We start from the raw sequence: 114,411 nt of genomic DNA, 5'->3' as shown, positions 1-114,411 counted from the left end.
GCTGCCGCGACCCGCGCTACAGCGAGCTGTCGCGCTACTTCGAGCTGGAACCGGGCAGCGACTGCGGCACCTTCAGCTTCCGCGGCTACCGGCCCATGTCCGTGTCCGTGGTGACGGCCGACCATGTCAACCGGCAGCCCACCACGCCCGGCAAGGACCCTGCGCAGTCGCAGCCCTACAAGACCGAGGAAATGCGCGTGCAGCTGTCCGTGCGCACCAAGGTCGCCCAGGGCCTGCTGACCAGCAGCACCTCGGCGGGCAAGGACTCGCTGTGGGTCGGCTACACCCAGCAGTCGTACTGGCAGCTGTTCAGCCCCGCCATCTCGCGGCCCTTCCGCAACACGGACCACGAGCCCGAGATCTTCTACGTCTACCCCACCGATGCCCGGCTGCCCTTCGGCTGGCGCTGGCGCTACAGCGGCGTGGGCCTGGTGCACCAGTCCAACGGCCAGAGCGATCCGCTGTCGCGCAGCTGGAACCGCTGGTATCTGATGACCGGCTTCGAGCTGGACAACCGCTGGCAGCTGCACGCCAAGGCCTGGCAGCGCATCCGCGAAAGCGCCGAGCACGACGACAACCCGCGCATCCAGGACTACATCGGCCGGGGCGAGGTGAAACTGGGCTGGAACGTCAATGCGCAGAACTATCTGGGCTTCACTGCGCGCGGCTCGCTGGGCCAGGGCCGCGGCTCGGGCCGCGTCGAATGGCTGCGCACCCTAGGCGAAGGATGGAACGGTGGCAAGAGCAATTTGCGCCTGCATGTCCAGCTTTTCAGCGGATACGGTGACAGCCTGATCGATTACAACTACAAGCGCACCGTGCTCAGCGTGGGTTTCAGTCTTCTGGACTTCTAGAAGACCGGCCCTTGCCGGGCACGCTTTGCCGCTTGCCCTTCGCGGGGAAGCCCCGTCCCGCTGGCTGCATTGCCAGCGGCCGGGGCCATGCGTCAGAATGCGCCGATGCCCCGGGCCTTTTCAGGCAGGCCCGGAACCCGCCCCAGAACGAACCGCGGAGGTCCGCCATGGATTTGCAATACCAGCTCAAGGCCGGCAGTTACTGCCTGTACGACATGCGCGAGACGCCCAGTGCCATCACGGGCGAGCGCCGCTGCCGGCTCAGGACCGAGCTGGTGGCCATTGCCTTCGACCTGGTCACGGGCCAGGTCCATGAGCATGGCTCGCCCACGCGCATCCATGCCTGGGCGCTGTGCACGCGCAGGCGGCTGCGCGCGGCCGGCGACTGGGACCAGGCCGACAGCATCGTCGTGGTCTCCGGGCCCCTGCCGGTGGATGAGATCAACAAATGCCTGGGCATACGCGGCTACTGCCGCCGCATGTTCCAGCGCCTGGCCAGCCTGCCGCACGGCAAGCTGCAACCCCACGCGCATGCGCACGCTCATGGTGCCTACGGAGCTTACGGCGCCCATGCAGGCCGGCACCAGTCCCATCAGGGCCAGCAACGGCGGGCCGCCTGAAAGCCCGCGCGCGCCCGGCACCACCTCACTCGGGACCCAGGTCCTCTTCCCCTTCTTCATCGTGCGGCTCGGCATGCTTGACGATGGTCACAGGCAGCCGGCTGTTGCGTGCCACCTCGCGCGAGACCGAGCCGATCAGCACGCGCCGCAGGCCGCCCTGGCCCAGGGCGCCGATGATGATCTGCTCGCAGCCCGTGCTCTCGGCAATGTCGGCCAGCGCGGCGGCGGGCTCGCCCAGGCCGATCTCCACCTCGTAGGAAATGCCGGCCGCCCGCACCAGGGCCACGGCCGGCGCCACCAGGTGCATGCCGGCGTCCACGCTGGCGGCGGCGATCATGTCCGAGTCCTGCGTGGCCAGCTCGAACAGCGAGGCCTCCTGCTGCACATGGGCCAGCACGAAATGCGCCTGCAGGCCCTGGCGCACCAGGGAGATGGCGTGGTGCACGGCATCCAGCGAGGGCTCGGACCCATCGACGGCAATCATGATCTTCAGCATGCGGACCTCCTTTTTTGTAGCTGGCGAATCGCAACCACCCCAGTGTAGACGCGGGCCGGCTAAGCCAGACGGGCTCCGGGGGCAGTCCCGGCGCGTCCGACACGCACATGCGGCCATCTGGGACAATGGAGGGCTATGCTGCAATTCGACCTGCTCAAGACCGATCCCTCCAGCCACGCGCGCCGCGGCCAGCTCACGCTCAACCACGGCGTGGTGCAGACACCCATCTTCATGCCCGTGGGCACCTATGGCACCGTCAAGGGCGTGATGCCGCGCAGCCTGCAGGAGATGGGCGCGCAGATCATCCTGGGCAACACCTTCCACCTGTGGATGCGTCCGGGGCTGGACATCATGCAGAGCTTCGGCGGCCTGCACGGCTTCGAGAAGTGGGACAAGCCCATCCTCACCGACTCGGGCGGATTCCAGGTCTGGAGCCTGGGCGCCATGCGCAAGATCACCGAGGAAGGCGTGCACTTCGCCAGCCCGGTCAACGGCGACAAGCTGTTCATGTCGCCCGAAGTCAGCATGCAGATCCAGACCGTGCTGAACTCGGACATCGTCATGCAGCTGGACGAATGCACGCCCTACGAGACCAACGGCCACAAGACCACCGAGGCCGAGGCGCGCAAGAGCATGGAGATGAGCCGCCGCTGGGCCAAGCGCTCCAGCGACGAGTTCCAGCGCCTGGGCAACCCCAATGCGCTGTTCGGCATCGTGCAGGGCGGCATGTACGAGAACCTGCGCGAGGAATCGCTGCAGGCCCTGGTCGAGATGGACTTCCCCGGCTACGCCGTGGGCGGCGTCTCGGTGGGCGAGCCCAAGGACGAGATGCTGGCCATCATGGCCCACACGCCCCACCGCCTGCCTGCCCACAAGCCGCGCTACCTGATGGGCGTGGGCACGCCCGAGGACCTGGTGCAGGGCGTGGCCGACGGCGTGGACATGTTCGACTGCGTCATGCCCACGCGCAATGCGCGCAATGGCACCATCTTCACGCGCTATGGCGACCTGAAGATCCGCAACGCACGCCACAAGACCGACCACCAGCCGCTGGACCCCAGCTGCACCTGCCATGCCTGCGCCGGCACCAGCGGCGTGAGCTGGGAGCAAGGCGGACGCGACGGCTTCTCGCGCGCCTACCTGCACCACCTGGACCGCTGCGGCGAGATGCTGGGCCCCATGCTCACCACCATCCACAACCTGCACTACTACCTGAACCTGATGCAGGAAGTGCGCAATGCGCTGGAGGCGGGCAACTTCACTGAAATGCGCGCACGCTTCAAGGCCGAGCGCGCCCGGGGCGTCTGACGCCCCCCAGCCGATTGCTCGAGTCGCTCAGGTCACTCAGGTCGCCAGGTCCTTGAGCGACCAGGACACGCCGGTCTCGAAGCCGGCGCGCATCCCGTCGGCCACGCGCTCCAGCTCGTCCAGAAACAGCCGCATGGCGGCTGCCTTGGTGTAGCCGATGCGCTGGTACAGGCAGCCGGGCAACTGCGCACCTGCGTCATGCAGGGGCCGCCAGAGCAGGCGGCCGGCCGCCACATCCTCGGCCACGTTGTCGGGCACCAGGAATCCCAGGGCCGTGCTGCCGGCCACCAGGCGCCGCACCATGGGCACGGAACTGGTCTCCACCAGCGGCCGCTGCTGGTGCAGGGCCGCGCTGTCCATCTGCTCCAGCATGCTGCGCAACTCCATGCCCGGCGCCATCAGGATCAGCGGATAGTCCACGCAATCGCGCAGGCGCAGCAGGCGCGGCTCGGTGGCCAGCGGATGGCCGGGGGCCATCACCGCGCCCAGCGGCTGGGGCCAGGCGCGCACCTCCTGCACGCCGGGCGGCGGCGGGCGGCGCAGGCAATAGGCCACATCGATCTCGCCCTGCGCCACGCCGCGCAGCAGCTCCTCGCCCGTGCCCGAACGCACGCTGAAGGTGATGCCCGGATAGCGCCCGTGCAGGCTGGCGATCACCAGGGGCAGCAGGTACTCGGCCGTGGCATGGGACACGCCCACGCGCACATGGCCCCGGCGCAGGGCGCGCAGGTCCTCCACCTGGGCCAGCGCGTTGTCGAAGTCACGCTGGCTGCGCCGCACGGCCGCCAGCATCAGCTCCCCGGCCGTTGTCAGCTGCATTCCGCGCGGCAGGCGGTCGAACAGCGGCACGCCGACCTGGGCCTCCAGATTGAGGATTTGCTGGTTCACGGCGGCCGCCGTCAGGTGCAGCGTGACGGCGGCCTTGCGCACCGAGCCACGGCGCGCCACCTCGTCAAAACAGCGAAAGGCCTGGGAGATTGCGGGCATGGCGCGGAGTGTAAATTTTTATCTGACACCTCATCCAAAACAAACAGCTATTCCTGACGCTTGCGACTGCCTAGAGTGGCGCTCATTCCCGGCCTTCTTTGAAAGCAGCCCATGGCAAGCACCGTAGACCAAGTCACCCAGCGCCGCCGCGGCGTCGGACTCATCGCCCACGACCCCGCCCTCTCGGCCGGCGGCTACACCCTGATCGCGCCGCAGACGGCCGACGGCCATGTCTACCTGGTGGACATCGAAGGCCGCGTGGCCCATGAATGGAAGCTGCCCGTGCGCGCGGGCCGGCACGCCGTGATCCTGCCCAACGGCAACCTGGGCTACAACGGCAACCACCCCCGCTCGCCTGACCGCTATGCGCCATGGTCCATGTGGCATGGCGGCGATTTCTACGAGGTCACGCCGCAGGGCGAGATCGTCTGGCGCCACGAGGACCCGGACCACCACCATGACGCGCAGTGGCTGCCCAACGGCCATCTGCTCTATGCCGCCTGCGCGCCCGTGCCTGCGGGCTTTGCCGAACGCGTGCCCGGCGGCACCGCGCACGGGCCCGGCGAGGTGATGTACGGCGACGTGATCCGCGAAGTGGACCGCAGTGGCCGCCTGGTCTGGGAATGGAAGGCCTGGGAGCATCTCGCGCCCGAGGACTTCCCCATCCACCCGGGCTTTGGCCGCTACCACTGGCCGCTGGTCAACGGCCTGGGCGTGAGGGCCGACGGCAGCGTGCTCATGAGCCTGCGCACCACCTCCGGCATCATCGCCGTGGACAAGGCCAGCGGCGCGGTGACGCTGCACATTCCGCCCTCCGTGGTCTCGCACCAGCATGCGCCCGTGGCGCTGGACAACGGCCACATCCTGGCCTTCGACAACGGCAACTTCCGCGAAGGCGCCCACGTGGCCTTCTCGCGCGTGGTGGAGATCGATCCTGCCGACCACCGCGTGGTCTGGAGCTACCAGGACGAGATGGTCAACGCCTTCTACACCGCCTTCATGGGCAATGCCCAGCGCCTGTGGAACGGCAACACCCACATCACCGAATCGGCCACGGGCCGGCTCTTCGAGGTCACGCCTGTGGGGGAGGTGGTCTGGGAATACATCCTTCCCTGGTTCGCCGAGTACCCCGATGCCGCAGCGCGCCGCACCGGCCCCGGACGGCTCAACAGCGTGTTCCAGACCTGGCGCTACCACGCGGACCAGCTCCCCTGGCTGAGCGCCGCCGGGAGGCTGTCATGAGCCTCAACCGCAGGCAAATGGCGACCTGGATGCTGGGCGCGCCCTGGCTGTCACAGGCAGCCCGTGCGTCCACGGCTGGGGCCGACGCCTGGCCCAGCCAGCCGCTGACCGTGGTCGTGCCCTTTTCGCCAGGCGGCAGCGTGGACGTGGCCGCGCGCCTGGTCATGCCGCGCCTGGCGGAGCGGCTGCGCCAGCCCGTGGTCATAGAAAACACCGTGGGCGCCTCGGGCACCATCGCCACCCAGCGGGTGATCAAGGCCAGGCCGGACGGTCATACCGCGCTGTTCGGCGTGGCCAGCTGCGTGCTCATTGCGCCGCTGGTGTCGCCAGAGCGCTTCCGGTATGACGGCCTCAGGGAACTGCTGCCCGTGGCGCCCGTGGCCTCTTCGGCCTTCGTGCTGGCAGGCCGCCCCGACCTGCCGGCCACCACGGCGGCCGAGCTCGTGCAGCTATCGCGCCAGCAGCCGGGCCGGCTGACCGTGGGCACCGATGGCGTGGGCACCAGCCTGCACCTGACCGCAGAAATGCTCCAGCAACAGGCCGGCCTGTCATGGACGCATGTGCCCTACAAATCCGGCCCGCAGGCGCTGACCGAGCTGGCGGGCGGGCAGATCGACCTGGCCGTGCTGCCCGTGGCCCTGGTCCAGTCCTTCGTGCGCGAAGGCAAGCTGCGCGGCCTGGGCGTGACCTCGCGCCTGCGCGCCGCCACCTTGCCGCAGACACCCAGCCTGCAGGAAACGCCGGTCTGGCAGTCCTTTGATGTCGAGGCCTGGCAGGGCCTGCTGCTGCCGGCCCGCACCGATGCCCGCATTGCCGAGCGCCTGGCCCGCGAGACCGCAGCCGTGCTGGCCGAGCCGGATCTGGTGCGCAAGCTCGCCGAGGCCGGCTTCAAGCCCATGGCCATGGAGCAAGCCCAGTTCATTGCCCACCTGGAGCGGGAGAGAAAGCTGCTGGAGGCCACGGTGCACGCCGCCCGCCTGCAAGGCACAGGCTGACCCGGCCAGGCCAGGCCAGGCGCTGCTTGCGGTGCTACTGCAGGGCGCCGGGCGAGACAAACAAGAGGTCGGCCATCTGCACCAGGGTCCGGCCCCGGGTCAACGGGTAGGAGGGCGAAGGAGACAACGCGCGCGGCTGCAGCCGGAAAAAGGCCTTGCCGCCACAGCGCTGGCCCAGCATCTCGAACTCGGCGCCTTCCAGGCGGCAGTCCACCTGCAGGCCCGGTGCGGGCTCATGGGCGATGCCAGACAGCTGCGACAGGCGCTGCAGCGCATCGGGCTCGGGCAGCACGGTGGTTTCGGCACTGCCATCGACATGCTGGACATGCACGGGCCGGCCAGCCAGGACCTTGAGCGGATACACCAGTTCCAGGCCTGCCCGCCCGGCGCGCAGGCCCCGCTGCAGGCCGCCGTCGACATCCCCCTGGGCACGCGCCCAGCACGTGAAGCTCAGTCCGCGCGCCGAACCCACGATGCGCACGCGCCAAGCCAGGCTCAGCTCCTCGCAGTCCACCACCGTTTCGTAGAAGGCCTCGAAGCGGCCGGCCCGCTCGCGCAGGCTCAGTTCGCCCGCGCCATGCACACAGCGGTCACCTTGTCCGTCGCGCGCCACAAAGGCCATGGAGCGCAGGATGTCGACACCGCCATAGCGGACATTGCGCAGGCCGCCGTCGGCCAGTTCGGCGCGGAGCGGGCCGGCCTGCAACTGGCGTGGGCCGGACTGCAGATGCCTATCCCAGCCTTGCGCAGACACCACGATGCCAGCGCCCTCGGGCCCGTTGCCGGCGATTTCAGCGAACCATTGGTTCATATTTGCACCCTTGTCCATTCCGAGCATGGATGCCGATGCTATGGACGATTGGTGCGCATGAATAACGATGTTTTCTGTCACCCGTCGTGAGCTGCACTCACAAGCGGTCAGGCATTCCGGCATCAGTCCGGGGGGCCGGGGCGCCGCTCAAGGCCTGCGGGGCCTGCTGCGGCTCCAGCACCGTGCAGTTGCGGCCCTGGGCCTTGCCACGGTAAAGCGCCGCATCGGCACGCGCAATGGTCGCCTCCACCGACTCGCCCGCGCGGTACTGCGCGGCGCCCAGCGTGCAGGTGACGCGGGCGCCCTCGCCCAGGGTCTGCGTCCACGGGGCTTCGGCAATGCGCAGGCGCAGGCGCTCCAGCAGTTCGCTGGCCTGGGCCAGGTCGGTGTCGGGCAGCACCAGCAGGAATTCCTCACCGCCATAGCGGCCCACGCCATCGGCACTGCGCAGCTGCGACTTCAGCAGCGTTCCGAAGGCGCGCAGCACGCGGTCGCCGCCCTCATGGCCAAAGCTGTCATTGATGCGCTTGAAGTGGTCTATGTCCAGCAGCGCCACGCACAGCACCGTGCCACGGTCGTGGGCGGCGGTGCGCACCTCGTGCAGCCGCTCGATCACGCCCCGGCGGTTGCTGACGCCGGTCAGGTCATCATGGCGCAGCAGGGCCTCGATCTGCGCCAGCGCCGTGGCCAGCTTGTCATTGGCGATGCCCAGCCGGTACTGCATGCTGCGAAAGAAAGTGGCCTGCACGCTGCAGCGCACCACGGCACCGAGCACCACGCCGAAGGCCAGCAACTGGCCTGCAGCCGTGTCCGTGGTCATGCGCATCAGCGGCCCCCGCCAGAGAATGATGGCCGCCACGGCGATCAGCGTGCCTATCCAGGTCAGCCAAAAGCTCGTGCGGCTGCGCGCCAGGAAACCGTCGGCGCTGAAGGCGATCAGCATCACCATGGACTGGAACGCCAGCGCAGGGGCGGCCATGACCATGCCCAGCACGCCGATGATGGACACCAGCTGGTGCGTGAGGAACATGCCCGGGTCGCGCAGCCTGTGGCACCAGTCGCTGGCATAGGCCCAGGTGATGAAGCCCATGCCCGCCACCACCCACAGGCCATAGCCCAGCACCACGGCCCAGGGCGCATAGCCGGCCCAGGCATGGCCCAGAAACAGCAGCAGCGCATAGATATGGCTGACCAGCACGGAGATGTGCAGTTGCCAGGTGCGGCGCTTCCAGCGCTCCAGGTGCAGCGCTTCGTCCACCAACGGCGACGCCGGCTTCGGCCCCCACAGGAGACGGTCCGGGAAATTCCGAGAAATGGAGGAAAGCACGGGCATGCGAAGAAGCGCGGCGGGCCGGCGGCCCTCATGGGCGCCCATTGTGACCGCATCCGGGAAATCCCGGGGATTGCATCCTTCTCGCCTAGGAGGTACGTGGCGGCCGCACGTCCTCGGCCACCACGATCTGGTTGCGCCCGCAGGCGCGGCCATGCGCGAGGGCCGCTTCGGCACGCTGCACCAGCCGCTCCGAGGTTTCGCCCGCCTGGAACTCCGCCACGGCCAGGGTCAGGGTCAGCGGGTCCTTGTCGGGATCGGGGATGGGCTTTTCGCTCCAGTGCTGCTGGCGCACGCCCTCGCGCACGCGCTGCAGCGCCCAGACGGCCTGGACGGAGGCGGTATCCGGCATCACCAGCATGAAGGTGTCATCGCGGTAGCGGCCTATGCCGTCCACCGTGCGCAGGTGCGTGACCAGCAGGCCGCTGAGCATGAGAAGCACCCGCTCCTGCAGCGATGGTCCCTTGTGGGGCGGGTGCATGCCCGCACGCTCCACCCAGGGGTCCAGCTCCAGCAGCACCACGCAAAACGGTTCGGGCTTGCGCGCATGGCGCTCGCGCAGGCCATCGACGGCATCCATCAATCGCGAGTAATTGGCCACGCCGGTCAGCGTGTCGCGCCCAGTGGGCAATTGCAGCGAGCCCACGCGGGTCTGCAGCTGCTGCACATCGTCGGCCAGTTGGCCGCAGTAGCTGGACAGCTGCGCCAGTTCCTCGGTGTACTGGCGCTGCATGCGGCTCAGTGCCTGCCACAGGGCCAGCGCATGCACGGCCAGCGGCAGCAGCACGCTGGCCAGCCACAGAATGCGCACGGCGACCGAGCCCGGTGCCATCTGCGGCATGGGCCTGGCCACCACCACGGCGCAGAGCATGGCCAGCATGGCGCACAGCAGCACGATCTGGCCTGCGGGCAAGTGCAGCGCCTGCTCGCGCTCGCCATCCCAGGGCAGCCAGGCGATGGCGGCCAGCCACAGCAGGGCAGAGGCCCAGGCCAGCGAGGGCTGCCAGGCCGCCAGCAGCAAGGCCATCGTGGCCTGTATCCAGCCGTGGCCGCGCAGCGTCCGGGTCAGCGGCAGGCCGGCAGCATGGCAGCGCCAGACCCAGGCCATGCCGGCCAGGGCCGACAGCGCGGCGTAGGCCGCCCAGGCTTTCCATGAAGAAGGGCCGGCCAGCACATGGCCGGCCAGCAGGGCAGCCCCCACGGCCCAGGCCGCCAGGGGAAGAAGATGGGCGGACGCGCCGGCCGGTGGGTGGGCGGGCTGCGCTGGCGTGTGTTGTGGGGGATACGGCAGCTGGCGTGACATGGCATCCTCGCTGAAGACATCTGCGCCCCGGCCGAGCGCGCAAGCCATGGTGTACCACAACCCCGCGCAGCTTCAAGGGTCTTGCCGGCCCCGGCCGACACCGCCACAGCCGCCGCCAGGGCCACTTCAGGCGGGGGTCAGGCGGCTCAGCCAGACTCAACCCGGTGCCGGCCCGGCCTCCTGCACGGGAGGCAGGGGAGCCACGGCAGGCGCAGCAGACGTGGAAGGCAGCACGGCTCCCGGCTTCCTGCGGTTGCCATCGGCCTGGGTGCCGCAGCTGTGGCAATAGTGCACAAAGGCGCTCTTGCGGGTATTGCAACTGCCGCAACGGTCGAACAGGCCTATGCCGCAGTGGGGGCAGAAATCGATGGCGCCGTCCTTCAGGTCCACGGGGCGCTCGCAGCCCGGGCATACGCCCTTGGCCAGACGGGCCAGGGCCACGTCGTAGCCCAGTTCCTGGCGCCGCTGCGTCTCGGGCAGTGACTCCTGCTGCTTTTGCCGCTCCAGGTAGCGGTTCAGGCCCAGAATGGCCGCGCGCCCCAGCAGCACCGTCACCACAATGCCGACCACATAGCGCACGTAGCCGCCGTAGTCGGGCAGGTAGGGCACGAGTTCGACGAAGAAGGCGAACAGCGCAAAGAAGATGAAGCCCCAGACAAAGGGCCACCAGGTGCTCTTGCGCTGTTTGGCGAACAGCCAGCCGGCCACCAGCAGCAGGGGCAGGGTCAGCGCTAGGCGGTAGAGGAAGACGCGCAGCTCGATGGCGCGCATCTCCTTGCGCCAGGACTCCATGGCACCGTCGCGCAGACCGTCCCACTGGCGGTTGACCGCGTCCAGGCGCTGGCGTGCCTGCAGGCTGGCGTCCTGCAGCCGCTCCACGGAGGCGCGTGCGGTGTTCTCTTCCTGCTTGATGGCATCCAGCGCCTGGGTGCGCGACAGCAGCTCGCTGTCCTGCTCGGGCCGGGCCGTGGCGCGGCGCGTGGCCACCCAGTTGTCGAAGGTCTCGCGCGCCGAGCGGTAGCGCGCCTGCGTGGCCTGGTACTTGAGGCGAGCGTTCTGCAGCGCCGTCTCCGCCTTGTCGTGATCGGCATCGGCGGCCTTGATCTCGGCCTTGACGGGCTCGGCCGCAGCGGGCGCGATGAAGTCTTCCACCGTGCGCGGCGACTCGACCTGGGGCAGATCCCCCACCACCAGGCCGCCCAGGCCGATGAGGAAGGACGCGAACACCACCGCCACCAGCCAAAGGCCTCGGCGGAACCATTTCTCGGGCAGACGCAGGGCCTTGCTCATGGGGAAACTCCTGTTTCAGTGGCCTGCGGCCGGGGAAGACCGCAGGCAGAGGAAAAGCCGGTCCGGCTCAGGGCAGCACGCGCACCGGACCCGCCAGCTGGCTGCGCTGCAGCCATTGCGTCACCGACTCCACGGTCACGGTCTCTATGCGGCTGGCATAGCGCTTGTCGTTGGGATGGTCGTCGAAGGCGATGTTGGCAGCCGTCACGCGCCCGCCCAGCCGCGACAGCGCGCGAATCACCAGCACGCCAGGCTCGTAGCCCTTGAACTGCAGCCAGGCCTGGGCCTGCTCGCGCCGCTGCACCGTGGCCGGCTCCATGGCGGCGGCCAGGGTTTCGGTGGCCCACTGGTTGGACTGCTGGTAGCGCTGGCCCCAGGCATAGCTGACCATGCTGTAGGGCTCGTGCTGCAGGCGCAGCACGGTCTGGGGCTGGGTCAGAAAGGTCCACAGCGCCTGCTGCACGGCGGGCGTGGGCACCTGAACGCCGGCCTCGTAGCGCCACAGGTCGTCCAGGAAAAACTCGCCCAGGCCCTGGCGGTAGACATGGCCGCCGGCCGTGCCGCATTCGTTGAGCTTGTGCGCCACGCGCCAGGGGCCTTCGGGGGTCCTGTAGGCCCAGCCGTAGTGGGAATAGTGCAGGTCGTACTTGCTCAGGTCCTGGCCTACGCGCGCCAGCAGCACGACGCGGGTGCCGTTCTTCGCATATTCGGCATCCAGCGCCTGGGATGTGCGCTGGGCCAGGTCCAGCCCCTTTTGCAGGGATTGGGGGGTGAGGGGCTTGTCCTCGCAGCTGCGGCCTGCATGGGCCGTGCCCAGCGCGGCGGCCAGCAGCAGCAGCACCAGGCAGGCGGAACGGGCCACAGGGGAAAGGGAGAGAGACGGTTTCATGGCGGGCATCACAGGCGTTCGTTGTGCAGCAGGGCCTTGCCCATCTCGTTGGGAATGAAGGCCAGCACCTTGCCGGCCGCCGAGATGACAACGCCTGCGCCGATCACGCTGCAGGTCAGCACCGTGCCCACGGCATAGGCCGAGGCGGATGCGCCCCGCCCCACGACTTCCACGCTGGCCTGGGCGCCGTCGGAGGCACGCTCGAGCAGATAGACCGTGCCCGTGGCCGAGGCCTGCACCGCCTTCACGGTCAGCACCGCGCCGCCCACCGACAGCGCGGCCGGCAATGCAACCACGGCGCCAGCGGCCGTCGAAGCCACCGAAGCCGTGCCCACCACGGAGGCCACGGGCAGCATGGACAGCGCCACGGAGGCCTCGCTTTGCGCATGGGCAGGCGCCATGGCCAGGGCTGCGCACAGCGCGCCAGCGGCCAGCAGGGCACGCGGCAGGCGCGCGAAAACGGATTGGTTGACCATCATTGCTTGGACTCCTGGAAATGCGGGGAAGGGGTGGACATCACTCGGCGTCGGCCGGTTGCGCGGCCTCGCGGCGGCCATGCATGCGGGCCTGCGCCAGGTCGGCCTCGTGGCGGTCACGCAGCATCTTGGCCAGCGTGAAGGCGGTGGTGATGAGGTAGAGCCAGCTCACACCCAGGAAGGCCTTGTAGGTCACGTTGATGTCCATGCTCACCCGCCCCCAGCCGGTCAGCGCCATGGACACGGCAAAGCCGCCCCAGACCACCAGCTTCCACATGGGCGTGTCGCCTGCGCCGCTGCGGCCGCCCTCGTTGTCCCGCACGAACTTGGCCAGCACGAAGGCGGCCGAGAGGCAGAACACATAGCCCATCACCATGAAGGCCTGCTCCAGCTGCTCGCCGGGCAGCCATGCCAGGCCGATGGCGCACAGCGAGACCGCAATGCCGAACGACACCCACACCTGCAGTTGCCAGGCCCGGGTATCACGCTGAACGACGATGGGAGAAGAGGACATTTGCCGAGGTGCCCCTCAAGGGCATTGGTTGAACACGGGACGCATGGTGCCCAGACGTAACTTGCGTGTCTGCATTCAACCGTAACAGTGGCCAGACACAGGCCATTGAGTATCTCCAAACGGTACTTTTCAAGTTTTTGACTGTTGTTTACGCCCCAAAAAGTTCCTGCACGTGACACCAGCACACAGACCATCGGGCACGGCACCTGGGCGACAGGAACCCTGCGGCGCGCCACAGACAATGCGCCCACCCCGGCTGCAGTGCAGCGGGCAATCGCACGTTCGCCACGCTGATTGATGGAGATCTCCCATGACCAAACCCTTTGACCTCGTCGTCCACGGCGCCACCGGCTTCACGGGCCGGCTGGTGGTGGAGTACCTGCTCAGGCGCTACCCCGCAGGCAGCGGCCTGCGTTGGGCCATGGGCGGGCGCAATGCCGCCAAGCTCGCGGCCGTGCGCGACGAGCTGGGCGCGCCCGCCGATACCCCGCTGGTGGTGACCGACACCGGCAATCCCGCAAGCCTGCAGGCGCTGATGGAGCAGACCCGCCTGGTGCTGACCACGGTGGGCCCCTACCAGCTCTACGGAAACGAACTCGTGGCCGCCTGCGCCAGCGCCGGCGTGGACTATGTGGACCTGTGTGGCGAGCCAGCGTGGATGCGCCAGATGATCGATGCACACGAGGCCGCAGCCCGGGCCAGCGGCGCGCGCATCGTGTTCTCCTGCGGCTTCGATTCCATTCCCTTCGACCTGGGCGTGTTCATGCTGCAGCGAGAGATGCAGGCCCGCTTCGGGCAGCCCGCCCAGCGCGTGCGGGGCCGGGTGCGCAAGATGAAGGGCACGTTCTCGGGCGGCACGGCGGCCAGCCTCAAGGCCACCATGGCGGCGGCCGCCGCCCAGCCGGGCGTGCTGGAGCTGCTGCGCAATCCGTTCTCGCTCACGCCGGGCTTCGAGGGCCCGCGCCAACCGTCCGGCAGCAAGCCCATGGTGGACGAGGTGCTGGGCCTGTGGGTGGCGCCCTTCGTGATGGCGGCCATCAACACGCGCAACGTGCACCGCTCCAACTTTCTGCTGGGCCATGCCTATGGCGCCGACTTTGTCTACGACGAGATGATGGTCACAGGCGCGGGCGAAAAGGGCGAGGCCCTGGCCAACGCCGTGGCGGCCGACAAGTCGCTGGGCGCGGACGACGGCCCCCAGCCTGGCGAGGGGCCATCGCGCGAGGAGCGTGAATCGGGCTTCTACGACGTGCTGTTCATCGGCACCGACGCGGCCGGCCACAGCCTGCGCGTGGGCGTCAAGGGCGACCGCGATCCGGGCTACGGCTCCACGTCCAAGATGATCACCGAGGCAGCCGTCTGCCTGCTGCAGGACGCCCCGGACACGCCTGGCGGCATCTGGACCACGGCGCCTGCCATGGGCAACGCGCTCATCGCCAGGCTCAAGGCCAATGCCGGCCTGAGCTTCACGGTAGAGGAACAGAACCCCTCTTAGGCCGCCAGCAGCCGCAGCACGCGCTCGCGCAGCAGCGCGGGCTGCACCTCGGCCTGGGCCATGGGCTGGCCCACGTTCAGGCCCACGCGGTTGAACAGGCCACGGCGGAAGGGCCTCACCATGGCGCCGCCCTGCTCAATGCGGCTGAAGTACGAACCCCAGAGATTGGTCAGCGCCATGGGGACCACGGGCACCTGCAGGCCATCGGCCTGGGCGCGCTCGATGATCTTCATGATGCCGCCCCGGAACTCCTGCAGCTGCCCGTCGCGCGTGATGCCGCCCTCGGGGAAGATGGCCAGCAGATCACCCTCGCGCAGCACCTGGGCGGCGCGCTCGAACGCAGCCTCGTAGGTGGCGGGATCTTCCTTCTGGGGCGCGACGGGGATGGCCTTGGCCAGGCGGAACAGCCAGCCCAGCACGGGCACGCGGAAGATGCGGTGGTCCATCAGGAAGTAGATGGGCCGGGGGCTGGCGGCCATGAGCAGCACGGCATCGACAAAGCTCACATGGTTGCAGGCCAGGATGGCCGCGCCGGTGGCCGGAATGTGCTCGTCGCCCTGCACCTTGAAGCGGTACACGAAGCGCGAGGCCACCCAGGCCACGAAGCGCAGCAGGTACTCGGGCACCAGCAAGAAGATGTAGGCCGCCACCACGGCATTGGCAATGCCCGTGATCAGGAATACCTGGGGAATGCTGAAGCCCGCCGCCAGCAGCGCGCCGGCCAGCACGCTGGAGGCGATCATGAACAGCGCGTTGAGGATGTTGTTGGCCGCGATGATGCGCGCGCGGTGCGTGGGCTGGCTGCGCATCTGGATCAGCGCGTACATGGGCACGCTGTAGATGCCGGCCGACAGGGCCAGCATGCCCAGGTCGGCCATCACACGCCAGTGCGCGGGCTGGGCAAAGAAGGCACCCACGCCCATCAGCTCGGAAGCCGGCAGCGCGCGCGAGGCAAAGAACAGGTCCACGGCGAACACGCTCATGCCGATGGCGCCCAGCGGCACCAGGCCGATCTCCACATGGCGGCGGCTGAACACCTCGCACAGCAGCGAGCCCGTGCCAATGCCCACCGAGAACACCACCAGCAGCAGCGAGGCCACATGCTCGTCGCCATGCAGCACCTCCTTGGCAAAGCTGGGGAACTGGGCCAGGAACACGGCGCCGAAGAACCACATCCAGCTGATGCCCAGCAGCGAGCGGAACACGGCGGGCTGCTCGTGGGCCAGCTGCAGGTTGCGCCAGGTCTCGGTGAAGGGGTTCCAGTTGATGACCAGGTGCGGGTCGGTGGCCGGCGCATTGGGGATGAACTGCGCAAAGATCCGCCCGATCACCGCCAGTGCCAGGCAGGCCACGGCCACCTGCATATGCCCCACCTCGGGCACGGCCACCAGCAGGCCGCCTGCCACGTTGCCCAGCAGGATGGCCACGAAGGTGCCCATCTCCACCATGCCGTTGCCCCCCGTCAGCTCGCGCTCGCTGAGCACCTGGGGCAGGTAGGCGAATTTCACGGGGCCGAACAGCGTGGAGTGCAGGCCCATCAGGAAGACGCAGCCCAGCAGCAGCGGCACATTGGCCTGGATGAAGCCCCAGGCGGCCAGCGCCATGATGGCGATCTCCAGGTTCTTGACCAGGCGGAACATGCGGGTCTTGTCCCACTTGTCCGTCAGCTGGCCCGAGGTGGCCGAGAACAGCAGGAACGGCAGGATGAACAGCGCCCCGATCACCAGCCCCGCCATGGCCGAAGGCAGCCAGGAGACGCTGAGCTGGTAGGTCACCATCACGGTGAGCGCGAACTTGAACAGGTTGTCGTTGGCCGCCCCGAGAACTGCGTCCAGAAGAACGGCGCAAAGCGCCGCTGGCCCAGCAGGGCGAACTGGTTGGGGTGCTCGTGCGCGGCCGATGGCACGGCGCCGGCCGTTGCGGTGGGGGCAGACGGGCTGCCGGTCTCTTGCTGGAACATCTTGTCTTCCCTCAACGGTTGGTGGCGCCGCCGTGGCCGCACGCATCGGCGCACATTGTGCCCGTACTGGTCATGCGCGCCGTGCCGGCCGCACGCAGCGCGGCGATCACGGGCAGGGCGGCGGCCGCCGCCACCACATGCTTGAGGCTGTGGCCGGACACCAGCCCGGCCGTGGCCTCGAAGACGGCCGCATCGCCCCACTCCAGCAGCTTGGCCGCGCCATACCAGGCAATCACCACGCCCAGGCGCAGCGCCAGCGCGCCATGGCGCGGCGCCACGCAGGCCAGGCCCAGCACCGCCAGCATGCCGCCGCCCTGCACCAGCGCCCAGGGCAGCAGGTTGCCGCCATGCAGCCAGACCAGCACCGAGGCCACGGCGGCGACCAGCATGGCCACCGCGGCACGCACGGCCACGCGGTCGGCAATGCGCGATTGCAGCGCCAGCCCCAGCATGCCGGCAAAGGCCATGGACATGCCCAGCCGGTCGCCGGCCAGGGTGGCATCGTGGGGTGCCCAGTGGTAGACGGACGAACCTATGGCCGAACACGCCAGCCCCGTGAAGAACAGCGCGGCCAACCAGCGCAGGGCCGGCGCCAGCGCCTGGCTACGCCGGTCCAGCAGCAGGCGCGCGCCCGCCACGGCGGCCCAGGCAAAGCCCAGGTTGCTGAGCACATCCAGCGCATGGGGCAGCGCCCCCCAGGCGCGCTGATCGGCAAACGCGTGAAAGTCCTGCGACTGCGGCACGGCGGGGCCAAGCCAGGCGGCCAGCAGCAGCAGGGCAGTGCCCCAGTACAGCGTGCGCAGGGCGGCGGCCGGTGAAATCGATACGGATGGCATGTGTTGCTCCTCGTGAAAAGTGAGGCGGAGTGTGGCGAGCCATCGGCTCTTCCAGCATCGTTTTTCTGCACCCGCCGCGCAAACCAGCACCTCGGGTATCGATAATCGCTACCCATGAGCACCACTGCCGACCTCGTCATCGCCCTCAAGAAGGAACTCAAGGCCGCCCAGATGACCTATGCCGACCTGGCGCGCGCCCTGGGCATGGCCGAGTCCAGCGTCAAGCGCATGCTGGCCAAGGGCGACATGCCGCTGTCGCGCATCGATGCCATCTGCCGCGCGCTGAGCCTGGACTTCGCCGACCTGGCGCGCCGCGTGGCCGACAGCCAACCGCTGCTGCAGGAGATGACGCCCGAGCAGGAGAACGCCGTGGTCGCCGACCGCAAGCTGCTGCTGATGGCCATCTGCGTGCTCAGCCAGTGGACGCTGGAGCAGATCGTGGCCACCTACCGCATGACCGAGGCCGAAGGCATCCGCTACCTGGCCCAGCTGGACCGCATCGGCATCATCGAACTGCGCCCCGGCAACCGCTACCGGCTGCGCCTGGCCAAAACCTTCCGCTGGCGCGCACGCGGGCCGGTGATGGAGTACTTCCGCGAGAACGCCGTGCTCGACTACTTCGGCGGCGGCTTCGACCAGCCGGGCGAAGGCATGCTGATGGTGCACGGCTCCATCGGCCGGCACCTGGCGCCCAGCTTCGTGGAACGCATACAGCGGCTGGCCCATGACTTTTCCCAGCAGCACCTGCAGGACCAGCGCCTGCCGCCGGGCCAGCGCGAGGGCTACACCCTGGTGCTGGCCATGCGCAGCTGGGAATTCACGGCGTTCACGGCGCTCCGAAGAGGCACTGTCTGACGGCGGCTGCAGGACGGCAGCCTGCGCTGCAGCGCCTGGCAACAAGGCTTCACCAAGGCGATACACAAGATTGCAAGACTTCGCGGCGCGGCAACCCGGGATTGACGATGGAGCTGCACCATGCAGTCATGGATTCCTTTCACCAGGACTCCAGCCCGATGAACCAAGGACAAGGAGCCGCCATGATTTCCCTTCGCACACCGCTGATCGCCGCCACCCTGGCCCTGGCCGGATGGGCCGGCACCGCGCAGGCCCAGGCCAACGTGACCTATGCGGCGCCGGGCGCCGCCATCTCGGTCCAGTTCGGCGCGCCGCCTCCCATGCGCTACGAGGCGGTTCCTGCACCGCGCCGCGGCTACGTCTGGGCTCCCGGCTACTGGCGCCCGCAGGGCCACCGCCATGCCTGGGTGGCCGGCCACTGGGTCAAGGCGCGTCCCGGCTATGTGTACCGCCAGCCCGTGTGGTCGCAGCAGGGTGGCCGCTGGGGCTACGCACCCGGCCGCTGGGACCGTGACCGCGACGGCGTGCCGGACCGCCATGACCGTCGCCCCAACAACCCCTACCGCCATTGATGGGCGCTTGCGCCCGGCATGAAGCCCGCCCCATCGGCGGGCTTTTTGCTGAGCGCTGTGGCCATGCCCACACTGGCTTCATACCAACATATGCATATAAAAGTGGCTCATTAAGTTCTCAGGAAAATATGGGAATTGATTCACCGGATTTCCCTGCACACCATGCGCCCCTCGTTTTTCCGCTCCTGGATTCCCGCCGCCGCCGCGGCCCTGGCCGTCTTCGGCTCCACCGCAGCGGTGGCAGCCGATTCGGCGGCTTCGTGGCCGCACCAGCCCGTGACCATGATCCTGGGCTTCCCGGCAGGCTCGGGCGTGGACGTGATCGCGCGCGGCGTGCAGGAGCCGCTGTCCCAGCGCCTGGGCCAGCCCCTGATCATTGACTACAAGTCGGGAGCGGCCGGCAACATCGCCAGCGAGATCGTGGCGCGCGCCAAGCCGGACGGCTACACGCTGGCCTTCGGCACGGCCGCCACGCACGGCAGCAATGCCGCGCTGTACAAGAAGCTGCCCTTCGACGTGGAAACCGACTTCGTGCCGGTGGCGCCGCTGATCGATGTGTCCAACGTGCTGACCATCAATCCCAACGTGATCAACGTCAAGAACCTCAAGGAGTTCGTGGACGAGATCAAGGCCAACCCCGGCAAGTACAACTACGCCTCCACGGGCAACGGCGCGGGCACGCACATGGCCTTTGCCGAGTTCAATGCGCGCCTGGGCCTGAACATGGTCCACGTGCCCTACAAGGGCGGCCCCGAGGCCATCACCTCGGTGCTGCGCGGCGAGACCTGCTGCATCATGAACCAGGTCCAGACCGTGCTGCCCCACTACAAGAGCGGCAAGGTGCGCCTGCTGGGCGTGACCACGGCCAAGCCCGTGGAAGTCATCAAGGAAGTGCCCACCATCGCCTCCAGCGGCCTGACGGGCACCAAGGGTTTCGACAGCTCGATCTGGTTCGGCATCTTCGCGCCCAAGGGCACGGACCCGGCCATCGTGGCCAAGCTCAGCCAGGCCGTGCGCGAGGTGCTGGAGCTGCCCGAGGTGCGTGCGCGCTTCGAGTCCCAGGGCAATGCCATCCGCATCGAAACGCCCGAGCAGTTCAAGAAAACCGTGCACAACGACCGCCTGAAGTGGGCACAGGTGGTCAAAGACGCGAAAATCAGCATCGATTGATGCCGCGCGCGCCCGCAGGCCCTGCCCCGCTGGCGCGCCTTTCCTCGTGAGTTCCTGGTGAGTCTATGTCCCTGACCGAACCGGCAGCCCCGGCCCCTGCGGGCCTGGCTGCCCTTGAAGAACGCCTGCGCGACGACCTCGTCGCCCTGGGCTGGCCTGCCAAGGCCTGGATTCCTCCCTCCACCCGCGACGGCCAGCCCGTGCACGATGTCCTGGTCATCGGCGCCGGCCAGGCCGGCCTGGCCCTGTCGGCCGCGCTGTCCCAGCTGGGCATCGCGGCCGTTTTGCTGGACAAGGCCCCGCTGGACTTCGAAGGCCCCTGGGCCACGACGGCGCGCATGGAAACCCTGCGCTCGCCCAAGGAGCTGACCGGCCCCGCGCTGGGCCTGCCCTCGCTGACCTTCCGCGCCTGGTTCATCGCCCAATGGGGCCGCGAAGCCTGGGCCGCGCTGGACAAGATCCCGCGCCTGCAGTGGATGGACTACCTGCGCTGGTACCGCCGCGTGATGCGCTGCGACGTGCGCAACGGCCACCAGGTCACGGCCATCCGCCCGCAGGCCGACGGCACGGTCGAGGTCGATGTGACGGCCGATGGCGCCTCGCGCACCTGGCTGGCGCGCCGCGTGGTGCTGGCCACGGGCCGCGACGGCCTGGGCGGCCCGCAGATCCCCGCCTTCATGCAGGGCGTGGAGCGCAGCCGCTGGGCGCACTCCTCCGACGTGCTCGACTACCGCCGCCTGGCCGGCCTGCACGTGGGCGTGGTGGGCGCGGGCTCCTCGGCCATGGACAGCGCGGCCACCGCGCTGGAGAACGGCGCCGCCAGCGTGGACCTGCTGGTGCGCCGCAGCGACCTGCCGCGCATCAACAAATCCAAGGGCTCGGGCACGCCCGGCCTCACGCACGGCCAGTTCCTGTTGCCCGACGCCTGGAAATGGCGCATACGCCACTACATCAACGTGCAGCAGGTGCCACCTCCGCACGGCAGCACGCTGCGCGTCTCGCGCCATGCCAACGCCCACTTCAACCTGGGCTGCGCCGTGCAGAAGGTGGAGCAGGACGGAGACAGGCTGCGCGTGGACACGCCGCGCGGCGTGTTCGTGCTGGACTTCCTGATCGTCTCCACCGGCTTTGCCATCGACTGGCGCCAGCGCCCCGAGTTCGCCGACCTGGCGCCCCATGTGCGCATCTGGAGCGACCGCTTCGTGCCCGAGGCGGGTGCCGAGGACCAGGAACTGTCGGACTCGCCCGACCTGGGCCCGCTGTTCGAGTTCCAGGAAAAGACGCCCGGCGCCCTGCCCGGCCTGGACCATGTGCACTGCTTTTGCTATCCGGCCGCGCTGTCGCACGGCACGGTGTCGGGTGATATCCCCGCCATCAGCGACGGCGCGCGCAAGCTGGCCCAGGGCCTGGCCTCGCTGTTCTACCGCGAGGACCTGGAACACCACTACGCCCAGCTGCAGTCCTATTCCGAGCCAGAGCTCGACGGCAGCGAATGGACGACCGCCGACCCCGAAGCCCGCGTGCGGGCCCTGGCAGACAAGACCTGAGATACCCATGACCACCGCCAACGACACCATCGACCGCCTGGCCGGCCTGACCGACCTGTCCCCCGTTTTCGCCACGCGCCGCCAGCGCGACAAGGTAGCCATTGCCACCCAGGCCTGCGAGGACCTGCTGCTGGGCGACGGCCTGGCCGACAGCCTGTCCCGCGCCGAGCGCCTGGTGCTGGCCAGCGAGCAATGCCGCGTCAGCGGCGTGCAGGCCCTGGCCGATGAATACCGCCAGCGTGCCGAGTCCCTGGGCGATGCCCTGACGCCCGCGCTGCGCACCGTGCTGGCCCAGCCCGGCGCCCAGACCGGCAATGCGCGCCTGGATGCGGCCCTGCACTTCGTGCGCACCCTGGCCCTGCACCCCGCCGAAAGCGACCGCGCCGCCCTGCTGGCCATGCCCGAGTCCGGCCTGTCCATCGACGACACCGTGCTGGTGGCCCAGCTGGTGGGCTTCATCGCCTACCAATTGCGCCTGTTCGCGGGCGTGCAGGCCATGGACGCGCTGGGCGGCCAGGCCAGCGCACCGGCTGCCGAAGCCGCCGCCGCACCCTTCGTGCACCCCGCCAACCTGCCGCCACCGGGCGAGCCGCTGCGCCGCAACGGCTACACCAGCGAAACGCTGGACTGGACGTCCTGGCTGCCCGTGCTCGACCCCGCCACGGCCACGGCCGAGCAGCAGGCCGTGCTGGACCTGAGCCACCCCAAGGCGCGCACTTCGGACTTCTACCTGCTGCTGGCCCGCCAGCCGCGCGTGCTGTCGGAGCGCTCGCAGGCCTTCAACGCCATCATGTATGCACCCGGTGGCCTGTCGCGCGCCGAGCGCGAGGTGGCGGCCACGGCCGTGTCGCGCTCCAACGGCTGCGTGTACTGCGCATCGGTCCACGCCCAGCGCTTCGAGCAGCTGGCCAAGCGCAACGATGTCATGGCCCAGATGTTCGATGACCCCGACACGGCCGGCACCAATGCGCGCGAACGCGCCATCATCCAGTCCTCGCTGGCGCTGACGCGCGCACCCGGCAGCTTTGGCGCCGCCCAGCTGCAGCCGCTGCGCGATGCCGGCCTCACCGACCAGGAAATCCTGGACATGCTGCATTCGGCCGCGCTGTTCGGCTGGGCGAACCGGTTGATGCTCAATCTCGGGAAAGAGAAGTACATCACCCCCTGAGGCGCTTACGCGCCTTCCCCCTCTCTCGCTACGCGGGAGGGGGACGACACCCTCGCGGCGGGGCGGCCCTTGCTCGGTGTCCCTGACTTGGGCCGCGCCAGTTTCATGCGCTGTGCATTAAGACGCGGCGCTTCACCTCAGTACACATCCCTGCGGTAACGACCTTCGACGATCAGGTCTTCGACGGCGGTAGCGCCCAGGATGTCGGCCAGCGCGGCATCGACGCCTGCGGCCATGCCGTCGGCGCTGCCGCAGACGTAGAGCACGGCGCCCTCGGCGATCCAGTCGCGCAGGGGTTCGGCGGCTTCGCGCAGGGCGTCCTGCACGTAGCGGCGCCGGGCCTGGTCGCGGGAGTAGATGAAGTCGGCGCGCTGCAGCTTGCCTGCGGCCAGCCAGCCGGAGACCTCGGCCTCGCAGTACCCGTCATGGGCCCGCTGGCGCTCACCGAACAGCAGCCAGTTGCGGTGGCGGCCTGCGTGCATGCGCGCCAGCAGGTGGCCGCGCAGGCCGGCATAGCCGGAGCCGTTGCCGATGAAGATGGCCGGCGCATCGGGCTCGGCATCTGCCTCTTCACGCGGCTCGAAGGCGCGGTTTTCCACCAGTCTCATGGCCACGGATGTGCCCTGGGCCGCATGCGCCGTCAGCCAGCCCGAAGCCACGCCCAGGCCGCCGTCATGGCGGGCCTGGCGCACCAGCAGCCGCACATGGCCGTCCTGCGGCAGCGAGGCGACCGAGTAGCTGCGCGGCAGCAGTGGCCGCAGCGCATCGGCCACGGCCTGGGGCGCGGTGCCGGGGGCGATGTCGCCCGGGGCCGGCAGCACGCTGGCGGCCAGCGCCTCACCCAGCGTGCAGGTCTGCTGGCGCCATTGCACGGGTGCCGAGCCGTCACATTCCTGGGCGGCCAGCCAGGCCTGCACGGTGGCTGCGCCATGGCGGGGCAGCACCTCGGCCAGCGCACCAGCCCGCCACAGCGGGGCCACGCCTTCGGGCGGTGCCAAGTCCAGCACATAAAGCCCTGCGCCCTGGCTGCCCGCATTGCACAGGCTGCGCGCCTGCAGCGGCCATGCGGCAAAGGCCGTGGCATCGGCCAGCGGGCCTGCAGCGGACGCAGGCAGCGCATCCGATGCAGGCGGCAAGGCCCCGAAATGCCCAGCCAGCGCCTGCTGCCAGGCATTCCAGGCCTGGGGTTGCTCGCCATCCATCTCGATCAGCGGAAACACGGGCTGCGCGCCCAGGCGGCGCAGTTGGTGGTCCAGCGCATGACCAAAGCCGCAGAAAGCCGCGTACTGCCGGTCGCCCAGCGCCAGCAGGCCGTATTGCAGGTGCGGCAGGGCCGAGCCCGAGGCCGCGCCCAGCAGGCGCGCAAAGCGGCGCGCGGCATCAGGCGGGTCGCCTTCGCCGAAAGTGCTGGCCACGAAGAGCACGCGCCGGTGGTGGCGCAGTTGCTCGGCATCCAGCGCCGCCACGGATTGCAGGCTGGCCGCCATGCCTGCACCGCGCAGCGCGGCCACGGTGGCCACGGCCAAGCGCTCGGCGCGGCCGGCCTGGCTGGCAAAGGCGACCAGCACGGTGTCCTGGCCCGCAGACGTGGACGGTGGCGGCTCCTTCATCAGCGCCTGGCGCTCCTTGGCCAGGGCGCGCGCCTTGCGCCGGCGGTCCAGGTAGAGCATCCAGCCCGTGATGGCGAACAGGGGCATGATCAGCGAGGCCAGCGTCATGAAGATGCGCCCCGGCATGCCGAAATAGGTGCCCATGTGCAGCGGGTAGATGGCGCCCACGGCGCGGCGGCCCGTGGGCAGGTCGGCATAGCGTTCGTCGCGCTGCACGGCGCCGTCGGGCAGCAGGGCCATCTGGTTGCGCGCGCGCTCATGGGCGGCATCGGCATCCAGCCAGCTGATCTGCAGGGGCTGGCCCGCGCGCTCGGGCAGGCGCAGCTGGGCGAACTGCCAGCCATGGGCGATGCGCTCGAAGGCGGCCCAGCCGGGCGCGATGTCGATGGACTGCTGCGCGCCAGCCGGCTCAGGCCGGCCGTCACCGGGTTTCGAGGACGGCGCCGCGGGAGCGGCCACACGCGGCGGCACGCCGGCCCAGCCATCCACCGTGCTGCGCACCACGCCAAAGGCCCAGTACATGCCGGTGCAGGTGAACACCACATAGGCCACCAGGGCCCAGGTGCCCGCCACCGAGTGCAGGCCCCAGAGAAAGGAGCGGCCCTTGAGCGCCGGATCGAAGGTCAGCCATGTGCGCCATGACAGCGGCCGGCGCGGCCAGCGCAGGTACAGGCCCGACAGCGACAGCATCAGCAACAGGCCGGCCAGCGTGCCCGTGATGGGCTTGCCGTCATCGCGCGACAGCAGCAGCCAGCGGTGCAGGCGCTCCACCCATTCGAAAAACTCCGTGCCGTGCTGCTCAGGCAGCTGCGCGCCCGTGTAGGGATCGACAAAGACCGTCTGGCCCCGGCGCTGGCCGGCCGGCGGCTTGAAGGCCACCTGGGCCGAGCGGCCGGGCTCGGCAAAGACGGTGATGCGCTGGACCACGCGCTGCTCGCCGGCCTCGCGCAGCGCCTGCGCAATCTGCGGCGGCGCCAGCGGCGCGGCATCACGCGCGGGCACGGAGGCCGTGCCGGGATTCATCCATCCCAGGATCTCCTCGTGGAACGAGAACACCGCGCCCGACAGCCCGATGACGATGAGCACCGTACCGGCCGTAATGCCGACGAACCAGTGCAACTGGAACCAGATTTTCTTGAAAGTCATGGGGAGCAGGCGAGCAGGCGACGTCGGTCGGAAATCCATTGCGGTGCGCAACGGAACATCAGGACAGAACGGTGCATGGAAGGCAGGCGGGCAGAGATGAAAGTGTGCGGCACCTGTGCATCGGCCCCGGGCGGCGTTGGCCGGGACTTGTCGACGGAAGGCGCCAATCAGCGAGAAATTCTAAATTGTTCTCATTTACGGCGTGTTGCACGCGCGATAGGCCCGCAAGGCGGCCTGGGGTTACGGGTAGGCTTGAGCCGCCGGGATGCAACGCCTGCGCCCAATGGAAATCGCCTGCCGAAACTGGTTCGGCAGGCGATGGTTCAGCTCCTCTTCAACCGTGTGTCAACCGCGTCTGCGGCGCAGATTCCACAGGCCTGCAGCCAGCATCAGCAGCATGGCCATGGCGAGCATGCGCGGTTCGAGCGCAGGAATCGGCGTGGCATCCGGTGCCGCACCCACACGCGCCGGACCGCTGGGATCCACGATCACGCCATTGGCTGCGCGATCGTCATCACCCTGGCCGCCATCGGTGACCACCACCGAGGTCGTATTGCCCGACACCACCGCACCCGGAGGCTGATACCAGGAGTCCGCCGCCCCTGCGGACGCTGGACCGAACTTCCAGTACGCCATGCCGGTCACCGGACCCGGCCAGGTGACGCTGACCGTGATCGAGCTGCTGGCCGTACAGCCCCGGGCCACGAAGTGCACATTGCCGTACGGGAAGCTCAACTGGCCCGGCGCACCCGCCGCAGCCGCGACGAAGGACGACTGCGACACATCGAACCCGCAGCCCGCGCCACCACCGCTCAAGGTCGCCGTGGCGTTGCCTGCCCCGGTGGCTGTCGGACCCGTGAAGGTCGTTCCGAGCACGTTGAGCGAAGTCGTTGTGGCAGGTCCGGTGTTGCCATTGCCAGGATTGGTCTGGGTCGCGCTGATCGTGTGCAGACCCGGCGTCGGCAAGCCGCCGCCTGGCGTGCAGCTCCACGTCTGATCGGCCGCGACGATTGCCGTACACAGTGTCGTCGAGCCATCCTTCACCGTGATCGTGTAGCCCGGCGTGCCGGTGCCGGATATCTGCGGATAGCCTCCCACCGTGGTCGGCGAAACCGTCAGCGTCGGAGCCACCGGCACCTGCGTGCTGGGAGTGACCGGCGTTGCTGGTGTCGATGCACAGTTCACAGTGCAACCTGCCGTCGGATTGACCGGGCTGATGCCACCCGACGGATCGTAGGAAGCCGTGTTCGTGCTCGACCCCACAGCCGTCGGCACAGCCGGCAGATTGAAGCTGGTGTTGCCTCCCGCTGCCACTGCCGCAGTGAAGTTCACCGTGCAAGACAGGATCGCCGTGCCATTGCCCACGAAGGGGAAGGTATTGGGCATGCAGGTCGCACTGGCCACGTTTGCACCGGTCGGCACGCCCGTGATGCTGATACCCGCAGGCACCAGGTCCTTGATGGTCACGCTGTTGGCGGGACCAAAGGCACTGGCCGCATTCGCTACCGTGAAGGCGTAGTTGAACGGCGTGCCCACAGCCAGGCTGCCGGGGTTGGCCTTGGTGACCGTCAGCGCAGGAGTACCAGGGGTCACCGGCGTGGAAGGCGTCGATGCGCAATCCGTCGTGCAACCGGCCGTCGGATTGACGGGGCTGATGCCGCCCGACGGATCGTAGGAGGCCGTGTTGGTGCTCGAACCCACAGCCATCGGAACAGCCGGCAGGTTGAAGCTGGTGCTGCCACCGGCCGCCACTGCCGCAGTGAAGTTCACCGTGCAAGACAGGATCGCCGTCCCATTGCCCACGAAGGGGAAGGTGTTGGGCGTGCAGGTTGCACTGGCCACGTTTGCACCAGTCGGTACGCCCGTGATGCTGATTCCTGCCGGCACCAGGTCCTTGATGGTCACGCTGGTGGCAGGACCGAAGGCACTGGCAGCGTTGGACACGGAGAACGCGTAGTTGAACGCAGTCCCCACGGCCAGACTGCCAGGGTTGGCCTTGGTGACCGTCAGCGCTGGCGTACCAGGTGTCACCGGCGTGGAAGGCGTCGACGCGCAGTTCGTCGTGCAACCCGCCGTCGGATTGACGGGGCTGATGCCGCCCGACGGATCGTAGGAAGCCGTGTTGGTGCTCGAACCCACAGCCGTCGGCACAGCCGGCAGGTTGAAGCTGGTGTTACCACCGGCCGCCACTGCCGCAGTGAAGTTCACCGTACACGTCAGCACGGAGCTGCCGTTACCCGCAAACGGGAAGGTGTTGGGCGTGCAGGTCGCACTGGACACGTTCGCGCCGGTCGGCGCACCCGTGATGCTGATCCCCGCAGGCACCAGGTCCTTGATGGTCACGCTGGTGGCGGGACCAAAGGCACTGGCCGCATTGGACACGGAGAACGCGTAGTTGAACGGCGTGCCCACAGCCAGGCTGCCGGGATTGGCCTTGGTGACCGTCAACGCAGGCGTGCCAGGCGTGACTGGAGTCACCGGTGTGGAAGCGCAGTCTGTTGTGCACCCTGCCGTCGGATTGACAGGGCTGATGCCGCCCGCCGGATCGTAGGAGGCAGTGTTCGTGCTCGAGCCCACAGCCGTCGGCACAGCCGGCAGGTTGAAGCTGCTGTTGCTGCCAGCTGCCACCGGTGTGGTGAAGCTCACCGTACAAGACAGGATCGCCGTGCCATTGCCCACGAAGGGGAAGGTGTTGGGCGTGCAGGTCGCACTGGACACGTTCGCGCCGGTCGGCACACCCGTGATGCTGATCCCCGCAGGCACCAGGTCCTTGATGGTCACGCTGGTGGCGGGACCAAAGGCACTGGCCGCATTGGACACGGAGAACGCGTAGTTGAACGGCGTGCCCACAGCCAGGCTGCCGGGATTGGCCTTGGTGACCGTCAACGCAGGCGTGCCAGGCGTGACTGGAGTCACCGGTGTGGAAGCGCAGTCTGTTGTGCACCCTGCCGTCGGATTGACAGGGCTGATGCCGCCCGCCGGATCGTAGGAGGCAGTGTTCGTGCTCGAGCCCACAGCCGTCGGCACAGCCGGCAGGTTGAAGCTGCTGTTGCTGCCAGCTGCCACCGGTGTGGTGAAGCTCACCGTACAAGACAGGATCGCCGTGCCATTGCCCACGAAGGGGAAGGTGTTGGGCGTGCAGGTCGCACTGGACACGTTCGCGCCGGTCGGCACACCCGTGATGCTGATGCCTGCAGGCACCAGGTCCTTGATGGTCACGCTGGTGGCAGGACCGAAGGCACTGGCAGCGTTGGACACGGAGAACGCATAGTTGAAGGGCGTGCCCACGGCCAGGCTGCCAGGGTTGGCCTTGGTGACCGTCAACGCAGGCGTACCTGGCGTGACCGGAGTCACCGGTGTGGAAGCGCAGTCTGTCGTGCAACCTGCCGTCGGATTGACCGGGCTGATTCCACCCGACGGATCGTAGGAGGCAGTGTTCGTGCTCGAACCCACAGCCGTCGGCACAGCCGGCAGGTTGAAGCTGGTGTTGCCACCCGCTGCCACTGCCGCCGTGAAGTTCACCGTACACGTCAGCACGGAGCTGCCATTGCCCGCAAACGGGAAGGTGTTGGGCGTGCAGGTCGCACTAGCCACGTTTGCACCAGTCGGCACGCCCGTGATGCTGATGCCTGCCGGCACCAGGTCCTTGATGGTCACGCTGGTGGCGGGGCCGAAGGCTCCAGCCGCATTCGCTACCGTGAAGGCGTAGTTGAACGCAGTTCCCACAGCCAGGCTGCCCGGGTTGGCCTTGGTGACCGTCAGCGCAGGAGTACCAGGGGTCACCGGCGTGGAAGGCGTGGAAGCGCAGTCTGTCGTGCACCCTGCCGTCGGATTGACCGGGCTGATGCCGCCCGACGGATCGTAGGAGGCCGTGTTCGTGCTCGAGCCCACCGCCGTCGGAACAGCTGGCAGGTTGAAGCTGGTGTTGCCACCCGCTGCCACTGCCGCAGTGAAGTTCACCGTGCAAGACAGGATCGCCGTACCATTGCCCACGAAGGGGAAGGTGTTGGGCGTGCAGGTTGCACTGGTCACGTTTGCACCAGTCGGTACGCCCGTGATGCTGATACCCGCAGGCACCAGATCCTTGATGGTCACGCTGGTGGCAGGACCGAAGGCACCGGCAGCGTTGGACACGGAGAACGCGTAGTTGAACGCAGTTCCCACAGCCAGGCTGCCCGGGTTGGCCTTGGTAACCGTCAGCGCAGGCGTGCCAGGCGTGACCGGAGTCACCGGTGTGGAAGCGCAGTCTGTCGTACACCCTGCCGTCGGATTGACCGGGCTGATGCCGCCCGATGGATCGTAGGAGGCCGTGTTCGTGCTCGAGCCCACAGCCGTCGGCACAGCTGGCAGGTTGAAGCTGCTGTTGCTGCCAGCTGCCACCGGTGTGGTGAAGCTCACCGTACACGTCAGCACGGAACTGCCGTTACCCGCAAACGGGAAGGTATTGGGCGTGCAGGTCGCACTGGCCACGTTTGCGCCGGTCGTCACGCCCGTGATGCTGATGCCCGCAGGCACCAGGTCCTTGATGGTCACGCTGGTGGCGGGGCCGAAGGCACCGGCAGCGTTGGACACGGAGAACGCGTAGTTGAAGGGCGTGCCCACAGCCAGGCTGCCGGGATTGGCCTTGGTGACCGTCAGCGCAGGAGTACCAGGGGTCACCGGCGTGGAAGGCGTCGATGCGCAATCCGTCGTGCAACCCGCCGTCGGATTGACGGGGCTGATGCCGCCCGATGGATCGTACGAGGCTGTGTTCGTGCTCGAACCCACCGCCGTCGGCACAGCCGGCAGGTTGAAGCTGGTGTTGCCACCCGCTGCCACTGCCGCAGTGAAGTTCACCGTGCAAGTCAGCACGGAGCTGCCATTGCCCGCAAACGGGAAGGTATTGGGCGTGCAGGTCGCACTGGCCACGTTTGCGCCGGTCGGCACACCCGTGATGCTGATCCCCGCAGGCACCAGGTCCTTGATGGTCACGCTGGTGGCAGGACCGAAGGCACCGGCAGCGTTGGACACGGAGAACGCATAGTTGAAGGGCGTGCCCACGGCCAGGCTGCCAGGGTTGGCCTTGGTGACCGTCAACGCAGGCGTACCCGGTGTGACCGGAGTCACCGGCGTAGAAGCGCAGTCTGTCGTGCAACCCGCCGTCGGATTGACCGGGTTGATGCCACCCGCTGGATCGTAGGAAGCCGTGTTCGTGCTTGAGCCCACAGCCGTCGGCACAGCCGGCAGGTTGAAGCTGCTGTTGCTGCCAGCTGCCACCGGGGTGGTGAAGCTCACGGTGCAAGACAGGATCGCCGTGCCATTGCCCACGAAGGGGAAGGTATTGGGCGTGCAGGTCGCGCTGGCCACGTTTGCGCCGGTCGGCACACCCGTGATGCTGATGCCTGCCGGCACCAGGTCCTTGATGGTCACGCTGGTGGCAGGACCGAAGGCACTGGCGGCATTCGCTACCGTGAAGGCGTAGTTGAACGGCGTGCCCACAGCCAAGCTGCCGGGGTTGGCCTTGGTAACCGTCAACGCAGGCGTGCCAGGGGTCACCGGCGTGGAAGGCGTCGATGCGCAATCCGTCGTACACCCCGCCGTCGGATTGACCGGGCTGATGCCGCCCGACGGATCGTAGGAAGCCGTGTTCGTGCTCGAGCCCACAGCCGTCGGCACAGCCGGCAGGTTGAAGCTGGTGTTGCCACCCGCTGCCACTGCCGCAGTGAAGTTCACGGTGCAAGACAGGATCGCCGTGCCATTGCCCACGAAGGGGAAGGTGTTGGGCGTGCAGGTCGCGCTGGCCACGTTTGCGCCGGTCGGCACACCCGTGATGCTGATGCCTGCCGGCACCAGGTCCTTGATGGTCACGCTGGTGGCAGGACCGAAGGCACTGGCGGCATTCGCTACCGTGAAGGCGTAGTTGAAGGGCGTGCCCACAGCCAAGCTGCCGGGGTTGGCTTTGGTGACCGTCAGCGCAGGAGTACCAGGCGTCACCGGCGTGGAAGGCGTCGATGCGCAATCCGTCGTGCAACCGGCCGTCGGATTGACCGGGCTGATGCCGCCGGACGGATCGTAGGAGGCCGTGTTCGTGCTCGAACCCACCGCCGTCGGAACAGCTGGCAGGTTGAAGCTGGTGTTGCTGCCAGCTGCCACCGGGGTGGTGAAGCTCACCGTGCAAGACAGGATCGCCGTGCCATTGCCCACGAACGGGAAGGTGTTGGGCGTGCAGGTCGCGCTGGCCACGTTTGCGCCGGTCGGCACACCCGTGATGCTGATACCCGCAGGCACCAGGTCCTTGATGGTCACGCTGTTGGCAGGACCGAAGGCACTGGCAGCGTTGGACACGGAGAACGCGTAGTTGAAGGGCGTGCCCACAGTCAGGCTGCCAGGGTTGGCCTTGGTGACACTGAGGTTCACCACGCTCACAAAATGAATTTGTGCGGCGCTTGGCGAATACGCGTTTGCTCCCACGGTGAACGTGCCACCCAGAGTTCCTGCAGGAATGCTGGTGGCGATGCTGTAGGTACCACTTGCTGTGCTGGTGGCAGTGATCGAGCAGATGCCCAGAGTTGCGCCACTTGTTCCAGTGGTGCACGTGGCCGACGCACCTGCCGCGCCACCGTTCAGCTTCACGCCGGCAGCACCGGCAAAGGTGACGACCTCGCCGCCCTTGGGATTGCCACCGGCATCGCGCACATACGCTTCCACCACATCGGTTGCCGTGCCATTTGCCGCCGCGTTGTCGCTCACGACACGCAGGCCCGAATTGCTTGCCGAGGCATTGCCGGCGACAAAGGCCATCGATTGCGGGCTGTTGCCGATGGCAGTTGCACCCACCGTGGCGGCAGCCGAGTAAGTCGATGCGGTCACGCTGGTGAACGACACCGAGCAGGTCGCCGCCGCACCCGCAGTCGTGCAACTGGCGGTGGCAGGCGCCGCTCCGGCAGGCGTCACGCTGAAGTTCACGGCAACGCCGGTGACTGGATTGCCGAACGCATCCTTGGTGACCACGGAAACGACGTCCTGGCCGCCACCGGCTGCCTGGTTGTTCACGTCGACCGACATGGTCGAATTGGCGGGATCGACGGCACCTGCCGTAAAGACATAGGCAGCCGTCGCACCGTACGTATTGCCACCGGAGCTGACGCCGCTGCCGCTCAATGCGCCGCTCGCGATGCTTGCGCCGGAAGTGTAGGAACCCGCGACGGTTGTCTTGGCGGTGACCTGGCAGGTACCGGCCGCATTGGTGGTGCAAGTACCGCTGAAGGTGATGTTTGCGGTGGGAGAGAACGTGACAACGCTTCCGGCCACCGGATTGCCGTTGACATCTCCCACAAACGCTTCAAGCACATCTGTCGCCGAGCCATTGGCCGTGGCCGGACTGCTGACGGTACGTACCCCCGACCTGGCGGGGTCGGCGGCATTGGCCGTGAAGTTGATCACGGCCGGACTGCCGTTTGCCACGCTCTGGGTGGTGGTGCCGTTGTTGTCCGTGGCTGTGAAGCTCGCCGCACCCGCCACGGTGGATGTCACCGTGATGGAGCAGCGCGCTGGATTCGCATTGGCCGCAATCGTGCAGGAAGTTGCCGACGGCGTGCCGGCGCCGGTATGGACAAAGCCGATGGTGTGGGCGACCGTATCGACGGTTGCATTGCCATTGGCGTCCTGCAGTGCAACGGTCACCGTGCCGGTGCTCGTACCGTCGGCCATCACCGAGAGCGGCGTGGCACTGAGCAGATTGCCACTGGCTGTATTGCTGGGCGGCCCGGCAATGAAGTTGACCGATACCGGACTGCCATTGCTCACGGCCGTTCCGTTGTCCGTTGCCGTGAAACTTGCAGTGCCGACCGTGGCCGATTTCACCGTCACGGAGCAGGTGGCCGGATTGGCGTTGGCCGCGATCGTGCACGTGGGTGCGGCCGGCGTGGTCGTGCCCACGCCCGTTTTGGTGAAGACAATCGTGTGCGCCACCGTATCCGTGGCGGGATTACCATTGGCATCGCGCAGGGTCACGCTGATCGAGCTCGTGGCAGTGTTGTCTGCGACAACGCTGAGCGGACTGGCACTGATCAGGTTTCCATTCGCGCCATTGCTGGGCGGCCCGGCCGTGTAGTTCACCACAGCCGTAGCCGTGGCGGCCGAGCCATTGATGGTGAAACCAAAGGTGCCACTGCCGACTGCGGTAGGTGCCGTGACGGTTGCCGTGTAAACCCCTGCGCTGCACGAACCCGCGCCGACCGCAGGCGAGCCCTGTGTTCCGCTGTTCAGCGTGAAGGCCACCGTATTGGCACAGGTCGCAATCGAATTGCCTGACGCATCCTTGAGCTGCGCCGTCAATGTGCTGGTTGCGGTGCCATTGGCAATGATCAAGGTCGGACTCGCAACGATGGTCGAGGCGCTGGTACTTGGCGGACCCGCCGTGTAGCTCACTGAAGCCGTAGCAACTGCGGCAGAGCCGTTGATGGTGAATCCGAAGATCCCGCTGCCGACCGCCGTGGGCGATGTGACGGTGCCCGTATAGATGCCGGCAGTACATGAGGCCGCGCCCACACTCGGCGTTCCCTGCGTTCCGCCGTTCAGGGTGAATGCCACCGTGTTCGTGCAGGTGTTGATCGGATTGCTGCTGGCATCGACCAGTTGCACGCGCAGCACGCTGGTGGAGCTGCCGTTGGCCACGATCGATGTCGGTGTGGCGACTATCGTGGATGCACTCGTGCTCGGCGTTGCGGCCACATAGGAGACCGTTGCGGTGGCAACAGCCGCAGACCCGTTGATGGTGAATCCGAAGGTTCCGCTGCCGACCAGCACCGGCGATGTCACCGTCCCCGTGTACATGCCGGCACTGCAGCCCGTGACGCTGACGGCAGGAACGCCTTGCGTCCCCGCATTGAGGGTGAAGGCCACCGTATCGGTACAGGTGGTGACAAGGTTGCCTAAAGCATCCTTCAACTGCACGGCCAAGGTGCTGGTGGAGACGCCGTTGGCCGCAATCGATGGCGGACTCGCGGCGATTTCAGACCCGCTCGTGCTGGCCGGCAGCCCGGTGAAGCTGTAAGCAACCGGCGAAGGCTGATAGGTCACTGCGCCAGATACCGGACTTCCACCCAATGGAAGATTGGAGAACGTGGCACCAGCGACTGACGACGACAAGGTCACGGGTGTGGTGAATGTTCCGGCGACACTGCTGCTGGCATTGATGGGAGACGCGCACTTTCCGCTGGAGTTGGTCGTGCAGCTGACTGCGGCGGAGCCGCCATTGAACGTGACACCTGCAGGCGGCGCTGCGAAGGTGACGGTGTCACTGCCCCCTGTCCAGGCATTGCCTTGGCCGTCAACAATGTAGACCTCCAGCAAGTCGCTGCTGCCGACAGGTTGATTGTTGGTCGTCGCCAGAACGCCGGATTTCAAGGCACAGGGAAAACCGGTGACGCTTGCCGCCGTTGAAAGCTGCGAGGTCTGGGCTCCACCGGAATTGCTGTCCGTCACTGTGACCCGCACCTGGCCGCTGAGATACGAAGGAACGGTCAGCGTTCCCGAGGCTCCGGCCATGGTTTCGGAGCCCAGATAGACCTGCGCATCGTTGACGCCCGCGCCGGTCGGCGACCAAAAGGCTTCCACCGTATACGGTGCCGGCTCGCTCGCATTGGCATTTGCCGTGATATTGAATGTCCAGGTGCAGGCGGCGGTGTCACTGGCGCCAACGCCAAGGGTGGGGGTCCATCCGGTTTGTCCATTGCCCGTCGTCAGCAAACTGATGCCTGAGTTTGCAGCCACAGGCACGGAAAACAGCGTGTTCTGAGAAATCTTGAAGAAATCACGCGTAGTGATACGAATGGCACTTCTCGACTGGCTTGTCATCTTGTTGTTGCCAATCAATCCTGGTGCCGTACCCGTACCACCGATATTCACCCCGTCCCCGCCGCCAGTGAAGTTGTTATCGGTCACCGTCACTACCTGCGTCGTGCCTGAGGCTGCCGTATTCACCGTTGGTGCCGACACATGCGTTGGCGATGACCCGGTATAGGCGGCGATAGGCAGCGAGAAGGTATTACCCGTCACGGCCAGACCAATTCCATTGGCCAGGCTGATCGTTCCATCAACCGACACCACGGCCCTGGGCGCATTTCCACCAGTCGGGCTCAGTGCGATATTCGAATTTTTGATCGTCAATCCGTTGACGGTCATGTTCGACATGACCTGGAAAAACTGCTCGAGCTGCATTCCCCCGATAGGGTTGGGCAGATTCGTTACCGTGAAATTATCGACAACGATGTTGGAAACCGTGCCTGTACCGTTGCTTGCGGCAACGGAAATGGCCGAGCCCTTGTTATTGCCGTAATTTCCATTCCATATCGCGGAGTTGATTGTGCTATTGGCAAAGAATACGTTTTGTGCGCCTTGATGAATCTCCGCGTACAGCTCGCAGTTGAACGGCGTCCCCTCTCCCGCAGGGGTTGGCGCCACATTCACCAGACCGACGCGATCAATGATGACATTGTTTGCTGAGGAGCCAACGACGAATACCGCTTCGCCACAGGTCATGTTGGGCGAATTGGTGAGAGTGATATTCTTCCCACCAAGATAAAAGGTTTCCCAGGCGGAGTCCGCCCAGTTCTGGACTTGTATGACTCCCCCGAAATCGATGGTCAATGAGCCCGTGCCGGCTGGCACGGTGCCTTTGATCCAGTACCAGGCGCCACCGGCACCAGTGGTGGTGCCCGTATCGCCGCCGCTGATCATCTGGGTTTGACCACAGGCATTGGTGGCTCCCGTCACGGCGCCGGACTGGGCTCCGCTGACGAATGTGTTGGCACAGCGCACGTAAACCGTCTGATTGTCGATATACGGATGGAGGTTTCCGGCCGCATCCTTGGATGTCCCGCTCTGTATGGTTCGTACCGACGTAGTCAGTGTCGGCGCAAAGACGATGGAAACATCGGCACTCGGATCCAGCGTTTGCAGCGTGTAGTTGGCTGCCTGAATGGCCGCTCGCAGCGTACATGCGCCAGCAAAGGTACCCCCCAGCGTGCTGACACAGGTGGTTGGTGTCGTTGCATTGGCATTTGGAGCGTCGCTGTTGTCGGTGACCGTGAAAACGATGGTCGCCGCGAGTGCCGTGGATGAAATACCGGCGCACGAAAGCAGCAGCAACGAGAACAAGTACCTCGCTGCACGCCATTTTCGTAAAAACACCGAACCAGGCAGGCGATCAAGAACGCGCATGATATTCCCCATTTTTTCAAGGAAATCAGACAGGAAAATATTTTCCCCAATGGCAATGGCCATCAGTTGTACCCAGCGCATTTGCATCGCCGCACCTCGGATAGTTCTATTTGAGTCAAGAACTCACAACTCACCTTGCAACCGGTGACATTGGAAGTAACAGGGTTTCGCGCAGATCCTGCGCGTCAATCAAAAAAGGTGGATTTCCATCAGCGCTTGCGCACTGCTCCATTGCCCATTGAGCCGGGCACAACTTCAGCCGGGTTTGCGATGCAAATCATTTTTTTCCTCCCTCAACGAACCATATTCACCGTGCTTGTATTTTTTCCAGTGGCGGGCCAGTTTCCATAGACCTTCACCTGTGCAACGGTAAGTCGCCTATCCGACAGATATACAACTCATGGTTAACCCATGCAGGTCCAATCGACCAGAACATGCACTGACAAACCACTGCACACATCGATAGGCTAAATCATGTTTTTTTCTATTTCAATAGTTTTTTTACATGGAATCGGAGACTCGTGCCAGCGCTACGAGGGAGGCGCTTGAGCGATCTAGGGAATACCCTGAATCAGCCACACCACATACAGGTAGTAACTGGTGGTATCCCCAGTACGACTGGAACCGGCTGCGCAAGCCACATAGAATCGCCCCTGCAGGAGAGCAGGCGGGCACCACGGTGCCGAGCCTCACCGAAGGCGCAAACTCCCATACACGCTCAGGTTCCGTACTGCAAACACAACATGCCGTCTGGAGAGCCGCCGCACGCAATATGCGGCGCACCGAAGGAGCAAGCCCCGTTCCCATGGACGGCGGTGAATCTCTCAGGTACCAAGGACAGGGGGAGCGGCAGCTGCGTCACGACGGACGCCGGCTGCTTGCTATTGAATCCATAGCTACCAGCTTCCGCGGGACCGGCACATGCCTTTGAAAGGGCATTGTCATGCGCGTTATCGTTCTCGGAGCCGGCCTGATCGGCACCGCCTCGGCCTACTATCTGCAATCTCTCGGTCATGAAGTGACCGTCATCGACCGTCAGGCTGCGCCCGGCGCCGAAACCAGCTTTGCCAACGGCGGGCAGATCTCGGTCAGCCATGCCGAACCCTGGGCCAACCCCGGCGCACCGCTGAAGTTGCTGGGCTGGCTGGGCCGGCAGGACGCCCCCCTGCTGTTCCGCCTGCGCGCCGACATGCGCCAGTGGCTCTGGGGCCTGTCCTTCCTGCGCAACTGCACGCCCGCGCGCACGCGCCACAACATCCAGCAGATCGTTCGCCTGGGCACCTACAGCCGAGAGGCTCTGCAGCAGCTGCGGTCGGACACCGGCATCCAGTACGAGCAGCGCATGCAGGGCATCCTGCACTTCTACACGAACGCCCGCGAGTTCGAGGGCGCGCTCAAGCCCACCGAGCAGATGCAGGCCCTGGGCTGCGACCGCCGCCTGATCGACGCCGACGAAGCCGTGCGCCTGGAGCCGGCCCTGGCCCATGTGCGCGGGCAGATAGCGGGCGCCACCTATACGGCCGAGGATGAATCGGGCGACGCCAACCTCTTCACGCGCGAGCTGGCACGCATTGCCACCACCACGGGCGTGCAGTTCCGCCACGGCCACCACGTCATGGCGCTGCGCACCACGGGTGCGGGCGCAAGCCGCCATATCGACCATGTGGAGGTGACCAATGCCGATGGCCGCTACGAACGCATCCAGGGCGACGCCTATGTGCTGGCCATGGGCTCGTTCAGCCCGCTGCTGGCCCAGCCGCTGGGGCTGCACCTGCCCATCTACCCGGCCAAGGGCTACTCTGTGACCCTGCCGGTGCTGGACCCCACCAAGGCCTACCAGGTCAGCCTCACGGACGATGAGTTCAAGCTGGTGTTCTCGCGCTACACCGGCGCGCAGGGCGACCGCCTGCGCATTGCCGGCACGGCCGAGTTCAACGGCTACGACCGCAACCTGGACCCCGTGCGCTGCGAGGCCATCGTGCGGCGCGTGCAGCAGCTGTTCCCTGGCGCCGGCGATACCGGGCGCGCCCAGTTCTGGAGCGGCCTGCGCCCCGCCACGCCCAGCAATGTGCCGCTGATCGGACGCTCGCCCATCGCCAACCTGTTCCTGAACACCGGCCACGGCACGCTGGGCTGGACCCATGCCTGCGGCTCCGGCATGGCGCTGGCCGACCTGGTCAGCGGCAGGCAGCCGGCCGTGGATTTCGATTTTCTGGGAGCCGCAGCCATGGACCCGGATCGCAGCGCAGGCACGGTGCGCCCGCGCGCGGTCTGAGGTGCAGACGGTGTGTACCGTGTGTACGGCGTGTACGGCGTGTACGGCGCCTAGGCAGTGAACACCGTCAACACCCCGGCGAAGCGGTGCAGGCGGGCGTCCATGATCTCGGCTTCGGCGACGAAGCCGATCAATGGCACATCGCCCAGTGCGTGGCGCAGGGTGCGCAGTTCGGCATCGGGGCCGCCGAACAGGCCGCCGCCGCGGCCCCGGCAACTGATGTAGATGGCGCCACGGATGCGGGGCTGTGCCTCGCCTTCGGGCGCCGCCTCCTCGGGCTCCGCCGCATCGCGCAGCGCGGCGCCCAGTTGCAGCAGTTCCTGGCGCGCGACCTGGGCCTGGCGGCGGCAGAAGATCACCGAATGCCCGGCCTCCACGGCCGATGACAGGGCCACGCCCTGGCGCAGCGGGTCCAGCCCGACCAGGGTCAGCACCTGGGCCTCTTCGGTGAGCACGCCGTGGGCCATGCCCCGGCCCGGCGGCGCAATGGCCGCCAGCGTGCTGCGCACCGTGGTCAGCGCGGGCTGCCAGTCGCTGCCTTCCAGCTCCACGCCCAGTAGTTGCAGCAGGCGCTGCAAGGCCGGATCGCCATTGAGCCCGGTGACCAGGGCGCCGCGCGCCTCGGTGATCTCCAGGCCCTCGCCCAGCGGCACGCAGCCCTGGGCCATGCCCGTGATGCAGGGCACGCCCGCACCGAAGGCCACGCCCGAGAAGCCTCCGCTGAAAATGCCGCGCGCATCCGCATGCTGCGCATGCAGGTCCTCGGTGCGGCAGGCGATCTGCACGCCCTCCACGCCATCGTCCCCGTCATCGCCCACGCCGCCGAACAGCAGGCCGGACTCGGTGCGCTCGGACAGCTCGTACAGCAACTCGGCCAGCTCGGGCTGGCCGCCTCCGGCATGGACCAGGGCCGAATGGGCCGTGAACCCGGCCTCGCCGCCCGGCGCATGCAAGGGCGCCAGGCCCGAATACAGGCGGTAGTGCGCGGCCGGCACATCGAGCAGCATCACCGCGAGCGCGGAGCCGGACAGGTATTCATGGGACATGGCCAGCACGCCACCGGCCGAGCAGCCAGCCCAGTCCGCCACATGGGGCAAGGCCCTGGCCAGATGCTGCAGCAGCGGCCTTGCATGGGCGGCATGCGCGTGGGACAGGTACACCAGGCCCAGTCTGGGCCGCTGCACATGGCCCGGATCGGCCATCTGCGAGCGCAGTTGCAGCAGCACCGCATCGGCCGCGGCGCGCCAGTCGGAATGGCTGGCATGGCCTACAGGAAACAACGACATTCCAACCTTCTTTCTAGCCCTGCCAGCGCCCGGCTTGCGGAGGGCTCTAGACCATCCATGGGTGCCGCCGTCCCGCTCAGCGCGGTGGCCGGCTCTTGGCCGGCGCCTTGCCTGCGGCCGGTGCCTTGGCTGTTGTCTTTGCCGCCGTCTTCCTGGCCGCTGCCTTGGCTGGCGCTTTCGGTGGGGCTTTGGCTGGCGCTTTCGCAGGCGCCTTGGCGGCTCCGGCCGGGGCCTTGGCCGCCGGTGCAGCCGCCTTGCCTGCCTGCGCGGCGAAGGCGCCAGCCTGGGCCGTCATGCGGTCCATGGCGGCCTTGGCGATGTCGCCGGCCATGCCGGTGGCGCGCTGTGCGGCAGCCACGGCCTCGGGGGCCATGGGCTCGGCCATGGCCTTGGCGGCGATCTGCTGGAATTGCTGGGTCAGTGCGCCCCACCATTGCATGGCCTGGCCCATGGCGGCGGCCTGGGCCGGCTCGTCCTTGGGCGCAGAAGCTTCAGGGCCTGAGGCCTTGCTGCCGGCATCCGCGGATGCAGCGGCCGCAGCAGCTGCAGGCGGCTCGGCAGGGGGCTGTGCGGGCGCGGCCTGCGGCTTTTCCTGCTTGCCGGCCTTGCCGGCGGAGGACATGGGCCAGTCCGAGTGGTCGGACTGCCCCGCGCTGGCGGCGCCTTTGCCTGCAGTGGCTGCAGCAGCGGTGGCGGCTGCAGCGGCGGGGAACTGGAAGGCCTGCGCCAGTTCGCCCATGCTGACGTTCATGCCCTGCAGGGTGGACAGCGTCATGCGCTGCACTTCCAGGGCCTGGATGGTGGCGGCCAGCGCCTTGCCATTTTGGTCCAGCCAGAACTGCACGGCCTTGAGTTCGGTGATGCGCTTGTCCACCTCCTCGATGCTCACCGTGGGCGCCACCCATTCGGGCAGGCGCCCCAGGGGCCGGGCCGTGGCCGATCCCGCGCTCTGGGCCAGGCCCTGCAGGAAGTCGAAACCGGGGATGAACTTGCCGAAACCGAAGGAGGACGCGTCACTCATGGCAGCACTCGCTAGGACTGGGTTGGAAGAGCATGCCGGCGAAGGATGCCGGCCATGCTCCCAGCTTAACCCAGGCACACGCCAAGTCCACGGCAAGTCATGCGCATGCGGCTGCGCACAAACCCGGTGCAATGGCGCTGGCTCAGTGCGAATGGCCTGCGTGGCCGCCGCCGTGGCCCGCTGCCGGGGCAGCCGCTGCGCCAGGCGCCATCGCGCGCACGGGGACCTGCAGGCTCAGGCGCGAGGTTTCGCCCTTGGCATCCTTGAACACCAGGGTGATGGGCACCTGGCTGTCCTTGAGCAGCGGGCTCTTGAGCTGCTGCAGCATGACGTGGTAGCCGCCGGGCTTCAGGTCCACGGCCACGCCCTTGGGCAGGTCCAGGCCGTCGATGGCGCGCATGCGCATCACATCGCCTTCCATCTTCATTTCATGCACCTCGGCCACGCCGGCGGCGGGCGACTCCACACCCACCAGGCGCAGCGGCTCCTCGGCCGTCAGGCGCATGAAGGCGCCCGTGGCCTGCTGGCCCGGCACGCTGGCACGCGCCCAGGCGGCGTCGGCCTTGACGTGGGCGGCATCGGCATGGGCATGGGCCAGGCCCATGGACAGGGAGGCGGCGATCAGGAAAGGGGTGGTCCATTGACGCAGTGTCATCACGGTTTCTCCAGAAAATTCAATACGTTGCAGCACGGTCTGTGTGCCTTGCAAAAACAAAAGCCAAGCGAAAGAGGCAGGGATTGAAATGGGGAGTCACCGGGGCGGGGCGCGGGCCTGCGGCAAGGCCGGCATGGCCACGCTGTGGACGGAGGCCGGGTGCGCCCGTGGCTGCGCATCTGCCATCAGCGGTGCCGGGGCCGCACTGCACCGGGCGGGCGGCGGCGCCAGCGGGGGCAGGCACAGCGGGCAGTCGATGCCGTGGCTTCCGGCAAGGGCATTGTCCTGACCGGCCGGCGATGGCACCCAGACCGATTCGCCAGCGGCCGAGCACAGGCGCTCCCAGCCCGAAGCGCGCGCCAGCGGCGCAAACGCCGATGCCAGCGCCACGCACAGCCACAGCCCCAGCACCCAGCGGGCGCAGGCAGCCAAGGTGGAGGGCAGGCGAAGCGGCATGGCGCCATTCTAGGGGTCTGCCCCAGTCGTCATCTCCGGGACCGCGCCATGCCCTGCCCGCCCCTACCATCACAGGCGCGCACCCTCGCCTTCACCACAAACAACCCAAGGAGACACCCATGCTCACCCTGTGCGGATTCGCGGCCAGCAACTACTACAACAAGGTCAAGCTGGCCCTGCTGGAAAAGCAGCTGCCCTTCAACGAGGAACTGGACTGGCTGGGCGAGACCGATATGGCACTGTCGCCGCTGGGCAAGGTGCCGTACCTGCGCATCGACGACGGCCGTGGCCTGTGCGAGTCGGCCGCCATGGTCGAGTACGTGGAGACGCTGTCGCCCTCGCCGGCCCTGCTGCCGGCCGACGCCTTCGAGGCCGCCAAGGTGCGCGAGCTGTGCGTGTACCTGGACCTGCACCTGGAGCTGGTGGCGCGCATCCTCTACCCGCAGGCCTTCTTCGGCGGCCAGGTCAGCGACTCCACCCGGGAGCGCACGCTGGCCCAGCTCGACAAGAACGTGGCGGCCTTCGCCAAGCTCGCGCGTTTCTCACCCTTCGTGGCGGGCGACAGCTTCACGCTGGCCGACTGCTGCGCCATCGTCCACCTGCCCCTGGTCAGCGCAGCCAGCAAGATCGTTGGCGGGCGCGACGTGCTGGCCGACCTGCCCGTGCGCGAGTACCTGACGCGCATGGCCGAGCGGCCCACGGTGCAGCAGGTCAATGCCGACCGCAAGACCAATACGGCGCTGATGATGTCCCGCTACGCCAGCGACAAGACCCCGGCCTGAGCCGCCGCCCTGCCCGCCTCAGTCCTGCAGCCAGCGCAGCAGCCCGCTGGCGCGCTGCGTGGGGCTGCCAACGGCCGAGGCCAGCAGGCCCGGCACCTCGGAGAACAGCGAGAAGGCCTGGCGGGCGCGCGTGATGCCGGTGTAGACCAGCTCGCGCCCCAGCACGCTGCCGCCGCGCGAGGGCAGCACCAGGGCCGTGTGCTCGAACTCCGAGCCCTGGCTTTTGTGCACCGTCATGGCGAAGGCAGTCTCCACATGGGCCAGGCGGCTGACACCGACCGAGCGCAGCTCGTCACCCTGCAGGAAGTACACGCGCAGCGGCTGCCCGGGCCCACCCTGCGGGGCCCCCTGTGACCCGCCCTGCGACCCACCCGGCAGCGCAATGCCGATGTCGCCGTTGAACACGCCCAGTTGCGCATCGTTGCGCGTGACCATGACGGGCCGGCCCGCATACCATTCGCCGCTGCGGCGGATCGCGCCCTGCGCTTCCAGGGCCTGCTCCACCGCCCGGTTGAGGCCGGACACGCCCCAGTCCCCCTCGCGCACGGCGCACAGCAGCCGGAAGCGCTCGAAGGCCTGCAGCACATCGACCACCCAGGCCCGGTGCGCGGCCTCGTAGCCGCCGTCCGCAGCCGGCCTGTTTTGCAGCGCCCTGGCATACAGCGCATAGCTGGCCAGGCCGCCGCGCCCGCGCACGGCCAGTTCGGTCACGGCCTGCACGCCGCCCTGGCGTTCCCAGAGTTCGGAGTGCGTACCGCCTTGCGTGCCGGCATCGAGCAAGGCCTGGGCCTGCGCGGCGTGGCCGGCATTCACGGCGCGAGCCAACTGGCCGATGGGGCCACCGAAGCGCCGGCTTTCGCGCAGCATGACGGTGTGCTGCGCAAGAGCCGGAGGCCGGTCGCCTGCCGGCGCCGCGAACTGCGGCGGCACCGCCTGGCCAGCCACGCGCAGCGCATAGTCCAGCGTGTCCGGCAGGTAGCGTCCGGCCTGGGCATCGCGGCACAGGTCGCCCAGCACGGCGCCCGCCTCCACCGAGGCCAGCTGGTCCTTGTCGCCCAGCAGCACCAGGCGGGCGCCGGACGGCAGTGCCTCCAGCAGCGCCGCCATCATCTCCAGGTGGACCATGGAGGCCTCATCGACGATGAGCACGTCCACGTCCAGCTGCCGGCCCGCATGGAATCCCCAGTGCCGTGTATCGGGCCGCGCGCCCAGCATGGAGTGCAGGGTGCGCGCCGCGCCCATGCGCTGCACCAGGCCCGCCAGGTCGATCTCGCCGCCCATGCTGCCCTGCAATTGCAGCAAGGCTCCGTCGATCGATTGCTTCAGGCGCGCGGCCGCCTTGCCCGTGGGCGCGGCCAGGGCCACGCGCAGCTGGCCGGCGTCGGGCGCCGTGGCAAACAGCAGGGCCAGCAGCCGCGCGGCGGTATAGGTCTTGCCGGTGCCGGGGCCGCCCGTGATCACCGACAGCCGGCCGCGCAGCGCCAGCGCGCAGGCCAGCTTCTGCCAGTCCACGGGGCCGCCCTCCGCCGCAGGCGGGAACAGGCGGTCCAGCCATCGCCGGGCCTGAGCTTCGTCCAGCGGCTGGCCGGCCACGGCCTGCGCCGCCGTGCGCTGGATGACATGGGTGGCCACGGCGCGCTCGTAGTCCCAGTAGCGGCGCAGGTACAGCAGAGGCGCGGGGCCGTCGGCACCGGCCAGCACCAGGGGCTGGCCAAGGTCCTCGCCGCCATCCTGGCCCGCGTCGCCGATCACACGCACCACGGGGCTGGCACCCAGCGCCGCCACCCAGCCGGACAGGCGCGCGGGCAGCATCTGCCACAGGGCCTGCTGCGCGGGCAGCGCCTCGGCGGGCCAGGCCAGCACGTCGTTGGGGTGGCCGGCCAGCGGCGCCAGGGGCAGGCAGCTGTGGCCGCGCCCCTCCATCTGCGCCAGCAGTGCGGCGGCCACCAGCAAGGCGGGCCCGGCCTGCGCATCCTGCCCGGCGACGAAGGAGGCCAGCGCCGCATCCAGGCGCCGCAGCAGGCCGGCATCGGCCCAGCGGCGCAGCAGGGCCAGCACTTCATTGGTGTCTGGCGGCACGGCGCCCGGCGGTTTGCCGCCCAGCGATGCGTCGCCCGGCGGTTCGCCGCCCGGCGAGTCGTCGCCCGGCCGTTCGTCGAACAGGTCCAGCGTGGCCGTATCGACGGTCCGCGAACGGGGGCGCGGGCTCATGGCGGCTCCTGCATATCGGCGCGGCCGGGGCCGAGCAGTTCATCGAGCGCATCGAGCAGGGGCAGCTCGGGCGCCATGGCATGCATGCCACCGGCCGGGCCATCGATGCCGCGCAGAAAGTAGTACAGCGCGCCGCCCAGCTGGCGCTGCGGCTCGTAGGCCGTGCCCAGGCGGCTGCGCAGCAGCCGGTGCAGGGCCAGCAGGTAGAGCGCGGCCTGCACGTCGTAGCGGTGGTGGAGCATGGCGCGGGCCAGGGCCTCCTGCCCGTAGGCGGCGCCGTCCGGGCCCAGGTGGTTGCTCTTGTAGTCAAGCACCCAGTAGCGGCCCTCGTGGCAGAACACCAGGTCGGCAAAGCCCATGAGCATGCCGTGCAGCGAGCGCTGGGGCAGCGCGGGCCGCTCCTGCCCCGGCAGGATGAAGCGCCGGCACAGCTGGTCGATGCGCTCGGCCGGCAGCTGGCGCGCGGGCAGCCAGAACTCCATCTCGGACAGTTGCGGGCCCAGCGTGGCCAGCGTCACATCCAGCGGCGCCAGCGGCTGGTGGACCACGGCCGTGAGCCAGGCCAGCAGGTCGCGCGCCTGCTCGCCACGGCCCGCGCGCTCGCAGCGGCGCACCAGGCGATCAGCGAGCGCACCCTGGCCGTCCACGGGCAGGGCAAAGTCTTCGCCGCCCAGCCATTCCAGCTGGTCGTGCACGAAGTTGCCGACCACGGGGCCGCGCAGAAAGCGGTGCCAGACCGCAGGCCCAGCGGCCGGTCCATCCTGCAGGGGCTGCAGGCCCGCCAGGCCGGCAATGTCCGCCAGTTCCGGCGATGGTGGCGGCTCCAGCGCCTGCTCATCCTCGGCCGGGCGCTGCACGGCCACGGGCAGCACGGGCAGGCTGGGCGCGGCCATGGCGCGCACCAGGGCCGAGAAGCTGCCGATGCCCCAGCGGGTGTCGAAGCGCGCGTCGTAGGCCGGGGCATCGTGCAGCGGGGTGGCGCCGGCCGGGGGCTGCCAGCGCGTGCGCTGCAGTGGCCCGGCATCCAGGTCGCGCCAGGCCATGTGCGGGTCTTCGCCGCACAGCTGCTGCAGGCCGTCGCGCCAGCCCTGGGCCGAGCGCGGCTCGGTGCCGCCCAGCAGGTAGCCGGCTGCGCCCTGCTCGTTCACGCAGGCCTTGCCGTTGCCGCGCTTGAGCGGGGCCAGGCCCAGCCACAGCGCATGGCGCGGGCGGGTAAGCGCCACATAGAACAGGCGCAGGTCCTCGCGCAGCCGCTCGCGGTCGGCCTGGGCCAGCTCCTCGTCGCTGAAGTCCAGCAGCAATCGGCGGGCCGGAGCCGCGTCGTCTTGCGACTCGTCCTGCGCGGACAGGGTCAGGAACGGCGTTCTGGCCCGTTCCATGGGGCGGAAGCTGCCCGCAAACGGCAGGCAGACCAGCGGGTATTCCAGGCCCTTGCTCTTGTGCACGGTGACGAGCTTGACCAGGTCGGCATCGCTTTCCAGGCGCACCACCTGCTCTTCGCTGCCGCTGCCCGGCGTCTCGATCTGGGTGGCCAGCCAGCGGATCAGGGCCTGCTCGCCCTCCAGCTGGGCGCTGGCGGTCTGCAGCAGCTCGGCCAGGTGCAGGTAGTTGGTCAGGCGCCGCTCGCCGCCCATGGCCGGGTCCTGCAGCCAGCGTACGGGCAGGTCCAGCCGGTACAGGGTCTGGCGCAGCATGGCCAGCACGCCCAGGCGCAGCCAGATGCTGTGCAGTTCGCGCAGCTGCTCGCTGCGCACGTCAAAGGCTTCCTCGTCGGCGGCCAGCCAGGCCAGCTCGTCCAGCGACAGGCCGATGAGCCGCGTGGCCAGGCCCGCGCGCACGGCCTGGGCATCCAGCGGCGCGGCGACGGCGCGCAGCCAGTACAGCAGGTCATGGGCCTCGTCGCTGGCGAACACCGAATCCTGGTCCGAAAGGTAGACCGAGGCCACGGCGCGCGCCTGCAGTTCTCGGCGCACGGCGGCCGCCTCCCGGCCCGTGCGCACCAGCACGGCGATGTCGGCAGGCCGCAGGCGCACAAGGCGGCCATCGGGCTGCACAAAGCCGGCCTGCGGGTCGGCCAGCCACTGCACGATCTGCTCGGCGCAATGGGCCGCAAAGCGGCGCCGCACCTCGTCGGCCGACAAAGGCAGGGGGATGCCGGTGTCCTCGTCGCGGCCCGCACTCCAGGCCACGGTGAGAGCGGGCATGGCGCCGTCGCGCGTGTGCAGCAGCTCGCGCCGGCCCTGGGCGGCCACGGGCTCGAACGGCAGCGGGTTGTGGCTGCCGCGCCGGAACATGAAGGCGCCCTCGCCCGGCCGCTGCTCGGCCTGCGCGAACCAATGGTTGACGGCGCCCACCAGCGCCTGGGTAGAGCGGTAGTTGGTGCCCAGCACGTAGTGGCGGCCCTCGGTGGCGCGGCGCGCCTGCAGGTAGCTGTGGATGTCGGCGCCGCGAAAGCCGTAGATGGACTGCTTGGGGTCGCCGATCAGCAGCAGGGCGCTGTTCGGGTCGTTGGCCGCCGTGCGGTAGATCTGGTCGAACAGGCGGTACTGCAGCGGCGAGGTGTCCTGGAATTCATCGATCAGCGCCACCGGGTACTGGGCCAGGATGCGCTCGCGCAGCACGGCGCCGTTGTCGCCGGCCAGGGCCGTGTCCAGGCGCTGCAGCATGTCGGCAAAGCCGAAGCTGCCGGCCTGGCGCTTGAGGTGGGCCAGCCGCTGCGCCACGCGCGCGGCCGCATGCAGGCGCACGGCCACGCTGACGGGCGGCAATTGCTCCAGTTGCACCAGCAGCGCCTGCAGCTCGGCCAGCTCCAGCGGCATGAGCACATCGCCGGCCGATCCCTTGAAGGCCTCGGCCAGGCCCTCGGGGCTGAGGCGGTGGCGCGCGGCCTCGGTCAGCGCCAGCGGGCCGTCCAGCGGCGCGCGCGACCAGTCGGCCAGCGCGGCCAGCCAGCCGGTGTAGCGCGCGGGCTGCAGCTTGCGCTTGTCCCACAGCGCGCCATGGCCGTCGAGCTGTCCATCCAGCCACCGCTGCAGGCGCTGTGCCTTGTCGTCCCAGCCGGCCGCCAGGGCCAGCAGGCGGCTGCGGCGCTGCTCCATGGCGCGCTGCAGGCAGTCGGCCAGGCTGCCCTCGCCCGCGCCGGGCACGGGGGGCTCGCGCAGCAGGGCGCGCATGTCATCGACCAGGGCGCCGACGTGGGGCCAGATCTTCAGGACCTCATCCAGCAACTCGTCGGACAGCGGGTAGCACTGCTGGCGCCAGTAGTCCTGCGCGGCCTCGGTCTGGCGCTGGCTTTCGTCGGGCTCCAGCGTTTCGTCGAAGAGGTTGCCGCTGTCGAAGGCATGCTCGCGCAGCATGCGCTGGCACCAGGCGTCGATGGTGTGGATGGCCGCGTCGTCCATGCATTCGGCCGCCATGGCCAGGCGCCAGGCCGCGCGTTCACGGGCCGCGCCTTCGGGGTAGGCCTCGCGCAGCGCGTGCAGGAAGCCGTCGTGGGGCGCGGGCTCGGCCTCGTCGCGAAAGCACTGCACGGCCTCGATCAGGCGCTTGCGTATGCGGTCGGACAGCTCGCGCGTGGCCGCGCGCGTGAAGGTCATGACGAGGATGTCAGGCGGCATCAGCGGGCGCTCGAAGGCCGTGCTGCTGATGCCGTCCAGGCTGCCCTCGCCATGCCCCAGCACCAGGCGCAGGTAGAGCGCGGCGATGGTCCAGGTCTTGCCGGTGCCGGCGCTGGCCTCGATCAGGCGGCTGCCCCACAGAGGGAAGCGCTGTGCGTCGAGCACATGGCTGGTCACGTCGCCGTCCACATCGGCGTCCACATCGCCGGTCACGGCGCCGATCATTTCGCTCGCGCTCATTGCGCCTCCCCCTGGTACGGCAGGACCTGCACCTGCGCGGCCACCCAGTCGAGCAGCGGCGCGTGGGCGGCATGGGCCAGGGCCTCGAAACGGCCATCGGCGCTCAGCTGTTCGAAGTCCGGGTAGCAGCGGGCCCAGGACGGGTCCTCGCCTTCGCCGCCGACCAGATGGCCGCCCTCATAGGCCTGCTGTGCCGCAGCGGGAAAGCCTTCGGCCATGGCCAGGCCGCTGCGCAGCGGCAGGGGCAGCGGGCCGTTCTGGCCTTCGCGCCACAGGGCCATCAATTCACGCAGCCGTGCCAGCGCGTCGGAGGGGTCCATGGGCAGGACCTGCACCAGGCCGTCGCGCGCCACCACGCGCAACTCGGCCTGCGAGCCGCTGGCAGCCAGCGCCAGGCTGCGCAGGTAGACCGGCATGAGTTTGTCGGCATGGGGCCTGCCCTTGGCATTGAGCAGGTTGCGCGGGTCCAGCAGCAGCCAGCACTGTGCGTCGTCCGCATCGGGGGACTCTTCGGTTTCGCAGGACTGGCGCAGCCCGTCGATCCAGTCGTCGAACACCAGGCCATCGTCCTCGATCAGCAGCCGCCTGCGCGGCGCGGGATGGGCATACCGATCCAGTTGCTGGCGCCAGGCCCGCAGCGAAGGCGTGACCGAGGACTGCAGCGCCCGCGCGCCGCGCTCGCCCAGCCCCGCCAGCGGCAGCCGCCCCGAGCGCGTGAGGCGCGCCACGGCCGCTCGCACGCTGTCTTCCATGGCCTGGGGCGCCTGCCCGGGCTCGTCCAGGCCGGCCGCCACCTGCTGCTGCAACTGCTGCACCAGCAGGTATTCGGTCAGGCCGTCGAGCTGGAACAGCTCCTCGTCCACCACGGGGTTGTCCTCCTGCTCGAAGCGCACCTGCAGGCGCTGGCGCAGGTAGGCGCGCGCCGGGTGGCGCAGGAAATCGGTGAGCCGGGCCAGCGTCAGCGGTGCCGAGGCGTCGGGGACAAAGGGCGGGCGCGGCTGCGCGGGCAGCGGAGGCAACGCGTCCGTGCCGTCCGACTGCGCATGCGCGGCCCGCCATTCGCGCGCATAGGTGGTCCAGGGCGAGCCTTCTTCGAAATAGCGGCGACTGAAGGGCTGCAGCGGATGCTGCTGCGTGCGCTGCGCCAGCAGCGGCTGGCCGCCTTCGCCGCGCCAACCTGTCTCCAGGTAGTCGCGCAGCTGGGAGACCAGGACCGAGGGCGGCTGCTCGCTGTTGTCGCGCACATGGTGGCCGGTCCAGCTGATGTAGAGCGCGCGGCGTGCGGACAGCAGGGCTTCGAGCATGAGCTGGCGGTCATCGTCGCGGCGCGCGCGGTCGCCGGGGCGCTGCTGGCCGGGCAGCGCCATCAGGTCGAAGTCGCTGCGCGTGGCGCGGCGCGGATAGTCGCCATCGTTCATGCCCAGCAGGCAGACCACCTCGAAGGGAATGGCCCGCATGGGCATCAGCGTGCAAAAGGTCACGCCACCGGCGCGAAAGCGCTGCGACAGCGAGGGCTGCTCCAGCGCCTGCATCCAGGCCTCCTGGGCCACGCCCAGTTCCACGGCGTCCGCATAGCCGGCCTGCTCGCAGGCGCGCTGCCAGTCCGTGAGGGCGGCGTCCAGCGCGGCCAGCATGGCCTCGTCCTCATCGTCCTGCGCCTTGAAGAAGTCCTGCAGCAGTGCGCGAAAGCGCTGCGCCCAGACCTCGGGCGTGGCGGGCCGCCCGGCCTCGCGCCACCAGGCCAGCATGCGCTCCAGCAGCGCAGCCAGCACGCCGGCCAGCTCGGCCGACAGGCCGCCCACTTCGTCATAGGGCTCGATGCCGCCAAAGGCCTGGCCGTCCTGCGCCACGCCGCCGGCATAGCCCAGCAGCATGCGCTGCAGGCCGAACCAGGCGCTGTTGTGCTCGCCGCAGGCCTGCAGGCCCAGGGCGCCGCGCTGCGGCGCATTGAGTCCCCAGCGGATGCCGGCCCCGGCCATCCAGCGCGTGAGCTGGGGCAGGTCGTCGGCCGCCAGCCCCATGCGCGCGGCAATCGCGGGGACGTCCAGCAGGTCGCACAGCTCGCTGAGCCGGCAGCGCTGCTGGGGCAGGCGCAGCAGCCATTGCAGGGCCACGGCCAGCGGGCTGCTGGCGCGCGCACCCAGGTCGGCGATGTCGAAGGGAATGTGGCGCGGGTCATGGCGGCCGTACTGGCCGAAGACCGCACGTATCGAGGGCGCTGCCGTCTCTATGGACGGCAGCATGACCACCACGTCACGCGGGGCCAGCGGCGCTTGCCCTGGCTGGGCAGGATCCGGTGGCCGGGCCAGCATCTGCAGCAGCTGGTCGTGCAGCACCTCCAGTTCGCGCACCACGCTGTGGGCGCTGTGAAAGACGATGGAACGATCGGCCCGCGCCACCTCCAGCGGCGGGTGCTCGGCCAGCGGCACCAGGTCGCGGATGCGCTGCTGTACCTGGGCCAGCAGCGGCGCGGTGCGCAGGTCCTCGGCATCGGTTTCGTCGAACAGGTCCACGCGCGGCATCTGCAGCTGCGCGGCGGCACCCGTGGTGTCGAAGGCGTCGAGCTGGCGCACATAGTCGCGGCTTTGCCGGCCCCAGGCGGCCAGCAGCGGATGGGCGTGGGCATGCATGGCCTCCAGCGGCAGCTGCGCCAGATCGCGCCCGCCGCGCAGCGGCTGGCGGCGCCGCGCCATGCGCAGCAGCTCGCGCCCGTCGATGGCGTCGGCCCAATGGAAGCGGCAGGGATTGGGCACGGCCAGCAGCACCTGGCTGTGGCGGGCGATGGCCGCCAGGAACTCCAGCAGGCTCAGCGGCAACTGGCTGATGCCGAACACCACCACGCGGCGTGCCAGCGGCGCGGCCGGCGCCTCGCCGGACTGCAGCGCGGCCAGCACCCTGCCCTGCAGGCGCGCGCGCGTGGCGCCGCGCTGGTCCTCGTCCAGCTCGGCCAGCACGGCGCGCCACAGGCGCGGCTGCCACTGCTGGCCTTCGGGCACCGGGGCGTCCGCCACACCAGGGCGCAAGGGCATGGGCAGCACGTCATGCCCGGCCTCCCAGGCATCCAGCCAGTCGGCGCGGTAGATCTGGTATTGGTCGAAAAGGTCGGCTAGGCGCTGGGCCAACTGCAGCAGCCGCTCGGGCTCGCCGGGGCGCAGAAAGCCTGCAATGGGGGCGAACGCCGGGTCATGAAGGCACTGCGGCAGCAGGCGCATGAGCCGCCAGGTCATGGGCGTCTTGTCCAGGGGCGATTCGCGCGGCACGGCCTGGCGGCCCAGCACCTGGCGGTAGCTGCGCCACACAAAGCGCGCAGGCAGTTCCACGCGCGCGGCGGCGCACACGCCCAGCTGCTCGGCCATGCGCATCTTGAACCACTCGGCCATGCCGTTGCTCTGCACCAGCACCACCTCGGGCTCCAGCACATCCAGCGGGTGCGCAGCCAGCCATGCCAGCACCGTGTCGGCCAGCACCTCCGTCTGATTCCCGTGCAGGGCGATCAAGCCCGGCTGCCAATGCGATGCCACCTCTGCGCCCCCGTGCTCCAAGCCATGCGAGCAGCGAGCTTAACGCGGGCAGGGCCTGCCTGCAGGCTGATTACCAGTGCAGGTAGAACATGGCCTTGGCCAGCAGCACGATGGCCAGCACGTGGCAGAACACGCTCAGGTGCAGGCGGTGCGAGCGGCGCCCGCCCAGCACACCGCGCCGGCGCCACCACATGGCCGCCAGGAAATGCCCGAACACGCTGAGCGCCAGCACGATCTTGAGCGCCAGCAGCAGGCCGAAGCTGCTGGCCAGCGGAGCGGCAAAGGCGGCAGCCAATGCCGCGCGGTGCTGCCAGGCCAGCCCCAGCCCCGCGCCGTACAGCACCATCAGCACCCAGGGCATGACGGCGACCGCGCGGTCGCCCAACGCCTGCTCGGTGGCGCGCGCCACGGCAGCGGGCAGGTGGCGGCGCGCTCCGGCCAGCAGCACGACTTCGAAGAACACAGTGCCTGCAAAGGCAATGGCCGCCAGCAGGTGCAGGGTCAGCAGCAGTCCGTAGCTCATGCGCGGCTCCTTTGCGGCAGAGGCAGGGGCAGCGGCAGGGATGCGGGAGCCGGCAGCAGATCGGCCAGCGTGAAGCCGTCCAGATGGGCCATGAAGCTGTCCAGCGCCCCGCCCAGCACGCCGGCCAGCCGGCAGTCCTGCGCAAGCGTGCAGGCAGGCGGGCTGGTGCCCGTGAAGCATTCGACGATGGCAAGGTCCGGCTCCATGCCGCGCACCACGTCGCCCAGGCCGATGTCGGCCGGCGCATGGGCCAGGCGCATGCCGCCGCCCTTGCCCCGCACGGTCACGATCCAGCCGCCCAGCGCCAACTGGTGCGTGACCTTCATGAGGTGGGCTTCGGAGATGGCATGGGCCTGGGCGATCTCGGCAATCGTGCACAGCCGCCCGGGGTGGCGCGCCACATGCATGAGCAGGCGCAGCGCGTAGTCGGTCATCAGGGTCAGGCGCATGGCAGGCCTCCGATCATGCCTGCCGGTCGGCACGCGGGCGCACCAGCAGCGGGGCGAAACGCCACAGGTACAGCGCAAAGGCCAATACCCAGGCTGCGGCCGAGGCATGCAGCGCCGCCAGCGACAGCGCCGTGGGCAGCAGGGCCGCCAGGCGCAGCACGGCAGCGGCAATGACCAGGGCATAGGCGGCGACCATGCTGCGGTCGGTGCGCAGCGGCAGGCCCAGGTGGCCCATCGACGTCCGTGTGCACATGCCGATGATGAGCAGGGCAAAGCCGCCCGCACCGATCACATGCACGGGCCAGGCGGGGCGCAGCACCCAACCGGCCGCATGCGCGCCGGCCACCAGCAGGCCCGCACCCAGCGCCGCGTGGCCCAGGTAGAGAATCCACAGCAGCGGCACGCGGCGCACGGCCTGGGGCTTCCAGGCCAGCACCTGCCACAGGGCGATCAGGCCCGCCACGGCCAGGCCGGCCGCCATGCCAGGCATCCAGCCCGCCAGCAGGCAGGCGATGGCCACCACGCCCGCACCCAGTTGCCACTGGCCGCTGGCCGTGTGCATGGGAATCTGCAGGCCGGCAACGGCGCGCATGGCGAAGAAGGGAATCACGCGCCGCGCGATCAGCAGCGCAATCACGGCCATGCACAGCAGGCCTGCGTTGAAGCGCTGCATGAGCGCGCCGTAGTCGCCTTGCCAGATGGACCACAGGTACAGCGCATCGGCCACGCCCAGGCCCGCCAGCAGCAGGGGCAGCCCGTAGTTGCGCCGGCTGCGCGCGGCATGGATGGCGCGGCCCAACGCCAGCGCGGCCCAGGCAAAGAAGGCGGTATCGCACAGTGCAGCCACGGCAAAGGCCTGCGGCCCGGGCAGCAGAAAGCCCGCACGGGCGATCAGCCACAGCAGGCACAGCGCGCCCAGCGCCCGGCCCTGCAGCGGATTGCGTCCCGTCCAGTTGCTGCCCGCCGTGAACAGAAAGCCTACGGCGATGGTGGCCACGAAGGCCCACAGCATCTCGTGCGCATGCCAGAACACGCCGGGCATGCGACCGGTGATCCTCTGCGGCGCATGGACCCACAGCGCCACCGACAGCGCGGCCCAGAGGCAGCCCAGCAGGTACAGCGGCCGAAATCCCAATTCGAGGAATGCCTTCCATTGCGGCGCCGGCTCCCGGGTTCTCAGGGGTTCCTCCAGCTCCATCCATTGCGCCATGATGTGCACTCCTTCCGGCCCGCTGCGCCTGCATAAGATGCATCCAGCGTACATCTTCAAGTGCACAGGCGAGGCGGCGGCGCAACCACCTTCTGATCCACATCAAGCAGGAGCCAAGCATGGCACTCGAACACGCAAAGCCACTAGAGGTCATCGCCCTGCACGCCCGCGACGGCATGCCCATCAGCACCAGCCTGATCCGAACGCCGAAGCTGCAACTGCTGCGCCTGGTGCTGTCACCGGGCCATGCCCTGCCCAGCCATCAGGTCCCCGGCGAGGCCACCATCCACTGCCTGGCGGGCGAGGCCGGCATCGCCACGCGCGTGGCCAGCCTGCGGCTGGTAGCCGGCTCGGTGGTACTGGTGCCGGCGGGCGAACCCCATGACGTGCACGCCCGGGGCGAACAGGGCTGCGTGCTGCTGGTGACCGTGACAATGCAGCCGCCCCCGCCTGAGTGACTGAAGCGTGTGGCCTGGGCGTGCTGAACAACGGCAGGCTTTTCAGCAGCACAAAGAAAAACGGACCGCTTCTTGCGAAGCAGTCCGTAATTTTTTACTGAATTTGGTGGCCTGGGACGGAATCGAACCGCCGACACAAGGATTTTCAATCCTCTGCTCTACCGACTGAGCTACCGGGCCGAGAACTAGATTATATGCAGGATTTTTTGACCCAAAAACGAAAAAGCCAAAATTCCTTCAAAAAGTCTATCCGCGCTTGTTGCGGCCCAGGTCCACGCCCAGCTGGCGCAGCTTGCGATACAGGTGGGTGCGCTCCAGGCCGGTCTTCTCGGCCACGCGTGTCATGGAGCCGCCTTCGCGTGCCAGGTGGAATTCGAAGTAGGCCTTCTCGAAGCCGTCGCGCGCCTCGCGCAGTGGGCGGTCCAGGTCGAACCCCTGATGTGCATGCGGCACGTTGTTGTCCACCGGCACGCGGCTGGCCGCAGGCGTGACCACGGCCGCAGTGTCCGGCTCGACCACCGCCACGGGCGCTGCAGCCGGTGCCTGGCTGGCGGCGTTGCGCGCCAGGCCCTGCTCCACGGCCTTGAGCAGCTTTTGCATGGTGATGGGTTTTTCGAGGAAGGACAGCGCGCCGATGCGCGTGGCCTCCACGGCCGTCTCGATGGTGGCGTGACCGCTCATCATGATCACGGGCATGGTCAGCAGACCTGCCGAGGCCCATTCCTTGAGCAGCGATACGCCATCGGTGTCGGGCATCCAGATGTCGAGAAGCACGAGGTCGTAGGTGTTGGAGGCGCGCGCCGAGCGTGCCTGACCGGCGTTCTCGGCCACGTCCACACTATGACCTTCGTCGTTGAGGATTTCCGACAACAAATCCCGGATCCCCAGTTCGTCGTCGACCACCAGTATGTTTGCCATGTGTCTTAAGCCTATGTGCTGAGGCGCGGGGGGCGTCAGGCCTATCCCGTACGCTCAGGCGCAAATGATAGCGACACTTGCGCACCTTGAATCACCCCGTCGTCTTCCCTGTTGCCCAGGTCGATGCGGGCGCCATGCTCGTCTGCGATTTTCTTGACCACGGCCAGGCCCAGGCCGGTGCCTCGCACCTTGGTCGTGACGTAGGGCTCGAAGGCCCGTTGAAGGATGTTGGCGGCGAAGCCCGTGCCGCTGTCACTGATGCTCAGGCGCACGCGGCGCGCGGACTCGTTCCAGCGCGTCTCTATGGTCACGGGGCCGGGGGGCTGGCCGCTTTCCTGCGCGCGCTGGGCCGTGGCGTCCTGGGCATTCTGCAAAAGATTGTGAATGACCTGGCGCAGCTGCTGGCCATCGCCGGAAATCGGCGGGCATTGCGGGTCCAGCACGCAGTCCACGCGCACTTCGGCATTCTCTTCCCCATACAGCTGGAGCACATCGGTGACCAGCGCGTTGAGGTCCAGCGACTGCAGGTTGGCGGCGGGAAGGCGCGCGTAGTCGCGGAATTCATCGACCAGGCGCTTCATGGCGCCGACCTGATCGACGATGGTCTTGACGGACTTGGCCAGCAGCGCCTGCTCTGCAGGCTGCAGCTTGTCGGTCAGCCGCATGGCCATGCGCTCGGCCGACAGCTGGATGGGCGTGAGCGGGTTCTTGATCTCGTGGGCCACGCGGCGCGCCACCTCGCCCCAGGCCTGGGCACGCTGGGCCGAGACGATTTCCGAGATGTCGTCGAAGACCAGCAGGCGCTGCGCATCGGGCAGTTCCGCACCGCGCATGACCAGGGTGGTGGTGTGCTGGATGACGCCGCCATCGGTGGAGGCATGCAGCTCATGCACCAGTTGCCAGCGATCGCGCCCCTGCTCGCCCAGGAAGAGCGCGAACTGCTCCTGTACGACCTCGCCGAACTGCTCCAGCCCCGGCACCTGGGACAGCAGCCGGCCTTCATGGACGGCCATGGGCGCGCGCAATATGCGCGTGGCGCCGGGATTGCTCAGCACGATGGCGCCCCGCGCGTCCAGCACGATGACGCCCGAGGTGAGGTTGTCGAGGATGGTCTGCAGGTTGCCGCGTGCAGCATCGAGCTGGCCCATGCTGCGGTTGGCTTCGGCGCGGGCGTCAGCCAGTTGCTGGGTCATGAGCGCAAAGGAGCGCGTGAGCCCGCCGATCTCGTCGCGCGTCTGCAGCGCGGGCTTGGGCCGCAGGTCGCCGCGCGCCACGTCGCGCATGCCCTGGGCCAGCAGCAGCAGCGGCCTGGCCAGCTGGTTGCCCAGCACGATGGCCAGCACCACGGCGCCGAAGACGGCCAGGAACAGGCTGAGCGTGAGCGTGCCTATGTACATGCGCTGCAGGCCACCGCGTGCCAGCGCGCGCTCCTGGTATTCGCGGTTGGCTGCCTGCACGGCCAGGGCATTGGTCACCAGGGCCTGCGGCAGTGCAATGGTGGCCTGCAGGTAGCGCGGCTCGGTCAGCAGGCCCACGCTGGGGTTGGGCACCAGGGCCAGGGTGCGGACCTGGGCGCCGGGCGCGGTGGCGCCGGGTTGGGCCATGCCGTCGTCGTCCAGGCCTTCAATGCTGGCCACGGCGCGCTGCTCGCGCAGCGAGCGCAGCATTTGCGCGCTGGGGCGTTCGGGCTGCAGGTTGAAGCGCGACTGGCCCACGCTGGCGATGGCGCGCAGGCCAGCAAGGTCGCCACCGCGGGTGGTCTGCGTCGGGCCCATGACGGCAAGCTCCGATGCACTCCACAGCACGACATCGGTGGCACCCAACTGGTCGCGCACGCGCTCCAGGATCAGCGCGGCGCCGGCATCGGAGACCTGGGACAGCTGGGCGCCTGCGGTGCGCGTGTTGTTGGCCATGTCATTGGCCACGGTCTCCAGCGTGGCACTGGCCAGGCTGACGCCGGCCGACAGCGCGCCCTCGACCTGCACATCGAACCAGCTTTCGATGGAGCGCGAGACGAACTGGTAGGAGACGATGTAGATCAGCAGGCCCGGCACCAGGCCCACCAGCGTGAAGATGCCGGCCAGCTTGAGCAGCAGGCGGCTGCCGAACCGCCCGCGCTGCAGCCGGATGGCCAGGCGGATGCCGCCCCAGGCCAGGATGGCCAGCAGCAGGCCGGCCACGACCACGTTGGCGGCGAACAGCCAGTTGTAGTTGCGCTCGTAGTCCAGGCGGTTGTTGGTGGCCAGGGTGAGCAGGAACAGCAGCAGCACGCCGACCAGGCCCATGAGGCCGGCGCCCACGCCCACGGCCCAGCGCGTGCCGCGCGACAGGCCGGCCGAGGCCGGCAGGGCCACGCGTTCGTCGTCGGCCGAGGCCCTGCTCATGGGGCGTCTTCCAGCATCTGGGTGCGCGACAGCTGCAGGTTCCAGCCCGAGCGGCCCAGCGCGCCGATCTGCAGCGGCCTGGGCAGCTGGGACAGGTCGATGCGAAAGCGCAGTTGCACCGATACGCCCGATTGCGTGGGTGCCGTGTCCATGATCTTCCAGCGCGAGATGCGCTGCATGGAGGCCAGCGCATCGTCCAGGCTTTCGAAGGTCTGGCCCAGTGCCAGCCCCAGGCCGCTGCTGGAGAATGGGGTGCTGGAGATGTGCAGGCGCCAGCGGCGCGTCAGCGGCTGGTGGCTGAGGCGGTAGTGGCGGCTGGCGGTGGCCAGTTGCTGATCGGACCAGTACCAGCGCTCGCGCTGGATCTGGGCATCGGCCACGAAGTACATGGGGATGCCCTGGCGCAGCGCATCGTCGATCTGGTAGGGCAGCTCGAAATGGAGGTTGGCCGACAGCAGCAGGCCGTCGTCGGAGCGATCGAGCTGCATGGGGCCGATCTCGGCCGTCAGGGCTTCGGCCCTGGCCTGCAGGCCCAGGCCCGCCAGCACGCCGGCCAGCAAAAGCGCCCCGGCCAGCCGCGCCAGCAGGCGCAGCCAGGCTGGCGACCAGGCCCGATGGGGGGGGTCAGCGCGTCTTTTGCAGCAAGGCGTAGAAGAAACCGTCGTGGTCACCCAAAGCATTGTCAGCCAGCATGCCGGCTTTGTCGGCTTTGCCCGGGATTAAATGCCCCGGTGCCGCCAGGGTTCGCGCCTCACTGTTGCGTGTAACAAACGCTTGAACCTGGGCCTCGCCCTCTTCCCTGAAGACCGAGCAGGTGCAGTAGAGCAGGCGCCCACCGGGCTGCAGCAGGGGCCACAGGGTGTCGAGCAGGCGCGCCTGGATCTCGGCCAGCTGGCGCACATCGCTTTCGCGGCGCAGCCAGCGCACGTCGGGCTGGCGCCGCACGATGCCCGAGGCCGTGCAGGGCGCGTCCAGCAAGATGGCGTCGAACCGCTGGCCGCCGCATTGCGCATCGAACCACTGGTCGGGCCGGGATGCGTCGGCCACCACCACACGGGCCTGCAGGCGCAGCCGCCCCAGCGTGTCCGCAATGCGCGCGGCGCGCTCGGCATCTATCTCCAGCGCCGTGACCTCCAGGGTCTGCGGTGCTGCGTACTCCAGCAGGTGGGCCGTCTTGCCGCCCGGGGCGGCGCAGGCATCGAGCACACGCAGCGCGCGGCCGGCGGGCTGCTCCAGCCCCTGCAGCAGCAGCGGCGCGGCCAGTTGCGCGGCCGCATCCTGCACCGAGGCCAGGCCTTCGTCGAAGCCCGGCAGGGATTGCACCGGCAGGGCCTGCTGCAGTTGCAGGCCGCTGTCGGCCACGGCCAGGGAAGGCACGTCCATGGCCTGCAGCGCTGCCTGGTAGGACTGGCGGTCCGTTTGTTGGCGGTTGACGCGCAGCGTCATCGGCGGCTGTTCATTGTTGGCCTGCAGGATGGCTTGCCAATGATCGGGATGGTCCTTGCGCAGGCGGGCGATCCACCAGGCCGGGTGGTTCCAGACGGCCTGCGGCTGGTCGTCGGTGGCGGCGACCAGGGCATCGCGCTCGCGCAGGAAGCGGCGCAGGCAGGCATTGATGAAGCCGGACTGGGCGCGCGTCGGCCCCTGCTTGGCAGCCTCCACCGTCTGGTTGACCAGGGTGAATGGCGGGTACGGTGCCCGGGACTCATCCCAGGCCAGGGCCAGGGCCGTGTTCAGCAATGCGCTGACGCGCGGCGGCGGGTTGCGCGAGGCCAGCTGCTTTTGCAGCGCCTGGGCACGGCCCAACTGGCGAAGCACCTGGAACAGCAGCGCCTGGACGCCGGGGCGCAGCGGCTGAGCCACGCGCGCCAGCACGCTGCGGCTGGACTGGCCTTCAAGCACGGACTGCAGGCATTGGGCAACGGCGTCGAGCTGCTGCCAAAGAGGAGGTGCGGCAGGTGCCTGCGAGGGCGCCGCAGCGCGGCGCGGGGAAGAATGCGTGCGTTGGTTCATGTTCCACTTTCCTGTGCCTTGCTGGCGACAGGCTCGACCAGCAGGCTGCGCACCGGGCGAAAGCCCAGCAGCCAGGCCAGCAGCCTGGCCGGATATTGCGCAATGGCGGCGTTGTAGCGCTCGGCCGCGGCGTTGAATTGCTGCAGTCCCAGGCGGTTGCGCACCTGGTGCTCGGTCCAGCGCTGCTGCCAGGGTTGCAGCGGATCGGGGTCCGGCGATGGGGCATCTGATGGCGCAGCGCCAGTGCCAGCGGCGCCGGCGCCGGTATCAACGGCGACCTTGGTCATGGCCTGCCAGGCCACGTCCAGCGCCGAGCAGGCGTGCTCCAACGAGGCCAGCGCGGTCTCGCGCAGCGGCCGGCCACGGGCATCGACCAGAGCCGCCTGCAGCTGTGCGGCAGTCTGGTGCAGTGCGGCCTGGGCATGCACAAGGGCGGGGCTTTGGCCTTCGGCCTTGGGCTGGGCCTCGAAGGCCTGCAGCATGGCATGCCACTGGCCCAGGTGCGCATCGAGCGCTCCGAACTGCTGCACGCAGCCGCTGCGCAGCCGGGCCAGCCGGTTGTATGCGCCAACGGCCCAGAACACGAGCAGTGCCAGCAGCATCCATTCAAGAGACAAGGACCACATCGTCTGCAATGGCCCGGCCGGAGGCTGGTCCGGCCGAACTCTGGTTATTCCCAAAGAAAAACGCTCCCGCCTGCGCTGGGCAGGCCGGGAGCGTCACGTCACTTCAAGGGCTCGCTTGACGCTCGCCCGAGTGCATCAGTCGGCGGAAGCGTCACCGGCGACAGACACTGCAGCAGTGTCGTCATCGGCCATCACACCGGCCAGTTCGGCCGCTTCGGCGTCGGCGATAGCGCGGCGCTCTGCGTCGTCCATGGCGTCCTTGGCCTTGCGTGCCTGGTGGTAGGCCAGACCCGTACCGGCGGGGATCAGGCGACCCACGATGACGTTTTCCTTCAGGCCACGCAGCTCGTCGCGCTTGCCCATGATGGCAGCCTCGGTGAGCACGCGGGTCGTTTCCTGGAACGACGCGGCGGAGATGAAGGAGTCGGTCGACAGCGAAGCCTTGGTAATACCCAGCAGCACGTTGGAGTACGTGGCGGGGATCTTGCCTTCGCGCTGCAGGGCCTCGTTGGTATTGAGGATTTCCGAACGCTCGACCTGCTCGCCAGCGATGTAGGTCGAATCACCGGTGTTCTCGACCACGACGCGGCGCAGCATCTGGCGAACGATCACCTCGATGTGCTTGTCATTGATCTTCACACCCTGCAGACGGTAGACGTCCTGCACTTCATCAACGATGTAGCGCGACAGCTCCTCGATGCCCAGCAGGCGCAGGATGTCCTGCGGATCGGCCGGGCCGTCGACGATGGACTCGCCCTTGTTGACCACCTGGCCTTCGTGCACCAGGATGTTCTTTTCCTTGGGCACGAGCTCTTCCCAGACCTTGCCATCCAGATCGGTGATCTGCATGCGCACCTTGCCCTTGGTTTCCTTGCCGAAGGAGATGGTGCCGGTCATCTCGGCCAGCGTGCCCTTGTCCTTGGGCGTACGGGCTTCGAACAGCTCGGCCACACGGGGCAGACCGCCGGTAATGTCGCGGGTCTTCTGGCCTTCGACAGGGATACGGGCCAGCACTTCGCCGGGGCCCACGTCCTGGCCGTCACGCACCTGGATCAGAGCGCCGACCTGGAAGCCGATCGTCACCGAGTGGTCGGTGCCGGGGATCTTGACTTCCTGGTTGTTGGCATCGATCAGCTTGACCTGAGGACGCACGACCTTGGCAGAGCCACGGCGCTTGGGATCGATCACCACCAGCGTGGACAGGCCGGTCACTTCGTCGACCTGCTTGGCCACGGTCAGGCCCTCTTCCACATTCTCGAAGCGCACCTGGCCGGCGTACTCGGTAATGATGGGTCGGGTCAGCGGATCCCAGTTGGCCAGGATCAGACCGGCCTTGACCTGCTGGTCGGGCCTGACGGTCAGCACGGCACCGTAAGGCACCTTGTGGCGCTCACGCTCGCGGCCGTTGTCGCTGATGACGATTTCGCCCGAACGCGAAATCACGACCAGCTCACCCTTGGTGTTGCTGACGTAACGCATCGTGCTGTTGAAGCTGATGGCGCCGTTGGACTTGGCTTCCACGCTCGATGCGATGGCAGCGCGCGAAGCGGCACCACCGATGTGGAAGGTACGCATGGTCAGCTGCGTGCCGGGCTCGCCGATGGACTGGGCGGCGATCACACCCACGGCTTCGCCGAGGTTGATCTGGCCGCCGCGGCCCAGGTCGCGGCCGTAGCACTTGGCGCACAGGCCGTAGCGGGTTTCGCAGTTCAGCGCGGTGCGGACCTTGATCTCGTCCACGCCTTGCAACTCGAGTTCATCGATCCCGTCTTCATTGAGCAGCGTGCCTGCGGGCAGCAGGACGGCCAGCGTCTCGGGATGCACGACGTCCTCGGCCGTGGTACGGCCCAGCACGCGGTCGCGCAGCGACTCGATCACTTCACCGCCTTCGACGATGGCGCGCATCAGTGCGCCATTGGTCGTGCCGCAATCGTCCTCGTTGACCACCAGATCCTGCGTCACGTCCACCAGACGACGCGTCAGGTAGCCGGAGTTGGCCGTCTTCAACGCCGTGTCGGCCAGACCCTTTCGGGCGCCGTGGGTGGAGATGAAGTACTGCAGAACGTTCAGGCCTTCACGGAAGTTCGCCGTAATGGGCGTCTCGATGATGGAGCCGTCAGGCTTGGCCATCAGGCCACGCATGCCGGCCAGCTGGCGGATCTGCGCGGCCGAGCCGCGGGCGCCGGAGTCGGCCATCATGTAAATGGCGTTGAACGATTCCTGCTCGACTTCGTTGCCGTGGCGGTCGATGACCTTTTCCTTGGCAAGCTGGGCCATCATGACCTTGGAGACTTCGTCGCCGGCCTTGCCCCAGATGTCCACCACCTTGTTGTAGCGCTCGCCAGCGGTCACGAGACCGGAGACGTACTGCTGTTCGATCTCCTTCACCTCGGCTTCGGCACGGCCGATGATCTCGGCCTTTTGCGGCGGCACCAGCATGTCGCCGATGGCGATCGAGATACCGGCGTGCGTGGACAGGCGGAAGCCGTTTTGCAGCAGCTTGTCGGCAAACACCACCGTGGCCTTGAGACCGCACTTGCGGAACGAGGCGTTGATGAGCTTGGAGATTTCCTTCTTCTTGAGCGCCTTGTTCATGTGGCTGAACGGCAGGCCCTTGGGAAGGATCTCGGACATCAGGGCGCGGCCCACGGTGGTTTCCACCAGGCTGGTCGAAGGCTCGAACTCGCCGGAGTCCTTGTTCTTGGTCCACTCGGTCAGACGCACGCTGATCTTGGCGGCCAGTTCGACCTGGTCGGAGTCCAGCGCGCGCTGCACTTCACCGATGTCGGCGAAGATCATGCCTTCGCCCTTGCCGTTGATGCGCTCGCGCGTTGCGTGGTACAGACCCAGCACCACGTCCTGCGAAGGAACGATGGAGGGCTCGCCCGATGCGGGGAACAGCACGTTGTTGGAGGCCAGCATCAGCGTGCGGGCTTCCATCTGTGCTTCCACCGACAGCGGAACGTGGACAGCCATCTGGTCACCGTCGAAGTCGGCGTTGAAGGCCGCGCAGACGAGCGGGTGCAGCTGGATGGCCTTGCCTTCGATCAGGATGGGCTCGAAGGCCTGGATGCCCAGTCGGTGCAGCGTGGGAGCACGGTTCAGCATGACCGGGTGCTCCTTGATGACCTCTTCGAGGATGTCCCACACCACGGGCGTGCCGGATTCCACTTCCTTCTTCGCCGCCTTGATGGTGGTGGCGATGCCGCGCTGCTCGAGCTGCGCGAAGATGAAGGGCTTGAACAGTTCCAGCGCCATCAGCTTGGGCAGACCGCACTGGTGCAGCTTGAGGTACGGACCCACCGTGATCACGGAACGGCCCGAATAGTCCACGCGCTTGCCCAGCAAGTTCTGGCGGAAACGACCGCTCTTGCCCTTGATCATGTCGGCCAGCGACTTCAGGGCACGCTTGTTGGCGCCCGTCATGGCCTTGCCACGGCGGCCGTTGTCCAGCAGCGAGTCCACCGCTTCCTGCAGCATGCGCTTTTCGTTGCGCGCGATGATTTCCGGAGCCTTCAGCTCCAGCAGGCGGCGCAGACGCGAGTTGCGGTTGATGACGCGGCGATACAGGTCGTTCAGGTCGGACGTCGCGAAGCGGCCGCCGTCCAGCGGCACCAGCGGACGCAGGTCCGGGGGCAGCACGGGCAGCACTTCCATGACCATCCAGCCCGGCTTGATGCCGGACTTCTTGAACGCTTCCAGCAGCTTCAGGCGCTTGGCGTTCTTCTTGACCTTGACTTCGGAGCCGGTCAGATCGCCACGCAGGCGCTCGGTCTCGACGTCGATGTCGATGCCTTCGAGCAGGTCCTTGATGCCTTCGGCGCCCATCTTGGCTTCGAACTCGTCACCGTATTCGGTGCGCTTGGCCTCGTAATCGTCCTCGGTCATGATGCTGAACTTCTTCAGCGGGGTCATGCCGGGGTCGGTCACCACGTAGGCTTCGAAGTACAGCACGCGCTCGATGTCGCGCAGCGTCATGTCGAGCACCAGGCCCAGACGCGACGGCAGCGACTTCAGGAACCAGATGTGGGCGCAGGGCGCAGCCAGGTCGATGTGGCCCATGCGCTCGCGGCGCACCTTGGTCTGGGTCACTTCGACGCCGCACTTCTCGCAGATCACACCGCGGTGCTTGAGGCGCTTGTACTTGCCGCACAGGCACTCGTAGTCCTTGATGGGGCCAAAGATCTTGGCGCAGAACAGACCATCGCGCTCGGGCTTGAACGTGCGGTAGTTGATGGTCTCGGGCTTCTTCACCTCGCCGAAGGACCAGGAACGGATCTTCTCGGGAGAAGCCAGACCGATCTTGATGGCATCGAAATGCTCATCAGGCGTGAATTGCTTGAACAGGTCGAGTAGAGATTTCATAAGACTCTTTCCCTTTTCAATATTTAAGAACGCTCAAGCTCGATGTCGAGGCCCAGGGAGCGGATTTCCTTGACCAGCACGTTGAACGACTCGGGCATGCCTGCCTCGATGGCGTGCTCGCCCTTGACGATGGATTCGTACACCTTGGTACGGCCCACCACGTCGTCGGACTTCACGGTCAGCATTTCCTGCAGCACATAGGCGGCGCCGTAAGCTTCCAGCGCCCACACTTCCATTTCCCCGAAACGCTGGCCACCGAACTGGGCCTTGCCGCCCAGCGGCTGCTGCGTCACCAGAGAGTACGGACCCGTGGAGCGGGCGTGCATCTTGTCGTCGACCAAGTGGTGCAGCTTCAGGTAGTGCATGTAGCCGATGGTGGTCGGACGCTCGAAGCGGTCGCCGGTGCGGCCGTCATACAGGTAGGCCTGCGTGCGCGACTCGGTCAGCCCCTTGCGCTGGGCCAGTTCCTCCGGATATGCCAGATGCAGCATGTCCTGGATTTCCTGCTCGGACGCACCATCGAACACCGGCGTGGCAAACGGCACGCCCGTGGTCAGCGCCTGCGCCATGGACACGATCTCCTTGTCGTCGAGCTGCGTCAGGTCTTCCTTGCGGCCGCGCGAGTTGTAGATCTCTTCCATGAAGGTACGGATCTCGGCAGCGCGGGCTTCCTGCTGCAGCATGTCGCCGATGCGCTGGCCCAGGCCCTTGCCGGCCCAGCCCAGATGCACTTCCAGCACCTGGCCGATGTTCATACGCGAAGGCACGCCCAGCGGGTTCAGCACGATGTCGGCAGTGGAGCCGTCGGCCATGTAGGGCATGTCCTCGACCGGAACGATCTTGGAGACCACACCCTTGTTGCCGTGGCGGCCGGCCATCTTGTCGCCGGGTTGCAGGCGGCGCTTGACGGCCAGGTAGACCTTGACCATCTTGAGCACGCCAGCGGGCAGCTCGTCGCCCTGGGTGAGCTTCTTGCGCTTTTCTTCAAAAGCCAGGTCGAAGCTGTGGCGCGTCTGCTCCAGCGAGTTCTTGATGGACTCGAGCTGGGTGGCGACTTCGTCCTCTGCAGGACGGATGTCGAACCAGTGGAACTTCTCCACGCCATCCAGGTAGGCCTTGTCGATCTTGGCGCCCTTGGCCAGCTTCTGCGGGCCGCCGTTGGCCACGCGGCCATTGAGCAGCTTTTCGATACGGTCGAAGGCGTCGGCTTCGACGATGCGCAGCTGGTCGTTCAGGTCCAGGCGGTAGCGCTTGAGTTCATCGTCGATGATCTGCTGGGCGCGCTTGTCACGCTGGATGCCTTCACGGGTGAAGACCTGCACGTCGATCACGGTGCCTTGCGAGCCCTGGTCCACGCGCAGCGAGGTGTCCTTCACGTCGGAAGCCTTCTCGCCGAAGATGGCGCGCAGCAGCTTCTCTTCAGGCGTCAGCGTGGTCTCGCCCTTGGGCGTGACCTTGCCGACCAGCACATCGCCGGGCTGCACTTCCGCACCCACGTAGATGATGCCGGACTCGTCCAGGCGGTTGAGCTGCTGCTCGGACAGGTTCGGGATGTCGCGCGTGATTTCCTCGGCACCGAGCTTGGTGTCGCGGGCCATCACCACGAGTTCTTCGATGTGGATCGAGGTGTAGCGGTCTTCGGCCACCACGCGCTCGTTGATCAGGATCGAATCCTCGAAGTTGTAGCCGTTCCAGGGCATGAAGGCGATCAGCATGTTCTGACCGATGGCGATTTCGCCCAGGTCGGTCGATGCGCCGTCGGCCACCACGTCACCCTTGGCCAGCTTGTCGCCACGCTTGACGATGGGACGCTGGTGGATGTTGGTGTTCTGGTTGGAACGCTGGTACTTGATGAGGTTGTAGATGTCCACGCCGACTTCGCCGGCCACGGCTTCCGCATCGTTCACGCGGACCACTATGCGCGTTGCATCGACATAGTCCACGATACCGCCGCGGGTTGCCGTCACCACGGTGCCGGAGTCCACTGCCGCCACGCGCTCGATGCCCGTGCCCACCATGGGCTTTTCGGGACGCAGCACAGGCACGGCCTGACGCGACATGTTGGCGCCCATCAATGCGCGGTTCGCGTCATCGTGTTCCAGGAACGGAATCAGCGAGGCTGCCACCGACACGATCTGTGCGGGCGACACGTCCATGTACTGAACGCGCTCGGCCGACACCAGGGTCGAATCACCCTTTTCGCGCGCCGACACCAGGTCGCCGATCAGGCGGCCTTCGGCATCCAGCTCGGCATTGGCCTGGGCGATGATGTACTTGCCTTCCTCGATGGCCGACAGGTAGTCGATCTCCATCGTGACCTTGCCGTCAGCCACGCGACGGTACGGCGTCTCGATGAAGCCGTATTCGTTCAGGCGGGCGTACAGGGCCAGCGAGTTGATCAAGCCGATGTTCGGGCCTTCAGGCGTTTCGATAGGGCAGACGCGGCCGTAGTGGGTCACGTGCACGTCGCGCACTTCGAAGCCTGCACGCTCGCGGGTCAGACCGCCCGGGCCCAGGGCCGAGACGCGACGCTTGTGCGTGATTTCGGCCAGAGGGTTGGTCTGGTCCATGAACTGCGACAGCTGCGACGCACCGAAGAATTCCTTCAGGGCGGCCGAAATCGGCTTGCTGTTGATCAGGTCATGGGGCATCAGCGGCTCTTGCTCGGCCTGGCCCAGACGCTCCTTCACAGCCTTCTCGATACGTGCCAGGCCCGTGCGGTACTGGTTCTCGGCCAGTTCGCCCACGCAACGCACGCGGCGGTTGCCCAGGTGGTCGATATCGTCGACTTCGCCCTTGCCATTGCGCAGATCCACCAGAATCTTGACCACGGCCAGGATGTCCTCGTTGGACAGCACCATGGGGCCGGTGGCGCCATCGCGGCCGACCTTGGCGTTGAACTTCATGCGGCCCACGCGCGACAGGTCGTAGGTGTCGGCGTTGTAGAACAGGCGCTGGAACAGGGCCTGCACGGCGTCTTCGGTCGGCGGCTCGCCGGGGCGCATCATGCGGTAGATGGCCACGCGTGCAGCGAACTCATCCACGGTTTCGTCGGTGCGCAGGGTCTGCGAGATGTAGGCGCCCTGGTCCAGCTCATTCGTGTAGATGCACTGCAGATCCTGGATGCCGGCGCTGCGCAGCTTCTTGAGCAGGGACTCGGTCAGCTCTTCATTGGCCTTGGCGATGATCTCGCCCGTGTCCGGATCGACGATGTTCTTGGCGACCACGCGGCCGATCAGGAAATCTTCGGGGACGCTGATGAACTTGGTGCCCGACTGCTCCAGCTCGCGGGTGTGGCGAGCGGTGACGCGCTTGTCCTTGGCGACCACGACCTTGCCCGACTTGTCGGTGATGTCGAAGCGCGCGACTTCGCCGCGCAGGCGCTCGGAGACGAACTCCATCTGCGCGCCCGAATCCATGAGGCGGAAGTTGTCGTTGACGAAGAAGTTGGCCAGGATCGATTCCGGCGTCAGGCCGATGGCCTTCAGCAGAATGGACACGGGCATCTTGCGGCGACGGTCGACGCGGAAGAACAGCAGGTCCTTGGGGTCGAACTCGAAGTCCAGCCACGAGCCGCGGTAAGGAATGATGCGTGCCGAGAACAGCAGCTTGCCCGAGCTGTGGGTCTTGCCCTTGTCGTGCTCGAAGAACACGCCAGGCGAGCGGTGCAGCTGCGAGACGATGACACGCTCGGTGCCGTTGATGATGAACGAGCCCTTTTCGGTCATCAGGGGCACTTCGCCCATGTAGACCTCTTGCTCCTTGACTTCCTTGACCACCTTGGACTGCGAGGTCGAAGACTCACGGTCATAGATGATCAACTGGACCTTGGCGCGCACGGCGGAGGCGAACGTCAGACCACGGGTCTGGCACTCGCGCACATCGAAAGCAGGCTTGGCGAGGTTGTACTCGACGAACTTCATCTCCACAAAACCGTTGTGGGAGACGATGGGGAAGGCGGAGTTGAAGGCCGCTTGCAGGCCTTCGATGGTGCGTTTTTTGGGGGCTACATCTGACTGCAAGAATGCGGTATATGCATCTTTTTGCATCTGCAGCAGGTAAGGCACTTCGAGCACGCTGTCGCGGCTCCCGAAGCTTTTGCGGATTCGCTTGCGTTCGGTGTAAGAATAGGCCATGAGATCTCCGGGCAAAGACATGAGTCCTGGGTCTGCGACGACTGCCCCACATGGAAAGCTCCCTGCGGGCTTGGCGGTTGGCCACTACCAACCATGGCTGACGGCGATGCGTTGCACATCGCCCGAACCAAGGCATCTTCTGCTGTCGGGTTGTCAGAAGACACTAAAAAACAGACTGTGCTGACTGCTTTTTAGTGTGCTCTATGGATCAGCGCTCCACAAGCGCCAAAGGCTGGAGGCCCTTTTTCGGAGCCTCCAGCCCTTGAGGGGACTGAATTACTTCAGTTCAGCCTTGGCACCGGCTTCCACCAGCTTCTTCACAGCGGCTTCAGCGTCAGCCTTGGCAACGCCTTCCTTGACGTTCTTGGGAGCGCCGTCGACCAGGTCCTTGGCTTCCTTCAGACCCAGGCCGGTGATTTCACGCACGGCCTTGATGACGGAAACCTTGTTCGCGCCGGCTTCGGTCAGCACAACGTTGAACTCGGTCTTTTCTTCTGCAGCAGCAGCGCCGCCAGCAGCGCCGCCAGCAGCGGGAGCAGCCATAGCGGCAGCGCTCACGCCAAACTTCTCTTCAATGGCCTTCACCAGGTCATTGAGTTCCAGGACCGTCATGCCGTCGAGCGCGGTCAGAAATGCGTCTTTATCGAATGCCATTTTGATTTCCTAACAATATTGGTTAACTGCCGCGCGCTCAGGCTGCGACTGCTTCGGCTGCCGGTTCTTCGGCAGAGCCTTCGCTCTTCTTTGCCGCCAGGGCGCCCAGCACAACGGCCGTACGCGAGATAGGCGACATCAGCAAGCCACACAGTTGTGCCAGCAGAACTTCCTTCGAGGGGATGTTCGCCAGTTGCTTCACACCGTTCACGTCCAGGGCCTTGCCTGCAAACGCACCACCGCGGATCACCAGCTTGTCGTTGGTTTTCGCGAAGTCGGCCACCACCTTGGCGGCGGCCACTGCGTCTTCAGAGAAGCCATAGATCAGAGGGCCGGTCATCTGGTCGGCGACAACGTCAAACTGGCTGCCAGCCACAGCACGGCGGGCCAGCGTGTTCTTCAACACGCTCAGGCTCACACCCTTGCTGCGAGCATCAGAACGCAGTTTGGTCATGTCGGCGACCGTGATGCCGCGGTATTCCGCGATCACAAGCGTTTGAGCTTTTGCGGCGAGGCTGGTCACTTCATTGATGACCGCTTCTTTCTCACTGCGATTAAGACTCAAGGTCTACTCCTTCAAATGCGCACTCGGGGCAAGCCCCTCATGCGCGCTCTTGTTGCAGCGACCAACTGTTTTGGAAATGCATCCATCTGCAGCGGGATCGCCATCTGCGTTGGCCCCGGGGGTTTAAGTGCCGCAAGGCACACCAACGGTCTTGGATGACCCGGCGCATCGCTGCACCGGCCCACCACTGAGGCACCCCGAAAGGTGTCTCAAGATTTCTTGGCTATCAGGCCGAGATGGTTTGCGTGTCGACGCGAACGCCCACACCCATGGTCGACGAAACAGCGACCTTGCGCAGGTACAGGCCCTTGCTCGAAGCGGGCTTGGACTTGTTCAGGGCGTCGATCAGCGCAGCCAGGTTGCCTTGCAGCTTCTCGTTGTCGAACGAGCGGCGGCCGATGGTGGCGTGGATGATGCCGGCCTTGTCGACGCGGTATTGCACCTGACCAGCCTTGGCGTTCTTCACAGCCGTGGCCACATCGGGAGTCACCGTGCCAACCTTGGGGTTGGGCATCAGGCCGCGCGGGCCCAGGATCTGGCCCAGCGTACCGACGACGCGCATGGCGTCAGGGGCAGCGATGACCACGTCGAAGGGCATGTCGCCAGCCTTCACGCGGGCAGCCAGGTCGTCCATGCCGACCACGTCGGCGCCGGCAGCCTTGGCTTCTTCAGCCTTGGCGCCTTGGGCGAACACAGCCACGCGGGCAATCTTGCCGGTGCCATGGGGCAGCACGACAGCGCCGCGAACCACTTGGTCAGACTTCTTGGCGTCCACGCCCAGTTGCACGGCCACGTCGATGGATTCATCGAACTTGGCGGTGGCAGCATCCTTCACCAGCGCGACTGCGTCAGCGAAAGCGTACAGCTTGGTGGACTCCACCTTGCCCTGGAGAGCCTTTTGCTTCTTGGTCAACTTGGCCATTTACACGCCCTCCACAATCACGCCCATCGAGCGAGCCGAACCAGCCAGCGTACGCACGGCGGCGTCCACGTCAGCAGCGTTCATGTCTTTCAGCTTGGTGTTGGCGATCTCTTCCAGCTGAGCGCGGGTGATCTTGCCGACCTTGTTCTTCAGGGGGTTGGAAGAACCCTTGTCCAGCTTGATGGCCTTCTTGATCAGCACAGTCGCCGGAGGCGTCTTGATGATGAAGGTGAAGCTCTTGTCCGCGAAGGCCGTGATGACCACGGGCAGCGGCAGTCCGGGCTCGACACCTTGGGTCTGGGCGTTGAACGCCTTGCAGAATTCCATGATGTTGAGGCCGCGCTGACCCAGCGCAGGACCGATCGGGGGAGAGGGATTGGCCTTACCAGCTGGCACTTGCAGCTTGATGAAGCCGACGATTTTCTTCGCCATTGAATGCTCCTTGCGGGTATAGCGCCGCCGGCCCAACCAACAACAGTTGCAGCCGACAGCTCCCCGGGGGTTAAAAGACTCTTGTGAGAACGCCCTGCACCAAGCCTAAAAATGCAGAGCCAGAGATTGTAAGCGGTAACTCAGGTTTTTTCAACCTGGGCAAATTCAAGCTCGACCGGCGTGGAGCGACCGAAGATCATCACGGAGACGCGCAGACGGCTCTTCTCGTAGTTGACCTCTTCGACAGAGCCGTTGAAGTCCGTGAACGGACCTTCCTTGACACGCACCAGCTCGCCGGGCATGAACTCGACCTTGTGGCGCGGCTTTTCCGTGCCTTCCTGCATCTGGCTGACGATCTTGCGCACTTCCTCTTCGGAAATGGGTGCAGGACGGTTCTTGGCACCGCCCACGAAACCCGTCACCTTGCTGGTGTGCTTGACCAAGTGCCAGGTGTCGTCGTCCATGACCATCTCGACGAACACGTAGCCAGGGAACAGACGGCGTTCGGTAGTGCGGCGCTGGCCATTCTTCATTTCCACCACTTCTTCAGTGGGGACAAGAATGCGACCGAACTTGGACTGCATGTCAGAGCGCGCGATGCGCTCGATGATGTTGCGCTCAACCGCCTTTTCCATGCCGGAGTAGGCATGGACGATGTACCAGCGCAGATCCGGATTGGCAGGCGCTGCCCCTCCGTCGTTCACACCCGTTTCGACAGCATCCATTACTTCCTCCAGCCCAAAATCAGGTCGTACAAGACCCACTCAAGCGTCTTGTCCGTGAACCACAGGAACAAGGCCATGATGACGACAAAGCCGAAGACGTACAAGGTCATCTGCATGGTTTCCTTGCGCGTCGGCCAGACGACCTTCTTGACTTCGCGCCAGGCATCCTGGGCAAAGCTCACGAAACGCTTTCCGGGCTCGGAAACAAGGAACGTGCCAGCAGCTGCAGCCAGGCCGACCAGCAGCACCAGCCACTGGACGATGGGGCCTTGCTTGCTCAGCAGATAGAAACCTGCGATCGCAGCAACGACTAAAGCCGCGACTGCGGCAAGCTTGGCTTTGTCAGCTCCGGAGCTGACCGTTTCAACCTGAGTAGTGGCCATAATCCATTTCTAATGCGCATCTTTTGCGCAACGCCAAGACACCGAAGCCCGCTTTGGGGCGGGCTCGTTGCGATTCCACCATCAGGTGGCAGGGGCAGTAGGAATCGAACCTACAACCTTCGGTTTTGGAGACCGACGCTCTGCCAATTGAGCTATACCCCTACAAATCAATTAGGCAATGATCTTGGCAACCACGCCAGCGCCCACGGTACGGCCGCCTTCGCGGATAGCGAAGCGCAGGCCTTCTTCCATGGCGATGGGGGCGATCAGCTTGACGGTGATCGACACGTTATCGCCAGGCATCACCATTTCCTTGTCGGCGGGCAGCTCGATGGAGCCGGTCACGTCGGTCGTACGGAAATAGAACTGGGGACGGTAGTTGTTGAAGAACGGAGTGTGGCGACCACCTTCGTCCTTGGACAGCACGTACACCTCAGCCGTGAAGTGGGTGTGGGGCTTGATGGAGCCGGGCTTGCACAGCACTTGGCCGCGTTCCACGTCTTCACGCTTGGTGCCGCGCAGCAGCAGACCCACGTTGTCGCCAGCTTGACCTTGGTCCAGCAGCTTGCGGAACATTTCCACGCCGGTGACGATGGTCTTCTGGGTGTCGCGGATACCGACGATTTCGATTTCTTCGCCGACCTTGATGATGCCGCGCTCGATACGGCCAGTCACCACGGTGCCACGGCCAGAGATCGAGAACACGTCTTCCACGGGCATTGCGAAGGCACCGTCCACAGCGCGCTCGGGCGTGGGGATGTAGGAGTCCAGTGCTTCAGCCAGGCGCAGGATGGCAGGTTCGCCCTTGTCGGACTGGTCGCCTTCCAGGGCCAGCTTGGCCGAGCCGCGGATGATGGGGGTGTCGTCGCCGGGGAAGTCGTACTTGGCAAGCAGCTCGCGCACTTCCATTTCGACCAGTTCCAGCAGCTCTTCGTCGTCCACCATGTCGCACTTGTTCAGGAACACGATGATGTAGGGCACGCCCACCTGACGGGCCAGCAGGATGTGCTCGCGGGTCTGGGGCATGGGGCCGTCAGCGGCCGAGCACACCAGGATGGCGCCGTCCATTTGAGCAGCGCCGGTGATCATGTTCTTGACGTAGTCGGCGTGGCCGGGGCAGTCAACGTGAGCGTAGTGGCGACCGGCCGTTTCGTACTCGACGTGGGCGGTGTTGATCGTGATGCCGCGAGCCTTTTCTTCAGGTGCTGCGTCGATCTGGTCGTAAGCCTTGGCTTCGCCGCCGAACTTCTTGGACAGAACGGTAGCGATAGCAGCCGTCAGGGTCGTCTTGCCGTGGTCCACGTGACCGATGGTGCCAACGTTGACGTGCGGCTTGGTACGCTCGAATTTTGCTTTAGCCATTTTTCCGACTCCGAAAAAAATCTAAATCACTACAACAGGATTTGGCGCAACCCCATCTAGCGAGCGCACCAGAGATAATGGTGCCCATGGGCAGGATCGAACTGCCGACCTCTCCCTTACCAAGGGAGTGCTCTACCACTGAGCCACATGGGCCTTGAGGCTGCCGAAGCAATCTCAAAAAACTTTGCTCGCCAACTGGAGCGGGAGACGGGAATCGAACCCGCGTCATTAGCTTGGAAGGCTAGGGTTCTACCATTGAACTACTCCCGCACAGATTGACTGCACGTCGCCATCTTTTCAGATGACTTCTCTTCTTCACCATTACTGGTGGAGGGGACTGGATTCGAACCAGTGTAGGCGTAAGCCAACAGATTTACAGTCTGCCCCCTTTAGCCACTCGGGCACCCCTCCGAAGAGATTTGAATTCTAGCACCGTTTTTTTTCGTCAGAAAAATTTCAGTGCATTTTTTTCTCAGGCCACCTGGGCGATCCAAGAAAAATTGTGGTGCGGCTGGCGGGGATCGAACCCACGACCCTTGGCTTCGGAGGCCAATACTCTATCCACTGAGCTACAGCCGCTCAGGGCATCGCTGCCCTGCACAAGCCGAGCATTGTCGCATGACTTTGCCCCGGCACGTCCAAGCCCCCCAGGACCCGGCGCTATTGCGCCTGCGGCACCGTGAAGCCCAACCCCCGCAGGCAGACATCCACCGCCTGCGCGCCCACCTGCTTGAGATCGAAGGCCCTTCCCAGCAGCCAGCTCTGCAACAGGCCATCGAACATGGCGCACAGCGCGATCGAGGCCTGGGGAGCCGGCATGGACATGGTCACCGCGTGGCTTTCGGCAGCCGCGCGCAGCGCCAGCTCCAGTTGCGCGGAAAAAGAGTCCAGTGCGGCACGGTTGCGCTCCTGCACGGGCATGAGCTCGCCCACGTATTCCACCTTGAGCAGCAGGATCTCGAAGACGCGCCGCGTGCTGTCGTCATCGGCGATGCGCCCGAAGACCACCGCCATCAGGCGCCGCACATATTCCAGTGCATCGCACTCCGAATCGTCCTCGCAGTCACCCTGGGCCGCCTGCTCCAGCGGGAGCGTGACGCGGTCCAGCATGGCGTAGAAGAGATCCAGCTTGTCCTTGAAATGCCAGTAGACCGCACCGCGCGTGGCGCCGGCTCGCTGGGCAATCTCGTTGAGCGAGGCCCGGGCGACACCCTGTTCGTAGAACACTTGCTCCGCAGCGTCCAGCAGACTGTTGCGCGTTGCAAACGCATCTTCTTTCGTTCGTCGTGCCAAGATGTATTTCCTTCCATCGTTGAGCCCGGCCATGCCACGCTACGCCATGCTTCGCGCCGCCTTGCAGCAACAGCGGTCATTATACATTCATGTATGTATGTATAATCCGCGACTTGCCCGTGGACACGGGCGTTCCGGATAGCGCTGACCGGAACGTCAACATCGTTATTTGATTCAGCACAAGGACCCATCATGCCCAGCACACGCAGCAATGTGTCAGCCGCTCCGTCCCCTTACAGCAGTCTGCGCCTCACCACCGTGGCCCTGGCCGTCACTGCCGCAATGGCCATGGCGGCCTGCGGGAAAAAGCCCGAAGAACAAGCTGCCGCGCAGCAGCAGATGCCCGCCGTGCCGGTGGGCGTGGTGGTCGCCACCCCGCCGACGTGGGCCTTGTGACCGAACTCCCTGGCCGCGTGGATGCGCGCCGCGTGGCCCAGATCCGCGCCCGCAGCGCCGGCATCGTGCAGGAACGACTGTTCCGGGAAGGCAGCGATGTGAAGGCCGGCCAGGTGCTGTACCGCATCGATCCCGCACCCTACCAGGCCACGCTGCAAAGCGCCAAGGCCACGCAGGCCCGCGCCGAAGCCAACCAGGCGCAGGCACTGGCGCAGCTGGAACGCTACCGCCCACTGGTTGCCGCCAACGCCATCAGCAAGCAGGATTTCGTCAACGCCGAGGCAGCCTACAAGCAGGCCCAGGCCGATGTGGCGGCCGGCAAGGCGTCGGTGCGCACGGCCGAGATCAATCTGGGCTACACCAACGTCACGGCTCCCATCTCCGGCCGCATCGGCCAGTCGCTGGTGACCGAAGGTGCGCTGGTCGGCCAGGGCGAGGCGACTCCGCTGGCCGTGGTCCAGCAGATCAATCCTGTCTATGTGAACTTCACCCAGTCGTCCAGCGAGGCCTTCCGGCTGCGCCGCGCGATGGAGCAGGGCAAGCTCAAGAAGGCCGATGGCGCCGAGGCTGCCAGCGTCGAGGTGCGCCTGGACGACGGCACGGCCTATGAACTCAAGGGCAAGCTGCTGTTCACCGACCTGACCGTGGACAGCTCCACCGGCCAGGTCACGCTGCGTGCCGAGGTGCCCAATCCCAAGGGATTGCTGCTGCCCGGCATGTATGTGCGTGTGCGCATGGAGCAGGCCCAGGCGTCCAACGCCATTGCCGTGCCCCAGCAGGCGGTGACGCGCACCGAGACCGGCGACACCGTGAGCGTGGTCAGCGACGACGGCAAGATCACCAAGCGGCAGGTGAAGGTGACCACGGCCCAGAACAACCAGTGGCTGGTCAGCGAAGGCCTGCAGGCGGGTGAGAAGGTCATGGTCGACGGCTTCCAGAAGCTGCAGATGCTGCCGCCCGGCACGCCGGTCAAGCCCGTGCCCTGGCAGCCCGAGGCTGCAGGTGCCCAGAAGCCGGCCGGCGCGGCAGCGCCAGCCCCGCAAGCCGCAGCCGATGCCAAGCCTGCGGACCAGGCAGACAAGAAGTAATCAAGGGGCTCAGCAATGGCCAAGTTCTTTATTGACAGACCGATCTTTGCATGGGTCGTCGCGCTATTCATCATCGTCCTCGGTGGTATCGCGCTGACCAAGCTTCCGATCGCTCAATACCCCAAGGTGGCTCCTCCGGCCATCGTCATCAACACCGCCTATCCAGGCGCGTCCGCGAAGGTGCTCGAAGACAGCGTGCTGTCCGTGATCGAGCGCGAGATGAACGGCTCGCCCGGTCTGGTCTACATGGAGTCGGTGGCCCAGGCCGATGGCACGGGCAGCATCACCATCAGCTTCGAGGCCGGCACCAACGTGGATCTGGCGCAGGTGGACGTGCAAAACCGCCTGTCGCGCGCCACGCCGCGCCTGCCTGCGTCCGTGACGCAGCAGGGCGTGCGCGTGGACAAGGCGTCGTCCAACTTCCTGCTGTTCATCATGCTGTCGTCCGAGGACGCCAAGGCCTATGACACGGTGGCCCTGGGTGACTATGCCTCGCGCAACATCGTTCCCGAAATCCAGCGGGTGGCCGGCGTGGGCCAGGCACAGCTGTTCGGCACGGAAAAGGCGATGCGCATCTGGTTCGATCCCGCCAAGCTGCAGGGCTACAAGCTCTCGGCCGAGGACGTGACGGCCGCCATCCGCAGCCAGAACGCCCAGGTGGCCAGCGGCGCCATTGGCGACCTGCCCAACATCACGGGCCAGAAGATCGCCGCCACGGTGACGGTGATGGGCCAGCTGTCTTCGATCAGCCAGTTCGAGAACATCGTGCTGCGCGCCAATCCCGATGGCTCCACCGTGCGCCTCAAGGACGTGGCCACCATCGAGATCGGCGGCCAGGCCTACGCGACCTCCGCCCGCCTGAACGGCAAGGATGCCGTGGGTATCGGCGTCCAGCTGACGCCCAGCGGCAATGCGCTGGCCACGGCCAAGGCCGTGCATGCGCGCATGGAAGAGCTGCAGAAGTTCTTCCCCAAGGGCGTGAAGTACTCCATCCCCTACGACAGCTCCAAGTTCGTGAGCATCTCCATCGAGAAGGTCGCCCACACGCTGCTGGAAGCCATCGTGCTGGTGTTCCTGGTGATGTACCTGTTCCTGCAGAACTGGCGCTACACGCTGATCCCGACCATCGTGGTGCCCATTGCACTGCTGGGCACCTTCGCGGTCATGCAGGCCGTGGGCTTCTCGATCAACGTGCTGGCCATGTTCGGCATGGTGCTGGTCATCGGCATCGTGGTGGATGACGCCATCGTGGTGGTGGAGAACGTCGAGCGCATCATGAGCGAGGAAGGCCTGCCGCCGCGCGAAGCCGCGATCAAGGCCATGGGCCAGATCTCGGGCGCCATCGTGGGCATTACGCTGGTGCTGATCGCGGTGTTCATACCGTTGGCCTTCTTCGCGGGGTCCACCGGCAATATCTACCGGCAGTTCTCCATCGTGATGGTGGCCTCCATCAGCTTCTCGGCCTTCATGGCGCTGACGCTGACACCGGCCCTGTGCGCAACGCTGCTCAAGCCCGTGGAAGCCGGTCACCACCACGAGAAGAAAGGCTTCTTCGGCTGGTTCAACCGCACGTTCGCACGCTCGGCCAAGTCCTATGAAGGCTGGGTGGCCCGACTGCTCAAGCGCTCGGTGCTGATGATCGGCGTGTACCTGGCCGTGATCGCGGGCGCCGTGGTGGTGTTCCGTGGCCTGCCGACCTCGTTCCTGCCGACCGAGGACCAGGGCTACTTCATCGTCAACGTGCAACTGCCCCCTGGCGCCGCCAAGGAGCGCACGCTGGAGGTGATGAAGCAGGTGGAAGAAGCCGTGCTGCCGCAGCCCGAAGTGGCCAACATGGTCAGCGTGCTGGGCTTCAGCTTCTCCGGCCAGGGCCAGAATGCCGCCCTCGCCTTCGTGCCGCTCAAGGACTGGTCCGAGCGCAAGGGAGCGAACTCCACGGTGGACGCCATGACGGGCCGCATCATGGGCATGACGTCGGGCATCCGCGATGCCTTCGTGTTCGCCGTGAACCCGCCGCCCATTCCCGAACTGGGCAACGCCGTGGGCTTCTCGTTCCGCCTGCAGGACCGTGCCGGCCACGGACACGATGCGCTGATCAATGCCCGCAACATGATGCTGGGCATGGCCGGGCAGAGCAAGGTGCTGGCCGGCGTGCGTCCCGATGGTCTGGAGGACGCGCCCCAGCTGCGCATCGAGATCGACCGCGACAAGGCCAACGCCCTGGGCGTGGACTTCACCTCGATCAATGCCGCGCTGTCCACGGCGCTGGGCTCGTCCTACGTCAATGACTTCCCCAACCAGGGTCGTCTGCAACGCGTGATCGTGCAGGCCGATGCTCCGGCCCGCATGCAGCCCGACGATCTGCTGCGCCTGAACGCGCGCAATGCCAAGGGCGATCCGGTGCCGCTGTCCACGTTCGCGACCACCAAGTGGGTCAAGGGCGCCCAGCAGACGGTGCGCTACAACGGCTACCCTGCCGTGCGCATCGAAGGCTCGGCCGCACCGGGCTTCAGCTCGGGCGATGCCATGGACGAGATGGAAAAGCTGGCTGCCAAGCTGCCCGAAGGCTTCGGCTTCGAGTGGACCGGCCAGTCGCGTGAGGAAAAGCTGGCGGGTTCGCAAGCCATCTTCCTGTACGCCTTCGCCATCCTGGCCGTGTTCCTGTGTCTGGCTGCTCTGTATGAGAGCTGGTCCATCCCGCTGTCGGTGATTCTGGTCGTGCCGCTGGGTCTGCTGGGCGTGGTGCTTGCCACCTTGCTGCGCAACTACTCCAACGACGTGTACTTCCAGATCGGACTGGTGACGGTGATCGGCCTGTCGGCGAAGAACGCGATCTTGATCGTGGAGTTCGCCAAGGACCTGCAGGCCGAAGGCAAGGGACTGATCGAGGCTGCGCTGGAAGCCGCCCACCTGCGGTTCCGCCCCATCATCATGACCTCGCTGGCCTTCGGCCTGGGCGTTGTGCCTCTGGTGATCGCCACGGGCGCGAGCTCGGCCAGCCAGCGTGCCATCGGCACCGGCGTGCTCGGCGGCATGATCACCGGCACTGTGCTGGCCGTGCTGTTCGTGCCCACCTTCTTCGTCGTGGTGCGCAAGCTGTTCAAGGGCAAGATCAAATCGCACAACCCGCCGTCCACACCGGCCGGCAAGGAGGCCTTGAGCCATGATTAATCGCAGTACCCCGGTGGCCATCGCCACCGCCGTGCTCCTGGCGGGATGCTCGCTCATCCCCACCTACGAGCGCCCTGCCGCTCCGGTCGCGGCGCAGTACACCCGCGCGAACGCCACCGCTGCGGCGGAAGGCGGCACGGCTGCAGCGCAGCTGCCCTGGCAGGATTTCTTCCAGGACGCACGCCTGCAGCAGCTGGTTCGCACCGCGCTGGACAACAACCGTGACCTGCGCGTGGCCGCGCTCAACATCGAGCGTGCCCAGGCCCAGTACCGGATCACGCGCGCCGACCAGTTCCCGACGGTGGGTGCCGGCGTCAACGCCAGCCGCGCTCCAAACACCACGGGCTCCGGCACCAAGTACGTCAACAGCTACCAGGTCGGCCTGGCCGTCACCTCGTGGGAGCTGGACTTCTTCGGCCGCATCGGCAGCCTGAAGGAAGCGGCCCTGGCACAGTACCTGGCGACCGAGGAAGCTCGCCGCGCCGCGCAGACCAGCCTGGTGGCCGCTGTGGCCAGCGGCTGGTACACGCTGCTGGCCGACGAGCAACTGCTGAAGATCTCGCGCGACACGCTGCAGACCCGTGAAGAGTCGATCAAGCTGACCAAGCTGCGTTTCGACACGGGCGTGGCGTCCGAGCTGGACTACCGCCAGGCCGTCTCGCTGACCGAGGCTGCGCGCGCCACGCTGGCGCAGCAGCAGCGCCAGCGCGCCCTGGACGAGAACGCCCTGGTGCTCTTGCTGGGCCAGTCCCTGCCAGCGGACGTGCTCGCCAGCCTGGGTTCCAGCCAGGGACTGCGCGACACGGCCGACCTGCCCGCCGTGCCGGCCGGCCTGCCGTCGGACCTGCTGACGCAGCGGCCCGACATTCGCCAGGCCGAGCAGCAGTTGATCAGCACCAACGCCAACATCGGTGCCGCGCGTGCCGCCTTCTTCCCGCGCATCACGCTGACGGGGCAGTTCGGCACGGCCAGCAACGAGCTGTCGGGCCTGTTCAAGAGCGGCAGCTGGGGCTTCACCCTCGCGCCATCCGCCCTCCTGCCCATCTTCGATGCGGGTCGCAATTCGGCCAATCTGGCTGCGGCCAAGGTCGAGCGCGAAGTGGCCATCGCCCAGTACGAGAAGTCCATCCAGAGCGCCTTCCGCGAGGTCTCCGACGCACTGGACAGCCAGGGCACGCTGCGTGACCAGATCATGGCCCAGCGCGCCCAGCTCGAAGCCGAGCAGGCACGCCTGAAGCTGTCCGACCTGCGCTACAGCAACGGCGTGGCCAGCTACCTGGACCTGCTGGATGCACAGCGCACCCTGTTCGCGCTGGAGCAGTCCACCGTGAGCGTGCGTCTGGCGCAGTTGCTCAACCAGATCGAGCTGTACAAGGCGCTTGGCGGCGGCTGGACCGACAGGACAGCGACAGCAGCGGCAGCCACGCCGGCCCCCGCGCCCGCGCAGTAAGACCCAAGGCAGGCATCTGCCGCGCCAACCGCACAGAGGTGTTCTCCGCAAGGTGAACACCTCTTTTTCATGGCGCGCGGAAAGCATTTGCCATTTGCTTGATCCATCTCATGGCATATGTGCGCCCCAGGTCAACCCGGGTCTGCGCGCAGTGTCTGCAAGAGGCCCGTCGATATAATTTGTTGTTGACTCACGCCCCCACAACACAAGAGGACTTCATGAGCGCAACCCACACCGAAGAAGCCCATACGGGCCCGATCAAGAACCCCAAGCAGCTGCTGATGGCGGTGTTTTTCTCGTTCGTGGTTCCGGTGTTCGTGATCATCGGCCTCGTGCAATACGTGAGCTCGGCCGACAAGGCCGGCGCCGGCGCTTCCCAGACCGAAATGGCCAAGGCCCAGCGGCTGCAGAAAATCGGCCTCGTGGAAATCCGGGATGCCAATCGCCCGCTGCGCTCGGGTGAAGAAGTCTTCAAGGGCCAATGCGCGGCCTGCCATGCCACAGGTGCCGCAGGTGCTCCCAAGTTCGCGGATGCCGCGGCCTGGGGCCCGCGCCTGGCACAAGGTCTGGAAGGTCTGGTGCACTCGGCCCTCAAGGGCAAGGGAGCGATGGCGCCTCAAGGCGGCGGCGATTTCAACGACACCGAAATTGCCCGTGGCGTGGTCTACATGGCCAATGCCGCAGGTGGCAAGTTTGAAGAGCCCAAGGCCCCGGCCGCAGAAGGCGCTGCAGCAGAAGGTGCAGCGGCACCCGCCAACTGAGCAAGGCCCAGGATGTCTGGCACCAACCGGCTTCGGCCGGTTTTTTCATGCCCGGGCCGGACTGCACACAAAACCGTAGCGTTGCGGCAACGTCTGTGCCGGCACCTCTTCACAGGCAGGCAGCATGCCGGCGTCCAGCGCGGCAGCGGCATCGACCATGTCCTGCGTATGGACCAGGCCCAGGCCGGAGGGCATGGCCAGATACAGGCGCCCTGTCTCATCCATCAAAACCTCCTTGATGTCTGCGGCCTGCAGCTCTGCCCCTGTGTGGCTGTGCACCTGCAGGCGCTCGCCATCCCAGCGCAGCCGCCATATCCAGGGTGTGCTTTCCAGTTCCACATACACGCGCTGGGGACCATTCTGGAAAAACCATCGACCATCAGGCTCAGCAAGATAGTTGCGGGCGATGAAGTCCGCCAGCTTTTCGTTGCGCACCTCCGCGCCCTTGGCTCCCGGGATGCCGCTGTCGAAAGCGCCGCAGGCCTGGGCCTCTTCGTCGCGCAGATACCAGCGCCCGCGCTCGTCCAGCCCCAGCCAGCCGCTGCAGGCGGGCACATGGGGCCATTTGGCCATGGCCTGCTTCACGATATCGTCCATTGCATTCATCCTTGTTCGCTGTCTGCCAGCCACTGCGTGACGGCCTGCGGCATGCCCAGTACATGCCCTGGCCAATGTCCCTGTGCAAAACCCACATGACCGCCATGCGGCGGTTGCCACAGCGTAACCCGTGGGCCGACCTCGCCTGGCCCTGGCAGGCTGCATGCAGGGACAAAGGGATCGTCCAGCGCATTGAGCAGCAGCGCAGGCACGGCAATGCTGCCCAGCACAGGCTTGGCTGCCGCCCGGCGCCAATAGTCGTGCGCATCGAGAAAGCCATGCACGGGTGCCGTGAACGCGTCATCGAACTCCTTCAGATCGCGCGCGCGCACCGCGGCATCGCGGTCGAAGAGCCCGGGAAATTGCGCCCATTTGACCCGCGCCTTGGGCACCAGCGTGCGCAGGAACATGCGTGTGTAGATCCAGCGGTTCAGACCCTGCCCCAGCGCCATGCCGCCAGCCGCCAGATCCAGCGGCGCACTCACCGCCGCCAGGGCCTGGACCACCTCGGCGGCCTTGTCTGCCTGCAGACCGGCCCAGCGCGCAAGCGCATTGCCGCCCAGGGAAACACCCACCACATGGAGCGGGCGGGAAGACCGTGCGCGCAGGCGGCGCAGTATCCAGTCCACCTCCTGCACATCGCCCGAGTGATAGGCGCGCGGGCCCCGGTTGACCTCGCCGCTGCAGCCGCGAAAGTGCGGCACGGCCATGTGCCAGCCACGCTGCGCGGCCACCCAGGCCATGGCCTGGGCATAGTGGCTGTTCGCCGAGCCTTCAAGGCCATGGAAAAGCACCAGCCATGGCGCATCAGCAGGCAGGGTGGGAGCACCGCCGAAGGCGACATCGATGAAGTCCCCATCCGGGGTATCCCAGCGCTCCCAGCGCCAGGCGGGCGCCGCCTGGCCCACCGGCCAGCGGCGCGCGAACAGTGCCGGCCAGATGGTCTGGGCGTGGCCCCCGGGCAACCAGCGCGCCGCCGTGAATTCGTGCATAAAAGCCCTGTTAGCAGTCCTTGCCACACCGCTGCGCAATGGCCTTTGCCCTACAGGGCAGCAGGCCGGGCGCGCAGCACAATCGCCAGCATTGCGCATGCATCGTGCGCGATACTGTTTCCCATTGTCGCTTTCAGGTTGCCATCTTATGAAACGTCTACTCGCCACGCTTGCCACCGTCCTGGCATTGACCGGCTGCGGCTACAACGACTTCCAGCGTCTTGACGAACAGACCAAGTCGGCCTGGAGCGAGGTGCTCAACCAGTACCAGCGCCGTGCCGACCTGGTGCCCAACATCGTGGCCTCGGTCAAGGGCGAGGCCAATTTCGAGCAGGAAACCCTGACCAAGGTGGTGGAGGCACGCGCGAAGGCCACCTCCATCCAGGCCACGCCCGAGCTGGTCAACAACCCCGAGGCCTTCAACAAGTTCCAGCAGGCGCAGGGCGAGCTGTCCAGTGCCCTGTCGCGGCTGATGGTGGTGGCCGAGCGCTATCCCCAGCTGCAGGCCAACCAGGGCTTCCGCGACCTGCGCGTGACGCTGGAGGGCACGGAGAACCGCATCACCGTGGCGCGCAACCAGTACATCCAGGCCGTGCAGTCCTACAACGTGCTGGCGCGCAGCTTTCCGACCAATCTGACGGCCAAGGTTTTCAGCTACGAACCCAAGCCCAGCTTCAGCGTGCAGAACGAGGCCGAAATCTCCCGTCCGCCCACGGTGGACTTCGGCAACAAGTAAGCCGTGACCATGTCCCTGGTGCCACTGTGGCGCATGCTTTGCGCCCTTGCCCTGACCATGCTGCTGCTGCCCGGGAGCACGCTGGCGCAGGCGCCGCAGCCCGTGCCGGCCCTCTCGGCGCGGCTCATCGACCAGACGGGTACGCTGTCGGCCGATGAGGCACGCGCCATTGAAGACAGGCTGCGTGGCATCGAACAGAAGTCGGGCTCGCAGGTCGTCGTGCTGATGGTGGCCACCACCGCGCCCGAGGACATTGCCGCCTATGCCTGGCGCGTGGCCAGTGACTGGAAGATCGGCCGCCGCGACGTGGGCGACGGCCTGTTGGTGGTGATTGCCAAGAACGACAGGCGCATGCGCATGGAAGTGGCCCGCGCGCTGGAAGGCGCGATCCCCGACCTGGCGGCCGCGCGCATCATCGACCAGCAGATGGCACCACGCTTTCGCCAGGGGGACTATGCGGGCGGCATCACCGCTGCGCTGGACCAGGTGGCAGCGCGCATTGCGGGCGAGCAATTGCCGGCGCCCTCCTCCAGCCCCCAGTCTTCCAAAAGCCCGGACAGGGGCTTCGACATGGAAGACCTGATGCTGTTCTTCTTCTTCGGCGTGGCCGTGGTCGGTCCCATCCTGCGCTCGGTGCTGGGCCGGCCGCTGGCCTCCGTGCTGGCGGGGGCAGGCGCCGGCATTGCCGCCTATGTGGTGACGGCCAGTCTGCTCGTCGCCGCAGGAGCGGGAGTCGTCGCGCTGCTGTTCACTCTGCTGGGAAGCGGCCGCTCCGGCAGGGGCGGCGGCGGTGGATGGGGCGGTGGCGGCGGCTTTGGCGGCGGCGGTGGCCGCAGCGGTGGCGGGGGCTTCAGCTCTGGCAGAGGCGGCAGTTTCGGGGGCGGCGGCGCCTCGGGGAGTTGGTGAAATGGCGGCTGCAATCACAGGCTTTGTACAGCGTCTGCTCCGGCTGCTGCGCCACCATTGGGCCGAAGGGCAGTTGCGCCGTGCACTCCCGCCTGAAAGCCTGGCGGAGCTGGAGCGCCTGATCACCATGAGCGAGCAGCGCCATACAGGCCAGATTCGCATCTGCGTCGAACCCGGACTGCCGCCCAGCTATCTGTGGCGCGATGCCACGCCGCGCGAGCGCGCCATCACGCTGTTCGGCAAGCTGCGCGTCTGGGATACCGAACACAACAACGGTGCCCTGATCTATCTGCTGCTGGCCGACCACGCCATCGAAATCGTCGCCGACCGCGCCCTGGCGCGCACCCTGCCGGCGGAACAATGGCAAACGCTGATCAGCGACATGGGTGCCGCCTTTCAGGGCGGCCATTACGCCATGGGCATGACAGCAGCCCTGGAGCGCGTGAGCCTGCTGCTTGAAACCAACTTTCCGCGTGACCCGCTCCAGCCTGTGCACGATGGCAGCGACAATCTTCCCGATGCTGTCGTGATACAGCACCACTGAAAGGCAGGCAGGCTGCGCAGGCCGGGCCGAGCCACCCCCTTCATCAAGCTATCGCGGGCACGGAGGCTGTGATAGCGTCACGCCATTTCATCAAGGAGCATCCACACCATGAAGAACATCCTGGCCCGCCTGGGCCTGCTGGCCGCCGTGCTGACCCTGAGCGCCTGCGCAAGCCCCATCCTCGACGACTCGCAGGAATATGACTATGTGCTCAGCTGCAAGCTGCGCGAAGACGACCCCAAGCGCTGCGAGCAACAGATCCGCGCCCTGTGCCCCGTGCCCGCCAAGGCCGTGACGCACAAGTCGCGCACGGTGGACCCCAAGGACAATGCCGTGACCTACGTGTACCAGGCCCGCTGCGGCGACTGAGACGCCTGCGCACCATGAAAAAAGCCGCCCGAGGGCGGCTTTCTTGCGACTGGTCCCGGGAGGGCTCAGCGCTTTTGGCGGAACTTGCGCAGGGCCGCGATCTGAGCTGCCATGACGGCCAGCTCGGACTGGGCACGCGCCAGATCGACTTCGCTCTTGGCGTTCTTCAGTGCTTCCTCGGCTTCGAGCTTGGCCTTCTCGGCCTTCTCGGCGTCCAGGTCGGCACCGCGGATGGCGGTGTCGGACAGCACGGTCACACAGTTGGGCTGCACTTCCAGGATGCCGCCGGCCACGAAGACGAACTCTTCGCTGCCGTCCGCCATCTCGATACGCACCGAGCCGGGCTTGATGCGCGTGATCAGCGGAGTGTGGCGGGGAAAAATGCCCAGTTCGCCGGATTCACCGGGCAGGGCGACAAAGCGCGCTTCACCGGAGAAGATGGACTCTTCGGCACTGACCACATCAACGTGGATGGTGTTCATCTTTGCTCCTCAGAAAAGGTGGGACTGGAACTTGGAACCGGCAGGGCCCAGATCGGGGACACCGAGCAAGGGCCACCCCGCAGCGAGGGTGTCGTCCCCCTCCCCCGCGAAGCGGGTAGAGAGGGGGAAGCGACGCAGTCGCTCAGGGGGTGCCGCAGGCTCAAGCCGCCAGTTTCTTGGCCTTCTCGAAGGCTTCGTCGATGGTGCCAACCATGTAGAAGGCCTGCTCGGGCAGGTGATCGCACTCGCCAGCGCAGATCATCTTGAAACCACGGATGGTTTCAGCCAGCGACACGTACTTGCCGGGAGCGCCAGTGAACACTTCGGCCACGTGGAAAGGCTGCGACAGGAAACGCTGGATCTTGCGGGCACGGGCCACGGTCAGCTTGTCTTCGGGAGCCAGCTCGTCCATGCCCAGAATGGCGATGATGTCGCGCAGTTCCTTGTAGCGCTGCAGCGTGCCCTGCACTTCGCGGGCCACCTTGTAGTGCTCTTCACCCACGACTTGGGGGTCCAGCTGGCGGCTGGTGGAGTCCAGCGGATCGACGGCGGGGTAGATACCCAGCGAAGCGATGTCACGCGACAGCACCACGGTCGAGTCCAAGTGGGCGAACGTCGTGGCAGGCGAGGGGTCGGTCAAGTCATCGGCAGGCACGTAAACGGCCTGGATGGAAGTGATCGAACCGACCTTGGTCGAGGTGATGCGCTCTTGCAGGCGGCCCATTTCCTCGGCCAGCGTGGGCTGGTAGCCCACGGCGGAAGGCATGCGACCCAGCAGAGCGGACACTTCGGTACCGGCCAGCGTGTAGCGGTAGATGTTGTCCACGAAGAACAGCACGTCCTTGCCTTCGTCACGGAAGGCTTCGGCCATGGTCAGGCCGGTCAGCGCCACGCGCAGACGGTTGCCCGGGGGTTCGTTCATCTGGCCGTAGACCATGGCCACCTTGGAGTCGTTCAGCGACTCCTGGTTGACCACGCCGGCGTCCGACATTTCGTGATAGAAGTCATTGCCTTCGCGGGTACGCTCACCCACACCGGCGAACACCGACAGACCACCGTGGCCCTTGGCGATGTTGTTGATGAGTTCCATCATGTTCACGGTCTTGCCCACACCGGCGCCACCGAACAGACCCACCTTGCCGCCCTTGGCGAAGGGCGAGATCAGGTCGATCACCTTGATGCCGGTTTCCAGCAGTTCCTGCGAAGGCGACAGCTCGTCATAAGCCGGTGCCTTGCGGTGGATGGGAGCCGTCAGCGCCTGATCCACGGGACCGCGTTCGTCGATGGGGTTGCCCAGCACGTCCATGATGCGACCCAGCGTCGCCTTGCCCACGGGCACGGTGATGGGGTTGCCGGTGTTGGACACCATCAGGCCGCGACGCAGACCGTCGGACGAACCCAGGGCGATGGTACGCACAACGCCGTCACCCAGCAGTTGCTGCACTTCCAGCGTCAGGGCCGAGCCGTCGAGCTTCAGGGCATCGAACACCTTGGGCATTGCGTTGCGGGGGAACTCGACGTCCACCACAGCGCCAATACATTGAACAATCTTGCCTTGCACTTGAGCCATTTTTTGCTCCAATTAGTTTGTCTGTTGAGCTGCTTTACACAGCAGCGGCGCCAGCCACGATTTCCGACAGCTCGGTCGTGATCGCTGCCTGGCGCGTCTTGTTGTAGACCAGCTTCAACTCGCCAATGACGCTGCCTGCGTTGTCGGTAGCGGCCTTCATGGCCACCATGCGCGCCGATTGCTCGGACGCCATGTTTTCCGCGACAGCTTGGTAGACCAGGGACTCTGCGTAGCGCACGAGCAGCTCGTCGATCACGGACTGCGCGTCGGGTTCGTAGATGTAGTCCCAGCTATGGCCAGACGTCTTCTCGGCCTGCATGCTCTCGGACGACAGGGGCAGCAACTGCTCCACCACCGATTCCTGCTTCATGGTGTTGATGAACTTGGTGTAGCTCAGGTACACCGCGCTCAGCTTGCCCGCTGCATATGCATCGAGCAGCACCTTCACAGGGCCGATCAGCTTTTCCAGATGGGGCGTATCGCCCAGACCCGTCGCGTGCGAAACCACCTTGGCGCCGACACGGTTCAGAAAGCCCAGACCCTTGTTGCCAATGGCCACTGCTTCTGCCGACACGCCTTGATCCTGCAGCTCCCGCAGCTTGGCCGTGACAGCACGCAACACGTTGGTGTTCATGCCGCCGCACAACCCCTTGTCCGTCGTCACCACGATGACGCCGGCTGTCTTTGCATCACCGTTCACTTGCATGAACGGGTGCACGTACTCGGGGTTGGCTTGGCCAAGATGGACTGCAATGTTGCGGATCTTTTCGCTGTACGGGCGTGCAGCCAGCATCCGTTCCTGCGCCTTGCGCATCTTGGATGCGGCCACCATTTCCATGGCTTTGGTGATCTTCTTGGTGTTTTCCACCGATTTGATCTTGCCGCGAATTTCCTTACCTGCTGCCATGATGGCTCCTCGTCCGGTTTAAGCGAACGACTTCTTGAACGCAGCGATGGCGGCGTTCAATTCGGCTTCGGAATCCTTGTCCATGGCCTTGGAAGCGTTCAGCTTGTCGATCAGGGCGCCGTGGCTGGTCTTCAGGAACTGGTGCAGACCAGACTCGAAAGCCAGCACTTGCTTGACCTGGATGTCGTCCATGTAGCCCTTGTTCACTGCGAACAGCGAAGCGCCCATCAAAGCGGTGGACAGGGGCTGTACTGGGCCTGCTTGAGCAGTTCGGTCACGCGGGCACCGCGGTCCAGCTGCTTGCGGGTGGCTTCGTCCAGGTCGGAGGCGAACTGCGCGAAGGCAGCCAGCTCACGGTATTGCGCCAGGTCGGTACGGATACCGCCGGACTGGCCCTTGACCAGCTTGGTCTGTGCAGCACCACCGACGCGCGACACCGAGATACCGGCGTTGATGGCGGGGCGGATACCGGCGTTGAACAGGCTGGTTTCCAGGAAGATCTGGCCGTCCGTGATCGAGATCACGTTCGTGGGCACGAAGGCCGACACGTCACCGGCCTGGGTTTCGATGATGGGCAGAGCCGTCAGCGAACCCGTCTTGCCCTTGACTTCACCCTTGGTGAAGGCTTCGACGTAGTCGGCATTCACGCGGGCTGCACGTTCGAGCAGGCGGCTGTGGAGATAGAACACGTCGCCGGGGAAGGCTTCGCGGCCTGGGGGACGGCGCAGCAGCAGCGAAACCTGGCGGTAGGCCACGGCTTGCTTGGACAGGTCGTCATAGACGATCAGGGCGTCTTCGCCGCGGTCGCGGAAGTACTCGCCCATCGTGCAGCCGGAGTAGGCCGACACGTACTGCATGGCAGCAGATTCGGAGGCGGTGGCAGCCACGACGATGGTGTATTCCATCGCGCCGGCCTGCTCCAGGGCACGCACCACGTTCTTGATCGAGGAAGCCTTCTGGCCGATCGCAACGTAGATGCAGGTAACGCCCTGACCCTTCTGGTTGATGATGGCGTCGATGGCCACGGCGGTCTTGCCGGTCTGGCGGTCACCGATGATCAGTTCGCGCTGGCCACGGCCGACGGGCACCATCGAGTCGATGGACTTGATGCCGGTCTGCAGGGGCTGGTCCACGGACTGGCGTGCGATCACGCCGGGAGCGACCTTCTCGATCACGTCCGTCATCTTGGCGTTGATCGGGCCCTTGCCGTCAATCGGCTGACCCAGGGCGTTGACCACGCGGCCGATGAGTTCGGGGCCGACGGGCACTTCCAGAATACGGCCCGTGCACTTGACGGTGTCGCCTTCGGAGATGTGCTCGTACTCGCCCAGAATCACGGCGCCGACGGAGTCGCGCTCGAGGTTCAGCGCCAGGCCGAAGGAGGGCTGGCCATCCTTGCCTGCGGGGAATTCCAGCATTTCGCCTTGCATCACGTCCGACAGGCCGTGCACGCGCACGATACCGTCGGTCACCGAAACCACGGTGCCTTCGTTACGGATGTCGCTGCTGCCAGCCAGACCCTCGATGCGGCTCTTGATCAGTTCAGAAATTTCTGCGGGATTGAGTTGCATGACTCTTTCCTTCTTTAGCTTTGGTTAGCCGAGACCTCAGTCGCGTTGTTACGCAATGAGGGCCGCTTTCATTTGTTCCAGGCGGGCCTTGACGGACGTGTCAAGAACTTCATCACCCACCACGACGCGGATGCCACCGATCAGGGACTGATCTTGCTGCACCGACAGGTTCAGCTTTCGGCCGAAACGCTTCTCCAGCGAAGTCCCGAGGGCAGCCAGAGCGGCAGCATCTATGGGAAAAGCGCTTTGAACCACGGCGTCGGACGAGCCACCGGCGCGGTTCACGAGGCTGCGAAACTGGGCCGCCACTTCTGGCAGGGCTTGCAGTCGGCCGTTTTCAATGATGACGCGCAGAAAGTTGCGAGCGGCATCAGGCAATGCCGAGCCGGCCACGCCGCTGATGACGTCGAACAGTTGTTCGTCGGTCACCTTGGGGTCGTCGGCCAGCTGGCGCAATTGCGGATTGGCGGCAATCGCCGCCAATTCCTCCGCCCAGGCAACAGTGCCGGACAGGTCAGCACCCTGCTGGGTGCTGGCCTTGAACAGGGCATCTGCGTAAGGACGGGCAATGGTGGCGAGTTCTGCCATGTTTGCTCTTCCTTACAGCTCGGTCTTCAGGCGGTTCAGCAGGTCGGCATGGACGCCGGCATCCACTTCCTTGCGCAGGATCTGCTCGGCGCCCTTGACGGCCAGCGCAGCCACTTGCTCGCGCAGGGCTTCACGGGCCTGGACTGTCTGCTGCTCGGCCTCGGCACGGGCAGCAGCAACAATCTTGTTGCCTTCTTCGGAGGCACGGGCCTTGGCTTCTTCGATGATGGCCTGGGCACGGCGTTCGGCGTCCGCAAGCCGCGATGCCGTTTCGTTGCGCGTCTGGGCCAGTTCCTGCTCGACGCGCTTGTTGGCGGCGGCCAGGTCAGTCTTGGCCTTGTCGGCAGCAGCGAGGCCATCGGCGATTTTCAGAGCTCGTTCATCCAGCGCCTTCGCGATCGGGGCCACACGAACTTCATCGTGAACAGCACCAGGATCAGGAAAACGATGGCCTGGACGAACAGGGTCGCGTTGATACTCACGGCAACACCTTTCTATCTAGGGCGTTGATCGGAGCTTAGGCCAGGACGAAGGGGTTGGCGAAAGCGAACAGCAGAGCGATAGCAACACCGATCAGGAAGGCAGCGTCGATCAGACCGGCCAAGATGAACATCTTGGTTTGCAGTTCGTTGATCAGCTCAGGCTGACGTGCCGACGATTCCAGGAACTTGCCACCCATCAGGGCGATACCGATCGAAGCGCCGATAGCGCCCAGACCAACGATCAGACCACAAGCCAGAGCGACGAGACCGAGAATGTTTTCCATGATGACTCCTGAGATTAAAGAAAGAGAAAGGTTGAGAGGGAAAGGAAATGGTCAGTGGGCTTCATGTGCCTGGCCGAGATAGATCAGCGTCAGCATCATGAAAATGAAGGCCTGCAGGGTGATGATCAGAATGTGGAAGATCGCCCAGATAGAGCCTGCAATGATGTGCCCCAAGGGGAGCAACACACCGGAAAGCGACATGGCAGCCGCACCGCCCATCAGAGCGATCAGACAGAACACCAACTCACCAGCGTACATGTTGCCGAACAGTCGCATGCCATGCGAAACCGTCTTGGCGACATATTCAATGATCTGCATGGCCAGGTTGATAACACCCAGGATCAGTGCAAACACGGGATTCTTGCTGGTGCCGAACGGAGCGGTCACCAGTTCGTGGGCCCAGCCGCCCATGCCCTTGATCTTGATGCTGTAGAAGAAGCACAGGATCAGCACGGCCGAGGACAGGCCCAGCGTGGTCGAGAGGTCAGCCGTGGGAACGACACGCAGGTAGGCGTGCGAGTCACCCTGGACGCCCTGCCACAGTACCGGCAGCAGGTCCACGGGCAGCATGTCCATGGCGTTCATCATGAAGATCCAGACGAACACGGTCAGTGCCAGCGGGGCGATGAACTTGCGGCTTTGCGCGTTGTGGATGTTGGCCTTGGCCTGGTTGTCCACCATCTCGACCAGCAGCTCTACAGCCGCCTGGAAGCGGCCCGGCACGCCCGATGTAGCCTTGCGCGCGGCAAGCCACAGCACGAACAGGCTCAGCACGCCCAGCGTGGCGCTGACGACGATCGAGTCCAGGTTGATGACCGAAAAGTCGATGATCGACTTTTGCTTGATGTTCTGGAGGTGCTGCAGGTGGTGAACGATGTATTCACTTGCAGTAGGTGCGTGCGCGTCTGCGGCCATCGGTCAACTTCTCTTCAAATATCAATCGGTTTTTCGGACATTGGCCCGCACTATCAGCGCGACCCAATACGTTTCATGACGATCACCAAGCCCGCCAGCAGCGCCAGCCAACTCAGCCCCGGGACCAGCTTGGGTGCAGCCGCCAGCATGGCAATGCACAGCACCAGCTTCACCAGTTCCCAGCCAAAAATTCCCACCATGGCGGCTGCAGCGCCGCCAGGCCTCTTGCGCACGACGGCGCGCGCAAACAGCGCAGCCGGCAGCACCACCGACAAGGCGCCATAGGCAGCCGACCATCCGACCTCGGCGCGCCCCGTCACCAGCCACGCGACCAGTGCCACCAGCACGCCAACCACCGCCTGGACCACCACGAAGCGCCACACAGACATCTGCGGGTTTCGCGTGCGCCACTCCTGAGCCTCCTCGGAGGTCAGGGGCTTGAAGTCGGAATCCTCGCCCTCAAGTTCCCTGTCAGCGTCTGTGTCAGCGGCGTAGTTTTTCATTGAGTTCTCGAAGGCCGCAGACCAGACAAGACTTTTTCACAAAGCCTCTGATTATAAGTAAAAACCCCTGCCGAACGATAGGGGTTGTTACGGGCATGCCCAAAACGGCGGCGGCAGCCTGGCTGTGTGGCAGCAGGCCAACAACGCCAGCCTCGCACCGCAGGCAGCTTGTTTGTTGTGTGTGGAGTTTTCGTGACCGGCGGCGCGGCAGCCCCAGGCTGCGACATGGCCGCGAACGATAGCGCACAATCGCCTCCAACGCCAAGCGATTAACCTTGATTCACCTATGACCGACGCCCCCACCCCCTCCTCCGCACCAGCAGCCGCGCCGGGCGCGGACCCGCGCAAGGACTCGTTGATCGAGTACCCGTCGCAGTTTCCCATCAAAGTCATGGGCATCAAGGCCGAGCACCTGGTGCATGAAATCACCCAGATCGCCGAGCGCTTCGACCCCGCCTTTGACCCCAGCACCATTGAGTTGCGCCCCAGCAGCAGCGGCAAATACCTGGGCGTCACCGTCACGGTGACGGCCACCAGCCGCGAGCAGCTCGACGACCTGTACCGGGCGTTCACCTCGCACCCGCTTGTGAAAGTGGTGCTTTGAGCGCCCCAGCCGCCGAGCTTGCGCAGACGCTGGACTTGCGCCTGCTGGGCCGCACCGACTACGAAGCCACGGTGCAGGCCATGCAGGCATTCACGAGCGGCCGCGATGCTGGCACGCGCGACGAGCTCTGGATCTGCGAGCACGCCCCGCATTTCACGCAAGGCCTTGCCGGGAAAAGTGACCACTTGCTGAGCCCTGGCAACATTCCCGTGGTCGCAACCAACCGTGGCGGGCAGGTCACCTACCACGGCCCGGGCCAGGTGGTCGCCTATCCGTTGCTGGATCTGCAGCGCCTGGGCTACTTCGTCAAGGAATACGTGTTCCGCATCGAAGATGCGGTCATCCGCACGCTGGAGCATTTCGGCATCACCGGCCACCGCGTGGAAGGCGCCCCCGGCATCTACGTGCGTCTTGACGATCCTCGCAGCCACGCCATGCTCGCCCAGCGCCCGCAACTGCGCGCACCGGGCTCGCCTGCGCCCCAGCCCGATTTTTCGGGGCTGGGCAAGATTGCAGCCCTGGGCATCAAGGTCAGCCGGCATTGCACCTATCACGGCGTTGCCCTGAATGCCGCCATGGACCTGGAACCCTACGAACGGATCAACCCTTGCGGCTATGCAGGACTGCAAACGGTGGACCTTTCTACAATCGGCGTTCAGACAACCTGGGACGAAGCCGCGCGCGTGCTGGGACGACAGTTGCAGCGCCGCCTAGCCCCTGAATCCAGAACCATGACCACCAACACCGTCGTGCGCGAAGCGCAGTCCCAAGCCGAGTACAACCCGCTGGCCAAGCAGAAGGCGGCAGCGAAGCTTTCGCGCATCCCGATCAAGGTCGAGCATGGCGAGGCCCTCAAGAAGCCCGAGTGGATCCGCGTCAAGGCGGGCAGCCCCACCACGCGCTTCTACGAGATCAAGGACATCCTGCGCGCCAACAAGCTGCACACGGTCTGCGAGGAAGCCTCCTGCCCCAACATCGGCGAATGTTTCGGCAAGGGCACGGCCACCTTCATGATCATGGGCGACAAGTGCACGCGCCGCTGCCCGTTCTGCGACGTGGGCCACGGCCGCCCCGACCCGCTGGACACCAACGAGCCGCTCAATCTGGCCAAGACGATTGCCGAGCTGCGCCTGAAGTACGTGGTGATCACCAGCGTGGACCGCGATGACCTGCGCGACGGCGGCTCGGGCCATTTCGTGGAGTGCATCAAGAACATCCGCGAGCTCTCGCCGCTGACCCAGATCGAGATCCTGGTGCCCGACTTCCGTGGCCGCGACGACCGTGCGCTGGAAATCCTCAAGGCCGCACCTCCCGATGTGATGAACCACAACCTGGAGACCGCACCGCGCCTGTACAAGGAAGCGCGCCCCGGCTCGGACTACCAGTTCTCGCTGAACCTGCTCAAGAAGTTCAAGGCCTTGCACCCCAAGGTTCCGACCAAGAGCGGCATCATGGTGGGCCTGGGCGAGACCGACGAGGAAATCCTGCAGGTGATGCGCGACATGCGCGCCCATGACATCGACATGCTGACCATCGGCCAGTACCTGGCGCCCAGCAACAGCCACCTGCCGGTGCGCCGATACGTGCACCCCGACACCTTCAAGATGTTCGAGGAAGAAGCCTACAAGATGGGCTTCACGCACGCCGCCGTGGGCGCCATGGTGCGCTCCAGCTACCACGCGGATCAGCAGGCACACGCCGCAGGCGTTTGAGCTCGCCACACCCAGGCGGCCCTCGATGCCCAGCCCTCGCCAGCCCTGCTGCCGAGGGCTTTTTCATGGCCGCATGACGGCACATCAAGACGCGCAGGCAACAAAAAAGCAGAGCCGCTGACGCATGCTCTGCTTGAATTGGAGGCGATGTTGCCTCTTCTGACATCGTAGAAAAAAAGCCTGGCTAACCGGCAGACCGCTGGCTGGCAAACCGACTTGCTGCAGGCTGAACAGGCCTGGCGAGTCGCCCCACGATGAAACTGAAAAAGGCTTGCAGCTCGAATTCCCCACCAGAGAGTTTCTTGCTGCATTGGGGCTGATCATAGCATCGAATGAGAATCAATCGCAACTAAAGCTGCAAATCTTTTTTTCTGCGCATCCTCGCCTGCATGAATTCATGGTCCCAGCAGCGCTGCGGGACTGTCCGAGCGGAGGACTTCCTGCGCCCAGGCAGTCAGCTTGCGTGTGTCGGCACGCAAGATTTCCTGCTTGACGACCAGTATCTGCGCCGGATGCATGGAAAAGCTGCGTAAACCCAGGCCGAGCAGCAGGCGCGTCATGCCCACATCCCCGGCGGTCTCCCCGCAGACACAGACGCTCTTGCCCTGCGCCCTTCCTTCGGCGATCACGTCCGCCACCAGCTTGAGCACGGCGGGATGTAAGGGGTCATAGAGATGGGCCACGGTCTCGTCGGCGCGGTCGATGGCCAGCGTGTACTGGATGAGGTCGTTGGTGCCGATCGACAGGAAGTCGAAGTAACGCAAAAAGGTGCGCACGATCAGCGCGGCCGCAGGCACTTCGATCATGGCGCCCAGCTTGACCGGGCCATGGGCCACGCCTCGCGCGTCGAGTTCGCTTTGCGCCAGCCGCACCTGGGCCAGGGTCTGCTCGATCTCGCTTTGGTGGGCCAGCATGGGAAACAGCAGATGGATCTGCCCATGCGCCGCCGCACGCAGGATGGCGCGCAACTGGGTGCGGAACATGGCCGGGTCAGCCAGGCTCCAGCGGATGGCGCGCAGACCCAGCGCGGGGTTCAGGTAGTAATCCTTGGGCTGTGCCTTGTCCAGCGGCTTGTCGGCGCCCACGTCCAGCGTGCGAATGGTCACGGGCATGCCCTGCATGCCGTCCACGGCCTCGCGGTAGGCGCGGTACTGCTCCTCCTCACCGGGCAGGTTGCCGCCACGCCCCATGAACAGGAATTCCGTGCGGAACAGCCCCACGCCCACGGCGCCTGCATGCACGGCCGCAGGCCCGTCGCCGGGTTGCTCGATATTGGCCAGCAACTCGATGCGCTCTCCGTCCAGCGTCAGCGCGGGCGTGTGGCGCAGGCGTGAGAGGCGCTCGCGCTCCAGCTCGTTCTGGCGCTGGCGAAAGCCATACTCGGCCAGGATGATGGGAGAAGGATCGACGATGACGACGCCTGCGTTGCCATCGATGATGATCCAGTCGTCCTGGCGGATCAGCTGGCTGGCCGCGCGCGCGCCGACCACGGCCGGGATGTCCATGCTGCGCGCCACGATGGCCGTGTGCGAGGTCCGCCCGCCCACGGCCGTGATGAACCCGGCAAACAGCCGGCTCTTGAACTGCAGCATGTCCACCGGCGACAGGTCCTGCGCCACCAGGACCAGGGGCACATCGGTGACCTCGTCGAGCAGCAGCGGCTGCTGCGGCGCGCCCTCCCCCGTTGCATCGGCCCGCGGCAGCGCGGCAGGCGCGGGCACGGGGCTGGCCATGCCCTTCATGTAGCGCAGGATGCGCTCGACCACCTGTTCCAGGTCGGCCTTGCGCTCGCGCAGATACTCGTCCTCCATCTCGTCGAACTGGCGCGAGACGACCTCGAGCTGCGTGGTCAGCGCCCATTCGGCGTTGTAGAGACGATCGGAAATCCAGTGCTTGATGGCGGCGGCCAGGGCCTCGTCCTGCAACAGCAGCAGGTGGACGTCGAGCAGGGCATCGAGCTCGCCCGGCGCATCCTGGGGCATTTCATCCTGCAGACGGCGCAGCTCGTCGATGACGGCGTTGCGTGCACTGCGGGCGCGGTCGATTTCCGCGTCCACCTGGTCGGGCCGGATGAAGTAGTGCACCACCTCCATGCGGCTGGAGGCCACCACCACCGCGCGTCCTATCGCAATGCCCCGTGAAACGGCCAGTCCGTGGATTGCAAACGTCATTGCGCCTGTCCTTTGCCTGCTGCTGCGCAGGCCCCGGGCCGTCGCAATGCGGCATCGTCCGGGCCCGGCGCGTGTTGCTCTTTTGCGCTCACCGTCTGCCAGCGCAGCGGAGGCCCATCACTGGCCTTCGCCAAATTTGTCGTTGATCAGGGCCGTCAGCGCATCCATGGCTTCCTGCTCCTGCGGTCCTTCGGTTTCCAGCAGCACCTCGGAGCCCATGCCGGCAGCCAGCATCATCACGCCCATGATGCTCTTGGCATTGATGCGCCGCTCGCCCTTGCTCATCCAGACTTCGCAGGGAAAGCTGCCTGCAAGCTTGGTGAGCTTGGCGGAGGCGCGGGCATGCAGGCCCAGTTTATTGCTGATGGTTATAGGGGTCTTGATCATTGGATGGTCGCGGACTCTGGTTCTGAGGCGTGTTCACGCCCACCTGCATCACCCCATGGCTGCCTCCCGCCAAGGCACGCTCGGCCACGGCTTCCAGCGCCTCGTGGCGATAGCCTATGGAGCGCAGCAGCATGGGCAAGTTCACTCCGGCCACCAGTCGCCCGGCAGGCAGCTGCGCCACCAGGCGCTGCGCCACGTTGCAGGGCGTCGCGCCAAAGAGGTCGGTCAGCACCAGCGTGGGCAGCGCCACCAGGCCGCCATGGTCTTCGAGCAACTGCTCGGCACGCATCAGGGTGGCCTCGGGCGGCTCCTGAGCGGGCACATCCAGGGCAAGGACGTCCTCGGCACTGTCGGCGAACACATGCAAGGCGCATTCGCGCAGTGCATGGGCCAAAGGTGCGTGGGTGAACAAAAGGATGCGCGTGGTCATGAAGTCACAGGGTTCGGAGTCGATTATGGCGTGCGCAGGCGCATGTAGGGCAACCGGCGCGCCTGCACTGCGTTCCATGCCACAGCTGCCTCCCGCATCCGTGGCTCCGAAACCTGTTGCCTTTGCTATTGCAGTTGCAGGCTGGCGAAGAAGTTGTTGGCCTCGTCTGTGCGCGGCTTGTCGCTGTAGATCACGGCATGGTAGAGGCGCGCGCCTGCCGGCTCCATTCGTGCAAACCACACGCCATGGGCGGTGAGCTTCCAGCCCTGGGGCCCCACGCCTTCAAACGTGGTGCGCAGCGACTGCGGCAGATTCAGTGCGCCTGCAGGCAGGAAAGGGCCATCTTCCTTGGAGCGCAGTTGCTTGGCGCCCGCCGGTGCCTGCCCCGGAGCACCCGGGTTCATCTGGCCGAGCACGGCTGCCTGCCAGTACGACAGCATCTCGGCGGCTCTGGACGGCTCGCTGACCAGGAAGTGGGACACCGCGTAGGTTGACGCATCGGCATCGCATCCCATCATGGACATCTGGACCGTGCCCATGCCCTGGCCCAGCTCCACCGGCCGTGTCGCGGATTGCGGATCGCAGGGCAAGAGCACGCGCAGCGGCGTGCCTTCGACCGCGACCTGCCGCCAATCCAGCCTGGGACTGCAGGCGGCCAGGGGCGCCAACACCAGCAGCGCGGCGCCGAGCCGCAGGGCCAGAGCGCGGCCCTTTGCTTTCGAAAAGCTTTCCATCAATGTCATGCCGGCATTATCGGCATGGCCCGACCTGTCCGAGCCCCGAACTTTTGCCCTTGCCGCGCATCGAAAGGCGGTGCACGGCATGCGTGCAGGCCTTCGGGCGCAACTTTGGGCACAATCGTCGCTATGGCAAGCAAACATTGGATCGCAGGCGTGGTGATCGCCGCAGCCGCCGGCATGGGCGCATGGGTGTATTCGGGTGCCGGCCAAACGGCAGCGCCGCAGTCCACCTTCGTGCTGCTGGACGGCAGCAAGCAGACCACGGCCGACCTCAAGGGCAAGGTGACCTTGGTGAATTTCTGGGCCACCAGCTGCACCACCTGCGTGGCCGAGATGCCCGAGATCGTTGCCACCCACCAGAAATTCCAGAGCCAGGGCTTCGAGACCCTGGCCGTGGCCATGAGCTACGACCCGCCCAGCTATGTGGTGAACTTCGCCGATTCGCGCAAGCTGCCTTTCAAGGTCGCGCTGGACAACACCGGCGCCGTGGCCCGGGCATGGGGCGATGTGCAACTGACTCCCACCACCTACATCGTCAACAAGCGCGGCGACATCGTGAAGCGCTATGTGGGCGCACCTGACTTCGCGGAGTTGCATCGGCTGATCGAGAAGCTGCTCGCCGAGGCCTGATACAGCGCAGACCAGGGCACAAAAAAACCGGCACCAGGCCGGTTTTTCATTGGTGCATCCTCCGCCCGCCGCTCAACGGCTGCGGAAGCTGTCGTGGCAGGCCTTGCAGCTGGCGGCGGCCGGGCCGAAGGCGGCCTTGAGCTGGTCCAGGTTGCCGGACTTGGCCGCAGCCGCGAGCTTGACCGTCTCGGCCTGCATCTTCTCCGACAGGTCCTGGAACTTGGCCTGCTCCTTCCAGATTTCAGGCTTGGCCTTTCCACCTTCCGTGCCCGCGCCGAACGCGGCCCAAGGCAGCTTGGCCATGAAGGCCACCACCTCGGCGTTTTCCTGGGCTGCCTTGGCATCGAAGGGGATCTTTCCGTTCGCCATGGCGCCCAGGCGCCCGAAGTGCTGGCCCAGCACGGCGAGCGCGCCCTGGCGGTACTTGATGGCGTCTTCGGACTTGGCGAACTGTGCGGACGCGGGCAGCGCCGTGGCGGCCACCAGGGCGGCCAGCGCCCATGCAGAAACTTTCTTCATCGTGGTTTTCCTTTGGGAGTGTGGGGAAATCTGCCGGGCCAGTATGGCAGCGGCATCTTGCCGGCGCCGCTTTGATTGACCACGGCCAGGGTGCATTCCTGGTCCTCGCAGGAATGCGGGGCGGCACAATGCCCCATCCCCATCCCAGCTTTCATGCCATGGCACAAGAATCGACCGCACAAGGCGCCGCCAAGCACAAGGTCCGCATCTGGGACCTGCCCACCCGGCTGTTTCACTGGCTGCTGGCCGCAACGGTGGTCGGCCTGGTCGTGACGGCCAAGCTGGGCGGCAATGCCATGAACTGGCATCTGCTGCTGGGCCATGCCATGCTGGCCCTGCTGCTGTTCCGCCTGCTTTGGGGCCTGGTGGGCGGCCGCTGGTCGCGCTTTGCCAGCTTCATCCACGCGCCCGCCACCGTGCTGCGCCATGTGCGGGGACAAGGAACGGAGAGCGACAGCGCAGGCCACAGCCCGCTGGGCGCCCTGTCCGTGTTTGCCATGCTGGCCGTGCTGATCGCCCAGGTGGGCAGCGGGTTGCTCAGCGACGACGAGATTGCGTTCTCCGGGCCGCTGGGCCGCTTTGTATCGGGCGACACCGTGGCACAGGCCACCGCCTACCACGCGCACTGGGGGCAGTATCTGCTGTACGCGCTGGTGGCCCTGCACCTGTTGGCCATCCTGTTCTATGCTTGGCGCGGACGGGGTCTGGTGCGCGCCATGGTGACGGGAGACAAGCACTTGCCCGAACCCCTGCCCTCTTCACGCGACACGGCAGCCAGCCGCCTGTTGGCATTGGTCCTGGCGTTGGTGGCGGGGGCCGCCGCATGGTGGGTGCAGCAGCTGGGGGGTGCTTTCTGACGGCGTGGCCAGACGTTGCCAGCTTGCCGCTACACTGCGTTTTCCGTCGTTTTAGCCAAGTGCCCGTGGACAAGCCTGCTGTCGCCTTGCTGGCGCCGAATCCCCTGGAAGACATGGACGAAGTCCGCCAGATCTTCCAGGAGTACGCCGCAAGCCTGGATGTCGATCTGCAATTTCAAGATTTCGAGGCCGAGATCGCCGATCTGCCTGGCGACTACGCATCGCCGCGCGGCCACATCCTGCTGGCCAAGGTCGATGGCGCCGTGGCCGGCTGCTGCGCCTTGCGCCCGCTGGACAACTGCGATTACGCCAACGCCGCCGAGATGAAGCGCCTGTTCGTGCGCAAGGCTTTTCGCGGTTTCGGCCTGGGCCGCCAGCTCGCCGAGGCCATGCTCGATGTGGCGCGCCAGGCCGGCTATGACCATGTGCTGCTGGACACGCTGGACGACATGGAGTCGGCACGTGCCCTCTACACGGACCTGGGCTTCCAGGAAATCCCGCCCTACTATCACAACCCCATCGCAGGGGCGCATTACCTCAAGGCCGATATCTTCTAGGGCCGGCGGAGGCAGCCCCCTGAAATACAAAAAGGCATTGCACCCAGGTGCAATGCCTTTTTTCGCAAAAGCGCGGTGCCCAGGCCCGGCAGGCCTGCAGCACGATCAGGATCAGGCCTTGGCCTGGCCCAGCAGGGAGGCAGCGTCGCTGACTTCGAACTTGCCAGGGCCTTCCACGTTCAGCGTGGCGACCTTGCCGTCCTTGACCAGCATGGAGTAGCGGTTGCTGCGCAGGCCCAGGCCCTTTCCGTTCAGGTCCAGCGTCAGGCCGGTGGCCTTGGCGAAGGCGGCATCGCCGTCGGCCAGCATGCGCACCTTGCCGTCGGTCTTCTGGTCACGGGCCCACGCGCCCATCACGAAGGCGTCGTTGACCGACAGGCACCAGATCTCGTCCACGCCAGCAGCCTTGAAGGCTTCGGCCTGCTCCACGAAGCCGGGCACATGCTTGGCCGAGCAGGTGGGAGTGAATGCGCCGGGCACGGCGAAGACCGCGATGGTCTTGCCGGCAGCGGCTTCGGGCAGCTTCACGGGGTTGGGGCCGATGCTGCAGCCATTGCCTTCGACTTCCACGTATTCCATCAGGGTGGCAGCGGGCAGGGCATCTCCGACTTTGATCATCTCTATCTCCTTTGTGGTGCAAAACCGGGGGCCGCCGAAATGGTGGTCCCCAAACGAAAAAACGACCCACATTGTGGGTCGTTTCCTGTGGCCTTGCAGCCGGTGGGCCTGTGTAGGCTTACACCAGAGCAGCCTTTTGCACCAAGCGGGTAGCAACCCAGTTCTTGGTCTTGGACAGCGGGCGGCTTTCCGTGATTTCAACCACGTCGCCCAGCTTGTATTCACCTTGCTCGTCGTGAGCGTGGTACTTGCTGGACTTGATCATGATCTTGTCATAGATCGGGTGCTTGACGCGGCGTTCAACCATGACCGTCACGGTCTTGGCACGCTTGTCGCTGACCACCTTGCCAATCAAGGTGCGCTTGAGGGATTTTTTAGCTTCCGTCATGTCGGCTTCCTGATTACTTGGCAGCTTGCTTTTCAGCAAGGATGGTCTTGGCGCGGGCGATGTCACGGCGCGTGGTACGCAGCGTGTTCGTGTTACCCAGCTGTTGCGTAGCCTTTTGCATACGCAGGCCAAAGTGAGCCTTTTGCAGGGACTTCACTTCGGCTTCCAGGCCGGCAACGTCTTTTTGGCGGAGTTCAGCAGCTTTCGTCATGTTGTTCTCCTTAGGCACCAATTTGACGGGACACGAAGGTCGTACGCAGCGGCAGCTTTGCAGCGGCCAGGCGGAACGCTTCACGAGCCAGCTCTTCAGGGACGCCCACGATTTCGTAGAGCACCTTGCCGGGCTGGATTTCGGCCACGTAGTACTCGGGGTTGCCCTTACCGTTACCCATACGCACTTCTGCGGGCTTGGTAGAGATTGGCTTGTCCGGGAACACGCGGATCCAGATACGACCGCCACGCTTGACGTGACGCGAGATCGCGCGGCGAGCCGCTTCGATCTGACGCGCCGTCAGGCGACCACGGTCAGTGGACTTCAGGCCGAAGTCACCGAAAGCAACGGAGTTACCACGCGTTGCGATACCGGTGTTGCGACCCTTTTGCTCCTTGCGGTATTTGCGGCGAGCAGGTTGCAGCATCTTTATTCTCCTTTACCGTCCGCTGCTGTAGCGGGCGCGTCAGTCTTGCGAACGCGCTTAACGGAATCAGCGCCAGCGCCGGCGGGCTTATCGCTGCCGTCAGCAGGTGCTGCGTTAGCGCCTGCGGGGCGGCGGGCACCACGGCCAGCACCGTCACGACGACCATCGCCGCGACCATCACGGCGGGGGCCGCGAGGACGACGTTCTTCTTCGGGGCGGGGGGTCTCGGCTGCCGGCAGGTCGTTACGACCCAGCGTGTCACCCTTGTAGACCCAGACCTTCACACCGATCACACCGTAGGTCGTCTTGGCTTCGGAGAAGCCATAGTCGATGTCGGCGCGCAGTGTGTGAAGTGGCACACGGCCTTCGCGATACCACTCGCAACGTGCAATTTCGATACCGTTCAGACGGCCCGAAGACATGATCTTGATGCCTTGGGCACCCAGACGCATGGCGTTTTGCATTGCACGCTTCATGGCGCGGCGGAACATGATGCGCTTTTCGAGCTGCTGGCAGATCGAATCGGCGATCAGCTTGGCATCGATTTCAGGCTTGCGCACTTCTTCGATGTTCACAGCCACGGGCACGCCCAGACGGGTTGCGAGTTCCTTCTTCAGGTTCTCGATGTCCTCGCCCTTCTTGCCGATCACGACACCAGGACGTGCCGAGAAGATCGTGATGCGGGCGTTCTTTGCAGGACGCTCGATCAGGATGCGCGACACGGCGGCATTCTTCAGCTTGGCCTTCAGGAACTCGCGCACCTTGATGTCTTCGGCCAGCATGCCGGCGAAGTCACGGTTGCTTGCGTACCAACGGCTGGCCCAGTTGCGGCTAACAGCCAGGCGGAAGCCGGTAGGATGGATTTTCTGTCCCATATTCTTCCCAGGCCTTTCAGTTGCCAACCGTCACGTACACGTGGCACGTGGGCTTGCTGATGCGATTGCCGCGGCCCTTTGCACGCGCGGTGAAGCGCTTGAGCGTGGTGCCTTGTTCGACGAAGATGGTCTTGACCTTCAGTTCGTCGATGTCGGCGCCGTCGTTGTGCTCGGCGTTGGCGATGGCGGACTCGAGCACCTTCTTGATGATCACGGCAGCTTTTTTCTGCGTGAACGTCAGGATGTTCAGGGCTTGGTCCACTTTCTTGCCGCGGATCAGGTCCGCGACCAGGCGACCCTTGTCCACAGACAGGCGGACGCCACGGAGAACAGCACGTGTTTCAGACATGTTCTATTCCTTACTTCTTGGCTTTTTTGTCCGCCGGGTGACCCTTGAAGGTACGGGTCAGCGCGAATTCGCCGAGCTTGTGGCCGACCATCTGGTCAGTCACATACACGGGCACGTGCTGCTTGCCGTTGTGCACGGCGATGGTCAGACCGATGAACTCGGGCAGAACCATGGAGCGACGCGACCAGGTCTTGACGGGCTTCTTGTCCTTGGTGGCGACGGCCTTTTCGGCCTTTGCCAGCAAGTGATGGTCAACAAACGGACCCTTTTTAAGAGAACGAGTCATTTGCTACCCTTTACTTCTTGCGACGCGACACAATCATCGACTGCGTGCGCTTGTTGTTACGGGTACGGTAGCCCTTCGTCAGGTTGCCCCATGGGTCAACAGCGTGACGACCTTCACCGGTCTTGCCTTCACCACCACCGTGCGGGTGATCGACAGGGTTCATCACCACGCCGCGAACGGTCGGGCGAATACCCATCCAACGCTTCACACCGGCCTTGCCCAGACGGCGCAGGCTGTGCTCTTCGTTGGCGACTTCACCGATGGTCGCGCGGCATTCGATGTGCACCTTGCGCACTTCGCCGGAACGCATACGCACTTGGGCGTAGATGCCTTCACGGGCCAGCAGCGTAGCCGACGTACCTGCCGAACGGGCGATCTGCGCGCCAGCGCCGATCTTCAGTTCGATGCAGTGGATGGTCGAACCCACGGGGATGTTGCGGATCGGCAGGGTGTTGCCCACGCGGATCGGGGCTTCCGAACCGCTGACGATCGTTGCGCCGACTTCCAGGTTGCGCGGAGCAATGATGTAGCGACGCTCGCCGTCGGCATAGCACACCAGAGCGATGTGGGCCGTACGGTTGGGGTCGTACTCAATGCGCTCGACCTTGGCGGGGATGCCGTCCTTGGTGCGCTTGAAGTCCACCACGCGATAGTGGTGCTTGTGGCCACCGCCCTTGTGACGGGTGGTGATGTGACCGTTGTTGTTACGGCCCGACTTCTGGTGCTGAGGCTCCAGCAGGGGGGCGAAACCTGCACCCTTGTGCAGATGGTCACGCGTGACCTTGACCGTGCCGCGTTGGCCGGGGGTCGTCGGTTTGAGCTTGATAACAGCCATGATTACGCAGCCTCCCCGGACAGGTTCAGCTCTTGACCGGGCTTGAGCATCACGTAGGCCTTGCGAACGTGGTCGCGGCGGCCAGTGGTCTTGCCAAAGCGCTTGGTCTTGCCCTTGATGTTCACCACGGAGACACCAGCAACTTCCACCTTGAACATCAGTTCCACGGCGGCCTTGATTTCATGCTTGGTGGCGCTCTGCAGCACCTTGAACGTCACGGCGTTGGACTTCTCGGCAACCATGGTGGCCTTTTCGGACACGATGGGAGCAACCAACACCTGCATCAGACGACCTTCGTCAAACTTGAGCGTGCTCATTCGAACATCTCCTTGAGTTTGTCGATCGCACCCTTGGTGACGAGCACTTTCTTGTAGTGCACCAGCGACACGGGGTCGGCGTAGCGCGGCTCGACCACGAACACGTTCTTCAGATTGCGGGAAGCCAGGTACAGGTTCTCGTCGACTTCTTCAGCGATCACCATGACCGATTCCAGGTTCATGGCCTTGAACTTGTCGGCCAGCACCTTGGTCTTGGGGCTTTCGAGCTTGAGCGAGTCCACCACGGCCAGACGGCCTTCGCGGGCCAGCTGCGACAGGATGGCAACCATACCGGCGCGGTACATCTTCTTGTTGATCTTCTGCGTGAAGTTTTCTTCAGGCAGATTCGGGAAGATGCGGCCGCCGCCACGCCACAGAGGCGAGGAAGACATACCGGCACGAGCACGGCCGGTGCCCTTTTGCTTGAACGGCTTGGCAGTCGTGTGACGAACCTGCTCGCGGTCCTTCTGAGCGCGAGTGCCCTGACGTGCGTTGGCACGGTAGGCGATCACGATCTGGTGGACGAGGTCTTCGTTGAATTCACGACCGAAAACAGTCTCGGGCGCATCGAACTTGGATGCGGCCTGGCCTTGTTCATTCAGGAGTTCGAGCTGCATTAGTTCGCTCCCTTGGAAGCTTTGGCCTTGATGGCGGGGCGCACCGTCACGAAGCCACCCTTGGAGCCCGGAACAGCGCCCTTGATCAAGAGCAGTTGGCGTGCTTCGTCAATGCGAACCACGTCGAGATTTTGGGTGGTGATGGTTTCATCGCCCATGTGACCGGTCATCTTCTTGCCCGGGAACACGCGACCTGGATCCTGGGCCATCGAGATGGAGCCGGGAACATTGTGCGAACGGCTGTTGCCGTGCGAGGCGCGCTGCGAGCGGAAGTTGTGACGCTTGATGGTGCCGGCGAAGCCCTTACCGATGGAAGTGCCTTGCACGTCCACCTTCTGGCCCACCGAGAACAGCTCGGCGACGGGCAGGACGGAGCCTGCGGCGTACTTGCCAGCGGTTTCTTCGGTCACGCGGAATTCACCCATCACTTCACCGGCTTCGACACCTGCCTTGGCAAGGTGGCCGGCTTCTGGCTTGGTCACGCGAGATGCCTTGCGCGAACCGAAAGTGACCTGCAGGGCCACGTAGCCATCGTTCTCTTGGGTTTTGACCTGAGTCACACGGTTGTTGGACACATCCACCACCGTGACGGGCACTGCGTCCCCGTCATCGGTGAACAGACGCATCATGCCCACCTTGCGACCCAGCAACCCGAGGGAGTTGCTCAGACTCATTTGTTTGCTCCAAAACTTTCGCCGCTGAAACTGCAATTGGCCCAGCGTTGCGCTCCCGCCCCAGATGTCCAAGGCCTTGCGCACGAAAGAAGGTTGATAAAACTTCGCTCAAGAAAGGCGAAGCCCCAAATTTTAACGCGAACTGCCTTTTCAAGCAAGTTCGCGTTAAATCAAAGCCCTTCAACGGCCCCGCAAGGGGCCGTGAAGTTCTTATTGCAGCTTGATCTCGACGTCCACGCCTGCGGGCAGGTCCAGCTTCATCAGAGCGTCAACCGTCTTGTCAGTCGGGTCAACGATGTCCATCAGGCGCTGGTGAGTGCGGATTTCGAACTGGTCGCGGCTGGTCTTGTTGACGTGCGGCGAGCGCAGGATGTCGAAACGCTTCATGCGTGTCGGCAGGGGCACGGGGCCCTTGACGATCGCGCCAGTGCGCTTGGCAGTGTCAACGATTTCAGCAGCCGACTGGTCGATCAGCTTGTAGTCAAACGCCTTCAGGCGGATGCGGATTTTTTGCTTGGACATTGTGTATTCCTAGTTTTCCAAGAATTACGCAATGATCTTTGCAACCACGCCAGCGCCCACGGTACGGCCACCTTCGCGGATAGCGAAGCGCAGACCTTCTTCCATGGCGATGGGGGCGATCAGCTTGACGGTGATCGACACGTTGTCGCCAGGCATCACCATTTCCTTGTCGGCGGGCAGCTCGATGGAGCCGGTCACGTCGGTCGTACGGAAATAGAACTGGGGGCGGTAGTTGTTGAAGAACGGAGTGTGGCGACCACCTTCGTCCTTGGACAGCACGTACACCTCAGCCGTGAAGTGGGTGTGGGGCTTGATGGAGCCGGGCTTGCACAGCACTTGGCCGCGTTCCACGTCTTCACGCTTGGTGCCGCGCAGCAGCAGACCCACGTTGTCGCCAGCTTGACCTTGGTCCAGCAGCTTGCGGAACATTTCCACGCCGGTGACGATGGTCTTCTGGGTGTCGCGGATACCGACGATTTCGATTTCTTCGCCGACCTTGATGATGCCGCGCTCGATACGGCCAGTCACCACGGTGCCACGGCCAGAGATCGAGAACACGTCTTCCACGGGCATTGCAAAGGCGCCGTCCACAGCGCGCTCGGGCGTGGGGATGTAGGAGTCCAGTGCTTCAGCCAGGCGCAGGATGGCAGGTTCGCCCTTGTCGGACTGGTCGCCTTCCAGGGCCAGCTTGGCCGAGCCGCGGATGATGGGGGTGTCGTCGCCGGGGAAGTCGTACTTGGCAAGCAGCTCGCGCACTTCCATTTCGACCAGTTCCAGCAGCTCTTCGTCGTCCACCATGTCGCACTTGTTCAGGAACACGATGATGTAGGGCACGCCCACCTGACGGGCCAGCAGGATGTGCTCGCGGGTCTGGGGCATGGGGCCGTCAGCGGCCGAGCACACCAAGATGGCGCCGTCCATTTGAGCAGCGCCGGTGATCATGTTCTTGACGTAGTCGGCGTGGCCGGGGCAGTCAACGTGAGCGTAGTGGCGACCGGCCGTTTCGTACTCGACGTGGGCGGTGTTGATCGTGATGCCGCGAGCCTTTTCTTCAGGTGCTGCGTCGATCTGGTCGTAAGCCTTGGCTTCGCCGCCGAACTTCTTGGACAGAACGGTAGCGATAGCAGCCGTCAGGGTCGTCTTGCCGTGGTCCACGTGACCGATGGTGCCAACGTTGACGTGCGGCTTGTTCCGCTGGAATTTTTCTTTTGCCATGATTTCTCCGAAAGAGCAAAACCTGTGTGATGTTTAAGGTCTGCACCCCATTGCTTGGTCGCCCCGCACAGGTGACAGGGCGGCATGGGATCGCAGACCGGCAAAAACCGCAGCACCCCGGCGCCAAAACGCCTGGGTGCTGCGATTCAAAAGCCTTCAATTATACAAAAAAGCTTACTTCGAGCGAGCAGCAACGATGGCTTCGGCCACGTTACGGGGAGCTTCAGAGTAGTGCTTGAACTCCATCGTGTACGTAGCGCGGCCTTGCGTCTGCGAGCGCAGCGACGTGGCGTAGCCGAACATTTCCGACAGAGGCACTTCAGCCTTGATGGACTTGCCGCCGCCGGCCATGTCGTCCATGCCCTGCACCATGCCGCGACGCGAGGACAGATCGCCCATCACGGTACCGGCGTAGTCTTCAGGCGTCTCGACTTCCACAGCCATCATGGGTTCCAGGATGACGGGGCTGGCCTTGCGGGCAGCTTCCTTGAAACCGAAGATGGCGGCCATCTTGAACGCCATTTCGTTCGAGTCCACATCGTGGTACGAACCGAAGGTCAGCGTGACCTTCACGTCCACGACGGGGTAGCCAGCCAACACGCCGGAAGTCAGCGCTTCGATCACGCCCTTCTCGACTGCGGGGATGTATTCGCGAGGAACCACACCGCCCTTGATGGCGTCGACGAACTCGAAGCCCTTGCCGGGTTCCTGGGGTTCGACCGTGAACACCACGTGGCCGTACTGACCCTTACCACCGGACTGGCGAACGAACTTGCCGTCCACGTCCACGACCTTCTGGCGAATGGTTTCGCGGTAGGCAACCTGGGGCTTGCCCACGTTGGCTTCCACGTTGAATTCGCGCTTCATGCGGTCAACGATGATTTCCAGGTGCAGCTCGCCCATGCCGGCGATGATGGTCTGGCCCGATTCTTCGTCGGTACGCACGCGGAACGACGGATCTTCTGCAGCCAGGCGCGACAGGGCGATGCCCATCTTTTCCTGGTCGGCCTTGGACTTGGGCTCCACGGCCTGTGCAATCACGGGCTCGGGGAAGACCATGCGTTCCAGCACGATGGGGGCGTCCACGGAGCACAGCGTTTCGCCGGTCGTCACGTCCTTCAGGCCCACGCAGGCAGCGATGTCGCCGGCGCGGATTTCTTCGACTTCCACGCGCTCGTTGGCCATCATCTGCACGATACGGCCGATGCGTTCCTTCTTGCCCTTGACCGAGTTGAACACGGTGTCGCCCTTGGTCAGGACGCCCGAGTACACGCGCACGAAGGTCAGCTGACCGACGAACGGGTCGGTCATCAGCTTGAAGGCCAGTGCCGCAAACTTTTCACCGTCGTCGGCCTTGCGGCTGAGCTTGGTTTCTTCGTTTTCGGGATCGGTACCGGTGACGTCAGGGATGTCCACAGGCGCCGGCAGGTAGTCGATCACGGCGTCCAGCATGCGCTGCACACCCTTGTTCTTGAAAGCGGTACCGCACAGCATGGGCTGGATTTCGGTAGCCAGCGTACGAGCGCGCAGGCCGGCCTTCACGTCTTCTTCGGACAGAGTACCTTCTTCCAGGTACTTGTTCATCAGCTCTTCGCTGGCTTCAGCGGCGGCTTCCACGAGGTTCTCACGCCACTTGTTGGCGGTCTCCACCAGCTCGGCGGGGATCTCGTGGTATTCGAACTTCATGCCTTGCGAGGCTTCGTCCCAGATGATGGCCTTCATCTTGACGAGGTCGACCACGCCCTTGAAGTTGTCTTCGGCGCCGATCGGGATCACGACGGGAACGGGGTTGGCCTTCAGGCGCAGCTTCATCTGGTCAACGACCTTGAAGAAGTTGGCACCGGTACGGTCCATCTTGTTCACGAAGGCCAGACGGGGCACCTTGTACTTGTTGGCTTGGCGCCACACGGTTTCCGACTGGGGCTGCACGCCGCCCACGGCGCAGTACACCATGCAGGCACCGTCCAGCACGCGCATGGAACGCTCCACCTCAATGGTGAAGTCCACGTGGCCGGGGGTGTCGATGATGTTGAAACGGTGTTCGGGGTAGGACAGGTCCATGCCCTTCCAGAAGCAGGTCACTGCAGCGGAAGTGATGGTGATGCCGCGCTCTTGCTCTTGCTCCATCCAGTCGGTCGTAGCAGCGCCGTCGTGCACTTCGCCCAGCTTGTGGGTCACACCGGTATAGAACAGGATACGTTCCGTGGTGGTGGTTTTGCCTGCGTCGATGTGGGCGGAGATACCGATGTTGCGGTAGCGCTCGATGGGGGTCTTGCGAGCCATGATGGATCCTTGATCGTATGGAGGGAGTCTCTGCCCGTTCCAGCCTCATGGTGCAGACGGACAGCAGTCTTATCTGGGGATGCTCCTAATCGAGACAAGGCCGCAGGCAAAAATGCATGCGGCCTGTCTGATCGGGAGCGAAGTGCTCTTAGAAGCGGAAGTGGCTGAATGCCTTGTTGGCTTCGGCCATGCGGTGAACTTCGTCACGGCGCTTCATGGCGCCGCCACGGCCTTCGGTGGCCTCGAGCAGTTCGTTGGCCAGGCGCTGGGCCATGGACTTCTCGCCGCGCTTGCGGGCGGCTTCCTTCAGCCAACGCATGGACAGGGCCAGGCGACGCACGGGGCGCACTTCGACGGGCACTTGGTAGTTGGCACCGCCAACACGGCGGGACTTCACTTCGACCATGGGCTTGACGTTGTTGATGGCAACAACGAAGGCTTCCAGCGGGTCTTTGTCAGGGTGCTTCTTTTGAATCAGGTCCAGGGCACCGTAGATGATGCGTTCTGCGACCGCCTTCTTGCCGCCTTCCATGATCACGTTCATGAACTTGGACAGCTCGACATTGCCGAACTTGGGATCCGGCAGGATTTCACGTTTGGGGACTTCGCGACGACGTGGCATTTTTTACCTCTATCTTGCTTCAGTTGGCATCTTTTCAGACACCGCGAGAGTCAACAGGACTCCCACTTACTCGACCCGCGCAAAACACTTGCGTTTGGGGTCACTACGCTGAATCTCGCGCCACGCGGGATACAGCACCTTCCTCGAAAAAACGCAGGGCTTACTTGGCCTTGGGCTTCTTCGCGCCGTACTTGGAACGGGATTGCTTGCGGTCCTTGACGCCTTGCAGGTCAAGGGAGCCACGCACGATGTGGTAACGCACACCGGGCAAGTCCTTCACACGGCCGCCGCGCACCAGAACAACGCTGTGCTCTTGCAGGTTGTGGCCTTCACCACCGATGTAGGAGATGACCTCGAAGCCGTTGGTCAGGCGCACCTTGGCAACCTTACGCAGAGCGGAGTTAGGCTTCTTAGGCGTCGTGGTGTACACACGGGTGCACACGCCGCGGCGCTGAGGGCAGTTTTCCATAGCAGGGCTCTTGGATTTGACAACTTCGACCGTGCGGCCCTGACGCACGAGTTGGTTAATGGTTGGCATTAATAAACGTCCCTAAACGTGAATTGCTTGCGAAAAGCGAAAACGTGAATCCCTTCGGAAATTCCGAAAAGCCCTCGACTGTACCAGCTTGCGGGAGATCGCACAACTGCACCCCCTTCAAGCCAGTACGCGAGGGCCTGCGCGACAGGCGCGGGGCTTACTTGATCCAGAGGCGGATCGCATCCCAGGCACGGCCGAAGAAGCCCGCCTGCTCCACGCCTTCCAGCGCCACCAGCGGCACTTCGGCCACGGTGTCGGCACCCATCTTGACCTTGAGCGTGCCCATGGCCTGGCCCTTGGTGAACGGGGCGATCAGCGGGTCCTGGCGCACGACTTCGGTGCTCAGCTTGCCGCCGCTGCCGGCAGGCACGGTGACCACGATGGGCGTGGTGCGGCCGATCTTGACGGTGTTCGCCTTGCCCTTCCAGACTTCGGGCGTGGCCACGGCCTGCTCGGCATCGAACAGCTTGACCGAATCGAAGGCCGCATAGCCCCAGTTCAGCAGCTTCTGGCTTTCATTGGCACGCGCGTTCTCGCTGGCCGCGCCCAGCACGATG

General features: G+C 65.9%; 92 protein-coding genes, 6 tRNA genes, 7 pseudogenes and 1 riboswitch (2 of these 106 only partly in view). Of the genes and pseudogenes, 28 read left to right on the top strand and 77 right to left on the bottom strand.

From position 1 onward, the window contains the following. Positions 1–854, top strand: partial view of a phospholipase A gene (locus CLV01_RS02850; RefSeq protein ID WP_012202484.1) — the 3' portion only. Its footprint begins 367 nt before the window's first position; the window shows 854 of its 1,221 coding nt (coding positions 368–1,221); its start codon lies off the left edge, out of view; the stop codon is at positions 852–854. A 167-nt stretch (positions 855–1,021) separates the two neighbouring features. Beyond that, on the top strand, positions 1,022–1,474 hold the full coding sequence (locus CLV01_RS02845; protein ID WP_012202483.1) for a hypothetical protein: 453 nt from the start codon (positions 1,022–1,024) through the stop codon (positions 1,472–1,474). Positions 1,475–1,499: 25 nt separating this feature from the next. Here the strand turns inward: CLV01_RS02845 and CLV01_RS02840 are convergent, their stop codons facing one another. Next, complete coding sequence (locus CLV01_RS02840; protein WP_034397960.1) at positions 1,500–1,970, bottom strand: universal stress protein; 471 nt, start codon at positions 1,968–1,970, stop codon at positions 1,500–1,502. A gap of 135 nt (positions 1,971–2,105) precedes the next feature. On the opposite strand from CLV01_RS02840, the gene tgt reads away from it, so the two are divergent. Then, entirely contained in the window at positions 2,106–3,278 is a 1,173-nt protein-coding gene (gene tgt, locus CLV01_RS02835) for a tRNA guanosine(34) transglycosylase Tgt (RefSeq protein ID WP_012202481.1), read from the top strand. 36 nt (positions 3,279–3,314) lie between these two features. Here tgt and CLV01_RS02830 read toward each other — a convergent pair whose 3' ends face one another. After that, on the bottom strand, positions 3,315–4,265 hold the full coding sequence (locus CLV01_RS02830; protein WP_099732432.1) for a LysR family transcriptional regulator: 951 nt from the start codon (positions 4,263–4,265) through the stop codon (positions 3,315–3,317). Between the two features lie 111 nt (positions 4,266–4,376). Between CLV01_RS02830 and CLV01_RS02825 the strand changes: the two genes are divergently transcribed. Both CLV01_RS02825 and CLV01_RS02820 read left to right on the top strand, forming a co-directional pair. Further along, positions 4,377–5,507 carry an aryl-sulfate sulfotransferase gene (locus CLV01_RS02825; RefSeq protein WP_099732433.1) on the top strand — a complete coding sequence of 377 codons (1,131 nt, stop codon included), beginning with the start codon at positions 4,377–4,379 and terminating at the stop codon, positions 5,505–5,507. Further along, complete coding sequence (locus tag CLV01_RS02820; RefSeq protein WP_099732434.1) at positions 5,504–6,502, top strand: Bug family tripartite tricarboxylate transporter substrate binding protein; 999 nt, start codon at positions 5,504–5,506, stop codon at positions 6,500–6,502. The genes CLV01_RS02825 and CLV01_RS02820 overlap by 4 nt, the downstream gene beginning before the upstream one ends. 34 nt (positions 6,503–6,536) lie before the next feature. On the opposite strand, the gene CLV01_RS02815 is transcribed toward CLV01_RS02820, so the two are convergent. The 7 genes from CLV01_RS02815 to CLV01_RS02785 form a co-directional block, all read right to left on the bottom strand. Further along, a complete protein-coding gene (locus CLV01_RS02815; RefSeq protein ID WP_231890588.1) occupies positions 6,537–7,313 on the bottom strand; it encodes a hypothetical protein in 777 nt (258 codons plus the stop codon). Between the two features lie 97 nt (positions 7,314–7,410). Further along, complete coding sequence (locus CLV01_RS02810) at positions 7,411–8,571, bottom strand: GGDEF domain-containing protein (RefSeq protein ID WP_257221176.1); 1,161 nt, start codon at positions 8,569–8,571, stop codon at positions 7,411–7,413. Positions 8,572–8,731: 160 nt separating this feature from the next. Beyond that, positions 8,732–9,946, bottom strand: a complete 1,215-nt coding sequence (locus CLV01_RS02805; RefSeq protein WP_099734999.1) for a GGDEF domain-containing protein — start codon at positions 9,944–9,946, stop codon at positions 8,732–8,734. A gap of 156 nt (positions 9,947–10,102) precedes the next feature. After that, positions 10,103–11,236: a zinc ribbon domain-containing protein gene (locus tag CLV01_RS02800; protein WP_099732436.1), complete on the bottom strand. Its 1,134-nt coding sequence runs from the start codon at positions 11,234–11,236 to the stop codon at positions 10,103–10,105. A 67-nt stretch (positions 11,237–11,303) separates the two neighbouring features. Then, the gene (locus tag CLV01_RS02795) at positions 11,304–12,125 is read right to left on the bottom strand and encodes a DUF2145 domain-containing protein (protein ID WP_180288351.1); all 822 of its coding nucleotides are present in this window, start codon (positions 12,123–12,125) and stop codon (positions 11,304–11,306) included. Positions 12,126–12,133: 8 nt separating this feature from the next. Beyond that, positions 12,134–12,604, bottom strand: coding sequence for a hypothetical protein (locus CLV01_RS02790; RefSeq protein ID WP_013800299.1), 471 nt, complete (start codon positions 12,602–12,604; stop codon positions 12,134–12,136). 37 nt (positions 12,605–12,641) lie between these two features. After that, on the bottom strand, positions 12,642–13,115 hold the full coding sequence (locus CLV01_RS02785; RefSeq protein WP_099732438.1) for a YiaA/YiaB family inner membrane protein: 474 nt from the start codon (positions 13,113–13,115) through the stop codon (positions 12,642–12,644). Positions 13,116–13,425: 310 nt separating this feature from the next. Between CLV01_RS02785 and CLV01_RS02780 the strand changes: the two genes are divergently transcribed. After that, a complete protein-coding gene (locus CLV01_RS02780; RefSeq protein WP_099732439.1) occupies positions 13,426–14,610 on the top strand; it encodes a saccharopine dehydrogenase family protein in 1,185 nt (394 codons plus the stop codon). Here CLV01_RS02780 and CLV01_RS02775 read toward each other — a convergent pair. Together CLV01_RS02775 and CLV01_RS02770 are read right to left on the bottom strand one after the other, a co-directional pair. Continuing rightward, positions 14,607–16,570: pseudogene (locus tag CLV01_RS02775) on the bottom strand (MFS transporter). The gene CLV01_RS02780 and the pseudogene CLV01_RS02775 overlap by 4 nt on opposite strands. An 11-nt stretch (positions 16,571–16,581) precedes the next feature. Further along, entirely contained in the window at positions 16,582–17,406 is an 825-nt protein-coding gene (locus CLV01_RS02770) for a hypothetical protein (protein ID WP_099732440.1), read from the bottom strand. A 114-nt stretch (positions 17,407–17,520) separates the two neighbouring features. On the opposite strand from CLV01_RS02770, the gene CLV01_RS02765 reads away from it, so the two are divergent. From CLV01_RS02765 to CLV01_RS02745, 5 genes are all read left to right on the top strand, one after another. Then, entirely contained in the window at positions 17,521–18,261 is a 741-nt protein-coding gene (locus CLV01_RS02765; protein WP_012202467.1) for a helix-turn-helix domain-containing protein, read from the top strand. Positions 18,262–18,443: 182 nt separating this feature from the next. After that, positions 18,444–18,833, top strand: coding sequence for a YXWGXW repeat-containing protein (locus CLV01_RS02760; RefSeq protein WP_013800295.1), 390 nt, complete (start codon positions 18,444–18,446; stop codon positions 18,831–18,833). Positions 18,834–18,995: 162 nt separating this feature from the next. Beyond that, positions 18,996–20,003 (top strand): Bug family tripartite tricarboxylate transporter substrate binding protein, encoded by a 1,008-nt coding sequence (locus tag CLV01_RS02755; RefSeq protein ID WP_034368821.1) that lies wholly within the window; start codon positions 18,996–18,998, stop codon positions 20,001–20,003. 65 nt (positions 20,004–20,068) lie between these two features. After that, the gene (locus tag CLV01_RS02750) at positions 20,069–21,550 is read left to right on the top strand and encodes a SidA/IucD/PvdA family monooxygenase (RefSeq protein ID WP_099732441.1); all 1,482 of its coding nucleotides are present in this window, start codon (positions 20,069–20,071) and stop codon (positions 21,548–21,550) included. A gap of 7 nt (positions 21,551–21,557) precedes the next feature. Continuing rightward, on the top strand, positions 21,558–22,718 hold the full coding sequence (locus tag CLV01_RS02745; protein ID WP_099732442.1) for a CMD domain-containing protein: 1,161 nt from the start codon (positions 21,558–21,560) through the stop codon (positions 22,716–22,718). Between the two features lie 137 nt (positions 22,719–22,855). Here CLV01_RS02745 and CLV01_RS02740 read toward each other — a convergent pair whose 3' ends face one another. Together CLV01_RS02740 and CLV01_RS02735 are read right to left on the bottom strand one after the other, a co-directional pair. Next, the gene (locus CLV01_RS02740; protein WP_099732443.1) at positions 22,856–25,474 is read right to left on the bottom strand and encodes a PepSY domain-containing protein; all 2,619 of its coding nucleotides are present in this window, start codon (positions 25,472–25,474) and stop codon (positions 22,856–22,858) included. 345 nt (positions 25,475–25,819) lie between these two features. Further along, positions 25,820–36,763 carry an invasin domain 3-containing protein gene (locus tag CLV01_RS02735; RefSeq protein WP_099732444.1) on the bottom strand — a complete coding sequence of 3,648 codons (10,944 nt, stop codon included), beginning with the start codon at positions 36,761–36,763 and terminating at the stop codon, positions 25,820–25,822. A 653-nt stretch (positions 36,764–37,416) separates the two neighbouring features. Then, positions 37,417–37,527: riboswitch (glycine riboswitch) on the top strand. 92 nt (positions 37,528–37,619) lie between these two features. Here CLV01_RS02735 and CLV01_RS02730 point away from each other — a divergent pair. Beyond that, positions 37,620–38,951, top strand: a complete 1,332-nt coding sequence (locus CLV01_RS02730) for a D-amino acid dehydrogenase (protein WP_099732445.1) — start codon at positions 37,620–37,622, stop codon at positions 38,949–38,951. A gap of 50 nt (positions 38,952–39,001) precedes the next feature. Here the strand turns inward: CLV01_RS02730 and CLV01_RS02725 are convergent, their stop codons facing one another. The 4 genes from CLV01_RS02725 to CLV01_RS02710 all read right to left on the bottom strand — a co-directional run bounded on the left by CLV01_RS02725 (position 39,002) and on the right by CLV01_RS02710 (position 42,369). After that, positions 39,002–40,237, bottom strand: a complete 1,236-nt coding sequence (locus tag CLV01_RS02725) for an FIST signal transduction protein (RefSeq protein WP_099732446.1) — start codon at positions 40,235–40,237, stop codon at positions 39,002–39,004. Between the two features lie 76 nt (positions 40,238–40,313). After that, the gene (locus tag CLV01_RS02720; protein ID WP_099732447.1) at positions 40,314–41,258 is read right to left on the bottom strand and encodes a PhaM family polyhydroxyalkanoate granule multifunctional regulatory protein; all 945 of its coding nucleotides are present in this window, start codon (positions 41,256–41,258) and stop codon (positions 40,314–40,316) included. Positions 41,259–41,400: 142 nt separating this feature from the next. Beyond that, positions 41,401–41,913: a copper chaperone PCu(A)C gene (locus tag CLV01_RS02715; protein ID WP_013800288.1), complete on the bottom strand. Its 513-nt coding sequence runs from the start codon at positions 41,911–41,913 to the stop codon at positions 41,401–41,403. A gap of 96 nt (positions 41,914–42,009) precedes the next feature. Further along, positions 42,010–42,369 (bottom strand): hypothetical protein, encoded by a 360-nt coding sequence (locus tag CLV01_RS02710; RefSeq protein ID WP_013800287.1) that lies wholly within the window; start codon positions 42,367–42,369, stop codon positions 42,010–42,012. A gap of 119 nt (positions 42,370–42,488) precedes the next feature. Here CLV01_RS02710 and CLV01_RS02705 point away from each other — a divergent pair, with 119 nt between their 5' ends. Beyond that, positions 42,489–43,151, top strand: a complete 663-nt coding sequence (locus CLV01_RS02705) for a glutathione S-transferase family protein (RefSeq protein ID WP_099732448.1) — start codon at positions 42,489–42,491, stop codon at positions 43,149–43,151. Positions 43,152–43,169: 18 nt separating this feature from the next. Here CLV01_RS02705 and recD read toward each other — a convergent pair whose 3' ends face one another. The 6 genes from recD to CLV01_RS02675 form a co-directional block, all read right to left on the bottom strand. Next, positions 43,170–45,362, bottom strand: a complete 2,193-nt coding sequence (recD, locus tag CLV01_RS02700) for an exodeoxyribonuclease V subunit alpha (RefSeq protein ID WP_099732449.1) — start codon at positions 45,360–45,362, stop codon at positions 43,170–43,172. Next, on the bottom strand, positions 45,359–49,219 hold the full coding sequence (gene recB, locus CLV01_RS02695; protein ID WP_099732450.1) for an exodeoxyribonuclease V subunit beta: 3,861 nt from the start codon (positions 49,217–49,219) through the stop codon (positions 45,359–45,361). The genes recD and recB overlap by 4 nt, the downstream gene beginning before the upstream one ends. Beyond that, complete coding sequence (recC, locus tag CLV01_RS02690; RefSeq protein WP_099732451.1) at positions 49,216–52,740, bottom strand: exodeoxyribonuclease V subunit gamma; 3,525 nt, start codon at positions 52,738–52,740, stop codon at positions 49,216–49,218. Before recC ends, recB begins: the two co-directional genes overlap by 4 nt. A gap of 70 nt (positions 52,741–52,810) precedes the next feature. After that, complete coding sequence (locus tag CLV01_RS02685) at positions 52,811–53,263, bottom strand: CopD family copper resistance protein (protein WP_013800282.1); 453 nt, start codon at positions 53,261–53,263, stop codon at positions 52,811–52,813. Continuing rightward, complete coding sequence (locus CLV01_RS02680; RefSeq protein WP_034397924.1) at positions 53,260–53,712, bottom strand: RrF2 family transcriptional regulator; 453 nt, start codon at positions 53,710–53,712, stop codon at positions 53,260–53,262. Before CLV01_RS02680 ends, CLV01_RS02685 begins: the two co-directional genes overlap by 4 nt. A 13-nt stretch (positions 53,713–53,725) precedes the next feature. Next, entirely contained in the window at positions 53,726–54,922 is a 1,197-nt protein-coding gene (locus CLV01_RS02675; protein WP_034399107.1) for an NnrS family protein, read from the bottom strand. A gap of 119 nt (positions 54,923–55,041) precedes the next feature. Between CLV01_RS02675 and CLV01_RS02670 the strand changes: the two genes are divergently transcribed. Then, complete coding sequence (locus tag CLV01_RS02670; RefSeq protein ID WP_099732452.1) at positions 55,042–55,380, top strand: cupin domain-containing protein; 339 nt, start codon at positions 55,042–55,044, stop codon at positions 55,378–55,380. Between the two features lie 104 nt (positions 55,381–55,484). Here CLV01_RS02670 and CLV01_RS02665 read toward each other — a convergent pair. From CLV01_RS02665 to CLV01_RS02565, 21 genes are all read right to left on the bottom strand, one after another. Then, a tRNA-Phe gene (locus CLV01_RS02665) sits at positions 55,485–55,560 on the bottom strand. A gap of 66 nt (positions 55,561–55,626) precedes the next feature. After that, positions 55,627–56,298, bottom strand: a complete 672-nt coding sequence (locus tag CLV01_RS02660) for a response regulator (RefSeq protein WP_012202448.1) — start codon at positions 56,296–56,298, stop codon at positions 55,627–55,629. 41 nt (positions 56,299–56,339) lie between these two features. After that, complete coding sequence (locus CLV01_RS02655) at positions 56,340–58,682, bottom strand: sensor histidine kinase (protein WP_043824543.1); 2,343 nt, start codon at positions 58,680–58,682, stop codon at positions 56,340–56,342. Beyond that, positions 58,679–59,362 carry a DUF4390 domain-containing protein gene (locus tag CLV01_RS02650; protein ID WP_013800276.1) on the bottom strand — a complete coding sequence of 228 codons (684 nt, stop codon included), beginning with the start codon at positions 59,360–59,362 and terminating at the stop codon, positions 58,679–58,681. Before CLV01_RS02650 ends, CLV01_RS02655 begins: the two co-directional genes overlap by 4 nt. After that, positions 59,307–60,695, bottom strand: a complete 1,389-nt coding sequence (gene rsmB / locus CLV01_RS02645; RefSeq protein ID WP_012202445.1) for a 16S rRNA (cytosine(967)-C(5))-methyltransferase RsmB — start codon at positions 60,693–60,695, stop codon at positions 59,307–59,309. Before rsmB ends, CLV01_RS02650 begins: the two co-directional genes overlap by 56 nt. Continuing rightward, entirely contained in the window at positions 60,692–61,321 is a 630-nt protein-coding gene (locus CLV01_RS02640; protein WP_034397916.1) for a LemA protein, read from the bottom strand. Before CLV01_RS02640 ends, rsmB begins: the two co-directional genes overlap by 4 nt. Positions 61,322–61,456: 135 nt before the next feature. Beyond that, positions 61,457–65,686: a DNA-directed RNA polymerase subunit beta' gene (gene rpoC, locus CLV01_RS02635; RefSeq protein ID WP_065346886.1), complete on the bottom strand. Its 4,230-nt coding sequence runs from the start codon at positions 65,684–65,686 to the stop codon at positions 61,457–61,459. Between the two features lie 23 nt (positions 65,687–65,709). Beyond that, positions 65,710–69,822, bottom strand: coding sequence for a DNA-directed RNA polymerase subunit beta (gene rpoB, locus CLV01_RS02630; protein WP_013800272.1), 4,113 nt, complete (start codon positions 69,820–69,822; stop codon positions 65,710–65,712). 276 nt (positions 69,823–70,098) lie between these two features. Beyond that, positions 70,099–70,476 (bottom strand): 50S ribosomal protein L7/L12, encoded by a 378-nt coding sequence (gene rplL, locus CLV01_RS02625; RefSeq protein WP_012202441.1) that lies wholly within the window; start codon positions 70,474–70,476, stop codon positions 70,099–70,101. A gap of 37 nt (positions 70,477–70,513) precedes the next feature. Next, complete coding sequence (rplJ, locus tag CLV01_RS02620; RefSeq protein ID WP_012202440.1) at positions 70,514–71,041, bottom strand: 50S ribosomal protein L10; 528 nt, start codon at positions 71,039–71,041, stop codon at positions 70,514–70,516. A gap of 226 nt (positions 71,042–71,267) precedes the next feature. Continuing rightward, positions 71,268–71,963 (bottom strand): 50S ribosomal protein L1, encoded by a 696-nt coding sequence (gene rplA / locus CLV01_RS02615; RefSeq protein ID WP_013800271.1) that lies wholly within the window; start codon positions 71,961–71,963, stop codon positions 71,268–71,270. Further along, positions 71,964–72,395, bottom strand: coding sequence for a 50S ribosomal protein L11 (gene rplK, locus CLV01_RS02610; protein WP_012202438.1), 432 nt, complete (start codon positions 72,393–72,395; stop codon positions 71,964–71,966). Positions 72,396–72,535: 140 nt separating this feature from the next. Further along, positions 72,536–73,120 carry a transcription termination/antitermination protein NusG gene (gene nusG / locus CLV01_RS02605; RefSeq protein ID WP_012202437.1) on the bottom strand — a complete coding sequence of 195 codons (585 nt, stop codon included), beginning with the start codon at positions 73,118–73,120 and terminating at the stop codon, positions 72,536–72,538. Beyond that, positions 73,120–73,503: a preprotein translocase subunit SecE gene (gene secE, locus CLV01_RS02600; RefSeq protein WP_012202436.1), complete on the bottom strand. Its 384-nt coding sequence runs from the start codon at positions 73,501–73,503 to the stop codon at positions 73,120–73,122. The genes nusG and secE overlap by 1 nt, the downstream gene beginning before the upstream one ends. Positions 73,504–73,589: 86 nt before the next feature. After that, positions 73,590–73,665: transfer RNA gene (locus CLV01_RS02595), tRNA-Trp, on the bottom strand. 9 nt (positions 73,666–73,674) lie between these two features. Then, on the bottom strand, positions 73,675–74,865 hold the full coding sequence (tuf, locus tag CLV01_RS02590) for an elongation factor Tu (RefSeq protein ID WP_013800270.1): 1,191 nt from the start codon (positions 74,863–74,865) through the stop codon (positions 73,675–73,677). Between the two features lie 78 nt (positions 74,866–74,943). Next, positions 74,944–75,018: transfer RNA gene (locus CLV01_RS02585), tRNA-Thr, on the bottom strand. A gap of 43 nt (positions 75,019–75,061) precedes the next feature. Beyond that, a tRNA-Gly gene (locus CLV01_RS02580) sits at positions 75,062–75,135 on the bottom strand. 55 nt (positions 75,136–75,190) lie between these two features. After that, positions 75,191–75,276 (bottom strand) — tRNA-Tyr (locus CLV01_RS02575). Positions 75,277–75,368: 92 nt separating this feature from the next. Beyond that, a tRNA-Arg gene (locus tag CLV01_RS02570) sits at positions 75,369–75,444 on the bottom strand. A gap of 81 nt (positions 75,445–75,525) precedes the next feature. Next, positions 75,526–76,158: a TetR family transcriptional regulator gene (locus CLV01_RS02565; RefSeq protein WP_169807227.1), complete on the bottom strand. Its 633-nt coding sequence runs from the start codon at positions 76,156–76,158 to the stop codon at positions 75,526–75,528. A 192-nt stretch (positions 76,159–76,350) separates the two neighbouring features. Here CLV01_RS02565 and CLV01_RS02560 point away from each other — a divergent pair. The 4 genes and pseudogenes from CLV01_RS02560 to CLV01_RS02545 all read left to right on the top strand — a co-directional run. After that, positions 76,351–77,642, top strand: a pseudogene (locus CLV01_RS02560) (efflux RND transporter periplasmic adaptor subunit). Between the two features lie 15 nt (positions 77,643–77,657). Next, positions 77,658–80,813: an efflux RND transporter permease subunit gene (locus CLV01_RS02555; protein ID WP_099732453.1), complete on the top strand. Its 3,156-nt coding sequence runs from the start codon at positions 77,658–77,660 to the stop codon at positions 80,811–80,813. Continuing rightward, a complete protein-coding gene (locus tag CLV01_RS02550) occupies positions 80,806–82,263 on the top strand; it encodes an efflux transporter outer membrane subunit (protein ID WP_099732454.1) in 1,458 nt (485 codons plus the stop codon). The genes CLV01_RS02555 and CLV01_RS02550 overlap by 8 nt, the downstream gene beginning before the upstream one ends. Before the next feature lie 218 nt (positions 82,264–82,481). Next, a pseudogene (locus CLV01_RS02545) lies at positions 82,482–83,012 on the top strand (c-type cytochrome); the annotation flags it as partial. A 57-nt stretch (positions 83,013–83,069) separates the two neighbouring features. Here the strand turns inward: CLV01_RS02545 and CLV01_RS02540 are convergent. Together CLV01_RS02540 and CLV01_RS02535 are read right to left on the bottom strand one after the other, a co-directional pair. Next, positions 83,070–83,621, bottom strand: a complete 552-nt coding sequence (locus tag CLV01_RS02540; RefSeq protein WP_099732455.1) for a DUF2946 family protein — start codon at positions 83,619–83,621, stop codon at positions 83,070–83,072. 5 nt (positions 83,622–83,626) lie between these two features. After that, the gene (locus CLV01_RS02535; protein WP_099732456.1) at positions 83,627–84,613 is read right to left on the bottom strand and encodes a YheT family hydrolase; all 987 of its coding nucleotides are present in this window, start codon (positions 84,611–84,613) and stop codon (positions 83,627–83,629) included. A 148-nt stretch (positions 84,614–84,761) separates the two neighbouring features. Here CLV01_RS02535 and CLV01_RS02530 point away from each other — a divergent pair, with 148 nt between their 5' ends. From CLV01_RS02530 to CLV01_RS02515, 4 genes are all read left to right on the top strand, one after another. Further along, complete coding sequence (locus CLV01_RS02530) at positions 84,762–85,349, top strand: LemA family protein (RefSeq protein ID WP_012202362.1); 588 nt, start codon at positions 84,762–84,764, stop codon at positions 85,347–85,349. Between the two features lie 33 nt (positions 85,350–85,382). Further along, positions 85,383–86,255: a TPM domain-containing protein gene (locus CLV01_RS02525; protein WP_063328054.1), complete on the top strand. Its 873-nt coding sequence runs from the start codon at positions 85,383–85,385 to the stop codon at positions 86,253–86,255. Position 86,256: 1 nt separating this feature from the next. Next, positions 86,257–86,799 carry a TPM domain-containing protein gene (locus tag CLV01_RS02520; RefSeq protein ID WP_012202360.1) on the top strand — a complete coding sequence of 181 codons (543 nt, stop codon included), beginning with the start codon at positions 86,257–86,259 and terminating at the stop codon, positions 86,797–86,799. A 108-nt stretch (positions 86,800–86,907) separates the two neighbouring features. Then, the gene (locus CLV01_RS02515) at positions 86,908–87,168 is read left to right on the top strand and encodes a hypothetical protein (protein WP_099732457.1); all 261 of its coding nucleotides are present in this window, start codon (positions 86,908–86,910) and stop codon (positions 87,166–87,168) included. 65 nt (positions 87,169–87,233) lie between these two features. Here CLV01_RS02515 and CLV01_RS02510 read toward each other — a convergent pair whose 3' ends face one another. From CLV01_RS02510 to CLV01_RS02470, 9 genes and pseudogenes are all read right to left on the bottom strand, one after another. Further along, positions 87,234–87,650, bottom strand: coding sequence for a F0F1 ATP synthase subunit epsilon (locus CLV01_RS02510; RefSeq protein WP_012202358.1), 417 nt, complete (start codon positions 87,648–87,650; stop codon positions 87,234–87,236). Between the two features lie 160 nt (positions 87,651–87,810). Then, entirely contained in the window at positions 87,811–89,220 is a 1,410-nt protein-coding gene (gene atpD / locus CLV01_RS02505; protein ID WP_012202357.1) for a F0F1 ATP synthase subunit beta, read from the bottom strand. A gap of 34 nt (positions 89,221–89,254) precedes the next feature. Further along, entirely contained in the window at positions 89,255–90,127 is an 873-nt protein-coding gene (atpG, locus tag CLV01_RS02500) for a F0F1 ATP synthase subunit gamma (RefSeq protein ID WP_043824939.1), read from the bottom strand. A gap of 18 nt (positions 90,128–90,145) precedes the next feature. Next, a pseudogene (gene atpA / locus CLV01_RS02495) lies at positions 90,146–91,698 on the bottom strand (F0F1 ATP synthase subunit alpha). A 48-nt stretch (positions 91,699–91,746) separates the two neighbouring features. After that, positions 91,747–92,286, bottom strand: coding sequence for a F0F1 ATP synthase subunit delta (locus CLV01_RS02490; protein WP_012202354.1), 540 nt, complete (start codon positions 92,284–92,286; stop codon positions 91,747–91,749). Positions 92,287–92,298: 12 nt separating this feature from the next. Then, positions 92,299–92,768 (bottom strand): annotated as a pseudogene (locus CLV01_RS02485) (F0F1 ATP synthase subunit B). A 35-nt stretch (positions 92,769–92,803) separates the two neighbouring features. Continuing rightward, entirely contained in the window at positions 92,804–93,052 is a 249-nt protein-coding gene (gene atpE / locus CLV01_RS02480) for a F0F1 ATP synthase subunit C (protein ID WP_011803767.1), read from the bottom strand. Between the two features lie 51 nt (positions 93,053–93,103). Further along, positions 93,104–93,967 carry a F0F1 ATP synthase subunit A gene (gene atpB, locus CLV01_RS02475; protein ID WP_012202352.1) on the bottom strand — a complete coding sequence of 288 codons (864 nt, stop codon included), beginning with the start codon at positions 93,965–93,967 and terminating at the stop codon, positions 93,104–93,106. Positions 93,968–93,988: 21 nt separating this feature from the next. Continuing rightward, positions 93,989–94,470: pseudogene (locus CLV01_RS02470) on the bottom strand (ATP synthase subunit I). 286 nt (positions 94,471–94,756) lie between these two features. On the opposite strand from CLV01_RS02470, the gene CLV01_RS02465 reads away from it, so the two are divergent. The 3 genes and pseudogenes from CLV01_RS02465 (at position 94,757) to lipA (ending at position 96,786) form a co-directional block, all read left to right on the top strand. Continuing rightward, positions 94,757–95,074 carry a YbeD family protein gene (locus tag CLV01_RS02465; protein ID WP_034397898.1) on the top strand — a complete coding sequence of 106 codons (318 nt, stop codon included), beginning with the start codon at positions 94,757–94,759 and terminating at the stop codon, positions 95,072–95,074. Positions 95,075–95,154: 80 nt separating this feature from the next. After that, positions 95,155–95,748, top strand: a pseudogene (lipB, locus tag CLV01_RS29870) (lipoyl(octanoyl) transferase LipB); the annotation flags it as partial. 57 nt (positions 95,749–95,805) lie between these two features. Then, the gene (lipA, locus tag CLV01_RS29370; protein ID WP_013800257.1) at positions 95,806–96,786 is read left to right on the top strand and encodes a lipoyl synthase; all 981 of its coding nucleotides are present in this window, start codon (positions 95,806–95,808) and stop codon (positions 96,784–96,786) included. Positions 96,787–97,181: 395 nt separating this feature from the next. Here the strand turns inward: lipA and ptsP are convergent, their stop codons facing one another. The 4 genes from ptsP to CLV01_RS02440 form a co-directional block, all read right to left on the bottom strand. Beyond that, positions 97,182–98,957, bottom strand: coding sequence for a phosphoenolpyruvate--protein phosphotransferase (gene ptsP, locus CLV01_RS02455; protein ID WP_012202347.1), 1,776 nt, complete (start codon positions 98,955–98,957; stop codon positions 97,182–97,184). A 117-nt stretch (positions 98,958–99,074) separates the two neighbouring features. Then, positions 99,075–99,344 (bottom strand): HPr family phosphocarrier protein, encoded by a 270-nt coding sequence (locus tag CLV01_RS02450; protein WP_012202346.1) that lies wholly within the window; start codon positions 99,342–99,344, stop codon positions 99,075–99,077. Then, on the bottom strand, positions 99,313–99,774 hold the full coding sequence (locus CLV01_RS02445; protein WP_170962107.1) for a PTS sugar transporter subunit IIA: 462 nt from the start codon (positions 99,772–99,774) through the stop codon (positions 99,313–99,315). Before CLV01_RS02445 ends, CLV01_RS02450 begins: the two co-directional genes overlap by 32 nt. A 125-nt stretch (positions 99,775–99,899) precedes the next feature. After that, entirely contained in the window at positions 99,900–100,517 is a 618-nt protein-coding gene (locus CLV01_RS02440) for a hypothetical protein (RefSeq protein WP_012202344.1), read from the bottom strand. Positions 100,518–100,640: 123 nt separating this feature from the next. On the opposite strand from CLV01_RS02440, the gene CLV01_RS02435 reads away from it, so the two are divergent. Then, complete coding sequence (locus tag CLV01_RS02435) at positions 100,641–101,144, top strand: TlpA disulfide reductase family protein (protein WP_043780365.1); 504 nt, start codon at positions 100,641–100,643, stop codon at positions 101,142–101,144. 72 nt (positions 101,145–101,216) lie between these two features. Here CLV01_RS02435 and CLV01_RS02430 read toward each other — a convergent pair whose 3' ends face one another. Continuing rightward, a complete protein-coding gene (locus CLV01_RS02430; protein ID WP_065346892.1) occupies positions 101,217–101,663 on the bottom strand; it encodes a c-type cytochrome in 447 nt (148 codons plus the stop codon). A gap of 158 nt (positions 101,664–101,821) precedes the next feature. Here CLV01_RS02430 and CLV01_RS02425 point away from each other — a divergent pair, with 158 nt between their 5' ends. Continuing rightward, positions 101,822–102,520, top strand: a complete 699-nt coding sequence (locus tag CLV01_RS02425; protein ID WP_043824940.1) for a cytochrome b/b6 domain-containing protein — start codon at positions 101,822–101,824, stop codon at positions 102,518–102,520. A 65-nt stretch (positions 102,521–102,585) separates the two neighbouring features. Further along, complete coding sequence (locus tag CLV01_RS02420) at positions 102,586–103,077, top strand: GNAT family N-acetyltransferase (RefSeq protein ID WP_043780357.1); 492 nt, start codon at positions 102,586–102,588, stop codon at positions 103,075–103,077. 111 nt (positions 103,078–103,188) lie between these two features. On the opposite strand, the gene CLV01_RS02415 is transcribed toward CLV01_RS02420, so the two are convergent. The 17 genes from CLV01_RS02415 to CLV01_RS02335 form a co-directional block, all read right to left on the bottom strand. Beyond that, entirely contained in the window at positions 103,189–103,695 is a 507-nt protein-coding gene (locus tag CLV01_RS02415) for a peroxiredoxin (protein WP_099732458.1), read from the bottom strand. A gap of 118 nt (positions 103,696–103,813) precedes the next feature. Then, positions 103,814–104,083: a 30S ribosomal protein S17 gene (gene rpsQ / locus CLV01_RS02410; RefSeq protein WP_012202338.1), complete on the bottom strand. Its 270-nt coding sequence runs from the start codon at positions 104,081–104,083 to the stop codon at positions 103,814–103,816. Between the two features lie 13 nt (positions 104,084–104,096). Then, complete coding sequence (gene rpmC / locus CLV01_RS02405) at positions 104,097–104,294, bottom strand: 50S ribosomal protein L29 (protein WP_012202337.1); 198 nt, start codon at positions 104,292–104,294, stop codon at positions 104,097–104,099. A gap of 10 nt (positions 104,295–104,304) precedes the next feature. After that, positions 104,305–104,721, bottom strand: coding sequence for a 50S ribosomal protein L16 (gene rplP / locus CLV01_RS02400; RefSeq protein WP_012202336.1), 417 nt, complete (start codon positions 104,719–104,721; stop codon positions 104,305–104,307). Between the two features lie 2 nt (positions 104,722–104,723). Beyond that, the gene (gene rpsC, locus CLV01_RS02395; protein WP_012202335.1) at positions 104,724–105,596 is read right to left on the bottom strand and encodes a 30S ribosomal protein S3; all 873 of its coding nucleotides are present in this window, start codon (positions 105,594–105,596) and stop codon (positions 104,724–104,726) included. A gap of 16 nt (positions 105,597–105,612) precedes the next feature. Beyond that, complete coding sequence (rplV, locus tag CLV01_RS02390) at positions 105,613–105,945, bottom strand: 50S ribosomal protein L22 (protein WP_012202334.1); 333 nt, start codon at positions 105,943–105,945, stop codon at positions 105,613–105,615. Positions 105,946–105,955: 10 nt separating this feature from the next. Further along, positions 105,956–106,231, bottom strand: a complete 276-nt coding sequence (gene rpsS / locus CLV01_RS02385; protein ID WP_012202333.1) for a 30S ribosomal protein S19 — start codon at positions 106,229–106,231, stop codon at positions 105,956–105,958. A 10-nt stretch (positions 106,232–106,241) separates the two neighbouring features. Continuing rightward, positions 106,242–107,066, bottom strand: a complete 825-nt coding sequence (rplB, locus tag CLV01_RS02380; protein ID WP_012202332.1) for a 50S ribosomal protein L2 — start codon at positions 107,064–107,066, stop codon at positions 106,242–106,244. A 2-nt stretch (positions 107,067–107,068) separates the two neighbouring features. Continuing rightward, positions 107,069–107,383 carry a 50S ribosomal protein L23 gene (gene rplW / locus CLV01_RS02375; protein ID WP_012202331.1) on the bottom strand — a complete coding sequence of 105 codons (315 nt, stop codon included), beginning with the start codon at positions 107,381–107,383 and terminating at the stop codon, positions 107,069–107,071. Then, on the bottom strand, positions 107,380–108,000 hold the full coding sequence (gene rplD / locus CLV01_RS02370) for a 50S ribosomal protein L4 (protein WP_012202330.1): 621 nt from the start codon (positions 107,998–108,000) through the stop codon (positions 107,380–107,382). Before rplD ends, rplW begins: the two co-directional genes overlap by 4 nt. Then, complete coding sequence (gene rplC, locus CLV01_RS02365; protein WP_012202329.1) at positions 108,000–108,674, bottom strand: 50S ribosomal protein L3; 675 nt, start codon at positions 108,672–108,674, stop codon at positions 108,000–108,002. The genes rplD and rplC overlap by 1 nt, the downstream gene beginning before the upstream one ends. Positions 108,675–108,884: 210 nt before the next feature. Further along, positions 108,885–109,196, bottom strand: a complete 312-nt coding sequence (gene rpsJ, locus CLV01_RS02360) for a 30S ribosomal protein S10 (protein ID WP_003059431.1) — start codon at positions 109,194–109,196, stop codon at positions 108,885–108,887. 24 nt (positions 109,197–109,220) lie between these two features. Beyond that, positions 109,221–110,411 carry an elongation factor Tu gene (tuf, locus tag CLV01_RS02355; protein WP_013800249.1) on the bottom strand — a complete coding sequence of 397 codons (1,191 nt, stop codon included), beginning with the start codon at positions 110,409–110,411 and terminating at the stop codon, positions 109,221–109,223. Between the two features lie 174 nt (positions 110,412–110,585). Further along, a complete protein-coding gene (fusA, locus tag CLV01_RS02350; protein ID WP_013800248.1) occupies positions 110,586–112,694 on the bottom strand; it encodes an elongation factor G in 2,109 nt (702 codons plus the stop codon). A 148-nt stretch (positions 112,695–112,842) separates the two neighbouring features. Continuing rightward, positions 112,843–113,316 (bottom strand): 30S ribosomal protein S7, encoded by a 474-nt coding sequence (rpsG, locus tag CLV01_RS02345; protein ID WP_012202326.1) that lies wholly within the window; start codon positions 113,314–113,316, stop codon positions 112,843–112,845. Positions 113,317–113,476: 160 nt separating this feature from the next. Beyond that, positions 113,477–113,854 (bottom strand): 30S ribosomal protein S12, encoded by a 378-nt coding sequence (rpsL, locus tag CLV01_RS02340; protein ID WP_012202325.1) that lies wholly within the window; start codon positions 113,852–113,854, stop codon positions 113,477–113,479. Positions 113,855–114,011: 157 nt separating this feature from the next. Further along, a protein-coding gene (locus tag CLV01_RS02335) for a D-alanyl-D-alanine carboxypeptidase family protein (RefSeq protein WP_013800247.1) crosses the window boundary here: on the bottom strand, positions 114,012–114,411 show its final stretch. 770 nt of this gene lie beyond the right edge of the window; only the last 400 of its 1,170 coding nucleotides appear in the window; its start codon lies off the right edge, out of view — the gene reads right to left on this strand; the stop codon is at positions 114,012–114,014.

This window comes from Delftia sp. 60 (genome assembly GCF_002754395.1).
In the GTDB taxonomy this organism is placed as follows: domain Bacteria; phylum Pseudomonadota; class Gammaproteobacteria; order Burkholderiales; family Burkholderiaceae_C; genus Comamonas; species Comamonas acidovorans.
Note: the sequence above shows the minus strand (reverse complement) of the source record. Positions and strands in the feature narration are given on the sequence as shown.

What these genes read in the sequence shown, in the direction of transcription:
- CLV01_RS02840 (WP_034397960.1), bottom strand. Translation starts at nt 1,970, where the DNA reads ATGCTGAAGATCATGATTGCCGTCGATGGGTCCGAGCCCTCGCTGGAT.
- CLV01_RS02525 (WP_063328054.1), top strand. Translation starts at nt 85,383, where the DNA reads ATGCTTTGCGCCCTTGCCCTGACCATGCTGCTGCTGCCCGGGAGCACG.
- atpB (WP_012202352.1), bottom strand. Translation starts at nt 93,967, where the DNA reads ATGGCCGCAGACGCGCACGCACCTACTGCAAGTGAATACATCGTTCAC.
- rpsQ (WP_012202338.1), bottom strand. Translation starts at nt 104,083, where the DNA reads ATGACGGAAGCTAAAAAATCCCTCAAGCGCACCTTGATTGGCAAGGTG.
- CLV01_RS02660 (WP_012202448.1), bottom strand. Translation starts at nt 56,298, where the DNA reads ATGGCAAACATACTGGTGGTCGACGACGAACTGGGGATCCGGGATTTG.
- CLV01_RS02780 (WP_099732439.1), top strand. Translation starts at nt 13,426, where the DNA reads ATGACCAAACCCTTTGACCTCGTCGTCCACGGCGCCACCGGCTTCACG.
- CLV01_RS02555 (WP_099732453.1), top strand. Translation starts at nt 77,658, where the DNA reads ATGGCCAAGTTCTTTATTGACAGACCGATCTTTGCATGGGTCGTCGCG.
- CLV01_RS02510 (WP_012202358.1), bottom strand. Translation starts at nt 87,650, where the DNA reads ATGAACACCATCCACGTTGATGTGGTCAGTGCCGAAGAGTCCATCTTC.
- CLV01_RS02765 (WP_012202467.1), top strand. Translation starts at nt 17,521, where the DNA reads ATGAGCACCACTGCCGACCTCGTCATCGCCCTCAAGAAGGAACTCAAG.
- CLV01_RS02825 (WP_099732433.1), top strand. Translation starts at nt 4,377, where the DNA reads ATGGCAAGCACCGTAGACCAAGTCACCCAGCGCCGCCGCGGCGTCGGA.
- rplB (WP_012202332.1), bottom strand. Translation starts at nt 107,066, where the DNA reads ATGGCTGTTATCAAGCTCAAACCGACGACCCCCGGCCAACGCGGCACG.
- CLV01_RS02680 (WP_034397924.1), bottom strand. Translation starts at nt 53,712, where the DNA reads ATGCGCCTGACCCTGATGACCGACTACGCGCTGCGCCTGCTCATGCAT.
- recB (WP_099732450.1), bottom strand. Translation starts at nt 49,219, where the DNA reads ATGAGCGCGAGCGAAATGATCGGCGCCGTGACCGGCGATGTGGACGCC.
- CLV01_RS02755 (WP_034368821.1), top strand. Translation starts at nt 18,996, where the DNA reads ATGCGCCCCTCGTTTTTCCGCTCCTGGATTCCCGCCGCCGCCGCGGCC.
- rpsG (WP_012202326.1), bottom strand. Translation starts at nt 113,316, where the DNA reads ATGCCACGTCGTCGCGAAGTCCCCAAACGTGAAATCCTGCCGGATCCC.
- rplP (WP_012202336.1), bottom strand. Translation starts at nt 104,721, where the DNA reads ATGCTGCAACCTGCTCGCCGCAAATACCGCAAGGAGCAAAAGGGTCGC.
- CLV01_RS02550 (WP_099732454.1), top strand. Translation starts at nt 80,806, where the DNA reads ATGATTAATCGCAGTACCCCGGTGGCCATCGCCACCGCCGTGCTCCTG.
- rpoB (WP_013800272.1), bottom strand. Translation starts at nt 69,822, where the DNA reads ATGGCCTATTCTTACACCGAACGCAAGCGAATCCGCAAAAGCTTCGGG.
- ptsP (WP_012202347.1), bottom strand. Translation starts at nt 98,957, where the DNA reads ATGACGTTTGCAATCCACGGACTGGCCGTTTCACGGGGCATTGCGATA.
- CLV01_RS02640 (WP_034397916.1), bottom strand. Translation starts at nt 61,321, where the DNA reads ATGTGGTCCTTGTCTCTTGAATGGATGCTGCTGGCACTGCTCGTGTTC.
- rpsL (WP_012202325.1), bottom strand. Translation starts at nt 113,854, where the DNA reads ATGCCAACCATTAACCAACTCGTGCGTCAGGGCCGCACGGTCGAAGTT.
- CLV01_RS02750 (WP_099732441.1), top strand. Translation starts at nt 20,069, where the DNA reads ATGTCCCTGACCGAACCGGCAGCCCCGGCCCCTGCGGGCCTGGCTGCC.
- CLV01_RS02675 (WP_034399107.1), bottom strand. Translation starts at nt 54,922, where the DNA reads ATGGCGCAATGGATGGAGCTGGAGGAACCCCTGAGAACCCGGGAGCCG.
- CLV01_RS02830 (WP_099732432.1), bottom strand. Translation starts at nt 4,265, where the DNA reads ATGCCCGCAATCTCCCAGGCCTTTCGCTGTTTTGACGAGGTGGCGCGC.
- rpoC (WP_065346886.1), bottom strand. Translation starts at nt 65,686, where the DNA reads ATGAAATCTCTACTCGACCTGTTCAAGCAATTCACGCCTGATGAGCAT.
- CLV01_RS02415 (WP_099732458.1), bottom strand. Translation starts at nt 103,695, where the DNA reads ATGATCAAAGTCGGAGATGCCCTGCCCGCTGCCACCCTGATGGAATAC.
- rplV (WP_012202334.1), bottom strand. Translation starts at nt 105,945, where the DNA reads ATGTCTGAAACACGTGCTGTTCTCCGTGGCGTCCGCCTGTCTGTGGAC.
- CLV01_RS02720 (WP_099732447.1), bottom strand. Translation starts at nt 41,258, where the DNA reads ATGAGTGACGCGTCCTCCTTCGGTTTCGGCAAGTTCATCCCCGGTTTC.
- nusG (WP_012202437.1), bottom strand. Translation starts at nt 73,120, where the DNA reads ATGGATGCTGTCGAAACGGGTGTGAACGACGGAGGGGCAGCGCCTGCC.
- CLV01_RS02725 (WP_099732446.1), bottom strand. Translation starts at nt 40,237, where the DNA reads ATGTCGTTGTTTCCTGTAGGCCATGCCAGCCATTCCGACTGGCGCGCC.
- CLV01_RS02705 (WP_099732448.1), top strand. Translation starts at nt 42,489, where the DNA reads ATGCTCACCCTGTGCGGATTCGCGGCCAGCAACTACTACAACAAGGTC.
- CLV01_RS02710 (WP_013800287.1), bottom strand. Translation starts at nt 42,369, where the DNA reads ATGCCGCTTCGCCTGCCCTCCACCTTGGCTGCCTGCGCCCGCTGGGTG.
- atpG (WP_043824939.1), bottom strand. Translation starts at nt 90,127, where the DNA reads ATGGCAGCAGGTAAGGAAATTCGCGGCAAGATCAAATCGGTGGAAAAC.
- CLV01_RS02465 (WP_034397898.1), top strand. Translation starts at nt 94,757, where the DNA reads ATGACCGACGCCCCCACCCCCTCCTCCGCACCAGCAGCCGCGCCGGGC.
- CLV01_RS02805 (WP_099734999.1), bottom strand. Translation starts at nt 9,946, where the DNA reads ATGTCACGCCAGCTGCCGTATCCCCCACAACACACGCCAGCGCAGCCC.
- rplW (WP_012202331.1), bottom strand. Translation starts at nt 107,383, where the DNA reads ATGAGCACGCTCAAGTTTGACGAAGGTCGTCTGATGCAGGTGTTGGTT.
- CLV01_RS02785 (WP_099732438.1), bottom strand. Translation starts at nt 13,115, where the DNA reads ATGTCCTCTTCTCCCATCGTCGTTCAGCGTGATACCCGGGCCTGGCAA.
- CLV01_RS02540 (WP_099732455.1), bottom strand. Translation starts at nt 83,621, where the DNA reads ATGGACGATATCGTGAAGCAGGCCATGGCCAAATGGCCCCATGTGCCC.
- CLV01_RS02535 (WP_099732456.1), bottom strand. Translation starts at nt 84,613, where the DNA reads ATGCACGAATTCACGGCGGCGCGCTGGTTGCCCGGGGGCCACGCCCAG.
- secE (WP_012202436.1), bottom strand. Translation starts at nt 73,503, where the DNA reads ATGGCCACTACTCAGGTTGAAACGGTCAGCTCCGGAGCTGACAAAGCC.
- rpmC (WP_012202337.1), bottom strand. Translation starts at nt 104,294, where the DNA reads ATGACGAAAGCTGCTGAACTCCGCCAAAAAGACGTTGCCGGCCTGGAA.
- CLV01_RS02740 (WP_099732443.1), bottom strand. Translation starts at nt 25,474, where the DNA reads ATGACTTTCAAGAAAATCTGGTTCCAGTTGCACTGGTTCGTCGGCATT.
- CLV01_RS02520 (WP_012202360.1), top strand. Translation starts at nt 86,257, where the DNA reads ATGGCGGCTGCAATCACAGGCTTTGTACAGCGTCTGCTCCGGCTGCTG.
- CLV01_RS02685 (WP_013800282.1), bottom strand. Translation starts at nt 53,263, where the DNA reads ATGAGCTACGGACTGCTGCTGACCCTGCACCTGCTGGCGGCCATTGCC.
- rpsJ (WP_003059431.1), bottom strand. Translation starts at nt 109,196, where the DNA reads ATGTCCAAGCAAAAAATCCGCATCCGCCTGAAGGCGTTTGACTACAAG.
- CLV01_RS02435 (WP_043780365.1), top strand. Translation starts at nt 100,641, where the DNA reads ATGGCAAGCAAACATTGGATCGCAGGCGTGGTGATCGCCGCAGCCGCC.
- rplC (WP_012202329.1), bottom strand. Translation starts at nt 108,674, where the DNA reads ATGAGTCTGAGCAACTCCCTCGGGTTGCTGGGTCGCAAGGTGGGCATG.
- CLV01_RS02655 (WP_043824543.1), bottom strand. Translation starts at nt 58,682, where the DNA reads ATGAGCAGGGCCTCGGCCGACGACGAACGCGTGGCCCTGCCGGCCTCG.
- CLV01_RS02745 (WP_099732442.1), top strand. Translation starts at nt 21,558, where the DNA reads ATGACCACCGCCAACGACACCATCGACCGCCTGGCCGGCCTGACCGAC.
- CLV01_RS02440 (WP_012202344.1), bottom strand. Translation starts at nt 100,517, where the DNA reads ATGACATTGATGGAAAGCTTTTCGAAAGCAAAGGGCCGCGCTCTGGCC.
- CLV01_RS02770 (WP_099732440.1), bottom strand. Translation starts at nt 17,406, where the DNA reads ATGCCATCCGTATCGATTTCACCGGCCGCCGCCCTGCGCACGCTGTAC.
- rplD (WP_012202330.1), bottom strand. Translation starts at nt 108,000, where the DNA reads ATGCAGCTCGAACTCCTGAATGAACAAGGCCAGGCCGCATCCAAGTTC.
- CLV01_RS02670 (WP_099732452.1), top strand. Translation starts at nt 55,042, where the DNA reads ATGGCACTCGAACACGCAAAGCCACTAGAGGTCATCGCCCTGCACGCC.
- CLV01_RS02815 (WP_231890588.1), bottom strand. Translation starts at nt 7,313, where the DNA reads ATGAACCAATGGTTCGCTGAAATCGCCGGCAACGGGCCCGAGGGCGCT.
- CLV01_RS02735 (WP_099732444.1), bottom strand. Translation starts at nt 36,763, where the DNA reads ATGCAAATGCGCTGGGTACAACTGATGGCCATTGCCATTGGGGAAAAT.
- CLV01_RS02730 (WP_099732445.1), top strand. Translation starts at nt 37,620, where the DNA reads ATGCGCGTTATCGTTCTCGGAGCCGGCCTGATCGGCACCGCCTCGGCC.
- CLV01_RS02790 (WP_013800299.1), bottom strand. Translation starts at nt 12,604, where the DNA reads ATGATGGTCAACCAATCCGTTTTCGCGCGCCTGCCGCGTGCCCTGCTG.
- CLV01_RS02445 (WP_170962107.1), bottom strand. Translation starts at nt 99,774, where the DNA reads ATGACCACGCGCATCCTTTTGTTCACCCACGCACCTTTGGCCCATGCA.
- rpsS (WP_012202333.1), bottom strand. Translation starts at nt 106,231, where the DNA reads ATGACTCGTTCTCTTAAAAAGGGTCCGTTTGTTGACCATCACTTGCTG.
- rplA (WP_013800271.1), bottom strand. Translation starts at nt 71,963, where the DNA reads ATGGCCAAGTTGACCAAGAAGCAAAAGGCTCTCCAGGGCAAGGTGGAG.
- fusA (WP_013800248.1), bottom strand. Translation starts at nt 112,694, where the DNA reads ATGGCTCGCAAGACCCCCATCGAGCGCTACCGCAACATCGGTATCTCC.
- CLV01_RS02820 (WP_099732434.1), top strand. Translation starts at nt 5,504, where the DNA reads ATGAGCCTCAACCGCAGGCAAATGGCGACCTGGATGCTGGGCGCGCCC.
- CLV01_RS02715 (WP_013800288.1), bottom strand. Translation starts at nt 41,913, where the DNA reads ATGACACTGCGTCAATGGACCACCCCTTTCCTGATCGCCGCCTCCCTG.
- tgt (WP_012202481.1), top strand. Translation starts at nt 2,106, where the DNA reads ATGCTGCAATTCGACCTGCTCAAGACCGATCCCTCCAGCCACGCGCGC.
- CLV01_RS02515 (WP_099732457.1), top strand. Translation starts at nt 86,908, where the DNA reads ATGAAGAACATCCTGGCCCGCCTGGGCCTGCTGGCCGCCGTGCTGACC.
- rpsC (WP_012202335.1), bottom strand. Translation starts at nt 105,596, where the DNA reads ATGGGACAGAAAATCCATCCTACCGGCTTCCGCCTGGCTGTTAGCCGC.
- recD (WP_099732449.1), bottom strand. Translation starts at nt 45,362, where the DNA reads ATGAGCCCGCGCCCCCGTTCGCGGACCGTCGATACGGCCACGCTGGAC.
- CLV01_RS02760 (WP_013800295.1), top strand. Translation starts at nt 18,444, where the DNA reads ATGATTTCCCTTCGCACACCGCTGATCGCCGCCACCCTGGCCCTGGCC.
- CLV01_RS02430 (WP_065346892.1), bottom strand. Translation starts at nt 101,663, where the DNA reads ATGAAGAAAGTTTCTGCATGGGCGCTGGCCGCCCTGGTGGCCGCCACG.
- CLV01_RS02490 (WP_012202354.1), bottom strand. Translation starts at nt 92,286, where the DNA reads ATGGCAGAACTCGCCACCATTGCCCGTCCTTACGCAGATGCCCTGTTC.
- atpE (WP_011803767.1), bottom strand. Translation starts at nt 93,052, where the DNA reads ATGGAAAACATTCTCGGTCTCGTCGCTCTGGCTTGTGGTCTGATCGTT.
- CLV01_RS02425 (WP_043824940.1), top strand. Translation starts at nt 101,822, where the DNA reads ATGGCACAAGAATCGACCGCACAAGGCGCCGCCAAGCACAAGGTCCGC.
- rplL (WP_012202441.1), bottom strand. Translation starts at nt 70,476, where the DNA reads ATGGCATTCGATAAAGACGCATTTCTGACCGCGCTCGACGGCATGACG.
- CLV01_RS02845 (WP_012202483.1), top strand. Translation starts at nt 1,022, where the DNA reads ATGGATTTGCAATACCAGCTCAAGGCCGGCAGTTACTGCCTGTACGAC.
- lipA (WP_013800257.1), top strand. Translation starts at nt 95,806, where the DNA reads ATGACCACCAACACCGTCGTGCGCGAAGCGCAGTCCCAAGCCGAGTAC.
- CLV01_RS02530 (WP_012202362.1), top strand. Translation starts at nt 84,762, where the DNA reads ATGAAACGTCTACTCGCCACGCTTGCCACCGTCCTGGCATTGACCGGC.
- atpD (WP_012202357.1), bottom strand. Translation starts at nt 89,220, where the DNA reads ATGGCTCAAGTGCAAGGCAAGATTGTTCAATGTATTGGCGCTGTGGTG.
- CLV01_RS02800 (WP_099732436.1), bottom strand. Translation starts at nt 11,236, where the DNA reads ATGAGCAAGGCCCTGCGTCTGCCCGAGAAATGGTTCCGCCGAGGCCTT.
- rplK (WP_012202438.1), bottom strand. Translation starts at nt 72,395, where the DNA reads ATGGCGAAGAAAATCGTCGGCTTCATCAAGCTGCAAGTGCCAGCTGGT.
- rsmB (WP_012202445.1), bottom strand. Translation starts at nt 60,695, where the DNA reads ATGAACCAACGCACGCATTCTTCCCCGCGCCGCGCTGCGGCGCCCTCG.
- CLV01_RS02795 (WP_180288351.1), bottom strand. Translation starts at nt 12,125, where the DNA reads ATGAAACCGTCTCTCTCCCTTTCCCCTGTGGCCCGTTCCGCCTGCCTG.
- CLV01_RS02650 (WP_013800276.1), bottom strand. Translation starts at nt 59,362, where the DNA reads ATGCTTTGGGTGACCACGACGGTTTCTTCTACGCCTTGCTGCAAAAGA.
- CLV01_RS02450 (WP_012202346.1), bottom strand. Translation starts at nt 99,344, where the DNA reads ATGATCAAGACCCCTATAACCATCAGCAATAAACTGGGCCTGCATGCC.
- tuf (WP_013800249.1), bottom strand. Translation starts at nt 110,411, where the DNA reads ATGGCAAAAGAAAAATTCCAGCGGAACAAGCCGCACGTCAACGTTGGC.
- tuf (WP_013800270.1), bottom strand. Translation starts at nt 74,865, where the DNA reads ATGGCTAAAGCAAAATTCGAGCGTACCAAGCCGCACGTCAACGTTGGC.